The organism is Salinimonas marina, from assembly GCF_015644725.1.
Lineage (GTDB): Bacteria > Pseudomonadota > Gammaproteobacteria > Enterobacterales > Alteromonadaceae > Alteromonas.
The window spans coordinates 202,843-318,185 of record NZ_CP064795.1 but is presented as its reverse complement, the minus strand read 5'-3'; the positions used below and the strand labels follow the sequence as shown (position 1 = coordinate 318,185).

The window sequence follows — 115,343 nt, the reverse complement described above, 5'->3', positions numbered from 1 at the left end:
GGAATTGGTGATCACGGACATCATAATCAGGCCAGGTACAATAAATTCCATATAAGGCACACCGGCCATGGTCCCAATGCGCTCGCCGATGATGGTGCCGAAGATGACAAAATACAGGCTCATGGTGATGGCCGGGGGTACCAGGGTCTGGACCCAGATGCGCAGAAAGCGGGTACATTCTTTGATCCAGATGGTGTTCAGCGCCACCCAGTTATTCTGTTTATGCATGAGGCGAATTCTCCTGCCGATTGCGTCCGGATTCTACCAGCCGGACAAATAACTCTTCTAAACGGTTGGCTTTGTTACGCATACTCAATACCTGCAAACCCTGCTCGGTCAGTTGACTGAATACCGGGTTCAGCCCTTCCTGTTTTTTCACATCCACTTCCAGGGTGTGCTCATCCACAATCCGGTATTCAAAGCCCTCCAGGGTTGGGGTCTGCGCTGACTCGGCCAGATCCAGAATAAAGGTTTCGGTGCTGAGTTTGGATAATAGCGAGCGCATGCTGGTATTCTCGACAATAACGCCTTTATCTATAATAGCGATATTGCGACACAAGGACTCTGCTTCTTCCAGGTAGTGGGTGGTCAGAATGATGGTGATGCCCTGCTCGTTGATGTCTTTCAAAAACGTCCACATGGAACGACGAATTTCAATATCAACGCCGGCGGTGGGTTCATCGAGAATCAGCAGCCTGGGTTCGTGCATCAGCGCGCGGGCAATCATCAGCCGGCGCTTCATGCCACCGGATAACTCACGGGCACGGGCATCGCGTTTTTCCCACAAATCCAACTGAGTCAGGTATTTTTTTGCACGTTCTTTGGCCGTGGTGCGCGTAACACCGTAGTAACCGGCCTGGTTCAATACAATTTGCAATACGGTTTCAAACTGATTGAAATTGAACTCCTGAGGCACCAGCCCGATGCAGGCTTTCGCCGACTCTTTTTGGGTTTCCAAATCATAATCAAAAACAGACACCTGCCCGGCGCTGGCATTCACCAGTGAACTGATAATACCAATAGTGGTGGACTTGCCTGCCCCGTTCGGGCCCAGTAAGGCAAAAAAATCGCCTTCATTAACCTGTAAATCAAGTCCTTTGAGGGCCTGAACGCCCCCTTTGTAGGTTTTTTGCAACCCGGAAATATCCAACGCTTTCATGCAATAGCCTGTATTTGAATGCGGCAGTGCAACCTTGTTGTTGCCGGTCTGAGCAACAATGACACTGCAAAATTGAGCGGTACGAATGATATACGCAAAAGTGTACAGTAAATATGTACGAAGTCCCGGATTTCAAGCTGTTTTACTGCTTTGATGCCAACGGTCTCCGCGCTGTTATACCGACAGTACGCCTACCTCCCGCCTGCCGTGGGGCGTCCGGATCCATACTTCTGAACCTGGGTGGCGACGGGCCAGCCTCATGGGCATCACCAGCCAGCGCCGCCGGCGCGGGCGTAAGTTGCAGGGCAACTTAATGGGCTGGCAACCAAGTAGGCAAATGACTGGGTCGTTCAATGAATATATTGCCGGGCCCGGGCGGTATAATACCCAGATGAGTGCCTGCGTGATGGCCGGGTGTCGTCAAAGTCAGCTCACCATTGTCAGCCTGCCGGGCCACAGTATTAGTGAGGTCCGGCTAAAGATTGACGCTACGAGTCACCCTTAGCGGTATTATCGTCAGCGGGCACATCATGTTTGGTCATCATCCGCTCGCGTCGGCGCGCCATCATATGGGCAAAACGACGCATGCTGACCGTGGTGTCTTTTTCATCCACGATATCTACCCCCAACAGATTTTCCAGTAAATCCTCAAGGGTCACAATACCTTCCAGACCACCGTACTCGTCCACGACCAGCAACATGTGCACCCGTTTGTGCAAAAACTGATTCAGAATGCCGGGCAGTGACATACTCGACAACACGGTGACCATCGCCAGACTCAGCTCTTTCAACGTGCGCTGCCCCTCACCTTTGGCCTGCGCCACCAATAAATCCGAGCGCATCACAAAGCCGGTGATACTTTCTGAATCATCGGCTTCATAAACCGGGATACGCGAATACTCGATTTTTTCGTGTCGATGAAAAAATTCTTCGACGGTGGTGTTTTCGCAAACCGAAAAAAGCGCTGTACGATGGGTCATGGCGTCTTTTACCTTGAGCTCATGCATACCCAGCAGGCTTTGCATTAACGCTGCTTCCTGTTGCGCTAGTTGCCCTTCCTGACCGGAGAGTTCGGTCATCGCATGGAGTTCGCTGCGACTGAGCCCCCGCAACGGACTTTCTTCTTTGAAACTGCGGGTCAGCATTTCGGACATTTTGACAAAGGGGTATAGCACCATCGTCAGGTACTTCAGAAAGTAGGCGGTGGCAGGTGCCAGCGCACGCCAGAATGTGGCGCCAAGGGTTTTGGGAATAATTTCCGAAAAGATCAGGATCAATAAGGTGAGTATGGCGGAGATAACCCCCAGATAGGCCTGACCGAAGACCACTCCGGCCTGGGCACCGGCACCGGCGGCCCCCATCGTATGGGCAATGGTATTTAACGTCAGGATTGCCGACAGCGGTTTATTAATATCTTCGGTTTGTTTACGTAACAACACTCCCGCCGGTCGTTGTTCTTTTTCAAGTACCGATATATAGGCCGATGATACGCTTAGTATTACCGCTTCAGCGATACTGCATAAAAATGAAAAGCCTAATGCGATAAACACATATACAAATAGTAAAAGCATGCACCCTTGGTCCGCAACCTAATGAATCAGTATCTATTATGAAGATGCCTGAGGGAGTTACAAGGGTAATTCGGTATTAGTCTGGCTTGGCAGGCGGATTCGTATCCCCTGCCCCGGAACAGGACAGAGGACACGCTGGTAAGTTCAGATAAGTTTGGCGCTAAGCCTGTGATTTTTTGAAGCGGGAAATCACCGACCAGGCTTCCAGCATAACCAGCACACTGACAATGAGTACCACCGCATCTAAAAAGACCAGCAGGTAGTTCTCGGCCAGGTAATATTCTTTCAGCTTAATGAGACCGGCGAAAAACGCCATTATCAGTACAAAGGTCATGGGGATAAGCGTGAACTTGGCCGGGCGCCCCATCTTGATCAGCATCACAGAAATAACCAAAAGCGTCAGACTGGCCAGAATCTGATTGGTGGAACCGAACAAGGGCCAGATAATCATCCCGCCACTACCTGAAGAGCCGCCGGCGCCAAATGCCAGTAGCAAACACGAGCCTACTGCAACCAGGGTGGCGACGACACCGTTCTTCAGCAGGCCCAGATTATAAATATCGCCCCATTCCTGAATAATATAGCGCTGCAAACGAACGCCAGAGTCCATCGTAGTACCGGCAAACAGTACTACCATAACCGCTAAGATGGTCGAGGCAAATTCCACTGGCAATCCCCAGCCGCTGGCAATCAGATTAGCCCCGCCGGTGATAAACGCGCCTACACTGCCAGCGCCCAGATGACTGTAAACCTCGTGCCATTCTTCAGGAGAGGCGGCCATCATCACGCCCGATACCGCCACAATGGTAATCAGTGCCAGTGTGCCCTCGCCCACCGCGCCCAGATACCCGACAAAGCGAACATCGGTTTCTTTATTTAGCTGCTTGGAACTGGTGCCCGAGGCCACAATGCCGTGGAACCCGGAAACCGCACCGCAGGCAATGGTGACAAATAACAGCGGAATCAGACTCGGGGTGTCCGCTACCGTTTGCGTATTAAAGGCTGGAGCGGTGATATCAGGCATCGCCACAAATACGGCGCCGTATAACAACAGCAGACCCACAATCAGCTGCATGCCATTAATGAAGTCACGAGGTTGCAACAACATCCACACCGGCAGCAAGGAAGCGATTGCCGCATAGACAAACAGAATGATGATCCAATTCGCCGTATCGGCCAGCCCGAACATGGTCTCGGGTAAGGTAATGGGGATGTAGCTGCCGGCATATACTGAGGCATACAACACCAGGATCCCCACCACACACATGGGAATCAGCGAAAAGTTGCGTTTTAACAACTGGCCGATGATCAGGGCCACCGCAATCGCCGTCCAGGCCGGGAATACCGCATTGGGCTGGGACACAAAGGAATTCGCGATGACCACCCCGAATACGGCATTGACCATCAACAGGACCAGGAAGATAACAATCATAAACAACGCGCGGGTACGTTTGCCGATAACCGACTCGGACAGCGCGCCCATGGATTTTCCTTTATGCCGACTGCTCGCCCATAAGGCCCCCATATCGTGGACACCGGCAAACAATATGGTGCCAAATACCACCCATAGCACAGCCGGAACCCAGCCCCAGTATACGGCAATGGCCGGGCCAACAATAGGTGCAGCGCCCGCCACCGAGGTGAAGTGGTGCCCCCACAACACTACTTTGTTGGTTGGTACAAAATCTTTACCATCATTGAGTTCATGGGCGGGGGTTAAGAATTTTTCGTCGAGCTTGAAAATGCGGGTGGCGATAAATTTCGAGTAGACAAACCACCCGAAGATCATGCCGATTAGCCCCAGCACTACAATTAGAATTGATTGCATAGTGTAATCCTGATCACGAAACACATCGTTATTATGATTTATAGTTGACGGGTAGCACGCAAACCCCTGACCTAATCGTCACGGTTCACCGTTGGCTACCAATTTTAGCGCTACCTTTCTGACCCTCGTATTATAAGCGTGCAAGGCGGTCAGCGTCGTCTTGGTTACGACTAAAGTCTACCGTAATACCCCACCTACATAAAACAAACTTCCTGTTTACCGGGTTAACATAGTGCTGTTTGCATGCATTGTGGACAACCAGGGTCAGGTAACGCCCATAAGAACAACTGATTCGACCAGTATTGAGGGAATACCGCGTACTAACGTTACGCAATTTGGGCGTGGGCGTGTGAAGGTTGCCGGGCAGCAAAGTGCTATTACCGGTTGCGCAGACTGAAGGGCAGCCGGATTAGAGAGGATCTGGTTTAAAGGCTAGCTGAATTGGTCCTACCGGTAAGTTAGCCCGAGCAGGCGCTGGATTCTTTTACAGGCAATAAAAAAGGCCGCTTGCGCGACCTTTTTCAGAGTACTTAGTACTGTTTCAGATTAGTCCATAATCTTAGAAACAACACCCGCACCTACAGTACGACCACCTTCACGGATTGCGAAGCGTAAACCTTCGTCCATCGCGATAGGAGCAATCAGTTCTACTACGAACTTCAGGTTGTCGCCTGGCATTACCATTTCTACGCCTTCTGGCAGCTCTACAGCACCAGTTACGTCAGTTGTACGGAAGTAGAACTGTGGACGGTAACCTTTAAAGAATGGCGTATGACGGCCACCTTCGTCTTTGCCAAGTACGTATACTTCAGCTTCAAACTTAGTGTGAGGAGTGATTGAACCTGGCTTAGCAAGAACCTGACCACGCTCAACTTCGTCACGCTTAGTACCACGCAGAAGAACACCAACGTTCTCACCAGCACGGCCTTCGTCAAGAAGCTTACGGAACATCTCAACGCCGGTACAAGTTGTCTTGGTAGTGTCTTTCATACCAACGATTTCAACTTCTTCACCAACTTTTACGATGCCTTGCTCAACACGACCGGTTACAACAGTACCACGGCCTGAGATTGAGAATACGTCTTCGATTGGCAGAATGAACGGCTTATCGATAGCACGCTCTGGGTCAGGGATGTAAGAATCCAGGGCTTCACCCAGCTCTACGATTTTCTTTTCCCACTCTTCTTCGCCTTCCAGCGCTTTCAGAGCAGAACCCTGAATTACTGGCAGGTCATCACCTGGGAATTCGTATTCGTTAAGCAGTTCACGAACTTCCATTTCTACCAGCTCAAGCAGCTCTTCGTCATCAACCATGTCGCATTTGTTCATAAACACGATGATGTGAGGAATACCAACCTGACGGCCTAGCAGGATGTGCTCGCGAGTCTGTGGCATAGGGCCATCAGTCGCCGCAACAACCAGAATCGCACCGTCCATCTGAGCAGCACCGGTAATCATGTTTTTAACATAATCGGCGTGTCCTGGGCAGTCTACGTGAGCGTAGTGACGAGCTGGAGTGTCATACTCTACGTGTGAGGTAGAGATGGTGATACCACGGGCTTTTTCTTCAGGCGCGTTATCGATCATATCGAATGCCTGAGCTGAACCACCGTGCGCTTTTGCAAGAACAGTAGTGATTGCCGCAGTTAAAGTCGTTTTACCGTGGTCAACGTGGCCGATTGTACCCACGTTGACGTGAGTTTTCGTACGTTCAAACTTTTCTTTTGCCATTTTCTATTTTCCTAAGTTAAAAGTCCGACCGACATGACCGGACCGAACCTTCATTTAGATTTAACTTCTAGCATTAATAATTGCCTGTGCAACGTTGCTAGGCGCTTCAGAATAATTGAAGAACTCCATTGAGTATGATGCGCGACCCTGTGTTTGCGAACGCAGGTCGGTGGCATACCCGAACATTTCAGAAAGTGGTACTTTTGCACGTACTATTTTGATACCCGCAACACCTTCATCCATTCCTTCAATCATGCCGCGACGACGGTTAAGGTCGCCTACAACATCACCCATCCATTCTTCTGGGGTTGTGACTTCAACTTTCATTGTGGGTTCAAGCAGCACCGGATTTGCTTCAGCGGCACCTTTTTTGAAACCCATAGAGCCGGCGATCTTAAACGCCATTTCAGAAGAGTCAACATCATGGTACGAACCGTCGAACAAAGTAACCTTTACATCTAGCACCGGATACCCTGCCACGACACCACTTTGAAGCTGCTCCTGAATGCCCTTGTCTACCGCTGGAATAAATTCCTTAGGAACCGCCCCGCCTACGATCTCATTAACGAATTCGTAGCCAGCACCTTCTTCCTGCGGCTCTATCCGAAGCCAGACATGACCAAACTGGCCACGACCACCTGACTGACGAACAAATTTGCCTTCCGTTTCCACCTTTTTGCGTATCGTTTCGCGGTAGGCAACCTGAGGATTACCCACATTGCATTCCACTTTAAACTCACGCTTCATGCGGTCGACAATGATATCCAGGTGAAGTTCACCCATACCAGAGATAATGGTCTGACCGGTTTCATCATCGGTTTTAACCCGGAAAGATGGGTCTTCAGCCGCCAGTTTATTAAGGGCAATGCCCATTTTTTCCTGATCGGCCTGAGATTTTGGCTCTACCGCAATTGAGATAACCGGGTCGGGAAATTCCATCCGTTCCAGGGTAATCACATGGTTAGGGTCGCAAAGCGTGTCACCGGTAGTGACATCTTTCAGGCCGATGGCAGCAGCAATATCCCCAGCCCGAACTTCTTTGAGTTCAGCCCGTTCTTTTGAATGCATTTGCACAATTCGACCAAAGCGTTCGCGCTTACCTTTAACCGGATTAAAGACAGTATCACCGGTGCGTACTACACCAGAATAACAGCGGAAAAAGGTTAACGTTCCAACAAACGGGTCAGTCGCAATCTTAAACGCCAGCGCTGAGAAGGGTTCATCATCATCAGCGCGACGTTTTTCTTCGGTTTCGTGCTTATCATCAAGCACACCAACAATTGGCTTCACTTCAGTTGGAGACGGTAAATACTCAATCACTGCATCTAGTACAGCCTGTACACCTTTATTCTTAAACGCACTACCGCAGGTAGCCAGAACAATTTCATTGTTCAGTGTACGAATACGCAACCCCTGACGAATTTCATCTTCGGTCAGCTCTTCGCCTTCCAGATATTTACTCATCAATTCATCAGACGCTTCGGCCGCAGCTTCCACCATCTCGGTACGATACTGCTGCGCTTTGGCTACATATTCTTCTGGAATGTCTTCATAGGTAAAGGTCATCCCTTTATCTGCAGCATTCCAGTCTATCGACTTCATTTTTAACAAGTCGATGACGCCGCGAAAATCATCTTCCGCGCCAATATTCAACTGAATCGGTATGCAGGTAGCGCCAAGGCGCTTTCTGATTTGACCTACGACCCGTTCAAAATCCGCACCGGCCCGGTCCATCTTATTGACGAACACCAGGCGCGGTACTTCATATTTATCAGCCTGTCGCCAGACTGTTTCTGATTGAGGTTCTACCCCGGATGACCCGCAAAATACCACTACGGCACCATCTAACACACGCAAAGACCGCTCTACTTCAATGGTAAAGTCTACGTGTCCGGGAGTGTCGATAATATTGACCCGGTGCTGTTCGTGTTGCTGGTTCATACCAGCCCAAAAACAGGTCGTAGCAGCAGAGGTTATGGTAATACCACGTTCCTGCTCCTGCTCCATCCAGTCCATTGTGGCAGCGCCATCATGGACTTCACCAATCTTGTGGGAAAGCCCTGTATAAAACAGAACACGCTCCGTAGTGGTGGTTTTACCCGCATCTACGTGCGCCACAATACCAATATTACGATATCGTTCAATTGGGGTCTTACGAGGCATACGTCTCTCTCAGTTGGTCGCTAAATAATTAGCGATATTACCAGCGATAGTGAGCGAACGCTTTGTTCGCTTCGGCCATACGGTGCACGTCTTCACGTTTCTTAACCGCAGAACCTTTGTTATCAGCTGCATCCAGCATTTCAGCTGCCAGGCGTTGTGACATAGACTTTTCGCCACGTTTACGTGATGCGTCTACCAACCAACGCATACCCAGGGCATTACGACGTACCGGACGAACTTCTACTGGAACCTGATAGGTAGAACCACCTACACGGCGAGATTTAACCTCTACAGTAGGACGAATGTTGTCCAGCGCATCTTCAAATACTTCCAGGTGTGCCTTGCCGGTTTTTTCAGCAACAATATCTAGCGCACCGTAAACGATTTTTTCAGCAATTGATTTCTTGCCGTCGAGCATTACGACATTCATGAACTTAGCAAGCAGCTGAGAACCAAATTTTGGTTCAGGTAGGATTTTACGTTGACCTACGACTCTTCTTCTTGGCATCTTCTATTCTCCGTGGAATTCAGGGTTAACCCAAAACTCGGTTTACTTCTAGTTTGGCCTTACTAACGGAGAACCGTTATGACTTAGGCTTCTTCGCACCGTACTTAGAACGGGCTTGGCGACGATCATTTACACCTGCGCAGTCTAAGGTACCGCGAACTGTGTGATAACGTACACCTGGCAGATCTTTAACACGACCGCCACGAATCAGAACAACACTGTGTTCTTGTAGGTTGTGGCCTTCACCACCGATATATGAAGAAACTTCAAAACCGTTGGTCAAACGCACACGACAAACTTTACGTAATGCAGAGTTTGGTTTCTTTGGCGTAGTGGTATATACGCGAGTACATACACCACGTCTTTGTGGGCACGCTTGCAGCGCAGCTACGTTGCTTTTCTCAACGGGCTTTTTACGCGGCTTACGTACTAACTGGTTAACTGTTGCCATTAACTAGCTCCTGATTAATAACTACGAAAACCCGAACCTTGTGTTCGGGTCCATCTGATTGCGATCTGTCTTTCTCATCGCCCAATCCTGTGCTCGTCAGAATTGCCTGGCTTTGAAACAAAAAAACCGCGCCCCATCATTTTGTTGTCATAAGACTAACCAAAAATCGGGTCGCGGAATTCTAATGATCAAAGCACGCACTGTCAAGGTGTACAAAGGATAACCACAAAGATTAATGCCTGTGCATATTCCCTTAACAGTACAACATGAGAAGGCAAACGCCTTCTCAGTGCTGATTTTTACTGGTCAGAAGATGAATCACCGCTAACTTCAGCATTCAACGCTTCAGTAAGAGCCTGTTCGGCTTCTTCTGCAGAAACCGACATTTCTTCCAGAACTTCCTGACGCTTTTGCATCCGGCGCTCATGATAAGCAAAGCCAGTACCGGCAGGGATCAATCGACCTACGATAACGTTCTCTTTCAGACCGCGTAGATCATCTTCTTTACCCTGTACCGCTGCTTCGGTAAGAACCCGTGTAGTCTCCTGGAACGAGGCCGCAGAGATAAACGATTCTGTCGACAGCGAGGCTTTGGTAATACCCAAAAGCTGTGTTTCGTACTGGGCAGGAATTTTACCCTGACGCTCAAGTTCACGGCTGGCAATCTTCACGTTTGCCACCTCAACCTGTTCCCCTTCTAAGAACTGGCTGTCGCCCGGGGTGGTGATCAGACACTTACGCAGCATCTGGCGGATAACCACCTCGATGTGCTTATCGTTAATCTTAACACCCTGTAAGCGGTAAACTTCCTGAACTTCGTTCACAATGTAGTTAGACACTGCGCTGATACCGCGTAAACGCAGGATATCATGTGGAGATTCAGGACCATCAGCAATAACTTCGCCGCGTTCAACCTGTTCACCTTCAAACACGTTAAGCTGACGCCATTTCGGAATCATCTCTTCGTATTGATCGCCGCCATCTTTTGGCGTGATGATCAGGCGACGCTTACCTTTGGTTTCTTTACCAAAGCTAACCATACCCGACACTTCTGCCAGAATCGCCGGCTCTTTAGGCTTACGTGCTTCAAACAGGTCAGCAACCCGTGGCAGACCACCGGTAATATCCCGGGTCTTCGAGCTTTCCTGTGGAATCCGTGCCAGTACGTCACCGGCCTGGGCCACTTTGCCTTCAGAGGCTTCAATGGTGGTAAAGCTAGGCAGACGAATTTCCTGCAGACCAATTTCATCACTTTCCAGAATCAGCTTAGGCTCTTTGGCATTAACCTTAGAAAGGTCTTTAACCACAACCCGGGTCAGACCCGTAAGTTCGTCCTGCTGCATTTCTGTGTTGGAGTCATCGATGTCAGAGAAACTGACTTTCGACGGACGTTCAACAATAATCGGGTGACTATGCGGGTCCCAGGTAGCAACGATGTCGCCAGCGTTTACTTGTGCACCTTCATCTACCGACAGCACCGCACCATAAGGTACCTTGTAGCGCTCTTTCTCACGACCGTGAGTATCGGTAATTGTCAGTTCGGTTGAACGTGACACGATAACCATCTTGTCTTCGGTATTACGCACACCTTTATTGTTCTGCAGTTTCAGAGAACCGGCGGTTTTCACCTGTACGCTGTTTTCTGCTGACGCCCGAGATGCCGCACCACCGATGTGGAACGTACGCATGGTTAACTGAGTACCGGGTTCACCGATGGACTGTGCGGCGATAACCCCTACAGACTCACCTTTGGCAACCATGTGACCGCGTGCCAGATCACGACCATAACAGTTGGCACATACACCAAAGTCGTTGTCACAGGTAATAACCGAGCGTACCTGAATCTGATCAATTGAATGTGCTTCAAGCAAATCAACTAATGCTTCATCTAGCAGCACATTACGCTCGATAAGTACTTCATCGGTACCTGGTTTAATGACATCTTCTGCCACAACCCGGCCCAGTACCCGTTCACGCAACGGCTCTACCACATCACCACCTTCAATCAGCGGCGACATTTTCACCCCTTCAAAGGTGCCACAGTCACTGTTGGTAATAACCAAATCCTGTGCCACATCAACCAGACGACGGGTCAGATAACCTGAGTTCGCGGTTTTCAGTGCCGTATCGGCCAGACCTTTACGTGCACCGTGGGTTGAGATGAAGTACTGCAGTACGTTCAGACCTTCACGGAAGTTAGCCGTGATTGGCGTTTCGATGATTGAACCATCTGGTTTCGCCATCAGACCACGCATACCCGCCAGCTGACGAATCTGAGCCGCACTACCCCGGGCGCCGGAGTCGGCCATCATATAAACAGAGTTAAATGATTGCTGCTCTTCTTCTTCGCCCTTGGCGTTAACCACGATGTCTGATTTCAGGTTATCCATCATGGCCTTGGCAACTTTCTCGTTGGCATTTGACCAGATATCGATAACTTTGTTGTAACGCTCACCGGCAGTAACCAGACCGTTTTGGAACTGTTCCTGGATTTCGATAACTTCGGCTTCGGCAGCGTCGATGATTTCTTTCTTCGCTTCCGGAATAACCATGTCATCGATACCCACTGACGCACCGGCAATCATTGCATAATGGAAACCGGTATACATGATTTGGTCAGCAGCAATTACGGTGTCTTTCAGACCCAGTGTACGGTAGCAGGTATTCAGCAAACGTGAGATTTGCTTTTTGCCCATCGCCTGGTTGATAACTTCAAACGGCAGACCTTTTGGCAGAATCAGTGAGAAAATAGCCCGACCTACTGTGGTTTCGGTCAGCGTCACTTTTTCGGTTTTAGTGCCATCTTCAGCAATATCATATTCAGAAATACGTACTTTTACCCGGGCGTGCAACTCAGCAGCATCGGTACGATACGCTTTTTCTGCTTCGTTCGGGCTGGTGAAGACCATGCCTTCGCCCTTGCCATTAACCTTGTCACGGGTTAAATAGTACAAACCTAATACCACGTCCTGTGAAGGTACGATGATTGGCTCACCATTGGCAGGCGACAGAATGTTGTTAGTCGACATCATCAGGGCACGAGCTTCAAGCTGCGCTTCAATGGTCAGTGGTACGTGTACCGCCATTTGGTCACCATCGAAGTCGGCGTTATAGGCCGCACAAACCAATGGATGCAACTGAATCGCTTTACCTTCAATCAGGGTTGGCTCAAAGGCCTGGATACCGAGTCTGTGTAGCGTTGGTGCACGGTTTAGCAGTACCGGGTGCTCACGGATAACTTCATCCAGTACATCCCATACTTCCGGCGCTTCACGCTCTACCAGCTTTTTAGCGGCTTTAATGGTGGTGGCCAAACCACGACCTTCTAATTTGCCATAGATAAACGGCTTGAACAGCTCAAGGGCCATTTTCTTGGGCAGACCACACTGATGCAGGCGCAAGGTAGGACCAACGGTGATAACCGAACGACCTGAATAGTCAACCCGCTTACCCAGCAGGTTCTGACGGAAACGACCTTGTTTACCTTTGATCATGTCGGCCAAAGATTTCAACGGACGCTTGTTCGAACCAGTGATGGCCCGACCACGACGGCCGTTATCCAGCAGCGCATCTACCGCTTCCTGTAGCATCCGCTTTTCGTTGCGTACGATGATATCCGGCGCAGCCAGATCCAACAGCCGCTTCAGACGGTTGTTACGGTTGATAACACGGCGATACAGGTCGTTCAAATCGGAGGTGGCAAAACGGCCGCCATCCAGTGGTACCAGCGGACGTAAGTCTGGCGGTAATACCGGCAGCACGGTCATGATCATCCACTCAGGCTTATTGCCCGATTGCTGGAACGACTCAAGCAGTTTCAGACGCTTGGTGATCTTCTTACGCTTAGTTTCAGAATTGATGCTAGGCAATTCTTCACGCATCGCCGCAACATCCGCGTCTACGTCCAGAACTTTGAGCAGGTCAAAGACCGCTTCGGCACCCATTTTGGCATCAAATTCGTCGCCATTTTCTTCCAGCGCGTCAAGATACTCTTCTTCGTTTAACAGCTGGCTGCGCTCAAGAGTGGTCAGACCAGGCTCTGTTACCACATAAGATTCGAAATACAGCACCCGCTCGATATCACGCAAGGTCATATCCAGCATCAAACCAATGCGTGATGGCAATGATTTTAAGAACCAGATGTGGGCAACCGGGCTAGCCAGTTCAATGTGACCCATACGTTCACGACGAACTTTGGTCAGGGTAACTTCCACGCCACATTTTTCGCAGATAACACCACGATGCTTCAGACGCTTGTACTTACCACACAAACATTCATAGTCTTTTACCGGACCAAAGATACGCGCACAGAACAAACCATCACGCTCTGGCTTAAAGGTACGATAGTTAATAGTTTCAGGCTTTTTAACCTCACCGAATGACCAGGAACGGATCATTTCAGGTGACGACAGGCCAATTCGAATATTATCGAATTCTTCTGTCTTGTTTTGTTGCTTTAGAAACTTTAATAAGTCTTTCACAATACTCTCCCAGCGGAGTCAGTCTCTATAACCCGGCCTGGCCGGCCGGGCTATCAAATCAAACTATGGCAAACGCCGTCTTACTTTTCTTCCAACTCGATGTTAATACCCAGCGAGCGAATTTCTTTAAGCAATACGTTGAAGGATTCAGGCATGCCTGGCTCCATTCTGTGATCGCCATCAACGATGTTTTTGTACATTTTCGTACGACCGTTAACGTCATCCGATTTCACTGTCAGCATTTCCTGAAGCGTATAAGCGGCGCCGTATGCTTCAAGAGCCCACACTTCCATCTCACCGAAGCGCTGACCACCAAACTGAGCTTTACCACCCAGAGGCTGCTGTGTAACCAGGCTGTAAGAGCCGGTAGAACGCGCATGCATCTTGTCATCAACCAAGTGGTTAAGTTTCAGCATGTACATGTAACCTACTGTTACCGGACGTTCAAACTCACGACCTGTACGACCATCGCTTAACGTGATTTGGCCACTTTCAGGGATATCGCCCAGTTTAAGCAGTGCCTTGATCTCTTCTTCACGAGCGCCGTCAAATACCGGCGTGGCAATAGGTAAACCTTTGCGCAGGTTCTCGGACAGACGAACCACTTCATGATCGGTGAAGTTATCAATATCTACGGTCTGATGGTTCTCGCCCAACGTGTAGACTTCTTTTAAGAAGTCGCGCAATTTGGCCAGCTCAGCCTGCTCTTTAAGCATGCGGTCAATCTTCACACCAATACTGTGTGCAGCCATGCCCATATGCGTTTCAAGAATCTGACCGATGTTCATCCGCGACGGTACACCCAGCGGGTTCAGTACGATATCAACCGGATTACCAAACTCATCGTATGGCATATCTTCTACCGGTACGATGGTTGAGATAACACCTTTGTTACCGTGACGGCCGGCCATTTTGTCACCAGGCTGGATATGACGTTTCACCGCCAGATACACCTTAACAATCTTCAGCACGCCCGGCGCCAGGTCATCGCCCTGAGTAATCTTACGACGCTTAACCTCAAACTTCTTATCGAAGTCTTGTCTGATTTCAGCGTACTGCTCAGCAATCTGGTCCAGCTCATTTTGAACATCTTCGTCTTTCAACGTGATATCAAACCACTTTTCCCGTGGGGTGCTGTCCAGTTTGCCTTCGTCAACGCCGGCTTTAACCAGGGCGTTACGAGCACGTGAGAAAGTACCATCGGCAAGGATATTGAATTCGTCCGACAGGTCTTTTTTAACCTGACGTAACTGCATATCTTCAATTTCCAGTGCACGCTTGTCTTTTTCTACCCCATCACGGGTAAAGACCTGTACATCAATAACGGTACCATGAACTGAGTTTGGTACACGCAAAGAGGTATCTTTCACGTCAGAGGCTTTCTCACCAAAAATGGCACGCAGAAGCTTTTCTTCCGGCGTTAGCTGGGTTTCGCCTTTAGGCGTCACTTTGCCAACCAGAATATCGCCGCCTTTTACTTCGGCACCGATATACACCACACCAGACTCATCCAGTTTGCCTAATGCTGACTCACCCACATTTGGAATATCAGAAGAAATTTCTTCTGGCCCCAGTTTGGTGTCACGCGCAATACAGCTCAATTCCTGAATGTGGATTGTGGTGAAACGATCTTCTTCGGCAACGCGTTCTGAAATAAGAATCGAGTCTTCGAAGTTGTAACCATTCCAGGGCATAAATGCGATACGCATATTCTGGCCCAGGGCCAGTTCGCCCAGATCCGTAGACGGACCATCAGCCAGGACATCGCCTGCTACAATCGGATCGCCAACATTACAAGTAGGCTTTTGATTGATACAGGTGTTCTGGTTAGAACGGGTATATTTGGTCAGGTTGTAGATATCGATACCAGCTTCACCAGCCAGCATTTCATCTTCTTCAACCTTAATAACGATACGGCTGGCGTCAACATAATCGACCACCCCACCACGCTTCGCAACCACGGTTACCCCGGAGTCAACAGCAATGGTACGTTCCATGCCAGTACCAACCAACGGCTTATCTGCACGCAATGTAGGTACAGCCTGACGTTGCATGTTGGCACCCATCAGGGCCCGGTTAGCATCATCGTGTTCCAGGAATGGGATAATGCTGGCCGCCACAGAGACGATTTGCTGGGGTGAAACATCCATGTAGCTGATTTCAGCTTTTGGCATCAGTACAGTTTCACCACGGTGACGTGATGGAATCAGGTCATCAACCACCGCGCCATTTTCGTCCAGCAGAATGTTCGCCTGAGCGATTACATACTGACCTTCTTCAATGGCAGACAGATAATCGATTTCATCGGTAACCACACCATTCACAATACGACGGAATGGGGTTTCCAGGAAACCAAAGTCATTGGTTCTGGCAAAGCTGGCCAATGAGTTGATCAGACCGATGTTCGGACCTTCCGGCGTTTCGATTGGACACAGACGACCGTAGTGAGTCGGGTGTACATCTCGAACCTCGAAGCCCGCACGTTCACGGGTCAGACCGCCCGGACCAAGCGCCGAAATACGACGTTTGTGAGTAACTTCTGACAACGGGTTGTTTTGGTCCATGAATTGAGACAGTTGCGAAGAACCAAAGAATTCTTTTACGGCAGCTGAAATCGGCTTGGCGTTAATAAGGTCTTGCGGCATGATGTTATCAAGATCGCCCAGACTCAGACGTTCTTTAACCGCACGCTCAACCCGAACCAGACCTACACGGAACTGGTTTTCGGCCATCTCGCCAACAGAACGGATACGACGGTTACCGAGGTGATCGATATCATCAACTTCATCTTTACCATCACGGATAAGAATCAAACGCTTCATTACCGCTACGATATCGTCTTTGTCCAGGGTACCTGAGCCAATCAGTTCTTCACGGCCTAAACGGCGGTTGAACTTCATGCGACCTACTGATGACAAGTCATAACGCTCTTCAGAGAAGAACAGATTGTCAAACAGGGTTTCGGCTGCATCTTTTGTCGGTGGCTCACCAGGACGCATCATCCGGTAGATTTCTACCAGGGCTTCCAAACGGTTAGTCGAACCATCGATACGTAAGGTATCAGAGATATAAGAACCGTGATCAAGGTCATTGATGTACAGGGTTTCAAATTCTTTGATGCCTGCCTGACTCAGCTCAGCCAGTGACTCCAGCGTCAGTTCATCGTTAGCATTAACAATAACTTCACCGGTGTCTTCATTCACATAAGTGCGCGCATAAACACGGCCAACCATGTATTCTGCGGGAACGGCCAACTCATTGATGCCGGCTTTATCCAACGCCCGGGTGTGACGTGCAGAAATACGACGACCGGTTTCGACCAGTACGTTGCCTTCGCCATCCAGGATGTCAAATTGAGCGGTTTCACCACGCAGGCGATCCGGCACAACTTCCATCATCAGCTTATCTTTTTCGATACGCACCTGGACTTTGTCGAAGAACATTTCAAGAATTTCTTCTGTCGACATTTCCAACGCACGCAAAATGATAGTAGCCGGGAGTTTACGACGACGGTCAATACGTACAAACAGGTTATCTTTCGGGTCAAACTCAAAGTCTAACCACGAGCCACGGTATGGAATAACACGAGCGTTATACAATACCTTACCTGATGAGTGAGTCTTTCCTTTATCGTGGTCAAAGAATACACCGGGTGAACGGTGTAACTGAGAAACGATAACCCGTTCAGTACCATTGATTACGAAGGTTCCGTTTTCAGTCATCAACGGAATTTCGCCCATGTACACTTCTTGTTCTTTAATATCTTTTACAGTACCTGGAGCGGCTTCTTTATCAAACAATACTAAACGAAGTTTTACTCTTAACGGAGCAGAAAAAGTGACACCGCGAATCTGACATTCTTTTACATCAAATACGGGTTCGCCCAGGCGATAGCTTACGAACTGAAGTTCGGAATTACCTGAGTAACTTTTAATTGGAAATACGGAACGAAATGCGGCTTCTAAGCCATGTTGTGCGTTAGGATCCGTCTCAATAAATTTTTTGAAAGAATCTAGCTGAATTGAAAGAAGGTATGGAATTTCCAATACCTGTGGGCGTTTGCCAAAATCCTTACGGATACGTTTCTTTTCGCTATAAGAGTAAACCATGGGTTCCTCAGCCTGCTGATTTTTGACCCAACCTGCCGTCTGAGTAACTCAGACAACAAACTTCCAAAACCCTTTTTCCGGGTAATCTCACCAGCATACAACAAAATTTAACCAATTATTAGTTAACTTGTTGGTTTTGTGCTTCTTATGTGGTGAACCGGGTGCGCCTTACAAGTGACAATAAAGGGTTAAAAAATTGTCTACTCTACAGCGCAAAAAGGCTGGTGGTTATAAAACCACCAGCCTGGCCGTTTAAGGCAGGTAATCTGACTTAAGGCAGATTACTTAACTTCAACTTCTGCGCCAGCTTCTTCAAGCTCTTTCTTCAGTGCTTCAGCTTCGTCTTTGCTTACGCCTTCTTTGATAGCTTTAGGAGCAGATTCAACTACTTCTTTCGCTTCTTTCAGGCCAAGACCAGTTGCGCCACGTACTGCTTTGATAACAGCAACTTTGTTCGCGCCGAATGAAGTCATTACAACGTCAAACTCAGTCTGTTCTTCAGCAGCAGCAGCTTCGCCGCCAGCAGCTGGAGCAGCTGCAACAGCAGCAGTCGCTTCAACACCGAACTTTTCTTCGGCAGCTTCGATTAGCTCAACCAGTTCCATAACTGGCATTTCAGCAATCGCGTTCAAGATATCTTCTTTGGTTAGAGCCATTTCTCTAAACTCCTGGGTTTATAATGTTAAAAAAATCAATATGCCAAAAACGAAACTTATTTTTCGTCTTTGATCGCCGCCAATACGCGCACAAATTTGGTAGGTACTTCGTTGATAGTTTGAACGAATTTGCCAACCGGTGCTTTGAAGGTTGCAAGAAGTTTTGCAAGCGCTTCGTCGCGGGTAGGTAGTGACGCTACTGCATCCAGTTTTTCTGGACCCAACAGACCACTGCCAATAGAAAGTGCAGTAACTTTCAACTTATCGTTAGTTTTCCCAAAGTCTTTGAACAGACGGGCCGCACCACCAGGTGCTTCCATTGAGAAACCATAGATAAGAGGACCAGTTAACGCACTGTCCATGTCAGAAAATTTGCTATCTGCTAATGCGCGTTTTGCCAGAGTATTACGTACTACTTTTACATAGACGCCTTGCTCACGGGCTTTAACACGCAGTTCGGTCAGATCGCCAACTTCTATCCCACGGTATTCAGCGACGGCAACGGATAGAGCTTGAGATGCAACTTCGGATACCTCTGCTACAATCTCTTTTTTTGCTGCTAAACCTAGTGCCACTGAGTTCACCTCTTTGTATCTGACGTACTAATCATTTTGATTAGCTGCGTCAGGGTTCACAGATTGATATTGACAGCTAATGCTGAAAATACCGCTCTACGGTGTTTGTTCCCCAGAGAGTCTGAGCCAAACCACCGTCTGCGCAGGTTGATGTATTAAGCTATGCATTGAATGCGAAAGGTCTCTTACTTCTTTCGCTGCACCGCACCTGCGGTCTAGGACGGGAGCTGTAATAGGTACAGCTCCAACCCAAAACCTTAAGAGAATCAGTCTATGACATCATAGGCTGATGGAAGCCATTACTGACCTACGCTAGCCTTGTCGACAGCGACACCGGCACCCATTGTGGTGCTCAGGCTAACTTTCTGGATGTAAGCGCCTTTAGCAGAAGAAGGCTTCGCTTTCTTCAGGGCATCCAGTAATGCTTCTAAGTTTTCTTGAATCTGTGCTGCTTCGAACGCAATCTTACCAATGCTGGCATGAATGATACCGTTCTTGTCATTGCGGTAGCGAACCTGACCAGCTTTTGCATTTTTAACTGCAGTGGCAACATCTGGGGTTACCGTACCGGTCTTAGGGTTAGGCATCAGGCCGCGTGGGCCTAAGATTTGACCCAGCTGACCAACCACACGCATCGCGTCCGGGCTGGCAACAACTACGTCAAAATTCATTTCGCCTTTTTTGACCTGCTCGGCCAAATCGTCCATACCAACAATGTCAGCACCCGCTTCTTTAGCGGCATCAGCGTTTGCACCCTGAGTGAACACAGCAACACGAACATCTTTACCGGTACCGTTTGGCAGTACTGTAGCACCACGTACGTTTTGGTCAGATTTCTTCGCATCAATACCCAGGTTTACCGCAACATCGATGCTTTCTGGGAAGTTTGCAGTGGCCAGCTCTTTAAGCAGGGCAACGGCTTCGGAAATATCGTATTCTTTTGTCGCGTCAACTTTGTCGCGAATCAAACGAGCGCGTTTTGTTAATTTAGCCATCTGATTAGTCCTCTACGTTCAAGCCCATTGCACGAGCAGAACCCGCGATAGTACGAACAGCTGCATCTAGGTCAGCTGCGGTTAGGTCCGGCTCTTTTGTCTTGGCAATTTCTTCCAACTGAGCGCGGTTAACTGTACCCACTTTTTCAGTGTTAGGACGGCCTGAACCTTTCTTGATTCCAGCTGCTTTTCTTAGCAGGAATGAAGCAGGAGGCGTTTTCGTTACGAAAGTGAACGAGCGGTCTTCGTATACCGTAATCTCTACTGGTACCGGAGCGCCTTTTTCCAGACTTTCTGTTTTGGCGTTAAACGCTTTACAGAATTCCATGATGTTTACACCATGCTGACCTAATGCAGGGCCAACTGGTGGACTTGGGTTTGCAGCGCCTGCTGCAACCTGTAGCTTAATTAAGCCTGTTACTTTCTTAGCCATTTTAATGCTCTCGTTTGTGGGTCAATCGCCTGGCAAATATCGAGAATATTTGCTTTTTCGGCTCCCCGTTTCCGTTTAAAAGGGCGCGCATTATATAAGGTGATTAAAACCTATGCAAGCCCTGTTGGCACATAATTTGTACTTCTTTGTGTAAGACTTTGCCACTTATTGCTACCAAACCTCACGCTTTGGCACGGCGCTTTTTCAAGTCCTTGTTAAATCGGAATTTAACCTATGCAACTTCAAAAGCAAATGGTTTACCAGCAACAGGTAGCCGGGTTATGAAGGCGAAAAAAAGTGGGAGATTGAAGGCGTCGGGTTTCTTTTGCCATTAGTTACACCCCTTCGCCTTTGTTCGCGTTTGTCGCCTTTGTTCGCGTTTGCCTTTATTAGCGCTTGCCTTCCTCGCCTCTGCCCTGCTTAGGCCCACTTTTATTACGCCGCCCTTGCCTATTCTCACCCTATTCCTCATCGTCTCACCCGCCGTCTTTGTGGATGGGCGATGCGGGCATGAGCGCTTCACGCCGCAACACGCGGAAAGTTTGCACACCTTGTTAGCGGTGTGGGTGTGGTTCTTGCCACCATCACTTAGGAGTGTGGTTTTGTCGCAGCCGGCGAATTGGTATCGCCCTGGGATAGGCGTAAATTTGGGCCAGACCAACGTGGATAGCCATAGTCGGGTCTGGTCTGCGCTGGTTAGGTTATGAGGGCCTTTGTCCGGGCGCTTGTCTGGGTACCATCTTACTCGCTCTGTCCGAAGGGGTGGGCTGCCGGGTCTGGCTCTGTGCTTATCAGACGCTGTGCTGGTGAGGCTCTGATGGTTTCGCGGGGCCGGGGCCGTTATATGCACCGAAGTTTTTGTACTATTCTATCTCGCCGGTGTAGTTCCGGTTTAGCTAAGCAGTGGTTAAGGCATATACCCGATAGCGCTTGCTGGTATTTCACTGCAGTTTTCTATTCGTTTGCTGGCTTTCATATATACCCGGGTGCCAGGTTCGGCAATTAATTCGTACGTCAGGCACTAACCAATATCAGGTGAACCATTAAGATACCTTTACTATAGAAATGATAATAAGTATCATTTTCAAACCATAAAATACGGAATGCATCATGAGTTCATACACATCTTATAAATCATTGTGCGCGGCAATCGCACTTGGTCTTTCGGTATCTACCCTGTCATTCAACGTTCAGGCAAATGGTGAGATTACTGACCAGGTTAACCATCTTAAAGATCACCTGGGTGAATACAGTGAAGAAGTCACCTGGCTGAATGATAAATACGCTGGTCTGGTTACCCGCTATGAAGCCAAAGGTGCAAAGGCGGTTGATACGCAAAAGCTCATCGATTACTGGGAAGAAGTTAACTTTCACTCTGCCATCGAAACCCAGTACATCCCGCTCTATGCCACTATCTGGCAAAATATCTATGGTATCAAAACCAGCATTGAAAATGGCGACGATGCGCAACAGGTTCGTCAACATCAGCAGGCTCTTAGCCAGACCTTCTGGCAGGCACTGGGCGCGGTAAAATTGGCTGCTCATTACCAGGACAAAGGGGTTATCGACAAGGTAAAAACTTCCGATAAAGCCCCTGTCACCGGCCCGGAAGTGGTGGCGGACATCGAAAAGCGTCTCGATAAAGTTGTGGCCAAATACGCTGAGCAGTTGACAGAAGTTGCCACCACTATGATTCACGATACCTACCTGGAACGCTTTGAAGGCATTGAAGGTGCCCTAATCGAACAGGATGCTGAGCTGGTTGAAGTGTTGGAAAAAGATTTTAACGTTACCCTTCCACAGGCCATCGAGAATGGTAAGAGTGTGGACCAGGTTCGCGGTATTGTAGAAGACATGAAGCAAAAGCTAGCTAAAGCACGAACCCTGCTGGAAAAAGCTGAGCAAGACCGCAAAGACGTGTTTTAAGGATCAGGATATGCAACGTAGAACCTTTCTTCAATCTGTTGCCGCGGCCGGCGCCTTGGCGGCGATGCCAATGGGTATTCGCTCAAGTCTTGCTGCCCAGGCTGGGGCAGTATCGGTCAAAGATCTGCCTGCGCTGGAAGGAGACCTGACGCTCTATCTGGGTCGGGGTGAAGGAGGATTGTATGAAAAAGTTCTCGAGGCTATCCGCCAACGAAACCCGAAACTGAATTTGAAAATCAGGCGTGGTGCTACCGCCGCCCTGGCCAATACTATTGTGGCCGAATCACAGGCCGGGGTTCGCCGCGCAGACTTATTCTGGGCGGTAGATACCGGCTCTATCGGTATGATCACCGATGCGGGTCTGGCGCAGCCACTGCCAGATGATTTCAGTGAGCAGCTCAAACCCGGGTTCAGCTACCCACGTTGGTCGCCGGTTACCGGCCGGATTCGAACCTTGCCATACAATACACAGCGCCTGACAGCAGATCAGGTACCTGACGATATTATGGCATTAGCAGACAGTGACTTGTCTATTGGCTGGGCTCCTGCTTATGCTTCGTTCCAGTCATTCTTAACCGCCATGCGTATTCTTGAAGGCGACAAAGCCACCTTGTCCTGGCTAAAAGGCGTAAGCAGACATGCCAAAAGCTATGCCGGGGAATTAGGTGTGGTAATGGCGGTGGAACGCGGTGAAGTCGATGTGGGTTTTGCTAACCATTATTACACCTTACGCCTGAAAGCCGGCAAACCTGATGCTAATGTTGATTTGGCGTATACCAAGTCCGATGCAGGCTGTCTGGTGAACGCGTCCGGGATTCTGGCGTTGAGCGAAGGCGACCTGCCAGTGAACTTTATGCGTTATCTGTTATCCGCCGAAGTTCAGGCGTACCTTTCTTCCGAAGCGTATGAAATTCCTTTGGTTAATGGCGTAAAAGCGCCTAAAGGCTTACCTGAGCTTGCCTCACTGACGCCGCCTGATCTGGACCTGAGAAAACTAGCTGACCTACGCCCGACACTTAATCTGATGCGAGAAGCAGGCGTTTTGTGAGACCAATCCCAAAATCTTATCCCTTTGCGTTTCTGATAGCATTTCTGGCGGTTTTGCCGCTATCTGTGCTTTTCACACTGGCCCAGGACACCTCCGCGTTATTCGATACCCATAACCTCAGGGTGCTGGGCAATACGATGGCCCTGGTGGCGTTGACGATTGTGGGGGCGGTGTTACTCGGCGTGCCTCTAGCGCTGCTTACCACCTATGTCAAAATGCCCTTTCAGCGATTCTGGCTGGTCTTTTTGGCCGCCCCCCTGGCCATGCCCTCCTATATCGGGGCGTTTACCTTATATTTTGCCATGGGGCCCGGTGGCGAAATTGAAAGCCTGCTCGGCATCCCTACCCCCGCCATCGGCGGTTTGTGGGGAACGGCCGTGGTGATGTCGCTGTACACCTATCCATTTGTAATGCTAACCACCCGTGCTTCCCTGCTAAGCCTGGACGGCAGCCTGGTGAATGCCGCCCGCACCCTGGGGATGTCATTACCTGCCGCCTTACTGAAAGTGGTCATGCCCCGGATACTCCGGGCCATTGGCGCGGGCGCTTTGCTGGCAGCCCTGTATGCTCTGTCAGATTTTGGTACCCCGGCCATTTTGCGCCTGGACACCTTCACCCGGGTTATTTTTGTCGAGTACAATGCGTTTGGTCTGAGTCAGGCCGCCATGCTTTCTATTCAGTTGCTGGTCATTGTGGGCTTCGTCCTGTTTATCGAGTCTACCCTTAAAGGCAGTACAGAGCGTCCCGGCAGACAGTTGTGGCTCTGGCCTAAACCCTGGCAGCGTAACCTGATGCTGCTCGCCAGCCTGCCCATTGTGTTAATGGCAATTGTGTTACCCCTGGCGATTTTCACTCTCTGGCTGATACGCGAAGGCGCCGGAGATTTTGATATCAGTTATGCCTTAAATTCGGCCTATGCCTCGCTGCTGGCCGCCCTGGCTGCGGTTATCCTGGCCGTACCGGTAGCCCACGCGGCCATTAGTGGCCGTACCGGTCGACTGATGGAACGAATCACCTATTTTGGATTTGGTGTGCCTGGCATCGTGATGGGCACGGCGCTGGTCTATGTGGGCCTGAAACTGCCGTTTTTGTACCAAACCCTGGCGCTGCTGGTGATCGCCTATGTGTTACGCTTTTTACCGCTGGCGGTAGGATCAGTGCGAACCACCGCAGAGCGTCTGGACCCTTCCCTGGTAAAAGCAGCCCGGTTGCTTGGGGCCTCACCTAAAGAAGCCTTTCGTCGCATTACGCTACCATTGACTTACCGGGGCATGGTCGCAGGGGCGGCGCTGGTCTTTTTGGAAGTCATGCGCGAACTGCCCGCCACCCTGATGCTCGGGCCCACCGGGTTTGAAACCCTGGCCACCTATATGTGGCGGGTGTATGAAGCGGGTTACTTTGGCATGGCCGCTATTCCGGGACTCTTGCTGGTCTTTTTATCGGGTATCGGGTTAACTATTATGCTCACCGGCGAAGGTGGCAATAAATTCAAACTCAACGAGGAGTAGCCTGGTCGTATGCTCACAGTCTCTGATCTATCCGTTAAATACGGAGAAACCCCGGTCGTCAATCATCTTGACCTTACCCTGGACAGCGATGAAATTTTGATGCTGGTAGGCCCCACAGGCTGTGGCAAAACCACTATTTTGCATGCGCTGGCTGGTTTGATTCCTATAGCTACCGGGGTCATTTCTCTGGGTAAATGGCAGGCTACCCCGAAAAAACTTATTCCCCCGGAAAAGCGCAATGTCGGTATGGTGTTTCAGGATTTTGCCTTGTTTCCCCATCTGACGGTGGAACAAAATGTCTGCTTTAAGCTGAAAAACACCACGCTGGGCGATCACTGGCTGCAACTGCTGGGGCTGGATAAATTCAGAAATGCCCGGCCTGAGCGGTTATCGGGAGGCCAGAAGCAGCGGGTAGCACTGGCCCGAACCCTGGCCCATGAGCCGGACTTCGTACTGCTGGACGAGCCTTTATCTAATCTGGATGCGGCGCTTAAGGACAGTCTTCGGTGGGAGATTCGCGAAGCCTTGAAAGCGGCCAATGTGCCCGCTATCTGGGTGACCCATGATCAGGATGAAGCCCTGTCCATCGGCGACCGTGTGGGGGTGTTAAATAAGGGGGTACTGGCACAGCTTGATACCCCGGAAAATTGCTTCTCGAAGCCCGCTAGCCGCTTTGTGGCGAATTTTCTGGGCGATGCCAGCTTTGTTCCGGGCCGCTTCGACCAGCAACTGGTTAGAACCTGTATCGGCGCCGCCCCGGGCATCCCCATCGATACCGACAGCGGTGAGGTAGACTTGCTGCTACGCCCCGATGACATCAATATTCGTCACCAGGATCATGCCGGCAATGGCTGTGTGGAGTGGGTGCGTTTTGAAGGGGGCTCGCGGTTATGTGCAGTATCTCTGGATGAGCATGAAAACACCCAGGTCAAGGTGCGGGTATCCCATGAACACTTGTTCCGGCCCGGCGACCGGGTGCAACTGGCGGTTGACTCCACCCATGCCCTGGCCGCTTTCGCACGCTAATCACCAGGCAAAAAAAACGCTGCCATTTGGCAGCGTTTTGGTAATACATTTGCAAGCCTGGTACTTAGCCTTTTTCGACCTGACCAAACTCAAGATCAACCGGGGTTGAGCGACCAAAGATAAGTACCGATACTTTTACACGGCTCTTTTCATAATCAACTTCTTCAACCACACCGTTAAAGTCAGCAAATGGGCCATCGGTAACCCGAACCACTTCACCTGGCTCAAACAATGTTTTCGGCTTAGGCTTATCAACAGATTCTTCAAGACGATTTAAGATTGCATCTGCTTCACGCTGTGAAATAGGCATAGGACGGTCAGAAGAGCCGCCGATAAAACCAAGGACCCGTGGGACACTTTTCACCAGGTGCCATGAATCTTCATTCATTTCCATCTCAACCAGCACATAACCAGGGTAAAATTTACGCTCTGATTTACGTTTCTGGCCTGCACGCATTTCTACAACCTCTTCGGTAGGTACTAACACCTGGCCAAAGTATTGTTCCATCTCATGCATTTTGATGTATTCAAGCAGGGTCTTTTTCACCCGAGATTCGTACTGAGAATAAGCTTGTACTACGTACCATCTTTTCTTTGCTTCTTCAGACATACGTTACGCTCCAATTCCAGTAATAAATCCGACCACGCGCACGATAATGCCATCCAGACCCCACAGGATCAGTGCCATTACCAGGGTGGCTACCATAACAATCAAGGTAGTTTGATTGGTTTCTTGCCGGGTCGGCCAAACGACTTTACGAACTTCCATCCGCGACTCTTTGGCAAACGTGATAAAGGCACTGCCTTTGTCTGTGGTAGCGGCAATAAAGCCAGCCACAACCACAATAACCACGGCGGCGATCGCACGATAAAGTACGGACAGTTCACCATACATGTAATTGGCGGTAATCACGCCCGCCAGTAAGGCAAACACGACCACCCATTTAAACATGTCCAGAGGGTTGGACGAATTTTCCGTTTTTTCGCTCATGATACGATCCTAGCAATACTGCGTTGTTTCTCTGTGGACACTCCACAGAACAATCAATCTGGCAGGGGTGGAGGGACTCGAACCCCCAACCATCGGTTTTGGAGACCGCTGTTCTACCAATTCGAACTACACCCCTTTAGTACCGACTAATACGGCATTTAACTCACATTATCCTTGGGAATTTTGCGTCTTATCTTATTGAAAGTGCGGATTCGCAAGGAGGGATGCGCATTATACTGAACATCCTCGCAGATACAAGGGCTTTATCGGTTTCACCTACCCTGCAACAGGCGCTTGTCTATGGCCCGGGCCTCTGTTAAAAGCTTTCTAATACACTGCGCTTTTTTTCATACCGCAATTTTGATTTTTCATCCCATGCCAGTTCTTGGGCTTGCAGTAGCGCTTGTTCAGCCAACAGACGCTTTCCCTGTAAAAAATAGCTACTGGCCAGGCCCAGATAGATATCATCCAGATAAGGCGCCCGTCGCAACGCTTTTTTAAACAAAATTTCTGCCCTGCGGGGCTGTTTTGCGACGAGTCGTTCATGACCCAGGGCGATCCAGGCATAGGGATTGTGGTCCTCGTTATCCAGTATCAGCTTTTCTATCTCATCGGCTTGCGCATACTTCCCGACCATTTTCAGGCGCTTTTCGTAGTTGCTTAACAAGGTAATATTATTTACCCCCGCCTCGACACTGCGCTGATACAAGTTGTCGGCCTCCTCCCCTCTGCCTAAGCGTCGTAAAGTCAGCGCCATGGCGGTAACATTTTCAGGATCAGTTGGGGCCAGTGTTAAGGCTTTATGAGCCAGCCAAAAGGCTTCAGGGTATCGGTTTTCGATCAATGCCTGGGCTACATGGTTACGATAAAACATGGCTGTGACCTCATCCGCCGTGACATACCCGCCGGTGACATTATCGAACTGTGAAAAGTAATCAATAATAACCCCGCCACGGGCTATTCTAAGGGTATTCTCGCTGGCCGACGCCTCCTTAACATCGGGCTTTAAAATCTTGGTCCTTACGTGCGAAGAAATAAGCATCAGATCGCCGTACTTTTTATACAGCGGAGGGCTATTGACGCGTTGAAATTTAATTTCAAGACCGGCCAGGCGGGCGTAAGCCGCGGTAAGAATTGCCAGACTCAAACAGTTTCCTTCTCCCTCACGAGCCGCTTCTTGCGCTGTATGGGTGCTACCATTAAAAGAAAAACCGTATAAGGTATTTTCCAGATAAGCAGCAAGCCGCTTGTGAGGAGGTAAATGTTGCTGGGCCGGCGCCTCGAACCACCTCATAAACGTTTCACGCTGGGTTTCAGACAAGACGTACACGTCATGTTCGTTCAGCACCGGTACCACCGGAACACCATGGGTCGAATAATATGGTTGCCAGGTTAGTGGTTCCGGGGCTTTTTCGGGCGACGTCACCGGGGCTGCACAGGCGCTTACCCCGAGTAATACCATTATGAAAATAAAAATAGATTGTTCTGGCCGCATGGCATACTTCCTTGTAAGTGTTGTACCTATATTAATACACGGTTATTCCACCCCGATAAAGCCGCCCGTCTGATGGGCCCACAATTTTGCATATATACCTTTTTTGGCCACCAGTTCGCTGTGAGTGCCCGACTCTACCACCTGACCATTATCCAGCACCAGTAACCGGTCCATCTGGGCAATGGTAGAGAGTCGGTGCGCAATGGCCAGTACAGTTTTGTTTTGCATCACCGAATTCAGACATTCCTGGATAGCCGCTTCCACTTCAGAGTCCAGCGCCGAGGTCGCTTCGTCCAGAATCAGAATAGGCGCATCTTTTAATAACACCCGGGCAATAGCAATACGCTGGCGCTGGCCGCCAGAGAGCTTTACGCCGCGCTCGCCCACATGGGCATCATAGCCGGTGCGGCCGGCACTGTCAGTCAGGCTCAGAATAAACTCATGCGCTTCAGCCTGTTTGGCCGCCGCAATTACCTGCTCATCGGTGGCATCGGTACGGCCATATAAAATGTTGTCGCGCACCGAACGATGCATCAGGGAGGTATCCTGTGTCACCATACTGATCAGCGAGCGCAAACTTTCCTGGGGCACTTCATCAATGGCTTCACCGTCAATCCGGATGGCACCGGACTGGGTATCGTAGAACCGCATAAGCAGATTCACCAGCGTCGATTTACCGGCCCCGGAGCGTCCCACCAGCCCCACTTTTTCGCCCGCCTGAATATGAATATTTAAATCATTAAAGACATCGATGGGCGTGTTGTTGGCGCCCATATAGCCAAAATGTACCCCATCGAACTCAATCTTGCCGCCATTAACCTGCAAATTCCGGGCATTGGGTTTATCCGTCACCGCTACCGGCTGGGCCAGCGTATTGATACCATCTTGCACCGTCCCCAGGTTTTCAAACAAGCCCGAGACTTCCCACATAATCCAGTGGGACATCCCGTTTAAACGCAGGCACAGGCTTACTGCGATGGCGATATCGCCGGGCGATACAGCCTCATGCAACCATAAGTAGATGGACAAGGCGCCCACGGCAAAGATTAGTATGGCATTTGCCATCTCCACACAACTTTCCAAAATGGTGACCAGCCGCATCTGCGGATACACCGTATGTAAAAAGCCATCCATACTTTGCCTGGCATAGTCGGCTTCCCGGCGACTGTGAGAAAAAAGCTTTACGGTGGTGATATTCGTGTAACTATCCACGATACGCCCGGTCATCACCGAACGGGCATCCGCCTGGCGCTGAGACACCGTTTTTAACCTGGGAACCAGCGTCCGTAATATGCCGATGTAGACAAAAAACCAGATAATAAGTGGCACCGCCAGCCGCCAGTCAGTGGCAAATATCAGCACCACCATCGAGATAAAATACACGCTGATGTAAACCAGCAGGTCCAGCACCTTCATCACAGTTTCACGCACCGACAGCGCGGTTTGCATTACCTTGGTGGCTACCCGGCCGGCAAATTCGTCATGGAAAAAACTTAAGCTTTGCCCTAATAAATAGCGATGGGCCTGCCAGCGGATCCGCATCGGATAGTTTGCCATCAGCGCCTGCCGGCTAAAGAGTGAACGCAACAAAATAAAGCCGGGAATCAATACCAGCACCGTTACACCCATGCCCAGCAGTGTCCATTTTTCATTCGCCAGAAAGGTCTCGCGATCATGTTCTGAAAACCAGTCAACCAGCTGACCTAAAAAACCAAACAGGGTTACTTCCAGAATCGCGACAATGGCACTTAGCAAGGACACCGTAGCAATGATTTTCCACATGCCCTGAGTGTAATGACGGCAAAATGCAATGATGCCCTTCGGCGGCTGGGCGGGCGGTTGATCCGGAAACGGCTGGGTCAGCCGCTCAAAAAATGAAAACATAAAGACTCTTATAGTTAAATGCGTAACAGCGATAACGGTGTGATGACCAATACGCTGGGCAGTCGATAATCGATGATACCTGGCTGCACAATATCGCAGCGTTTGCGGCTACCGGTGATGTTTTATGGGTGTTATTCCCTGCCCTTCACGCCGGCCATCGGTAACCTTCATGATAACACTGAAAATAGGGGTTTCCCCATCCTGCCTGGGGACATTGCGGCGATTTTATCGGTAGTCCCTGATATTCGCCAGTGGGTGGCAATTAAGATGTTACAACTTGTGTTTTTTTGCCACATAAAGATGATTTTTATAGCCGACCCGTGCTACTAAATAAAACGCATATTTTTTCACAACAGTTTTACACGACAGTTGAAACAGGAATAACAATGAAAAAAACCATTCTGAGTTTATCGGTGCTGATGGCGCTGACCGCTTGTGGCCCTACACCTCAAAACTCTCAACCGGCGCAGGAAGCCAGCCAGCAAGAACAACAACAGTTAACCTCTGGGGTCATCAAAGAAAACATGAACACCTCGGTGGATCCAGGCGATGACTTTTACCAGTACGTCAATGGTGCCTGGCTGGATAAAGTTGAAATTCCCGCCGATAAATCTTCCTACGGTAGCTTCCAGATTTTGCGGGATGCAGCTCAGGACGATGTGATTGAAATCATCAAAGCGTCTGCCGAAGGCGAGTTTGCCAAAGGCACCAACGAACAGAAAGTGGGTGATTTCTATAAAAGCTATATGGACACCGAAACCCGTAATAAACTGGGTTTATCGCCGTTGCAGGCAGATTTGCAGACCATTGAAAACATTGACTCTTATCAGGCCTTAACCAAATATTTTGCCTACGCCAATAAATACAATTTAGGCGCGCCATTTGTGCTTGGTCAGTATGCGGATTTTAAAGCGCCTGACACGTACATGATTTATGCCTACCAAAGCGGGCTGGGCCTGCCAGACCGGGAATACTACTTTAACGATGATGAAAAGTCGGTGGAGCTGCGAGCAGCCTACCAGACTCATATCGCGAACATGCTGAAGCTGGCGAACATTGAAGACAGCGAGCAAAAAGCCGAGTCTATCATGGCGCTGGAAACCGCGATGGCCAAGCTGCACATGAAAAAAGAGCAAACCCGCGATTGGGCTGCCAACTATGACAAGGTGCCACTGGACAAACTGGATACCGTCATGAGCGAGTTTGACTGGGAGTTGTTTATGTCAGAGCTTCAGCTCAGCGATTTAGACGGGCTGGTGGTGATGCAAAATGACTATCTGGGGCAGCTGGACTCACTGATTACCGAAACAGATTTGCAAACCTGGCAGACCTACCTGAAATGGCATTTGCTGCATGCCAATGCGACCCGCCTGAGCACCGATTTTGACGAAGAAAATTTTGCGTTTTATGGAAAAAAACTAAGCGGTGTTGAAGAGCAGCGACCACAATGGCGCCGTGCGGTTGGCTTGCTAAATGGCACGGTAGGTGAAGTGATCGGTAAGGTTTATGTGGAAAAACACTTCCCGCCTGCGGCCAAAGCACGCATGGAAGAGCTGGTGGATAATCTGCTGGCCGCTTATAAAGACAGCATCACTAAGCTGGACTGGATGACCGATGACACCCGCAAAGAAGCCTTGGACAAACTGTCTAAATTTACCGTCAAGATTGGTTATCCTGATCAATGGAAAGACTATTCAGCCTTAACGGTTGAACCGGATGATCTGGTCGGTAACCTGCGCCGTTCCGCAGAGGTGGCTTATCAGGAAATGCTGGAAAAACAAGGTGGTCCGGTATGGGATCATGAATGGGGCATGACACCACAAACGGTCAATGCCTATTACAGCCCGGCCATGAATGAAATTGTGTTCCCCGCCGCCATTTTACAACCGCCGTTTTTCAATATGGAAGCCGAAGATGCGGTCAACTATGGGGGCATCGGGGCGGTCATTGGCCACGAAATTGGTCATGGTTTTGATGACTCCGGCGCCACCTTTGACGGTGATGGTGCGTTGCGTAACTGGTGGACCGACACCGATAAGCAAGAGTTTGAAAACCGTACCAACATGCTGGTGGAGCAATACAACAGCTTTGAAGCTTTGCCAGGTCTGAATGTTAATGGTGAATTTACGCTGGGCGAAAACATCGGTGACTTAGGCGGCATCAGCATTGCGTTAAAAGCCTATGAAATGTCACTGGGCGACAAACCCGCTCCGAAAATGGATGGGTTTACGGGTCAGCAGCGGGTCTTTATTGGCTATGCTCAGGTATGGGCCAGCAAATACCGTGAAGAAGCCTTGCGCACCCAGGTACAGACCGACCCCCACTCACCTGCCGAGTTCAGAGCCAATGGTGCAGTGCGAAATGTACCGGCGTTTTACAGCGCGTTTAATGTTACCGAAGAAGACGAGCTGTACTTACCTCCGCAACAACGTGTGAAAATCTGGTAGTTGCCATACTGGCTTACCGCACAATGCCGGTGGAACAGCCGGCATGAGTTAAACCAAAAAGGGCCTTGAAGGCCCTTTTTTATATGCTGCTATACCGTTTACGGCAGTAACAGTTAAGCAGCTTAGTCTTGACCCTGGCCAGTATCTTTACCTGCGCCCAGGCGGGACAGAACCTCACAGGCTCGGTTCGCGTCCCGGGCAGCGACAAACAGATGGTCGTGATAAAAACCGGCCACCACATTGGCACTGATATTGTGGTGGGTAAGCGCCTGGGCCATCGCAGCAGTCAACCCCACTGCTTCCAGACTGGAATGTACCTGACAGGTAATACAGGCAAACGGCCCGGCCATATCGGTCACCTGCGAGGCCAGCTGTCTGCTTTGTTTTTCCGCCTGACGTACAATCAGGGTAATGCCTTCTGATTCGCGAAACATTCCCTGAATGCGGTCGGGTGAGATGGCCTCAAGCTGCGCTTGCGTCACCAGGCAATACCAGTAATCAGCAGCCATTACCGTTGGCGATAAGCCCGCCAACAACGCTAATATTTCAGTCTCACCTTTGCTTGCCCGTCCGGGGTTTGAATTAGCCAAGTTTTCTCGCCCTCACTTTTTTGCCTTTAATGCGCCCTTCACGAAACTGACGCATAGCGCGTTTTACACTGCGCTGCTTTACCGCTACATAACTGACCTGGCTCTGTACGGTTATTTTTCCAATATCGGTGCCTTCTATACCGGCCTCCTGGGTCAGCGAACCCAAAAAGTCGGTAGGTCGGAGTTTTTGCTTTTTACCGGCGCCCACGGCAATACACTGGAATTCCGGGGTTTTGATTCGGTTGGCATGAAATCGCAGACTCTGGCCCCCTTTACGCGGCAATGCGGTATCCAGTAATGCTTCAATCCGCCCCAGCGCCGGCTCCTCGGCTTCACTGCACAGCGTGTACGCTGCGCCTTTGGCGCCCGCCCGGCCGGTGCGGCCAATGCGATGAATATGCACTTCGGCCTCTTCGCTGACCGCAAAATTGATAACACAGTCAATATCTTTCACATCCAAACCACGGGCCGCGACATCGGTAGCCACCAGCACCTGCAGGCTGTCACTGGCAAACTGAACCAGCACTTCATTACGCTGTGGCTGGGTCATTTCCCCCTGCAGGGGTTGGGTGGTAAACCCCGCATCTTCCAGCATCTCATGCACCTGGGTTACCTGTTCCCGCCGGTTACAAAATACCACGGCTTTGGCAGGCTGGTATTCTGACAGCACCCCCTTTAATACCTGCATGCGATTCGTATCGTCAACCCGAAAAACCAATTGCTCGATATCCGGCTTTTGCAGGTCCTCGCTCACCTGACGATGCTCCACCGGGTCGGTTAAATAGCGTTGTGCTTCCTTATCTACCTGTTCGGTATAGGTTGCGGAGAAAAACAGGGTTTGCACCTTTTTCGGGGTCAGTGAGAACAGCCGGGCCAGATCATCGGCAAAGCCCATATCCAGCATCCGATCAGCTTCATCCAGCACCCGGACTTTAACATGGGCCAGCGATAAGGTACGACGACTTACATGGTCTACCAGACGTCCGGGCGTGCCTACTACCACTGAGGCGCCGTGTTTGAGGGACTGTATTTGGGGACCCATCGGCTCACCACCACACAAGGTCAGTACTTTGAGATTGGCCATTTGCCGGCCCACCAGCCGAATTTGCTCGCCCACCTGGGCGGCCAGTTCCCGGGTGGGGCACAGTACCAGCAGTTGTGTACGAAAGTCGGTTACATCAATCTGACTTAACCCGGCCACCGCAAAGGCCACGGTTTTACCTGAGCCGGTGCTGGCCTGAACCAACACATCACGGCCCGCCAGTGTGTCTGGCAGAGTGACCGACTGCACCTGGGTCATAGTCTGAAAGCCGGCAGAAGAAAGTGCGCCCGCAATATTGTCGGAAAGGTTGAGAGTATTAAATTGAGTCATTCGGTGTCCTTAGACGGCCATAAATTTACCACTCCCTGCTCCATGTGCACCGGCACATTATGCAGCAGAGTCATTTGTTTGCGCCAGCGCGCCGCATGCTGTTGAAATTCTTCAGATTGTTTCACCTGCCTGGCCGCCTGTGTCAGGCGGGCCACTAACGCCGGATCGCTGTTGTTTTTTGATAAAGCAATGTAAGTGGTGACGATGGTAGCAGGCACTTTCAACTGCAGGCGATTGCACAGGTCACTGTTGGTTTTACACAGCACTGCCAGCCTTGGCCTGGAGCTGTATACATAGTCTGCCTGTTGGTCGATAACAGCCTGTACTGCTTCTTCCCAGCTGCTGTAGGTACGCACCGCAATGCCCAGCTCGCGCAATGCCGCGGCTCTGAAATCGCCTTCTCTCACCGCTACCAGGGCTTGCTTAGGCACCTTGTTTAATTCAGGTATCACGGGAGTGTGGCTACTGGCCAAGCCAAATAAGGCGTGTTGGGTACGGGTTACCGGAGTTATCCAGTGATACTGTTCCTCACGTTGTGGGGTCCGGGCCATGGCCACCGTCATCACATTCGGCTTAAATTGCATTTCCCGCAAAATACGTGGCCATGGTGTCAGTAAGATCGGCGCCTCCACCCCGGCATGCTGCAGTATCTGGCGCACCAACTCGACAGTATACCCCGAAAGCTGTTTATTGCCCTGACTTTGTACAAAATAAGGCAGCTGATCAGCCAACACCCATAAGTTAGGCATACCCTGTACGGGTATCTGCACATTTCCCAGGGTCAGCAGCTTATCGCTGATGACGCTGGTGACGCCATGTTGCGCAAACGCAACTTTTGCCCGGTACATCAGCTGCTGGTAGGCCGGGCTCTCCTTGTAGTCCTGCGCGGCCTGTTTTAGTACCGGCAGCAATGCAGCATTTTTCGGTACCTTAGCCATGGCCAGATACAGATAATAGGAAGGCAGTTGCGCCACCGGCACCAATTCTTCGCACGCCAGCTGGTGCTGCTGGCATTGACTGGACAGGCCGGCGGGTGAATACAATACACTTTGAACACGGCCTTTAAGCACTGCCGAGACCGCCTGTTTCCAGTTATTCAGTTCAACCACCGATGCTGGATTCAGGCTACGGGCTCGCCGGGCACGAAAGTCATTTCGCACCACCGCAATATTGTCAAAATCTTTTGTGCTGCCAGGGGCCGTGCTGGTCAGTATGCTATTTTTAAGGGCATACAATACCACCTGATTTTCAAGCACCGGTGTGATCCAGTAAAACGCGTCTTCACGTTCGGGCGTCCGGGCTATCAGCCCTGATAGTGCCAGCGCTTTATGCTGGGTATCGCGCAGCGTCCGGGCGCCGGGCTGGTTAATCAGACGGTGCTCAAAGCCAGCCGTGCTAATTATCCCCTGCACTAATTCTACTGCGAACCCTGGATTATCCGGCGATCCTGAAGCGTCACTGAGCACCGGCGTCGGGCTGGTGTAAATAGTCAGTGTTTTGGCCGCCACCGGCTGCCCGTACGCTGCGAGCCACAGCACACAGAGTACCGACAACCAACGTGTATTCATGGTGGTTACAAACTCGCTTCCAGTTTCCAGTTAAGGGTTTGTCCTGCATAAAACGGGACCATATCGGTGCCATCGGCCAGGGTAATTTGTTCAGGCACCTGCCAGGCTGACCTGACCAGGGTGATGGTACCGCTGTTGCGTGGTAAACCATAAAAATCAGCGCCATACTCACTGGCAAAGCCTTCCAGTTTAGTCACATCGCCAAGCTGCTCAAACACTTCTGCATATAGCTCAATGGCGCTCCAGGCGCTGTAGCACCCGGCACAACCACAGGCATTTTCTTTTTTGTGACGGGCATGAGGCGCCGAGTCAGTACCCAGAAAAAACTTACGGGAGCCGCTGGCCACCACATCTCGCAACGCTTGCTGATGGGTATTACGTTTTAATACCGGCAAACAATAATTATGGGGCCGCACGCCACCCACCAGCAAATCATTGCGATTCAGCAACAGGTGCTGCGGCGTAATGGTAGCGCCGACAAAGTCGCTGGCCTGACTGACAAATTGCACCGCCTCGGAGGTGGTGATGTGTTCAAACACCACTTTAAGCTCGGGAAAAGCCGCCACAATAGGCGCCAGGTGGGTTTCGATAAACACTTTTTCGCGGTCAAAAATATCAATGTGGTTATCGGTGACTTCGCCATGGATCAGAAGGGGCATGCCTGCCTTTTGCATGGCTTCAAAAACCGGATACAAGGCTTCAATGCCGGTCACTGCCGCATCTGAATTGGTGGTGGCTCCAGCAGGATACAATTTGCAGGCTGTAACGCCGGCGGCGTGGGCATCGGCAATATCCTGCGCGGTGGTCTGATTGGTCAGATACAGGGTCATCAGGGGCGTAAACTGACTGTTAGCAGGCCGGGCGGCTTCAATACGCTGTCGGTAGGCGGTGGCCTGCTGGGCATTGACTACCGGGGGCACCAGATTCGGCATCACAATGGCGCGGGCGAAACAACGCGCGGTAGCCGGCACGGTTTCGGCCAGTAATTCATTATCACGAAAATGCAGATGCCAGTCATCAGGGGTGCGCAGAGTAATAGATTGCATAACAAAGCCTTAATACCACAAAAGAAGTGTGGCGATATTATGCCCGAATTTTTCACTTCCCGCACCCGCCCACCTGTGCTGCCAACGGGTTTTCAGGCTTTTTTTGTATAGGCCGCGATAATTACAATCCGGGTGCCATTAACGCGTCCTTCAATATGCGCCGTATTATCACTCAGGCTGATATTGCGTACCGCGGTACCGCGTTTAGCCGTAAAGCTAACGCCTTTCACATTCAAATCTTTAATAAGATGAACCGTATCGCCTGCGCTTAACGCCATGCCGTTGCTGTCCAGGGTAGGCTCACTATTGGTGGTGGCCTCACTGGCCTGAGCCCATTGCTGCATTTCATCGTCCAGGTACATCATTTCCAGCAAATCCTGGGCCCAGCTTTCGGCATTCAGGGTCTTAAGCATACGCCAGGCTACAACCTGTACCGCGGGTACGGGCGACCAGATAGCATCATTGAGACAACGCCAGTGATTAGCATCGGGCGCGGCTTCACCGGTCAACTGAGTTGCGCAGGTTTCACACACCAAAATGGTGCTGTCAAACCCCTGTACCGGTGAATGGGGTACCGCGTATAGTCCTAGTGACGCTTCGCTTTTGCACAGTTCGCAGCGTTGCTGGGCCCGTTCACGTATTTGTTGTTCGCTCACAGCCTGTTGTTCCTCAAAATCATTAAAGCCCGCAGTATACCTTATTTAGCGGTATCCGCAGACTGGCTGTTGCTGTGATCGACAAAAATTAAGTTATCGGTGTTGTAGCCCAACTCTGCGGCATGAGCGATAAGCTGTTGTTGCGTCTTTGGCGGTAATGAGGGCTGACGGGCCAGCACCCACAGATAGTCTTTGTCCGGGCCGGTGACCAGCGCCCACTGGTAGTCTTGGTCCAGGCGGGTGACGACATAACTGGCATAAAAAGGCCCGAAGAAAGACACTTTCAGCCAGCCTGTTTGCCGGTCCTGCACAAAGTAGGCTTTGCCCTCGGCTTCATCCCACTGATCTTCTTCGGCATTGTAGCCCCGATTGATCACTGCAATACCGCCATCCTCGCGCTCGCGATAGGTGGCAGTAACCTCGCTCAGCCCTTCTTCAAAGCTATGATCCAGACGGGCGATTTCATACCAGGTGCCCAGATAGCGCTCTGCCTCAAAGTCGGTAACAGGTTCGACATTATCAGGTTTGGAGGCCGAACAGCCGATCAATAAACACAAAGAACTTATTAGCAAAGAGATAAATTTCATACCGACTCCGTAGGTAAATGACCGGTTTTGAGCAGCACCCGGACCGGGCCCTCTCTGACTGTGAACTCACAGCGGGTAAGCCCGGGCCGCCGTAACCAGGTTTGGGCACTCAGCGTATGCTGGTCGAGCTCCAGGCTGCCCTCGATAATAAACATTTCCAGCCCGCCCTGTGGGATCACCGGACGCCACAGCTGCCCGGCTTCAAGCCAGATCAGCTGGGTGATTTCGCCATTGAACTGATGCAAGGGTAAGAGTTTTTGCCCGGCAGTATTGCCTTGCTGCCAGCCGGCACGCTGGGTATCAATTCGCACACTTTGTATATCACCGGGCTGAAAATAACACAGCTTCACCAGTAGCTCGCAACCCGGCTTCGACCAGGGGCATGCTCTGTGCCGGCAGGGTTTCGCAAATAACACCCTGGCCCGTAGTCGCCAGACTCATCACTAAAGACCCCTTCCAGCACCAGGATCTCTTCGCCATCAGGATGCTGATGAGTGTTAAATGACGCCCCCGCATCATAACGTACTACGGAGGTGGCCCGGCCCGACTCGGCCTGTTGGCGCTCAAGCTTTTTACGCCACACTTTCGCCGCGGGAGAGGCTTCCCACTGTTGTCCGGCTGTGGCGATGGTCACCGGCAGGCTGTAATCCTGATTCAGCATGATAATAGCTTCCCAGAGAATGAAATGAACCGCACATGATATACACAAATTTTAGCGTAATATCATTGCGGTAGCATACGCAAAATGGTCTGTTTCAGACCAGCCCCCCCGACGCCTGGAATGACCTGTTAGAGTTTGGCGACAGATGTGCTGCTCAGCAATTTTTGCTATGTTGCGGTGATAATTCAGATTTTACGAAAACAACAGTATGTTAGACGGCATTCACCATGTAGCAATCATTTGCAGTAACTATTCGTTTTCCAAAGCATTTTATACCCAAACTCTGGGCCTGCGGGTAATTGATGAGAATTATCGCGAAGCCAGACGGTCGTATAAATGCGATCTGGCCCTGCCGGATGGCTCTCAGGTTGAACTGTTTTCATTTGAGGATGCGCCAGCGCGGCCCAGCCGTCCCGAAGCACAGGGATTGCGCCATTTGGCTTTTAAAGTCTCCGATTTGGATGCCGCAATCAGGAAGTTGCAGGACGCCGGCGTGGAGGTGGAGCCGATTCGCACCGACCCATACACCGACAAACGGTTTACCTTTTTTGCCGATCCTGACGATTTACCCCTGGAGTTGTACGAGACCGGGACTGCCTGAGCGGTCCCCTGCCCGGTTAACCCCGAGAAGGCATGAGATAGCACACCATTGGCTATCCGGTTATGACTGCGAGGGAGCCCCATAGTCGCTGGCCTCAATGGTGCTGAGACGTTTGCTGGTGGGGTCATAAAGATAATTATATAACAGCCCCAGAAACAGGATGGTGGCAAACCCCATGGCCACCATAAAGCCATATTTTGCATCCCCGCCCATGGCATCACTGACCAGCCCCATTACCAGGGGCCCGAACGCGGCGCCGGCAGCAGTAAAAAATAATATAACTCCGGCGACACTGCCATGCTGGTGACGCTCAAAACAGCTGATGCCCTTTGAATTAAAGGTGGGATAAATTACCGACATAAAAATACCGGTCAACGGGAATAGAAAAAGTGCCACCTGTTTGCCCCCGGCCAGACCGACCCCAAAACAAAGCACAATAGCCCCTGAAAATAACATCAGTACCAGCGCCCAGTTCAACCGTGCCATCATCCAGATCCCTACAAACCGGCCCAGGGCCCGTAAAATGAAAAAGGCGGTAACCGAGTAGATGGCTAACTGGCGGGCGGCGCCGTCGGTATAGCAGTCATAGGTTGCCTTCACCGTGGTGGCATCACACACCAGGTAGCTTGGCATCCATACATAAATAGCGCTTTCGGCCGCGACATACAAAAAGGCGCCCAGCGAGAATCCCAGTGCATAAGGATTTTTAACAAGTTTCAGGCTTTTAAGCAGTGATACTTTGTCAGTGCTCGCGGTAACCGGCTTACGATTCTCAGGATATTTCACAAACGCCGCAATGATGATCAGTAAGGTACACATGCCACCGGCAATCACATATAAGTATTGCCATGCCACCCCCTGGTGGATCAGCCAGGCCACCAGTAACGGCCCGATAATCGCTCCTACCCCAAAAAACGCCTCGGCGCCATTCATGGTGGCCGTATGTTGTTTGGTGGAAGAACAAATATCCCCGATCAGCGCCAGGGCCCCGGTTTTAAAAACCCCTACGGCAATGCCCGACAAGCTCATTAACGCCACGATAAACACAAAATCGTTCGCCAGCAAAAAGCTGTAGCAGGCCAGACCAAATAGCCCCAACCCCAGAATAATAGTGGGTTTTCGTCCCAGCTTGTCGGCCAGAAAGCCTAATAATAACCCGGACAATGCAATGCCCAGCATCGGCAACGAATGCATCAGACTGGCCTGAGCATTGGTTACGTCAAAGGCAACTTTGACCTCTTTGATAATTTCACCCACCGAGTCTGATGTCATAGCAAACATCATAAACATCAGATAGGTGAGCCAGCGAATAAGAGTTCCCTGAGATTGCTGCATGGTACATTGCCTCTTAGCTACAAAGCCCGGCTTTCAGGTTGGTCAGCCGCTAAGCCTTGTGAATGATTACCGCTCGGGGCGGGCCCTGAAATACCCGCGTTACGTCGCAGACATTTCATTTGAAGTTTTAACTTAATCGTTTAAGATAAGTTACCAAGAGTCGCGAATTGTGTAAACAATTATGTGAATAATTTGTAACATCGCCAGTTACTGCCATGTTGTGAGTGTCAGAATAAGGCGGTTTTTTTAAGGAGAAATCCGATGAATCATGCTGCTGACAGCACCCGCTGTCTTGAACGAATTCTGGCATCTGATGCACTGCATGGGCTCAGCCCGACCGATTCCAGCACCTTCACCACCAGGCTACAGACCCACTTCGACACCCTATTTAGTCATTACTTACAGGTGTACGGCCATCAGTACGATTGTTACTTTCATTTGCAACAGCTGATTAAAAATCTTGCCGACGGATTTGCCGCGCGTGATAGCCGTTTACGCGAACAAGATGCCCATAGTCTGGCTAACCCACTTTGGTATCGTAGTGAACAGGAAGCGGGGATGGCGTGCTACGTCGATTTAATGGGCCCCACCCTGGCTGACTTACATCACAAAATTCCATACTTCAAAGCCCTGGGGATCACCTATCTGCACCTGATGCCGCTATACGAAGCCCCTGCGGGGACAGTGATGGTGGCTATGCCGTATCTGACTATCGTAAGGTGAATCCCCAGCTGGGCACCATGGCCGAGCTTAAAAGCTTAGCGGAGGCGTTACAACAGGCGGGCATCCGGCTGGTTCTGGATTTTGTGTTTAACCATACCTCAGATGAACACACCTGGGCTAAGGCGGCGCTGGCCGGCGATGCGTATTATCAAAACTTCTATTATTTATTTGATGATCATGGGCAGGTTGAGCAATACGAAACTACATTACGGGAAATATTTCCGCAGGTACGCCGGGGCAGTTTTACCTTCAACGAAACCTTGCAAAAGTGGGTATGGACCACCTTTAACAGCTTTCAATGGGATTTGAATTACAGTAACCCGGCGGTGTTTAACGCCATTACGGCCGAAATGCTGTTCCTGGCGAATATTGGTTGTTCGGCATTGCGGTTGGATGCCCTGGCATTTATCTGGAAAGAACTGGGCACCGATTGTGAAAATCAACCGCTGGCCCACACGCTGATCAAAGCGTTTAATGCCTGTCTGCAAATTGCGGCCCCCGCAGTGGTGTTTAAGTCTGAGGCCATTGTGCATCCGGATGAGGTGGTAAAATACATCGACAAAAAAGAATGCCAGTTATCGTACAATCCTTTACTGATGGCGCTTTTGTGGAACAGCCTGGCCACCCGCAAAACCAAACTGCTGACCCGCTCGATGAAAAAAAGTTTTGCCATCGCACCGGACACCAGCTGGATCAATTACATTCGGTGTCATGATGATATTGGCTGGACCTTTGACGATGCGATTGCGCAGCAGGCCGGCATCAATCCCCATGATCATCGTTATTTTCTGAATCAGTTTTTTACCGGTCGCTTCGAAGGCTCTTTTGCCAGCGGGGTGCCTTTTGCGGAAAATCCTTCTACCGGCGATTGCCGGGTATGCGGTACGCTGGCCTCATTGTGCGGATTGGAACGGGGGCTGGCCGCTCGTGATCAGCAACAGATAGACACCGCTTTGGCGCGCATTCAATTACTCTATGGTATTGCCTTTAGTATTGGCGGTATCCCCTTGCTGTACTCCAGTGACGAGCTGGGGTTATTAAACGATCATTCTTATCGCAACGATAAGACCCGCTGGCATGATGATCGCTGGGTGCACAGGGTGGCCATTACCGACCAACAAATCAGTCTGGCTCTGGGCGAACGCGCGCCGGACAATCTCACCGAGCAAAGCCAGCAAAATGTATTTGCCATGCTTCAACAAATGCTGGCTATTCGCAAAGCGCATCCGGTGTTTGGTGATGCCCGCACCCAAATTCTCGACACCTATAATGACCATACATTTGCCGGTTTGCGAGTCAGTGACGACGGCCAGAAGCTGATGATCATTGCCAACTTTAGCGAGCAGGCCCAAATCATCAATGGCGATATTCTTACGGTGGCTCAGCATGCGCCGGCCAAAGATTTACTGAGTAAAGCGGTGCTAAGTGGTAATGAGCCGGAAATAAACCTGCGGGGGTATCAGTTGCAGTGGTGGCTGTTCAGCTAGGTAGAAATTAACCAATGCGCCTGTGTTTTTTTCACAGGCGTGCCCAATCTTTCAGGTTAACCTTTCAAAATAAGGTCACCTGCGTGTAAGCCGACGAATTTTTCCAGCAAACCTGAATACATTGGCTATAGTCTATATACGCTGTGTATGACTGTTTGTCAGGTGGGAACAGGACTTTCCCGATGCATTTGTTCTGAGGTCACCAATATATTTATCACCAACTGCTACCGGGTTGGTCTGAAAATTGTTTGTACTTTGGAACTCAATTGCATGAAAAAGCCGGAAAAAGAAATGGGAACCTCAACAGAACACGAATATCTGTGTCCGCATTGCGGGGCTGAAAACAGTCTTTCGGACTATGAAATCCGTAATATGTACAGCCCTCAGATAGCCCATTGTGATAACTGCAAATGCAAGCTGGAAATTGTACCGGCCGATGGTATTGGCGACAACATTAATCTGGTGGTTTCAGAGGCAGGCGAAGAAGCGCTAAGTCGCTAGCACCTCTTCAGGTAACCTGTTCAGACGTTGAAAAATTCCCGGCGCAGGTTGGAGTCACTGTTGAACTGACCGCCTAAGGCACTGGTACGGGTGAATGAATTCGTATCGCGAATCCCCCGTGCTTTCACACAATAATGGGTGGCATTGATGCTTACCGCGACATCTTCGGTGCCGGTGAGAGCCTGAATAGCGACCATTACCTGTTGGGTTAACCGTTCCTGCACTTGCGGGCGCTGGGCAAAAAAGCCGACCAGACGGTTAATTTTTGACAATCCCAATACAGTATCTTTGGGAATGTATGCCACCGTAGCAGTCCCGTCGATAGTGATAAAATGATGCTCACAGGTGCTGGTCAGATTGATATCGCTTACCTGCACCGGCTGATCCAGCTTCATTTTATTTTCAATCTGGGTGATTTTAGGAAATTTGGCATAATCCAGACCGCCAAAAATTTCATTCACATACATCTTGGCAATACGTTCCGGGGTATCAGCCAGGCTATCATCACTTCGGTCCAGCCCTAAAGTATCCATGATGTCAGCCATTGCGCCAGCAATACGGGTGCGCTTGTCTTCATCAGACAACCGGTTTTCCACCATGGGCGTTTCCAGGCCTTTGTCGACCAGAGCCTGGCGTACTATTCGGGCTTCTTCAGAGATGGCAGCTTCCAGTGCATCGCACACAACCACCGCGTCTTTCGCTAACATGCTTTTATCCAATTCAACAACTTAGGTAGAGTTTACGCTGACCCGGTCCGGACTTTGATGGCAAATAGCAGGAGCACTCTCCTTGCACGCCAAATCAAAAATCCCCTGTCGCGCCTATCGAAACAATGCGATTTTAAAACACCACCGGCTGGTAACGGTTGCAACCAGCGGCCAATAAAACCTGACGGGCTCCCCCGTCGGCGGCGTAATTATAACATAATGACGGACAAAATCTGCACTGAAAATCTTCCGCCATGACCGCAAGCTATGGGCATTCAGCACTCGCCTGCAGGATAATTGTTAAGCCTGCGGATGGCCCGCGTTTCCCGGCAGACCACTTAGGGCATTTATGCCAAGGCTGTCCAGCAAGCTTTACAAGCAACCACCCGCCCACCTTCTTATCTAACCGGATGCGATACTTAATCGCCGTGGCCAGCAATAAATTATTTATCAATCCTTTTTAGTCCGCCTGACAGGGCTGCTATCATACGCATTGATTTTTTCGACACTATGGACACTGCCTAATGACAACAGGTTCAATTCTTTTCCCCGAATGGGTGGACGCCGACGCGGTGATACTGGCGTGGCCCCATGAGCACACCGACTGGGCCCCCTGGCTGCAAACCGTGCGCGACACTTACTGCACAATTATTGAGCGTATTAATGAAACCGGGGCCGGGGTGATTCTGTTGTGTCCGTCGAATCTGGTAAGCGAGGTTCAGAGCCAGCTTCCTGAACACGCCCGGGTGCTGATTATACCGGCCTCCTACAATGACACCTGGGTCCGTGATTATGGCTTTTTAACCTGTAATAGTGCAAACGGCCCGCGCCCGCTGGAGTTTGCGTTTAATGGCTGGGGTGAAAAATTTAACGCCGATGAGGACAATCGGGTTAATCGCCGCTATCTGGCTGAGCTGTGTCGTCAGCCTTTGACCAGTATCGACTGGGTGGCCGAAGGTGGTGCGCTGGAGATTGATGAGCATGGTCATTTATTATCCACCGCGCAATGTCTGCTGAATCCAAAGCGTAACGGCCAGATGCCCCTGGAGAAGTATCAGCAGGGCTTTAAAGAAGCATTGGGCGCCACCCGGGTGACCATCTTAGAACATGGTCATTTACAGGGTGATGACACCGATGGCCATATCGATACGCTGGTGCGCTTTACCCCCCAGCAGGCTGTGGTAATACAGGCTTGTGATAACCGCCCCCAAGATACGCATTTTGAGAGTCTGACGGCATTGTGCGCAGAGCTGGCACAACGTCTGCCCGAGCATCCTCAGTATCGGTTGCCGCTACCTGAGATGTACAACCAGGACAATGAGCGCTTGCCCGCCTCCTACGCAAACTTTCTGATTTGTAATCAACATATTCTGGCGCCGGTGTATAATCAGCCCGAAGATGCTGAGGCCCTGACCGTGCTGCGTCGTGCTTACCCACAATACACGGTCACCGGTATTGATTGCTCGGCCCTGGTTCAGCAATTCGGCAGCCTGCATTGCATTTCCATGCAGGTGCCACAACATACCCTCAAAGCCCAGGTAATTTCTCAACTTCAAACAGGAGTGTTTGTCTATGCCGGCGAATAATTTAAAAATAGGTTTGGTTCAACAGTCTGTGGCTGATAATGACAAAGCCACAAACTGGCAGCGTAGCGCTGATAAAATTGCCCAGCTGGCGGCGGACGGTTGTGAGTGTATTTTGTTGCAGGAGCTTCACAGCACCTTGTATTTTTGCCAGCAGGAAGACACCGATGCTTTCGATCTGGCTGAGCCTATCCCCGGCGCCGCCACCGAATTTTTTGGTGAACTGGCTGAAAAATATCAGGTGGTGTTGATCACCTCTTTGTTCGAAAAACGAGGCTCCGGGCTTTATCACAATACCGCGGTGGTGTTTGACCGCAGTCGCGAAATTGCCGGCAAATACCGTAAGATGCATATTCCTGATGATCCGGGTTTTTACGAAAAGTTTTATTTCACTCCCGGCGATATGGGTTTTGAGCCCATTGAAACCAGTGTGGGTAAACTAGGGGTACTGGTGTGCTGGGATCAGTGGTATCCCGAAGCGGCCCGCCTGATGGCCATGCGCGGAGCGGATATTCTGTTTTATCCCACTGCCATTGGGTGGGATAAAACCGATTCGGAGGATGAACAGCAGCGTCAGTTCGGGGCCTGGCAGACAATCCAGCGGGCCCACGCGGTAGCCAATTCGGTGCCGGTGGTGGTGGCCAACCGGACCGGCTTTGAAGCATCGCCGGTAGAAAATGACCCGGGTATTCAATTCTGGGGCCAAAGCTTTATCGCCGGTCCTCAGGGTGAAATTCTGGCCCAGGCCAGCGCCGATGAAGACGAAGTGTTGATGGTCGATGTGGACATGGCCCGTACCGAACAGGTAAAACGGATTTGGCCGTATTTTCGTGATCGCCGGATTGACGCCTACGGCGAGCTCACCAAGCGCTGGCGCGACTAGCGTCCGCGCTAGTGTACCCGGTTCCCGTTCTCACACAGCGGTACCGGTTATAACGCAGCGGTACCTGATTTAGCGCAGCGGGCGCCTAAAACCGCGCCGCTGCCTGGATGAAAAGCGATGCCATAGCATCGCTTTTTTTGTCTCCGCCCTGGTCCTGAAAGCTTATCCCTTACACCGCAAAAATCCGTTCATCCTGAAGCACATAGCAACGACGGGTGGCCTTGGGCACCAAGGGCTGCATGGCCTTATCGTCTACCCACAAGCCACCGGTGTACTGGCCAAACGCTGGCATCACCAGGTATTTTTCCCCCATCACAAAACATCGGCCTTTAACCGGATAGCGCCCCACCCGGCAGCTGACTTTGGGGTGAAAATGCCCAATCACCTGGTACTCACACTCGGGCCAGTCCGGCTCCGGCTCGTGACAAAAGCCAATGGCATCGAGTTTTAACCGGTGTAGGCGCTCCCCAGCCAACTGCTCGGGAATGTGGGGATCGTGGTTACCCAGCACCCATTGCCAGCAGCCCACCCCGCTGATAAGCCCGTTCAGGGTCGCCAGGTCCTCCGGTAGCATACGTCCAATCCCCTGCGCATCATGAAAACTGTCGCCTAAACACATCACAGTTGCAGGATGATAATCTTCTATAATTGCGGCCAAACGCGCCAGGGTGGCCCGGGTATCCAGATGAGGGATGGGATTACCATGATGGCCCAGATAGCTGCCCTTTTCGAAGTGCAAATCCGACACAATCAGTAAATCCCGATGGGGCAGATACGCTATCCCCCGGGCATCCAGTAACCAGACATTACCGCCAAAGCGTATCGCTACAATGTGCGCCTGTTGCAGCTTGTGGTTTAGCCACTCGTTATTGTTTACTGCCAAAAAAACCTCGTTATCAACTGAATTAGGTTAATGATTCGCTGGGGGTTCAGGCTTTACCTGCCAACAACGCTCTGACCTCATCAAGCATGGCATCGGCTTCGGCATATAAATCAGCCTGCTCCATCAATGCCTGAGCGCCGGCGCCTTTAACCTGTTCCGAGCGCACATTCAGTACAATGGGAATGGCCATCGGTGAGGGTTTATCCAGATTGACCAGTCGGGTTTTGCCCACAAACCGAATCAGTAAATCGGCCAGGCGGGATAAGTCCAATAGCTCTCGCTCTGCATCTGCCCGGGTCACGGCCAGCAACACATGGTCAGGATCGTATTCTCGTAAGGTGTCATAAATCAAATCGGTAGAGAAAGTCACCTGCTTCATGGTTTTCTGGTTGCTGTGGTAACGCTGCTCGGTTAACCCGCTCACTACTGCCACCTGCCTGAAGGAACGCTTGAGCATAGGCGCCTGTAGCATCCAGTCTTCCAGCTCATCCCCTAAAATATCCGGGGCAAACAGCTGCGCGACCTGCTGCTCATCAATACGTCGTAAGGCACTGATGGATAAACCATAATCGGTGACACTAAAGGACATGGGTTTGAGTCCCATCTTATCCATACGTTTGGTTAACAGCATGCCCAGGGTCTGATTCGCTTTACGCCCTTCAAAGGTGTAATACAGGCTGACCTGCATCTGCCGAAACTCAAATTGTTCAATCAGGATCTGATCCTGGGTGGGGATCACCGAAAACTGCTGTTGCAACGCCAGCCATTGCTGTACCTGGTCGGGCAACACCTGCCAGCGGGCTGGATCTTCCAATAACCCCCGCACCCGGTCGGCCAGAAAACTGGACAGTGGCAACTGCCCGCCGGAAAAACTCGGAATTTTGGGCTCGCCGCCTTTAGCCGGTTTCGCATGAACCTGCATATCCCGAATGGCTTCATAACGCAGCACTTCGCCGGCAAAATAAAAGGTGTCGCCCTGTACCAGCTGCTGTGCAAAATGCTCTTCTACCTCGCCAATGATTTTACCCTGATTAGCCCGGCGAATGCGTTTCACCTTGAGGCGGCCGGCTTCCACAATGGTGCCGATGTTCTGCCGGTGACGCTGGATAATTCGCTTTGAAGCCGGCTCCCAACACTGCTTGTCATTTTTTATCAGCCGCTGGTAACGGTCGTACGCCTGCAGCGCATAGCCCCCGTCCACGGTAAACTGCCACAGCTTATCGAATGTCGCCCGGTCCACCCCCTGATACGGCGGTGCATTCAACACCTGTTGGTAAATGTCGTCGGGATCGGCGGGCGCGCTGCAGGCACAATTTAAAATAAACTGCGGCAGAATATCCATGGCGCCGGGCTGCGGCCGCTCTCCATCAAGCTGGTTCGCCGCAATAGCTTCCATGGCTGCCTGACACTCCAGTGCTTCAAAGCGGTTGGCAGGCACCAGCAACGCCTTACTGGGCTCATCCAGCCGGTGATTGGCCCGGCCGATACGTTGTAGTAACCGGCTTACGCCTTTGGGCGCGCCCACCTGAATCACTAAATCCACATTGCCCCAGTCAATGCCCAGCTCCAGCGCCGAGGTACACACGATGGCGGCCAGCTTGCCGGTCGCCATCAGGTTCTCGGTTTTGCGGCGCTGCTCTTTGCTTAACGAGCCGTGATACAGCGCGATGGGTAACCCTTTACGGTTTTCTTCCCACAACATCTGAAACACCAGTTCTGCCTGAGCCCGGGTATTTACGAATACTAAGGTGGTGCCAGCCTCGCCAATCTCCCGATAAATGTCCGCGATGGCGTAACGGGCCATAAACCCGCCAAACGGCATACGCGCCTCACTATGCAACATCCGGATGTGGGGCTGCACCGGGGCATCAACCTGTAAAATATGGGCCGGTTCGCCGGTTTGACCCAGCCACCCGGCCAACAGTGGCGGCTCTGCTACTGTGGCCGACAACCCTATACGGCGCATCGCCGGCGCATAATACTGCAAACGGGCCAGCGCCAGCGCCGTAAAATCCCCCCGTTTGTTGGCCACCAGCGAATGGGCTTCATCGATTATGACGGTTTTGAGTTTTGCAAACAGCCGGTCAGCATCGGCGTACGAGAGCATCAGCATCAACGACTCTGGGGTCGTCAGCAATATATTGGGGGCTTGCGACGCTGACGCTGGCGTTTGTGGGAGGGGGTATCGCCGGTGCGGGTTTCAATGGAAATGGGCAACCCCATTTCTGCTACCGGCTCTAACAGATTTCGATGGATATCCTGCGTCAGTGCTTTCAGCGGCGATAAGTACAAGGTGTGCAGCCCCTCCATGGGGTGTTCGTCCAGATCCTGCAAACTGGGCAAAAACCCCGATAAGGTTTTGCCCGCGCCGGTAGGTGCGATGAGCAAGGTGGCAGCTTGATTGGGCACCTGCTCCAGCATTTGCTGCTGATAATCGCGAAGCTGCCAGCCGCGGGCGGCAAACCAGCGAGAAAATTTATCAGATAAAATGAGGGTTCCTACCGTGTTTTTTGCCTGTTATTACGCACCGGCGCGATGCTAAGTTTACCCAGCTACAACCAAACGCTGTCCTGGTGCGTATATTTTTGTTCCGGCATAAGGAGAAACTTTTGCACCCCCAACATTGGATGAGCGTAGAATCGCCCGGGCTGTACTGTCGCCCTGCCGATTTGTATATCGACCCCATGGAACCTGTGGCTCTGGCGGTGGTCACTCACGGCCATGCGGATCACGCCCGCGCGGGGCATTCGCATGTGTATGCAACTGACCAGACAATGGCCATCATGACCACCCGCTATGGCCAGGACATGGCGCAAACCACGCAAACCCTGCCCTATGGCGAAAGTGTGCTGTTGGGTGAGGCGGACGATCCGGTGCGCATGACCCTGTATCCGGCCGGTCACATTATGGGGTCGGCGCAGGTGTTGTTGGAATACCGGGGCAGCCGTCTGGTGGTCTCGGGCGATTATAAACGCCGTCCCGACCCCACCTGCCCGCCGTTTGAAGTGGTCCCCTGCGATGTGTTTATCACCGAAGCCACCTTTGGATTACCGGTTTTTACCCACCCGCCCATTGAGCGCGAGGTCGACAAACTGATTAATTCTTTGCAGGTGTTTAAGCATCGTTGTCACCTGGTGGGCTCTTATGCATTAGGAAAATGCCAACGGGTTATTCTGGCGTTGCGGCAGGCGGGCTATCACAAACCGATTTATCTGCATGGCGCATTGATTCGTCTGTGTGACTTGTATCAACAACACGGTATTGACCTGGGTGAGCTGATCCCCGTGAGCGAAGTAGCAGATAAAAGCACCCTGGCTGGCGAGATTGTCATTGCCCCGCCTTCGGCGCTGGCTGATCGCTGGTCGCGGGCGCTGCCGGATGTGCGTACCGTGATGGCGTCAGGCTGGATGCAGATTCGTGCCAGAGCCCGGCAGAAGCAGGTAGAACTGCCCATGATCATCTCTGACCACTGCGACTGGCCAGAACTGATTCAAACCATCAAAGAAGTTAACCCGGGCGAAGTCTGGGTGACCCATGGCCGCGAAGATGCGCTGGTATATCAGGCCGGACAAATGGGCTACAAAGCCCGGGCTTTGTCGTTACTGGGGTATGAAGATGAGCAGGAGACCGGTTAATGGAAGACTTCAGTGACTTGCTGGAACAGCTGTATTTTACCGGCAGCCATAATGCCAAATCGGCGCTGATTATTGATTATCTTGAGCGGACACCGGACCCCGATCGGGGCTGGGCCATTGCCGCCATGGCCGGCTCCTTACGTTTTGATTTTTTTAAACGCAATGCCGTGAAACAGCTGATGTTGGAACGCATCGACCCGGTATTGTTCGATATGAGCTACGACTATGTGGGCGAGATGAGTGAAACCGTCGCCCATTTATGGCCTGCTCAAAAGCCCCCCGGCCCCGCTGGATTGCCTTCACTAAGCGATATTGTCACCCAGTTTGCCGAAGCCAAACGCACCGAAGTAAAACCGCTGCTGGCTAATTATCTGGATATTATGACCGCAGCCCAGCGCTGGGCGCTGATAAAATTAGGGACCCGGGGACTGCGTATCGGGGTGTCGGCGCGCACCATGAAACACATTCTGGCCCGTTTCGGCGATACCGATGTGGCGGAAATTGAAACCTTGTGGCATGGCGTATCGCCGCCGTATACCGAGCTGCTGGCCTGGCTGGAAGGCAAGGCGGACAAACCCGATATTTCTCAGGAAGTCACCTTTCACCCGGTGATGTTATCCCACCCGGTAGAAGAAAAAACCCTGGAAACGCTGGACCCTGATGAGTGGCAGATTGAACACAAATTTGATGGTATCCGGGTGCAGTTGGTAAGTACCGTTAACGGCAAAGCCTTATTCAGCCGCACCGGCGATGATATCAGCGCCTCGTTTCCGGATTTACTGGACAGTGTCAGCGAACACTGTGTGCTGGATGGCGAGTTGCTGATCATGCACAAAGATAAGGTAGATACCTTCAATCAGCTGCAGCAGCGACTGAATAAAAAAAAGCCGCCTAAAAAGCTGATTGAAAGTTTGCCGGCGGGGTTAATGGTCTATGACCTCATTACCGAGCAGGAAGAGTCTCTTACCCAGCTCACCTTAGCGGAGCGTCATCAGCGTCTTGCTGATTTTATCCAGCGCAGCGCCAGTGAGCGTCTACATTTGTCGGTGCCGCTGCCGGCGCGTAATCGTGATGACTTGCAACAGCTTTATGCGGCGGCCAGTGACGATACTGCGGTAGAAGGGTTGATGCTCAAACGCAAAGACAGTCAGTATGTTGCCGGCCGGCCCAAGGGCTTATGGTACAAATGGAAACGCCAGCCAAAACTGGCCGATGCGGTGATTATGTACGCCCAGCGTGGCCACGGTAAACGCTCCAGTTTCTATTCCGATTTTACCTTTGGCGCCTGGCAGGAAGATACCCTGCTTCCCATTGGCAAAGCCTATTCTGGCTTTACCGATGAAGAGCTCAAAAAACTGGACAACTGGGTACGCCGGCATACCGTCGGCCGCTTTGGCCCTGTACGTGAAGTTGCCAAAGAATTGGTGGTGGAAGTCGCATTTGATGCTGTGCATCCCTCAGGGCGGCATAAGTCGGGGATCGCGCTGCGCTTTCCGCGCTTTCACCGCATTCGCTGGGATAAGCCTGCCAACGAGGCCGATACCCTGGAGAATCTGAAAGCACTGATAGACAGTTAACTCTGACGGATAAAACGATCCGGGGTTTCAGGCTGGAGCTGAAGCCAGCCTGAGCTAGATTAACCGTTTTCCGGCTTTGGCTATTTCTTCGGGCACAATCTTGTGAGGCACCTCAACGCCCCGGCGCGCCGCAGGCCGGGCTTCAATACTGTTTTTCCAGCGGCGCAAATGTTCCAGTCCATCAATAGAGACACCGGACCATTTGTAGGTGCGTACCCAGCACCAGTTGGCCATATCCGCAATACTGTAATCGCCGGCCAGATACTCATGTTCACCAAGATGGGTGTCCAGCACCTCAAACAGCCGTCGTACTTCCTTCTGGTAGCGCTCAATGGCCACCGGAATGGTCTGATCAAGGTAGCGGTAAAAAACATTCGCCTGCCCCATCATCGGGCCTACCCCGCCCATTTGAAACATCAGCCATTGTAATACCTGACTTCGCGGTTGCGGTTCACAGGGTAAAAACAGGCCGGTTTTTTCGGCCAGATACAGCATGATGGCGCCCGATTCAAATACCGTATGCGCCCGCTCATTATCCACAATAACCGGGATCCGGCCATTGGGGTTTAGTGACCGAAAGGCCTCACTATGTTGCTCGCCACCGCGCAGATCCACGGTGTGTACTTCGTAAGGCAGCTGCATTTCTTCCAGCGCCACCGAGGCTTTCCAACCATTAGGGGTGGCGGCCGTGTAGAGCGTAATCATCAGGCACTGGCACTGTCGCGGGCGCTGATACGCTCGTACCAATTATGCAGATTTTTGTGTTTATCCTGCAGGCGTATTTTTACCACCCGGGCAAAGTCGATAGCACACAAGGCGGTGATATCGGCAATAGTGAAGCGCTCGCCAGCAAGGTAAGGATGAGTTTCTAGCCTATGCTCCAGAATATTCAGATATTTACTGGCATTAATTCCGGCTTCTTCACCAAATTCGGCCACCGGCACCATCCGGTCCTTAAAATAGCCAGTGGTGTGCTGGAAGCAAAGCCCGACCTGCATCATCAGCGCCAGCTCCACCTGGCGTTGCCACATCGCCACTACCGCTTTGTCTTTGGCATCCACGCCCATCAGCGGAGGGTCAGGCTGAATATTTTCAAAATAGGTACAAATCGCATCTGACTCGGCAATGCAGGTGCCATCATCCAACTCCAGCACCGGCACCTTACCCAAAGGATTTTTTGCCCGCATTTCGGCGCTCAGGTTTTCACCTTTTTGCAAATCCAGCTGCACATATTCCATCTCAATATTCTTTTCTGCCAAAAACATTCTGACCCGGCGAGGGTTAGGGGCAGAACGGGTTTCATATATTTTCATAGCAGGGCCTCTTTTACGGTTTTTCTCAGCCTAACGCGATGGCCGTTACAGTCAAATTATCCTGGTGGACATACACTTATTAGTTTGATGAATGACGGTGGTAGACCAGCATAAAGTTCACCGCCAGACTGGCGGTTTTTTTCCAGTCACCGGTCACTGGGTTCATTCGCATGCCGGTTTCGTAAAACCGGGTAAACGAGGGTCCCACCCAGCTATCCAACTCACCGGGCTTCACAAACTTGCGCCAGCTATGGGTGCCTTTAGGAAGATACCCCATAATATATTCAGCCCCCACTATCGCAACAATATAGCTGAGCCAGGTGCGATTTAAGGTAGCAAGAATCAGCATGCCTTCGGGCTTTACCAGACGAGTGCAGTCCTTAATTAATGCCGGTTGATCAGGCACGTGTTCCACCACTTCGGCATTGATCACCACATCGTATTGTTGCTGGTCGGTAAGCTGTGAGGACAATTTATGCTGATAATCAACCTCCACTTCCGATTGTTGCGCATGGCGTTTGGCGACTTCAATACTGGTGGCGCTGGCATCAATGCCGGTTACCTGCGCCCCTGCGTTAGCCATATATTCACTGATAAGACCGCCGCCACAACCGATATCCAAAAGACTCAGGCCGGCCAGTGGCTGCGCCGCCTGCGCATCGCGATTGAAGTGCTTACAGAGCTGTGCCTGCATGATGTCGACCCGGGCTGCATTAAAGGCCAGGGCGGTCTTGTAGGGGCCTTTCGGGTCCCACCATGCTTCTGCCATTTCATCAAACCGGTCGATTTCTGCGCGTGACATATTGTCATTTTCCACCGATTTGCTGAGTTCACTTTTATCTAACATATTAGATTCTCGTTATTTTATTTCGAAATGGTGTATTGCTATTGAACTGGCTATTTTATACTCTGCCTGTAAGGATAGTGTTCAGGACAAAGGAAAAGAACCGTGGCGAATGCAAAGAATGTATATGGCAAGCCATTACAGTTATGTTGCGGTAACGGCGGGTATACCCGCGAAGGCTTTTGCTATGTGCCCCTTTCGGACATGGGCAACCACAGTGTGTGTGCTATCGTAGATCGTAAGTTTCTGGAATTTTCGGTGATGCAGGGCAACGATTTAATGACCCCCAGGAATGAGCTGGGCTTTCCCGGCCTGAAGCCGGGTGATCGGTGGTGTTTGTGCGCCTCACGCTGGCTGGAGGCCTATAAGGCAGGGGTCGCGCCCAAGGTGAACCTGAACGCGACCAATATCAGGGCGCTGGAGATAATCCCCTTACCCATTTTGGAAATGTTTACCAGCGAACCCGCCTAGGGACGACGAATAACAAGTAGTCGGGTTTCGGTCATGTCTTCGATGGCATAGCGTAAGCCCTCGCGACCCAGGCCGGAGTCTTTAACCCCACCATAGGGCATGTTATCGACCCGCCAGCTAGGCACATCGCCGATAATGACCCCGCCGACATCCAGCTCGTCCCAGGCTTGCTGAATTTTATAGATGTCCCGGGTAAATACCCCGGCCTGCAGACCGTAACGACTGTCATTCGCCTCTTGCAGGGCTTCGTCATAGTTGCTGAATTTAGCCAGCACCGAGACCGGACCGAAGGCTTCATCCGCACTTACATCGCAGTCTTTGGGAACATTTTCCAGTACCGTCGCCTCCAGCATGGGCCCCTTGCGAGTCCCGCCACACAGTACGCTGGCCCCCTGGTCGCGGGCACTATTGATCCAGTTTTCCAGACGCTCGGCTTCAGACTCCGCAATCATGGGCCCGATAAAGGTATTCTCATCACTGGGATCGCCACTGACCAGATCTTTGACCCGGGCCACATAACGTTCTTTGAACTCATCGTAAATACGTTCGTGGACCAGCAAACGCTGCACACTGATACAGCTTTGGCCTGACTGATAATAGGCACCGATAATAATGCGATTAATCGCATCATCCAAATCGGCGTCTTCATCGACGATACAGGCTGCGTTGCCGCCCAATTCAAGCACTACTGGCTTTTTCCCGGCCTTGGCTTTTAGCTCCCAGCCCACATCCGGTGAACCGGTAAAGCTAAGCAGTTTGAGCCGATCATCGGTAGTAAACAGCTCGGCGCCATCACGGCTACAGGGCAAAATAGAAAACGCGCCCTTGGGCAAGTCAGTTTCGGCCAGAACCTCGCCGATAATCAACGCGCCAATAGGAGTACGCGAAGCGGGCTTCAGTACAAAGGTACACCCCGCAGCAATCGCCGGCGCAACCTTGTGCGCTGTCAGGTTAAGCGGAAAGTTAAACGGTGAAATAAAAGAACAGGGACCAATCGGCACTTTTTTGGTCATACCCTGATAGCCATGGGCCCGCTCGGAGATTTCCAGATTAATGACCTCGCCATTAATTCGCACGCTCTCTTCAGCAGCAATTCTGAAGGTGTCGATCAACCGGGTCACTTCGCCCCTGGCATCTTTAATGGGTTTACCTGCTTCTATGCACAGCGCCTGGGCCAGCTCATCGAAGCGTTCTTCAAACCGTTTTACACAATGATCCAGCACCGCTTTACGCTGATACGGCGCCATTTTGGTCATGGCAGGCTGGGCCTGCTGGGCCGCTGCAATCGCTTTATCAATAGTCGCCGCGTCTGCCTTGGCCACTTTAGTGGCCACTTCGCCGGTGTATTTATTGGTGACATCCAGATCTTGGTTGGCAAATACCGCTTCGCTTGCCAGATAATAGGGATAACTGTCGTTTAACATTGCGAAGACTCCTTAGATTTCCTGACTGAGTTTTTTGATTGTACGGTTCAGTGTTTCGTCATTGAGACTGTAATCCACCGGGCAGTCGATCACATGCACCCCCGGGGTGTCGAGACAATGCTGTAACGTCGTGGCAATTTCAGCGGTTTCCTGGATACGCCAACCCTGGGCGCCATAGCTTTGGGCATATTTCACCAGGTCCGGATTACCATAATCCAGGCCAAAGTTACCCAGCTCCATATGCGATTGTTTCCACTTGATCATGCCATAGGCATCATCCCGTAACACAATCACCACTAAGTCCAGATTCAAGCGTACAGCGGTTTCCAGCTCCTGGCTGTTCATCATAAAGCCGCCATCTCCGCAGACACTGACCACCGGTACTTCGGGATGAACCAATTTGGCCCCCATTGCCGAAGGCAGGCCGGCGCCCATGCTGGCCAGCGCATTATCCAGTAGCAAGGTATTGGGAGTATAGGCCGGGTAATTGCGGGCAAACCAGATTTTATAGACGCCATTATCCAGCGTCACAATGCCATCTTCGGGCATGACTTTTCTGACATCACGCACAAACCGCTCAGGCAGTACCGGGAACCGGTCATCGTCTTCGGCTTCGCCCCGATGTTGTACATAAGCTTCATGAACATCTTTGTAGAAGTCCAGTTTCCAGTCGGTTTGGGGCGTAATGTCCTCTTTAATTTGCCAGATGCTGTTGGCAATATCGCCCACCACTTCCAGTTGCGGGAAATACACCGGATCGACGGTAGCAGAATCAAAGTTGATATGGATTACCTGCTGACCATCATGATGCATAAAGAAAGGTGGTTTCTCGACCACATCGTGGCCAACATTAATAATGAGATCTGCCCGTTCAATCGCCCGGTGCACAAAATCACCATCGGACAACGCCGTATTGCCAGCAAACAAGGGGTCGCTCTCATTCAGTACCCCTTTACCCATCTGCGTGGTCACAAAAGGAATACCGGTGGCATCGACAAATTCGCGTAACATCTTAGCCGTCAGCTTCCGATTGGCACCGGCGCCAATTAACAGCAGCGGTGAGGTGGCTTGTTCAATCATCTCTACCGCGCGGGCGATGGCCTTGTATTCGGCAATAGGCCGGCGCGTCATGCTGGGTTTAAGCAAGGGTGAGTCGGTATTTTCTGCGGCAATATCTTCGGGCAGTTCAATATGAACTGCGCCCGGGCGCTCCTCATGGGCCACCCGGAAGGCTTCACGGACCACCGAAGGGATGCGCTCACCGCTGACAACCTGAGTGGTATATTTGGTCACAGGTCTGAGCATATCCACCACATCAATCACCTGAAACCGGCCCTGCTTGGAGGTTTTAATTGGTTTTTGACCGGTAATCATCAGCATCGGCATGGCGCCAAGTTGCGCATAGGCAGCCGGGGTGACCAAATTGGTCGCCCCCGGGCCCAAGGTCGATAAACAAACTCCGACTTTACCGGTCAGGCGGCCATAGGTGGCAGCCATAAAGCCTGCGCCCTGCTCATGGCGGGTGAGGATCAATTTAATGTTTGATGTACGAAGAGATTCAAGAAGATCCAGATTTTCTTCACCGGGAATGCCGAAGATGTATTCCACCCCTTCGGCTTCCAGGGCTTTTACAAATAGGTCTGAAGCTTTCATCCTGTATTCTTGCTCCTTTATTGAAAGTGCGTTGGTACCAGGGTGTTAATGGCTACGCAGCCAAAGATGAAAGCGATTAGTCAGCAGTAAATGAATTCCTGGGTCGGCGCGTCAGCAATGCGGGTCGCCGCCCGCTGTCGCAGGCGCAAGAGTGCTTCTCGCTAGTATGCTAGGGGCTTTTTGTGGGCCTGACCCTGAACGCGCTTTGCAGCGGAAAGCCAGCAGCTTCTACCGGGTATTAAGCTGAAGGCACTTAGCGGCGTTACGCTAAGGGTCGTTATCAGGTATTAGGCCGAAGGCTCTGAGGCCCATTGGGTCAGTTTTTCTTTGGTGGCGTGTTTGATGTCATCATCATGCTGAGCCAGCCACCACTGCTCCATCATTTTGACATTGGCGCGATTGGCTTTGAAAAAGAAGTCAGCAATGTCTCCGGCCAACGGAATTAAGCCCAGGATGAAATCCAGAATGATATTACGGATCATTTTACGTTGCATATCTGCAGGCACCCCCATTTTACTGGCCAGGCGCACAATACGACCGGCCAGCAACAACGAGATGAAATCGCCTATCCCCGGAATAAAGCCTAATAAGCCATCCAGACCGATACGGTAACCCACCACGGGGATCCGAAATGCGGTATCCATTAAATTTGCCAACTTTTGCGCCTGTGCCAGGGCTTTTGGCGCCTTTGGGATATCTACACTCATTGACTTGCTCCTAATGCTTCAGCACGGCGGGCCCGAGCATCGGTATCCTGTTCCAGTTCCCAGCCATGCAGGTTTTGCTGAATCAAGCCAAACAATGCATCTATATGCTCTTCATCGGCATTGAGCGCCTCGATATATTCGTAACGCTGGCCCCCGGCTTCCATAAAGTATTCTTTATTTTCGTCGCCTATTTCTTCGATGGTTTCCAGACAGTCTGCGGAAAAGCCCGGACAGACCACCTGCAGCGACTTAATGCCCTCGCCGGGTAAGCGCTTCATAGTTTCATCGGTATACGGGCGCAGCCATTCTTCCCGGCCAAATCGAGACTGGAAGGATGTCAGATAGTCATCTTTGGATAAACCCAGCGCCTCAGCCAGTAGCCGGGAGGTCTTGTAGCACTGGCAGTGGTAGGGGTCACCATTTAACAAATAGCGTTTGGGGATCCCATGATACGACATCAGCAATTTATCCGCCCGCCCGTGCTGTTCCCAGTGGGCGCGAATTTTGTTGGCCAGCGCTGCAATATAGGCCGGGCGGTCATGGTACTGAGTAATAAAGCGAAGCTCCGGGATCCAGCGGCGGCCGCGAAAGTCTTCGGATAAGGCATCAAACGTCGAGGCCGTGGTCGAGGCGCAATATTGCGGGTACAAGGGTAACACCACCAACTTGCGTACACCCTGAGCATTTAAGCGGTCGATGGCGCTATCGATAGACGGCTGCCCATAGCGCATGGCGAACTCCACCACCACATCATCGCCGTAGTGTTGCTGACATTTTTTCGCCAGGGCCGCATGCTGCCGTTTGGTAATAGCCAATAGCGGCGAGCCTTCTTCGGTCCATACCGATGCATAAGCTTTAGCCGAACGCTTTGGCCGGATATTCAGAATCACCCCGTTTAAAATAAACCACCAGATGAAGCGCGGTACCTCCACCACCCGGGGATCGGATAAAAACTGTTTCAGATAGGGTTTCAGCGCCGCGCCAGTAGGACTTTGCGGCGTCCCCAGATTAGTAATGAGTACCCCGAGCCGGTCTTTTTGCCGATGCGAATAATCCGTTGTGCCTTTGAACTTCATCTATCCTGATCCGAATAAGAGGTGTAGCTAAACTTTACTATGTATACCGACGGATATAAATATTCGATCGCTTAAAGCCGCGTAATGAAAGCCCAATCAGGCCAATCGAAAATAACGGTTGTCCGTGTGGCTTACCTGGCCCTGAGACAAAAAAGGCAGCCATCCGGCTGCCTTTAACTGTGTCTGTTATTGGTAGTAGGTGGCGGCGCCCGGGCCCACAGGCATCCCCAGCACAAATACCCAGATAAAGAACAGCACCGTCCAGCCGACAAAGAAGATCATCGAGTATGGCAACATCATCGCAATCAGGGTGCCCATACCGATGTCCTTGCGGTAGCGGGCCGCCATCGCCAGAATCAAGCCAAAATAGCTCATCATCGGGGAGATGACATTGGTCACTGAATCCCCTACCCGGTACGCGGCCTGAATCACCTCAGGGGCATAGCCCAGCAGCATCAGCATAGGAACAAAAATTGGTGCGGTAACGGCCCACTGCGCCGAGGCGCTCCCCAGCGACAGATTCACCAGCCCGCACATCGTGATAAACAAAATGAATACCGAAGGGCCGTCCAACCCTACCGACTGCAACATAGCGGCGCCTTTGATGGCCAGTACGGTGCCCAAATTGGTCCATTTAAAGAACGCCACAAACTGGGCAGCAAAAAATACCAGCGTGATATATAAGCCCATCGAGCCCATGCTTTTGGACATGGCATTAATGACATCTTTGTCATTGTTCATGGTGCCGGCCACTTTTCCGTACACAAACCCGGGGATGGCAAAGGTAATAAAGATGAAGGCGACGATGCCTTTCAAAAATGGGCTGCCAACCACTTCACCGGTCTCAGGGTGACGCAAGATGCCATTGTCCGGCACAATGGTTAAGGCCAGTACCCCACAGGTGAGGGCAAACGCCACACCGGCCCATTTGAGGGCTTTCTTTTCCTGCGCCGTTGGCGCATTCATCTGTTGTTTCTCAAGCCCTTCGGGGGCTTGCGAGTCATCAAAGGTTCCTAACCGGGGCTCAACAATTTTTTCGGTAACCAGCGCCCCCATGATGGCAATCACAAAGGTACTGATAAACATGAAATACCAGTTCACTTCCGGACCCACGGTATATTCCGGGTCAATCATGCGGGCCGCGGCTTCGGTGATGCCTGATAACAGAGGATCCACCGTACCCAGTAGCAGATTGGCACTGTATCCGGCAGAAACCCCGGCAAATGCCGCCGCCAAACCGGCCAGCGGGTGGCGGCCAAGCGAATGAAAGATCATGGCGGCCAGTGGAATAAGCACCACATAGCCCAGCTCAGAGGCGGTGTTGGAAACAATGCCGGCAAACACAATGGCAAAGGTAACCACCTGCTTAGGTGCATTCATCACCAATCCGCGCATCGCGGCGGATAGCAGACCGGAATGCTCGGCGACCGCCACCCCCAGTAGCGCCACCAGCACGGTCCCGAGCGGCGCAAAGCCGGTGAAATTGGTAACCAGGCCGGTGACTATGCGTTGTAAGCCCTCGGCGGTCATTAAAGAAACCACGCTGATGACCCCATCGGCGCTACGGCCACTGGCACCTTCAGGGCGGGGATCCATCACCGAAATATCAAAATAACCCATCACGCCGCTTAGCAGCACAATAAACAGTGACAGTAACGCAAACAGCGTGACCGGATGGGGCAGAAGATTTCCCAGCCATTCTACTGTGCCTAAAAATCGGGCAAAAAAGCCGCTTTGCGCCTGCTCTTCGTAAGAAGTCTGGCTGGATGATTGATTGGAAGACAAACTGATACCTCTAACTAATAATTCACACTGCTGCGGGCCTCTGGCGGGCTTCAATGCAGCTTATCTCGTCTTTTTAGGGCAGCGATTGTAGCCTAACCGGGGCCGCAACGCACACTTTGTGAAAAAAACGTTACGAAAGGACGGGTTTACAGAACGAGATTTCATCTGAATAGCTGAGACGGGCCCTCTCCTGTATACCCCCTGCGATGTTTAACCTGAATCGGGGCTGGCCTATGGCGCGGAACGTGGGGATCGGGCACAAAAAAGCCAGCCCCAGGGCTGGCTTTTATTTCGGTAGCTTGCAGCTTAATTACCGCGGTTACCGTTTTTATCATTCATGTAGCGGAAGAACTCAGAATCCGGCTCGATTACCAGGATATCCTGTTTACTATCAAAGCTGTTGCGATACGCATCCATACTTCTTAAGAAACGATAGAAATCGGCATTCTGAGAATACGCAGACGCATAAATCTGTGCAGCTGCAGCATCCCCTTCACCACGAACCTGACGGGCGTTACGCTTGGCATCCGCCAGCATTACCGTAACCTTGGCATCAATATCGGCGCGAATGACCTCAGCCTGTTCCTGACCTTCTGAGCGGTGCTCACGGGCCACCGCCGCACGTTCAGCACGCATACGCTGGAAGATAGAGTTACTGACTTCAGTAGGCAGATTAATTTGCTTAACCCGCACATCCACAATCTCAATTCCCAGCTCATCAGAAGAAGTTGATGCCTGCTCCATCGCCTGGTTCATCAGTGCCGAACGCTCACCAGATACAATCTGGCGAATAGTACGGGTACCAAATTCAGAGCGCAGACCGTTATTGACCTTTTGCTTAAGCAGCGCCTCGGCCTGCATCTTGTTACCCCCGGTTGACAGGTAGTAACGTGCAAAGTCATCAATTTTCCATTTTACATAAGAATCAACAATTAAGTCTTTTTTCTCAGAGGTAACAAAACGGTCTGGTGCATCATCCAGCGTCTGAATCCGTGCATCCAGGGTTTTGACCGAGTCAATAAACGGCAGTTTAAAGTGCAGACCTGGTTCAAATACCCTGGTGTCACCGGTGTCGCCATCGCGTTGAACTTTACCAAACTGAATAACAATCGAGCGTTCGCCTTCGCGGACCACAAACAAGGAGCCTGACGCCAGCGCGACGAGTAGAATAAGCACAATTACCAGCAAATTCTTCATGCGTTATTGTCCTCCATTGTTAAAGCGACTGTCACGAACTCTCGAATTATTATTGGGGTTCGAGTTACGTTGATTGTTGTTTGAATCGAGCGACTGTAAATCAGGTAGCATATCTTTCATGCTGCGCGATGAACCGTTGCGGCGTTCCATAATCTTGTCCAAAGGCAGATACATCATGTTGTTGCCGTTTTTCGTATCCACCAGAATCTTGCTGGTGTTACCAAATACGGTTTCCATGGTCTCGATGTAAATCCGGTCACGAGTCACCTCTGGCGCACTTTCATACTGTGGCAATAGTTCCTCAAACCGGGCTATTTCACCCTGGGCTTCCAGAATAACCTGCTCTTTATAAGCCTGAGCTTCTTCATTCAGACGATTGGCCCGGCCACGAGCACGCGGTTCAATTTCACGGGCATAGGCTTCGGCTTCACGAATAAAGCGCTGTTCATCTTCCTGTGCCGAAATCGCATCATCAAATGCATCTTTAACTTCTTCAGGTGGACGTGCATCCCTGAAGTTCATATCGATGATAGAGACGCCCATATCATAGGGTTCAAGGATGGATTGCAGTTCTTCCCACACCCGCTGACGAGTCACCTCACGACCATCGGTAAGTACATCATCCATTTCTGAGTGACCCACCACATAACGAATCGCGCTGTCCAATGCCTGGCTCAGGGTGGACTCTGGATTGATTACCGAGAAATTCCAGCGATACGGGTCAAAGACACGATACTGCATTTCCATTTGCACCCCTACCACGTTTTCATCTTCGGTCAACATCGAGCCTGAACTATCCAGGTCACGAATTGACTGCACATCAACGGGGATTACGGTATCGACAAAAGTGGGCTTCCAACGCAAGCCGGGCTCTACTTCGGTGTAAAACTCACCAAAGCGCAAAACCACGCCACGTTCCGCTTCTTTTATCGTGTAAAAGCCGCTCACAAACCAGATGACAACCAGCAAACCGACCAACAGGCTGATGCCCAGTTTGCCCATGCTTTTGCCTGAACCGCCGCCATCGCCGCCGCCCATTTTACTGAATTTGCCGAACAGATTTTTAAACACATCGTCCAGATCCGGTGGTCCCTGGTCACGTTTGTCACGATTTTTCCAGGGGTCATTATTCTTGTTGCCACCCGGCTCATTCCAAGCCATGCTAATACTCCGTAAAGTGGTTATTGATTTAGTGTACGTAAAATTTGTGTGCGCAACTACCCTGTACCACAAGTTCAGTGGTGCACCACAAATTCAGAAAGACCGGTATCCAAGCGTTTCTCGAGACGATTCCAGTCTACCGCAGGCATTTTAATATCGACCACCCAGTCGCCATCGGTAGCATAAGACTCCTGCGAAATGCAATTGAGCTCATACAACACACCGCGTAACTGACTCTGTGCCGGTGGAATGCGCAAGGTGTAACTTACCATATTTTTTGCCAGGCAGTCGGTTAGTGCTTCACTTAACAGTTCAGCGCCCTGGCCGGTTTGCGCCGACAGCCACACCCTTACCGGCATGCCTTCATCGTTGCGTTCAATACGCGGGGCGACGTCATCGAGATTATCTATCTTATTACAGATAATTAACTGAGGAATATCTCCGGCGTCGATTTCATCGAGCACCTCATTTACCTCGTCCATAGTCTCTCGATAACGCGCATCTGACACATCGACCACATGCAAGAGAATATCGGCTTCCTGGGTTTCCTGCAGCGTCGCTTTAAACGCGGCCACCAAATCATGGGGCAGATGCCGGATAAATCCGACGGTGTCGGCCAGAATCGCTTCGCCCACATCCTGCAGTTCGATTTTACGCAAGGTGGGGTCCAGCGTTGCAAACAATTGATCCGCTGCATAGACATGGGAATCGGTAATCTGATTGAACAGAGTAGATTTGCCCGCGTTGGTATAGCCCACCAACGATACGGTAGGAATTTCAGCACGCTTGCGAGAGCGGCGCCCCTGCTCGCGTTGCTTTTGCACTTTTTCCAGACGCCGTAAAATGGTTTTTATCCGGCCCCGCAACAAACGTCTGTCGGTTTCAAGCTGGGTTTCACCAGGACCACGCAGGCCAATACCGCCTTTTTGGCGTTCAAGGTGAGTCCAACCCCGGATAAGCCGGGTAGAGATATGACGAAGTTGCGCCAGCTCTACCTGCAATTTACCTTCATGGGTACGGGCGCGCTGCGCAAAAATATCCAGTATCAGGCCGGTTCTGTCCAACACCCGACACTTGCAGATCGCTTCTAAATTGCGCTCTTGCGACGGCGACAGCGAATGATTGAAGATAACCACATTCGCCTCATGCGCATTAACGGCAGCAGCAATTTCTTCGGCCTTGCCTGAACCTACAAAATACTTCGCATGCGGTGCATTCCGCGATGTGGTTAATACCTCAACGGCATCCACCCCAGCAGAATTTACCAGCAGCTCCAGCTCCGCAAGCTCTTCTTTGGTATTGTCGTCAGTAAAATTTATATGAACAAGGACTGCCCGTTCACCGGCTTCATAACGGTCAAACAAGCGATGTACCTCTTAAATTAGTCAGTTTTAGTATTGTCTGCATCTCCTTGGGTTGCACTAGGCATAGTAATGGCACGTGCCGGTACTACAGTTGAAATAGCATGTTTATAAACCATCTGGCTGACTGTGTTCTTAAGCAAAATCACGAACTGGTCAAACGATTCAACCTGGCCCTGAAGCTTAATACCATTTACCAGATAAATTGACACTGGGATACGTTCTTTGCGTAACGCATTCAAAAATGGGTCTTGTAGAGATTGCCCTTTAGCCATCTGAAATCCTTAATTTTTATTATTAATGTGACACGTATAATACGGTCACTATGCTTAATGTATACCACACTCCTTATTCAGGGTGTGATTTTTGCCAATATTTTAGCCAAATTATCGTTAGCAAATGTGTCCAGCCAGGTGACCTCTGGCCAACCTCTAAGCCAGGTCATTTGTCGCTTTGCCAATTGTCGGGTAGCGATAATGCCTTTTTCGCGCATTTGCGCATAAGACAGCTCCCCCGCCAGATACTGCCAAACTTGTCGGTACCCTACTGAACGTATAGCGGGTAAGTCTTCATGAAGATCACCCCGCTGCCGTAAACGGTTAACTTCGTCAACCAGCCCATTATCCAGCATCATATCAAAACGCTCGGCGATACGTGCATGCAGCTGCGCCCGATCTTCAGGCGCGATAGCAAATTGCGTAATGGCATAGGGACATGCCGGCCCTTTTTGCTGCTGCCACTCGGTCAGCGACTTACCGGTACTACGGTACACTTCCAGCGCCCGGGTCAGGCGCTGTGGATCATTCGGATGAATGCGTTGTGCACTCACCGGATCAATTTGCGCCAATTGCTGATGCAATTTTTCCCACCCAAGCTGCTGCGCTTCACGGGCAATATCTGCCCGAGTCGTTTCGTCAGACTTAGGTAAGGGCGAAATACCGTTTATCAAGGCATTAAAATACATCATTGTGCCGCCGACCAATACCGGAATATGGCCACGCTCATGAATCTGTTCAATCAGGGTGGTGGCATCCTGACAAAACTGGGCAACCGAATAACTTTGGGCGGGATCCAGCATATCAATTAGCCAGTGTTTGGCAACGGCTTGTTCTGCTTCGGTGGGCTTGGCGGTGCCCACATCCATACCGGTATAGACCAGCGCCGAATCCACACTGATGATTTCACATGGCCGCGCCCCGGCAAGTTCCAGAGCCAGGCCCGTTTTACCCGAAGCCGTAGGGCCCATAATGGCGACTACCGGCAAGGCAGACTTATTACCTTCAGGCATTTGGGTTATCCCATTGTTGAATCAGGTTTTCCAGCGTACGCACTCTACCAAACTCCTGAATCCAATCCCAGCGTTTTGCCTGTGCTTGCTCATCAAACCATTGCCAGACCAGGGTATACACCGAATCGGGCCAGGTCACGGGTAGCTTTGCAACTTGCTGACACATGGTCTCGATTGTGTCTGCATCTACCGACATTATCGCCGGAAACAGGGACACCCAGGGAAGGTGGCGGCTACCTGCTGGCACCTGCTGTAATCGCAGTTTGCCAGCCGCCCGATTTATAACAAATCCGAGGTCATTGAGTAAATTGACCGTTGATTCAAAAATTTCTTCATTTTCAATCGCTACCGGCATCAGTAGCGGCTGGGAGGTACGACTATGGTCTAATAGTTGCTGCCACCAGGGCGCCAGTAAATCGTTGGCGCCAACTAACCAACACTGGGGGCCCGGCTGATTAAACGATACTGCACTGATAACGCGAGGGTCTCGGGCGACTGCGGCGCCTTACTGTCCCCCTGCGGTTCGGCTGGGGTCATTAACTCACGATACCGGGTCTGGTAAGCCTCGCTTATACCCGGGTTACGCGCCGGGCCCCGCCCCCGCCTGCGGCCCGGCCGGACACGCCGGCCCCTGCACCAGGGTTAAACCCATGGTGCATGCCCGCGCGCCCCGAAGGCGGGGCAAATATAGCGTCGGACCGCGACGCTGACACCGGGGAGGAGGTGTCGGCAGGAGGGGCTGGCTTCTCGCGCCCGGCCGTCAGTGGCCGAATGTAATCATGTTCCGGTTCCTGCTGCTCCCAGCGCTGGGCATCAGGCACCAGGGCCTCCATCACCGTTTTTACAATAAAATCATGCACCAGCCGGCTTTGCTGAAAGCGCACTTCGTGTTTCGCCGGGTGGACATTGACATCCACATCTTTGGGATCAATCGTCAGGTAAAACACAAACGCGGGCTGTTCATGAGAAGCGTACACGGTTTCGTACGCCTGCCGGATGGCATGCAAGATCAGTTTATCGCGCATCCCGCGGCCATTTACAAAGGAAAACTGGCAATCATTGCTACTGCGCATTACCTGCTCGGTACCCAGCCAGGCTTCTACCGCCATCCCTTCATAATCCAGCGCCACATGAATCGCATTGTCGACAAATTTCTGGCCCACCACCTGCGCAATACGCTGATTATGGGGCTGTTGAGCACCCGCCATATAGCGCTTTACATCTTTACCATTGTGTTTGAGTAAGAAGCTGACCCTGGGATGGCTTAACGCAATGCGTCGCAACACATCTTCAATATGCTGGAATTCGGTTTTTTCGGTGCGTAGAAATTTCCGCCGGGCTGGCGTATTGTAGAACAGATCGGCAACATCAATGGTCGTGCCCTGCGGGTGCGCCGCCGGGGTCACGGTCACCTGCATTTCACGACCTTCACAGCAGGCCTGCCACGCTTCGTTCTGTGCTTCGGGTTTGGAGGTAAGGGTTAAGCGGCTTACAGAACTAATACTGGCCAGCGCCTCGCCCCGAAATCCCAGCGACAGAATTTGCTCAAGATCATCCAACGAGGCAATTTTACTGGTGGCATGCCGGCTGAGGGCCAGTTGAAGCTCCTCTTTGGCGATGCCTTTGCCGTTGTCCTTGAGCTTGATGCGTTTATGGCCGCCGCGCTCAATCTCCAGCTCAATTCGGGTCGCCCCGGCATCCAGACTGTTTTCCACCAGCTCTTTCACCACCGAGGCGGGTCGTTCGACCACCTCACCGGCAGCGATCTGATTAGCCAATTGTGGAGGTAACAGTTGTATAGGCAAAATTCTTGTGTATCCGTTGTTGTTACTGAGTTATCAGGTGCTGGGGATGGTCAGCACCTGACCAATTTGCACCACGTCGCTACGCAGATTATTGGCTTCGCGAATACTGCTGATATTTACATTATAGCGCTGCGCCAGCAGTGATAACGATTCGCCGCTGCGTACCTTATGGGTGCGATTGCGTTCTTTTTGCGCGGCCCACAAGGTGCCATCGGGCGGCACCTGCATGAAATAACTTTTGGTGGCGTTAAACATAGACCGGGCCAGCCGAGTACGAAAGGTTTCCCACAGCAGGTTTTTTTCTTCCTGCGGATTAGAGATAAACCCGACTTCCACCAGAATTGAGGGATATCCGGTGCGGTAAGAACCGCAAAACTGGCCGCCTGAGGCTTGCGTTTATGCAGGCGGGTAATTTGTTTCATCTCGCCGATAACTTTTTTACTTAAATCGTAACTGGCCGACATGGAATGGTCCATCGACAAACCAATGATGGTTTCTGCCAGATAACGTTCACTGGCGTTATCTGAAATCACTTCCGCTGCGCCCCCCAGCAATTCCGAATGCCGCTCGGTTTTTTCCAGCCAGCGACCCAGCTCTGAGTCTGCCCGCCGCATGGATAATACCCATACCGAACCGCCTCTTGGCTCCGGCTGGCTAAAGGCATCCGCATGAATTGAAATCAGTAAGTCCGCTTTCTTCTGGCGGGCAATCTCAGGTCGCTTAGTGGGATAAACATAATAATCACCATCACGGGTTAGCACCGGGCGCATACCGGGCTCGGCCTCAATCATTGCCGCCAGTTTTTTCGCAATGCTTAAGGTAATGTGCTTTTCATAAGTGCCCGAAGGACCCACCGAGCCCGGGTCCTTACCCCCATGTCCGGCATCAATGGCGATAATAATATCCCGATCCCGGGCGTTGCTGCCACTGTCCATTCGTATCGGTGCGCTGTTACCTGTCTGTGTAGCCTGGGCCGCCTGCGGCTGACTATCGTGTAAATCAATCACCAATCGGTGGCCATAGGCACCGTCGGGGGCCACCGCAAACAAAGACGGATCAGCCTTGCGGTTGAGATCCACCACCAGCCGGGCCGACTGGTTATTCTTTGGCGTGGAATAACGTACCCGCCTGACCAGCGAACCGGTTTTGCCTGCTATCGCCAGGCTGGCATCATCACTGGTGTTGGCTAAGTCGATCACCACCCGGTGCGGGTTGGCCAGGATAAAATAGGTAAAATCAGCGGGCCCGGCCAAATCCAGCACCACCCGGGTTTTGTCTGCCGCCGGGGCAACCCGCACGCCGTCAATCTGGCCAGCAGCGGCCATCGCGGGTGTTGCCACCAGCCACAGTACCGTAAACAATAAAAGTAAGCGCACCATACTTCGCCTTTGCCTGTTAGGTCGTCATTATTATTAAGGCTTGGTTACCCTGTTACTGGTTAAGGCTGTTAACCAGTTTCTGCCCTGCGGCGGAGTCTCCGCGTACCACTACTTTGCGACAGTCATCCTGCAATTCAATACTCAGATGTATATCGGCAGGCGCCAACAAACCGGTGCCCCGCTCCGGCCACTCAATAAGGCACAGCGTATGTTCCGAAAAATAGTCCCGAATGCCCATAAATTCCAGCTCTTCCGGATCAGCCAGCCGATACAGATCAAAATGATACACCGCAAAATCGGCAAGCTCATAGGGTTCTACCAGCGTATAGGTAGGACTCTTAACATTGCCTGAATGTCCCAAAGCCTGAATAAAATAACGACTAAAGGTGGTTTTACCGGCCCCCAGGTCACCCTCAAGATATATCACCAGCCCATGGCGGATAACGTTTTTGGCCTGTGCAGCCAGCTGTTGTGCCAGGGTACGGGTTTGTTGTTCATTAATAATCGTGGCCTCGTAACGGGCCTGCGATAAAGACTCTGCCATGGTTATTCAAACTGCCTGTTTATTGCCGCCTGGGTGTCGCCGGCAAACTACTACTGATTAATAAGTGCCCGCACTGCTTCAAACAAATCGCTGGCAAGCATACCTCGTTGTCCATAAAGCTCAGCTAAGTCATCGCCAGCTTTAGCATGTAATGTTACACCATAGCGACTGGCAATATCGAGACTCATTCCCTGAGCAAGTAATGCACCAAGTATACCACTAAGTACATCCCCGCTGCCGGCCGTGGCCATGCCCGGATTACCATGCCGACACACTGCCACCGAGGTTTCATTGTCAATGATGGTTCCGGCGCCTTTGAGAACACAGGTAGCATGATACCGCTGGGCGCATTGTTTGGCATAATTAAAGCGATCGCTTTCTACATCATCCACCGATACCCCCAGTAACCTGGCAGCTTCGCCGGCATGCGGGGTCAATATGCTGTGTTCAAGCGTATAGGCACTGGCTTGCTGACTTAACAGGTTCAGCGCATCGGCATCCAGCACCACAGGCTTGTCTTCACTTTGACAGTGTTTAAGCACCTGGGCAAACGTCTGCTGGGCCCAGTCATCCTGCCCCAGGCCCGGCCCGATGACCACACAGGTAGCCCATTGCAGCGCATCCTCCAGATCTTCACTGCTCACCATCAGCTCCGGTCGGCCGGCGCTGACCTGGATAATCGACTTTTCATGCACATAGGTGCGCACCATTCCCGCCCCACTGCGCAAGGCCGCCTCGCCGGACAGCCGAATGGCACCGGCTGTGCCCTTGTTGCCGCCCACACAGAGCAGGCGACCATACGAGCCTTTATGACTGTGCACATCGCGTGGCCCCAAACGGGTAAATTGCTCTATATCGAGCCAACTGGCAAAGGGTTTCACCAATTTGGAAAAGGCGTCACTGACACCCAAATCTTCAAATACCAGCCGTCCGCAGGACTGCTTGCCCGCCCCGGTGGTCAGCCCGGGTTTAATGCCCACCAGGGTCACCGTCACATCGGCCTGCACACACCGCCCCAGCGAGTGTCCGGTATTGGCATCCAGGCCTGAAGGTACATCAATACTGATCACCGGTACCGAACTGTGATTCACCGTATCGATGATTTGTGCAAACTCGTTACGAATATAGGTATTGATACCGGTGCCCAGCAGCGCATCAATAACCACCCCGCATTGCGCGAGTAGCTCGTCATCGAATCTGGAGACTGAATTACCCGCTTCCAGCCAGCGCTGTTGGGCCCGGCCGGCGTCGCCATCCAGCTTACGCTCTGGCTCTACTGCACACACCGTGACCTTGCGCCCGGCCTTTTGGGCACAGTGGGCAGCAATATAACCATCGCCGGCATTGTTGCCCTGTCCTACCAGTACCAGCAAGTGGTCCGCCTGGGGAAACGCGGTCTCGCACTGTCTGAAAATAGCTTCACCAGCCCGTTCCATCAGGGTAAATAACGTCACCGCGCTCTCTTGAGCTGCTTGCTGTTCGTTATCCCGGACCGCATCGGCGCGAAACAGTTTGTATGATAAACTTGAGTTCAGTTGTGTATCCAGCATATGTCCATGTCCAGAATCAGTACAGTAGATTTAGTTCAGTTAACTCACGATATCAAGGCTTGGGGCCGTGCGCTAGGCTTTCAGCAGGTTGGCATCAGCGATATTGATCTGCAACACCATGAAGGTGCGCTTCGCGCATGGTTAGACAACGGCTATCACGGCGATATGGATTACATGCAAAAGCATGGGATGAAACGCGCGCGGCCCGACGAACTGGTCCCGGAACAGTCAGGGTCATCAGTGTGCGCATGGATTACCTGCCGCCGGATGCTTCTTTTGCCAAAAACCTTAAAGACAGCCACACCGCCTATATCAGCCGTTATGCCCTGGGGCGGGACTATCACAAAGTGTTACGTAAACGGCTGAAACAACTGGGGGAAAAAATAACCCGGGAGCTTGCCACCACCGAGTTCCGCCCGTTTGTGGATTCAGCGCCGGTCCTTGAGCATGCTATCGCTGAAAAAGCCGGCCTGGGCTGGACCGGCAAGCATTCATTAACCTTACATCGTGAGGCCGGCTCCTGGTTTTTTCTGGGCGAGTTGTTTATCAACCTGCCATTACCCGTGGATGAGCCGGTGGCAGAAGGCTGCGGCAGCTGTAATGCCTGTATCACTATGTGTCCCACCGGCGCAATTGTGGCCCCGTACCAGGTAGACGCGCGCAAGTGTATTTCCTATCTGACCATTGAATATGATGGCGTCATTCCTGAAGCGCTACGGCCTCTTATGGGTAATCGTATCTATGGCTGTGATGACTGTCAGCTGGTGTGCCCCTGGAATCGCTACGCCAGTGTCACAGAAGAAACTGATTTTCATCCACGCCAGACCTTGCATGGTCAGTCGCTGCTGTCTTTATGGGCCTGGAATGAAGCCACATTTTTAACCAACACCGAAGGCTCACCCATCCGGCGTATTGGCTTTGAAAAATGGCAGCGTAATATTGCGGTGGCGCTGGGCAATGCCCGGGCGGACAAGGAAATTCTGGAGGTACTGACCCAGGCGGTGGACTCAGCCTCAGCTCTGGTTGAGCCGCATCTGCAATGGGCTATTGAACAACAGCAGCAAAAATTGCAGCATCACGAGCACCAGCCGGACCGGAAAACCGCCCGGCTTACCCGGGTGGTGGAAAAAGGCCTGCCCCGTGATGCGTAGCGGGTGTTATGAGTTCACCACCGCCTGGTAACGCAAGACAAAATACCTGGTTCTGCCTTTAGCAGTGTTGGTGGCGTTTTTTTGCGAAGCCTTGCCATAGCGCCACCATGGCTGCCGTTCCAGCTGTTCCACCATCAATTCAAACTCGGAGACCTGGCCAGTAAACTCGCCGGTTAGTTCACAGCCGTCAATGTTGCAACGCACAGAATGCAGCAATAAGCTGCGGGCATTAGGGTGCAGGGTAAAGAACTCTTTTACCCGGTCTTCCGAGTCAGCATCATCCGCCAGTGCCTCACCTGTATAAGGGGACACCGCCGCGGAGGACTGGCCGGCGGTGGCCGTCAGCGTCTCCACCTGAACCGGATCCGGCTCAGGTTTTTCCTGTAGCCGCATCAGAATACGCTGGGTATTTTTATCGCTGACGGCGAGCAGTTTTTGGTAATAACCATATTTGTAGGCCGCGACGGCAATAAAGCCGATCAAAAGCAGGTAGATCCAGCGTTTCATATCACCCAAATACCTGTATTACCCATGATAAGGCCGGCTCAATCGATGCACCGCCTCAATAAAGACCCCGGCATTCTCCGGGGGCACATCCAGGTGAATTCCATGACCCAGATTAAAGACATGGCCACTACCTTTACCATAACGGGATAAGATATCGGCCACCTCATCTTCGATGCGCTCAGGGCTGGCATACAGCATGGAAGGGTCCATGTTGCCCTGCAAGGCGACTTTGTCGCCAATACGGTCACGGGCTTCATCGATATTGATGGTCCAGTCCAGGCCCACCGCATCACAACCGGTAGCCGCAATCGCTTCAAGCCACATGCCGCCATTTTTGGTAAATAAGGTGACCGGCACCCGGCGGCCTTCGTTTTCGCGGGTCAGACCATCGACAATGCGGGCCATATACTGCAATGAAAAGTCGTTGTAATCACGCGGCGACAACACGCCGCCCCACGTATCAAAAATCATTACCGATTGGGCCCCAGCCGCAATCTGCGCATTTAAATACAGGGTGACCGAATCTGCCAGCTTGGCCAGCAGCGCATGCAAGGTAGCAGGTTCAGCAAACGCCATTTTTTTTATTTTGGTAAAAGCCTTACTCGCACCACCTTCGATCATATAGGTCGCTAAGGTCCAGGGGCTTCCGGAGAACCCAATTAACGGCACCTCACCACGCAGCTCCTTGCGGATAGTACGCACCGCGTTCATAACGTATTGCAGCTCGCCTTCGGGGTCCGGCACCCCGATTTTGTTGACATCGGCAGCGCAGGTCAGCGGTCGGCTGAATTTAGGGCCTTCACCAGGCTCGAAATAAAGTCCCAGTCCCATGGCATCAGGAATAGTGAGAATATCTGAAAATAAAATGGCCGCATCAAGTTCAAACCGGCGTAAGGGCTGCATGGTCACTTCACACGCCAGTTCCGCATTGCGGCACAAAGACATAAAGTCCCCTGCCTGCGCCCGGGTCGCTTTGTACTCAGGTAAATAGCGTCCGGCCTGGCGCATCATCCACACCGGGGTCATATCCACAGGTTGCTTCATCAGGGCCCGTAAATAACGGTCGTTTTTCAGCTCGGCAATTGGCGTCGGTGACTGCTGTGACATAACTTCCTCAAAAATAGCAATAGTCTTCGGTGGACATGAACATGAACTCGAAAAGGGGCCGAAGTATAACAACTTTTCCTATTCCGGGTATGATTTTATGCCCACAAAAATCCGGGCATGGGGCTTGTACCCCGGGGTGCAGATTTGGATTACTACGGCTTATGTATCACCGCTTCAATCAACCGCCCGGCGATGGACTCTTTGGGCGGTGTCTTAGGCAGCGCGGTAAAATCAAACCACTGGGCATCGACAATTTCGTGCTCATCGATACAGATATCGCCCCCTGCATATTCGGCAATAAAGCCGACCATCAGCGAGTGCGGAAAAGGCCAGGGCTGACTGTCAAAATAGCGCACATTGGTGACCCGTACGCCCACCTCTTCTAACACTTCACGATGTACCGCCTGTTCTAAGGTTTCTCCGCTTTCCACAAACCCGGCCAGGGTTGAGTACATCTGCGGGTCTTTATGACGCACGCCCCGGGCCAATAACATCTTTTGCTGATCATAATCATAGATGGCGACGATGATGCACGGTGAGACTCTGGGGTAGGTGCGGTGACGACAGCGGGTGCATTGCATCGCCATTTCCCAGCCCACCTGCTCAGCCGGTGAACCGCACTGGCCACAATAGCGATGGGTGCGTAAAAAATGGACATACTGCCAGGCGCGGGCAAATTCACGAAAGCTTTGCGGATCATGCAGCATCAGCAAATGCCGTAACGACACCCACTCCCAGCCCTGCACATTAATATGTTCACTGCCAATATCCAAAACATGCAGATGGGCAACTTCTGCTTCGCCATAATCCAGAGCCGGTAAAACATGTACCTCATCAGCATAGTGCTGCAAAAAAGGTAACCCTTGCCAGGGCCCTGCTGGCAATTCACCGGTGTCGGCACTAACCAGAACTTTATTACTGGCTACCACCACCCATTGCCCCTGATAGGCCTGCAGCTCAGAAACTGTTACTTTGTTCATCATAAGGTGAAGCATACCGTGAAGGTTGATTATCCGGGATGATAATCTGCGGTCTTGGGTGGTGACAAGGGTTTCGCGAATTTGCTGGTAAAACAGGCGATTTGTACTGAACCTTGGCAGTGTTATACTCAACTCATGCATGCGAAACATCGCGCTGATAACTTTGTCTGAGAGAGGCAATATGTTAAACAAACTGGAACAACTGCAAGACAAATGGGGTGGTCATTCTGCCACCATCGACCACTGGTTACAGGCCCGTCAGCAGCTGCTTATTCAGTATTGTGAGCTTATTGGCCTTCGTCAGACAGCGCCTTGTCTTCCGGAACAGCACCAGGTTACCCAATTCTGTAATTTACTTATGGACTATCTCTCGGCCGGACATTTCGAGGTTTACGATATTTTGGTCAGTGATGATAACCGTGGCACCGCGCTAAAACATGACGTTTACCCTCAGCTGGCTCGCATTACCGATGAGGCATTGTCTTTTAATGATGCGTTTGCGACCGAGTTGCAGGTCGCCGACAGCTCTCGGTTCGACCAGCAACTGGCCGCTCTGGGAGAAACCCTGGAAGACCGTTTTGCCCTTGAAGACAGATTAATCAACCATATGCTGGAACAACACGGTGCGCAAAGTATCCAACAGGCTCAACAGGCCAAAACAGACTAAGTCTGTAATTGTTGCGCAGCAAAATACCTAAACAGCGAAGACGAAATAATGACAAACGCCACGTTAATTAACAAAGCCCGTGCTTATTGCGAGCAGCGAAACGTACGTTTTACCCCATTGCGGGAAAAAGTGTACGATATTTTGCTGGGTAAACATGGGCCTATGGGGGCATATGAGCTTCTTGATTCGCTAAAAGAAACCGAAACCAGTGCCAAACCGGCTACGGTATACCGCGCCCTGGATTTTCTGCTCGAATTTGGTTTTATTCACCGGTTAGAATCGACCAATGCCTTTGTAGCCTGTTATCATTTCGGCTGCCATCACCCTGTCCAGTTCCTGATTTGCGACAGTTGTGGCGATGTGGCAGAAATTCAGTCGCAAGGGCTAAAGGCAACATTAGATAAACAGGCTCAGGAACACGGCTTTTCGGTGTCAAAACAAACCATCGAAGCGCACGGCCTTTGTGCTGACTGTCAGCAAGCCGAAAAGGAAGAAGTAAAGGGGCAAGAACAACATGAATGCTGAGTTTGTAAATCCATTCATAAGCGGACTTCTTAATGTCCTTGAAACCATGGCACAAACCAGCCTTAAGCCTGGTAAACCCATGAAAAAAAACACTGATATTGCTAAAGGGGATGTGTCTGGTCTGATTGGCATGGTGGGGCCACAGGTAAAAGGCTCATTGTCGATTACCTTTGATGAAAATCTGGCGTTAACCCTGATGGAGCGCATGGTTGGCGAACGGCCGGCATCGGTCGATGCTGAGGTAGGCGACATGGTGGGTGAAATCACCAATATGATTTGTGGTAACGCCAAACGCGAACTGTCTGAAAAAGGCTTCGATTTCGGCATGGCCACCCCGATGGTGGTCTCCGGCAGTCAACATACCATCAGCCATCAGGTCGATGGCCCCAAACTCATCATGCCGTTTAATAGTGATGAAGGCATGGCCCATCTGGAAATCTGTTTTGACAAATAGCATCTGGCACAGCGAAACCCTTACCCTACCTGCCCAGCGCCGCGGGTTTCATTTAATCACCGACGACATTATTGCGGCTCTGCCCCAGATTAACACCCTGAAGGTCGGCCTTCTCCATCTCTGGCTAAAGCACACCAGCGCCGGATTAACGATTAACGAAAACGCTGATCCGTCAGTCAGAACTGATCTGGAAGCTTGGTTTAACCATACTGTGAAAGAAGATACGCCGTATTTTACTCACACTTTCGAAGGAAGTGATGATATGCCGGCGCATATAAAATCAAGCCTGTTGGGATGCGAGGTCACCATCCCAATAGCAGATGGGAAGCTACAGCTTGGCACCTGGCAAGGCATTATTTTGGCCGAACACCGCGACAATGGCGGTGAACGTAGTATTATAGCTACTTTAAACGGTTGTCAAAGGTAAGAACGGGGTTATATACTTGCACTGCTCCTTATGCTGTTTTGGTATAGTACCTGCATAATTCCCGGAACTAAGTTATTCACTCAACTTTACATAGGATGTGACTATGAAAAAAACATTTAATGTTGCAGCAATTGCTTTAGCCGTCATGTCGGCTAACAGCTATGCCCAGGACAATTCTGGTAAACCATTCGATAGCTGGATTGGTCTACATGGGATGTATTACAGCGCTGAAGAAACCAAGCCAGCCGATGATATTATGGAAGATGGCATGGGATTCGGCGGCGAATATGGCTGGCGTTTCGATGAGACCTGGGCGGTTCGCGCAGAACTTACAGCACTGGATATCGACTATAAACAACTGCTGGGCAGGGATGACAGTGTTTCTGGTGTATCTTACGGTGTAGATGGTATGTATTTCTTACCGAATGATATGTGGTACCTGTTTGGTGGATACAAGCGTCAGGATTTTTCTGAAAACCACGACCTAATCAATCTGGGTATCGGTAAACACTGGGACATCCATGAAAAAGTGAAACTGGTTACTGAAATTGCTGGTTACCAGGGTCTGGATGAAAGCTACAACGACTACAGCGCCAAAGTAGGTGTAGTATTCCCAATGGGCGGCTCATCTTCATCAGCGCCTACTCCTGCTCCTTCAACGCCGGTTAACAATGACACTGATAATGATGGTGTTATGAACAACATGGATGACTGTGCCAATACCCCGGCCGGCGCCCAGGTTGACAACCGTGGCTGTGAGATCACCGCAGACAGCGATAACGATGGTGTTGCTGATAACAAAGACCAGTGCGCTGATACGCCTCGCAATGATCGTGTAGATGCAGACGGCTGTACTGTTTTTGAACAAAAAGAAGTAACTCACACAGTCCGTGTTTTCTTCCCTCACAACAGTGCTGAAGTTACCGACCCGCGCGCCGAAAACATTCAGAAATTTGCTTCGTTTATGCAACGTTATGGCAAAACAGATGCACTGATTGAAGGCCATGCGTCACAACCTGGCGATGCGCAGTACAACATGGACCTGTCTAAGCGCCGTGCAGAAGCGTTTAAAGACGTGTTGGTAAACGAGTACGACATTGATGCTTCACGCCTTTCTACTGAAGGCTTTGGTGAGACTCAGCTGTTAGATGAATCTAATACTGCTGAAGCACATCAGAAAAATCGTCGCATCCACATTCGTGTAACTGCGACCGAAGAAGTACCAAAAGAGCGTAACTAAGTTCCGGCGGTATTCCAGATAGCAAAAAAGCGCTCATTTGAGCGCTTTTTTTTGGTCTTTAATAATATCCAGAACCTGCCTGAGGGGATTGCTATCAATAAACAGCAATCAATAATCGTCGGCGATGGCGGGACCGGCGTAATTATCAAACCGCGAAAACTGGCCCTGAAAGGTAAGCCGGGAGGTGCCTATGGGACCATTACGTTGCTTACCGATGATGATCTCTGCAATTCCCTGCTCTTCACTGTTTTCGTGATACACCTCATCCCGGTAAATAAACATGATCAAATCGGCATCCTGCTCAATAGAGCCTGATTCACGCAAGTCCGAATTGACCGGGCGCTTATCAGCCCGCTGTTCCAGACTCCGGTTTAGCTGAGACAACGCCACCACGGGTACTTCCAGCTCTTTAGCCAGGGCTTTGAGTGAGCGGGAAATCTCCGCAATTTCCAGGGTTCGGTTGTCGCTTAACGAGGGCACCCGCATTAACTGCAGATAATCCACCATGATCATAGAAATACCACCACGCTCCCGGGCAAGTTTACGGGCCCGGCTACGCACATCCATCGGTGTCAGCCCCGAGGAGTCATCAATAAACAGATTGTCGCGGTCTTTGAGCATCGCCATGGTATTTGAAATACGGGCCCAGTCTTCATCGTCCAGCTGCGCGGTTCGTATCTTGGTTTGATCGACCCGACTTAATGAAGCCAGCATCCGCATCATGATTTGTTCCGAAGGCATCTCTAAGCTGAACACCAGTACCGGTTTTTCTTCGGCCATCATGGCGTTCTCACACAAGTTCATGGCGAACGTGGTTTTACCCATCGACGGACGCGCCGCCACAATCACTAAGTCTGAAGGTTGCAGGCCACTGGTTTTTTTGTCCAGATCGGTAAAGCCGGTGGTGACCCCGGTTACTTCCTTATTGGTTTTTATCAGGGCTTCAAGCCGGTCGATGGTTTTGCCAAGAACGCTGTCTACCCCAACCGGCCCTTCAGACTCATTGGTCCGTTTTTCGGCAATTTCAAACACTTTGCTTTCGGCATAATCGAGGATATCAGCACTATCCCGGCCTTCCGGGTTATAGCCAATTTCGGCAATTTCGTGGGCGGCGCCGATAAGCTCCCGGGTAATGGCCCGCTCAGCAATGATTTTGGCGTAGGACACCACATTGGCTGAGCTGGGGGTGTTTTTGGCCAGCTCGCCTAAATACGCAAAGCCACCGGCATCTTCCAGTTCGTCGTGTTGTTCCAGTTCTTCGGAAACGGTGATCAGATCCACCGGCTCATTGCGATTAAGTAACCGCACAATGGCCCGATAGATGATCTGATGCGAGCGATTGTAGAAATCCTGATCAATAACCTGCTCGGCTACCTTGTCCCAACTGTCCCTATCGATAAGCATACTACCGAGTACAGACTGCTCGGCCTCGATACTGTGAGGAGGGACCTTGAGCTTTTCCACACTTTGATCTTTACCAGAGGAGACTACTTTCACAAACACAGACCGCTTAAAAACATAAAGAACGTATTATGCGTTATTTCCACCATAAGATAAATTCGAAAACACCGAAGGACCAAAATCAACGCACAGCTGATGCGCAAAGATTCATTTGTAGAAAAGCTGTTCAGTCCTGCATCGGTTGCATACAATAATGGTATGGTCCCGAAATACCGATCTTACTTTGCAGTACTTTTTTACCAATTTTAAAACAATACTCATATCGCTGTTATTGGTACTCATCCCAGGCACCGGCCTGGCCCAAAGTGTTACTGATTACGAGCAAGAGCGGCGTCGGCTGTTACAGGTGAGGTATGAAGATCGGCTGGCGGCGCTGGAAGAGCACGCCTTTGATACCCGTACTGCCCTGGGTAAATATTTTTACAATACCGTGCACACCAATACCTCCAGAGAGGAGGACTTCTATACCCTGAGTCCGCAGGAACTGGATACGCTACGTCAGCAATACCCCAGAATTTTTATGAATATCAGGTGTTTGATGTGTGGTTTTCGGACCTTGACCGGGATGAAAAAATTTCTCAATTGCAACATATCAAGCAGCTGGCTAAAACCCAGCAGTGGCCTCGTATTGAACGCTGGGCGACCTCAATTTTGTTTCAGGTGTTACACACCAATGGTTTTCACTTAAGTGCGATACTGGAAATACAGGACATCATTGACCATGCGCCCCACGTACAGCAAATGGAGACCATGTACGATTACCCCCTGATTGGTATCTATATGGACATGGCCCGGGCACTCTACTGGCTTGGTGATGCCGCCGGGGCCTTTGAATACTGTCAGAAATACACCAATTATATTGCGCAGGATCTGCAAGTACGCGAAGAAGGGCTGACCTGTCAGATAACCACTGCCCTGAAACAAAAAAAATATGCCGAAGCCCTTTCACTTTTGCAGGAGCTCGCTACTTTAGCGAATAGCACCAAGCGTCCTCAAAGTCGAATAACCGTGTTGTTGCAGACCGCGCTGGTCTACCGCGAACAGAAAAATTTTGAGCTGGCTGACCAATATGCCCGGCAAGCATTGCAACTGCTCGAGGCCACGCCAGCCCCGCTTCCCGGTCAATATTATACCGCCTATTTGTCACTTACCGCCGCTCAGGTGGGCTTACAAAACCCGCAACTGGCCCAAATGTATTTTGCCAAAATGCAGCAGGCCCGCAACGAAACCCTGCAAGGATTGCGTTTTGATATGGACGCACTGTTAGGCCAGGCCCGAATTGCCTGGCTCAACCAGGACTTTACAACCGCTCAACAACATTACGAAGCGCTTATTGAGTTGTACCAGACCCAGCGTAGCCAGTCATTCAGTTCCGCGCATCTGGCGCAAATTCAACAACAACTGGACACCCGGCAGCTGGCTTATTTGCAGGTAGAGGCCAAACTGCATCAGACGCAGTCAGAAAAAATGACCTTAATTGCTATTTTTTCTACCTTGTTTGCCATGGTGGTCAGTATCTTTTTGTGGCGATTGGTTAAACAAAAAAAACAACTGGATAATTTTGCCCGCATCGACAGTCTCACCAGCGTCAACAATCGCTGGCATGCCCTTGAGTTGATTCACAAACGCCTTAAAGCGATGAATCGTGAGGATGATCGGGTGTGTGTGGCGTTATTGGATATTGATAATTTCAAGCAGTTCAATGACAGCTTCGGTCATCAGACCGGCGATGCCGTGCTGGCTCTGTTTGCCAAGTTGTGCAAATACCAGTTTCGACAGGATGATGTGTTTGGTCGCTATGGTGGCGAGGAATTTGTGCTGCTTCTTAACCAATCTTCCCTGGACCTGGCTCAGACAAAAATTGACGAGCTACGCACCATCATTGCAGGGCAGGATTTACGCGAACACAAGGCCGAGGGGACGTTGCGGTTTTCCTGTGGGCTGGTAGAGATCACCCAAAAATCGGAAGTCAGTCAGGTGCTGGCACATTGCGATCACCTCTTGTATCTGGCTAAGCGCCAGGGCCGGAACCAAACGGTAACCGGGTATTTCGGCCAACTGATTTAGTCGCGCGCCAGGGGCGCTTTGGTTAATTGGTCGGTTTTTTCCAGTTTGAAAAACACCCCGTCCCACAAAATGTACGCTTCCTGATGCCCGGTCAGAAACACGGTTTGGCCGGGAATTGAAGCCCCGCGATTACACTCAATAGAAAATGTATCAACATCCGTCAGCCCTTTACCCAGCGTAGCCAGGGGCACATGAAACTGCTGCTGAAACTCATCCTTATCAAGCTGTTCCTTTTTGTACTTGGGTGACTGGCACTGAATCTGGCCCAGTATCAGCTGGTCAGCACCATAGTGGTAAGACTGTCCCAACCATTGTTTTGCCTGATTTGATGACATGGCGCTGGTGCTGGTGTTCAGCGCTTCGGTAACCACCCAAGTGCCCTCTACCTGCTCGGGCTGTCTGACCGCACAACTACTGGCCAACACCAGCACCGCCGCGATAGCGGCAATAATACGCAACTCAATGCGTGACAATAATCCCCTGGCTGTAAGCCATTGCATATACAACTCCTCAATAAATACGGCCCGTCGTTACTCGCTGGTCAGCATTATTTTCACAGTCGAATAAACAATCTGTAGCGAAATGGTCAGGTCAATAATCGTGCTCCAGCGCCCCAAGGACGCTGTATAGATGACCATGAAAGCTGTCGCAATGCTGGTAGTAACGGCGGTTTGCACAGAATATTGCAATAAGTAAGCCAGAATTTTAATAAAGCAGGTAGCTATAGCGTTTTGCTCGCTATGGGCAAACCAAACAGGCACCCTACTGGTGCCTGTTAAATGCCCTGGTGACGATGGCAAAGCCCTGGGATAAGCTTAGCGTTTGTTCAATTCCAGCGTGCCGTGAACGGTCGACATCTCCACTCGCGCGCTACCGTCGCCGGTGGTGAATTCCAGCCATTGACTGGGCCCGTATTTGGCCTTGGAGGGGGTTGCATCGGTCAGATTATTCTCAATATCCCCGCCTGCATGACCCTGCAATTCAAATCGCGCCGCCACCTCTTGCTGAAAGGTCAGACTGATTTCTCCTCCTACTGAGGAAGCACTAAGATCGCCCTTGTTGCTAAGCGTAACCTCACCATTCACCGTGCCATTGACTGTGACGATATCCAGCTGCTCTATTTCTTCAGTGACAAAGTCAATGTCACCATTCACTGAATCAAGCCGTAAATTGCGCGCCTGGGTGGTTATTTCAATATCACCATTAACGGTAATGAAGCGCCCCCGTTCGCCACCAGTATGCTGACCTTCAATGTCGCCATTAACGGTTTCAATCATGAGTTCGCCGGCCACATTTTCAAATTCAATATCGCCATTCACTGTTTCCAGCTTGGTTCTACCACTTAGGCCCGAAGCAGTAATATCGCCATTCACCAAATCAACCTCGGTGCTGTTAGTGATGCCACTGATATCTACATCAGCATTTACCGCGGTGTAAAACACCCGACTGCCGGCGGGGACTTTAATCACCAGATCGTCTCCGCGATCATGGCCGGTGTTCCAGTCGCCCCGATAGCGCTTGGTGTCGACTTCAAAGCGTACCCCCGACTCAAGCTTTTCAAATTCGTAGGACTCGGTATTCTTACCCAGGGTGCCGGTAATGCTGACCTGATTCTTGTCCCAGACGATGATCTCGGCCTCGCCACTGACATGTTCTATCTCCACATTGGGGCTGGCGGAGGTTTGCACACTTTCATCTATTTTTTGCTGAGCCAGCGCCACCAGACTCATACTGCTTAACAGCATGGTTAGTGTTACGGTGCCAAATGGTCTTACTAAACCAGATATAAGCTTCATTGTTTTTTCCCTTGGGCTTAAATGCGCTGCCATTTGGGTGCGTGCACCCGCCCGACCAGCAGCAGTTGTTGTTGATGCACATTTTGCAGCATCTGCAAAAGCGCCGTATTGTTGGGGTCCTGTTGTAATGCTTGCTTTATAACATTCTCAGCCTGTTGTAAATCTTCAAGCTGTTGCTGCCAGTTACTGGTTACCGGCGTAGTATCCTGTAGCGTAACCAGCATCTGGGTTAGCTGCGCCTGATGTTGCTCACTCAGGGCCCTGACCAATGCATCACCAAGTAGCGGCGCCGGCGTTGATTCAGTCGCCGGCGACTGCCACAGCTGACTGACGACCCCGGCTGTCAATAAGACGGCCGCCGCACTGGCCAGCCATAACCGCGATCTATTACGCCGGTAATGGGGCTGCGACTCGTGCTCAAGGGCCAGTTCAATGCCCTGCCACAAATCCCGCGTAGGTGTTTTTTCCTGCGGCAATTGCTTTACTAAATCTGACAAGCTGGATTTACTGCCCATAATCTTCTCCTTCAAGCCATTGCGTGAGCATTCGTCTGGCCCGGTGAAACTGTGTTTTGCTGGTGCCGGTGGCGATATTTAACAAGGTTGCAATTTCATCGTGGCGATACCCTTCAATCGCATGTAATACAAACACCACTCTGGCGCGTTCCGGCAAACGTACTATCAGCGCCTCCAAATCAACCTCACTAGGGCAACGGCTCGCATTCAGCTCCTGTGCTTCCGAACTGGTTTCAATATTGAGCATGCGCACCACCCAGCTTTTCTGTTTGCGCATATAGCTTAAGGTAATGTTGGTGGCCACACTGTGAAGCCAGGTGGTGAAGCGACTTTGCCAGGCATACGCGCTCAGCTTTCGCCACAGCTGGATAAACACTTCCTGGGTCGCATCTTCAGCCAGCCCGGTATCCGCGGTCAGGCGATAACACAATGCATAAACCCGCCGATGATACTGCTCATAAAGCGCCTGATACGCCTGCCGGTCGCCCTGCTGGGCGGCGCGAACCAAAGGTTCATCGTACGGTGCGAGATGCGCATCGACAGTCTGTGTGTTCACAGTGCGTAACGATTCCATGTGTTTGGCGGGCCTGTATTTTTTTAAAGTAGTGTTGTTATAGTGTAAGTCGTAAGCTATATCCAAATGGTTTGAATACCAAAAAAATTTTTATTCACATAAGAGAGCCTATGACTATTTTTTCACTGTATGCCGGCCAGCCCGCCCCGCTGGGTCCCCGTCAATCGTTAAGCGCTATTGTTAAGCAGCCGGTCAGCCAGCTTACCGTGAATCAGGCTGGCACCAACGAAGACCAGCAAGCCAATACCAAACTGCATGGCGGCCCGGAAAAGGTATTACACCAGTTTTCGTTCAAAGGTTATGAGGCCTTAAAGCAGCAATACCCTGAGCTTACTTTTGCACCGGGTATGATGGGAGAAAATCTGCTAGTGGAAAATATGGATGATACCAATGTGTTTATCGGGGATATCTACCAGATGGGCGACGTGGTGGTCCAGGTCAGCGCCCCACGTGCCCCGTGTGTGAAAATATGCCATCGTTTTGATCATGCAGGCCTGGATAAGTTTGTGGGTAACCAGGGCATTACCGGCTGGTACTATCGGGTCAAACAGCCCGGTGTGCTACGCATTGGCGATACGGTAAAGTTACTGGAGCGTAATGACGCTACCGTGGCGGTGGGTACGTTGATGCAATGTGTGTTTAATCGTCGCTTTGCAGACCAGGCCGCCACCTTAAGTTCGCTGGCGGTGTTGGATGACGAATGGCGGGGAAAGTGCGCCCGGGCAGTTCGCAAAGCCAACCTTTAATGGCAGTACTGCAGGCATAAAAAAAGCCGCTGCGGTTTCCCGTAGCGGCTTTTTTAATAGCGCATTGAAGCAATTATGCTTCAGCGATAATCACAACTTTAACGGTTGCGGCTACATCTGTATGCAGCTGTACGTCGATGTCGTATTCACCAGTCTCACGCAGTGTGCCGGTAGGCAGACGTACGTCAGATTTTGCTACTTCAACACCCGCTGCAGTAATTGCATCAGCGATGTCGCGAGTACCAATTGAACCGAACAGTTTGCCTTCGTCACCCGCTGGCGCTGCAATGGTCACTTCTTCAAGTGCTTCCAGCTTCTCAGCTTGTGCCTGAGCCGCAGACAACTCTTCAGCAATTTTTGCTTCAAGTTCTGCACGACGTGCTTCAAACTTTTCTACGTTGCTCTTAGTTGCAGGAACTGCTTTACCCTGTGGGAAAAGAAAGTTACGTGCATAACCAGATTTAACGTTTACCTGATCGCCCAGACCACCAAGGTTGGCGACTTTATCCAGTAGGATGATGTCCATCTTAACTACCCCTTATTTCGCCAGTTTACTTGTGAGAATCAGTGTACGGAAGCAGTGCAAGAAAACGTGCACGCTTGATCGCAGAAGACAGCTGACGCTGATACTTCGCACTGGTACCGGTAATACGGCTAGGGACAATTTTACCGCTTTCAGTGATGTAGTTCTTCAAAGTAGCGATATCTTTATAATCAATTTCAGTCACACCTTCTGCAGAAAAACGGCAGAACTTACGACGTCTGAAAAAACGAGCCATGCTAGATCTCCTTACGCGTTATCTTCAGTGGTTTCAGGTTTCTTTTCTGTACGCTCAGTACGCTCTGTACGAGGTGCAGAATCGTCACGACGCTCACGACGCGGCTCTTCTTTCATCATAGGAGAAGGCTCAGTCACAGCGTTTTTGGTGCGCATAACCAGGTTACGCAAGATAACATCGTTGAAGCGGAAGGCGTTTTCCAGCTCATCAACAGCTTCAGCAGTTGCTTCGGCATTGATCAGCACGTAGTGCGCTTTGTGCAGCTTCTCGATTGGGTAAGCCAGTTGACGGCGGCCCCAGTCTTCCAGACGATGGATTTGACCTTCGTCTTGCTTCAGGATAGTGGTATAACGCTCGATCATACCAGGTACTTGTTCACTCTGATCAGGGTGAACCATAAAAACGATTTCGTAATGACGCATTATTGCTCCTTACGGTTGTAGCCTCGTCAGTACAGCCAACTGCTTGAGGCAAGGAACGAGTTAGGTGGGCTGTAAGGGCGCGAATTATACAGATCCGCGTGTGGCTGCACAAGCATTAATCAGGCCGACGCTAAAAAAGATGGCCGGTTAATGCCCGGCCCCACTCATACGCCCGGCGGCCACCAAAATAGTGACCCCCACCAGCGCCCCAAAAGACCACAACAACGTAGCGCGCTTGGTACGCTCACCGGCGACCCAGGCCACCGCCAGCGACATCACCGCGCTGGTGGCAATAAGCGTCTGCACCACTGCGGCCTGGGCATTGGCAAAGGCCACCATTTGTAAATACAACGCCGCCGCGGTGCCCAGTATGGTCGCCAGTGCAAAGGTACGCCACATGGTGACCGGCTCATCACTGGTGGGTAACCAGCGTTTTCGCAGTACCAGCATCAGTATCACAATAATAATCAGACCGCCGGTCAATCGCACCAGGCTGGCGTTAAACGCATCCAGCGCCGGGTAAGCGGTCAGAATATCGCGGCTCACCACCGCCCCCACCGCCTGACATACTGCAGCGACGGCCGCGAATATATAGCCGGAAGGCGCAAACAGGTGCAGTTCGGTGCGGCGGCGTACTTTAACCACCATATCCACACTAAACAGTACCACCGCAATGCCAATCCATTGTTGCCAGGTCAGCCACTCGGCAATCCACACCATCGCCAGCAAAGCCGTGAAAATGGGGGCCAGGGTTTCGGTGATCAATACCGACTGGGTATCCCCAATTCTATTTAAGGCCTGAAAAAAACAGGTATCGCCAATGCCGATGCCAATGATGCCGCTAAGCAATAACCAGCCGTAGGCACTGACCGGCAAACTCACCGGGGGTAACCAGATTTGGGTTACCGCCACCAGCAGCACAATGGCCACCACCCCTTTCCACAGGTTAAGCGATAAGGGCGAAAACGAGGCGCCCAACACCCGAAACATGCGGGCCGCAATGGCCCAGCACAACGCCACGGTCAGCGCAGCAAGTTCACCTATCATAAAGTGGCAGTTTCCTGTGGTAAAAAAGCGCACAGCCTACCAGAACCAAGCCGGCTTACAAGCTTATAACCTAAGACTCTAAAACATAAAAATCCCGGCGCGAGCACTCGCTGCGGCCGGGTGAGTCAACAAGCGGGAGAGCTTATTTAAGGGGTTTGATTTCACGTACCCAGATATTGCGGAAGCTAACTTCGTTGGAGTGATCCTGCAATTGAATCGGCGCACAGCCATGGGCTTCGTATGACGGCGCCCCAATCCATTCAGTTTTGCCGGTCAATTCATAATGATTTTGTACCACCACTCCATTGTGTAACACCGTCACGAAAGCCGGCGAGGTTAGCTCATCACCGTCAAACCGGGGCGCGGTAAAGATAATATCGTATTCCTGCCACTGTTCAGGCGCCCGGGTGGCATTGACCAGCGGGATGCTTTGCTTATAAACGCTTGCGGCCTGACCATTGGGATAGGTGTTACTTTCATGAGAATCCAGTACCTGAATCTCGTAACGCTGCTGTAAGAAGACGCCGCTATTGTTGCGCTCCTGACCTTCCATGTCAGCCTCGGGTTTGGGGGCGCGCCATTCAACATGCAGCTGTACATCACAAAATGACTGTTTGGTTTTAATATCGCCGGTACCCGGTTTCACGGTCAGTACGCCGTCTTCCACCGTCCACTTGGCCTCTCCCCCTTGCACCGATTCCCAGGCAGATAAATCCGTGCCGTCGAATAACACGGTGGCATCGGAAGGCGGCTGACCCGGCTCGGCGGTCACTTTGGGCGGCACGGGTTCCCAGACTTCGGTTTTTTGAGCTTTTTGCCAGTCTTCCAGTTCGTCATCTGCTGCCATAAGATCACCTGCTACCGAGAATGTGCCCAGCGCCACAGCCACCGCCGCGCCCATTGCTTTGTACATTGTATTCATTTAAATCTCTCCTGCGTGTTGCGCTTAGGTTGCCCAGGCGGTCTGGCCCTGTTTGTAATCTACGTTACCATCGTACTTGCCGGGTACCGGCACATACCGTAACACTTTGGTGCCGCCTTCTTTAGACGTAAAGAACCCAAACAAAGTAAGCTGTTTAAATAGCGAAAAATAATGGGGCACCGGCTCGTTAGAGTCAGGCCAGCGTCCGTTAGGCGACCCCATTGCCACATCGCCTAGATTTTTTGTCTGATTATCTTGCTTGGCTTCCTGGTCAAGCCGGCTTAACAACGCTTGCTTGTCGGTCTTGTTCAGCAGCAAAAAGTCTTTACCAAACTCCTGTTTTGCTTCACGGTTCAATGATTTCATGCCGTCACGAAAGGCTTTTTGCAAATCCGGGGTATAACAATCTGCCACCAACACCGCCATTATCTGGCCCACATTGGCATCTTTGGCACCCGGGGTAGAAGTACGCGGAATGATGACCTCAGCCATTTCATTTAAAAAAGCGACATCATCTTTGGAAAAACCAGTATCACTCAAACTGACACTGGGGCGAATATCATACGCCATGGCGCTGCCGACAAAGGCAATCCCGGTGGCGGTGGTAATCAGCTTTAACAGGTCACGACGATTCATGCTTACAGGTTTCCTTTTTTAAGTTCATTTACCGCAAACTCTGCAGCCCGGGCCGTTAACGCCATATAGGTCAACGATGGATTGACACAGGAGGCCGACGTCATACAGGCGCCATCGGTAATAAACACATTTTTGGCATCCCATACCTGGTTGTGTTTATTGAGCACCGAGGTTTTGGGGTCGCGCCCCATGCGGGCGGTGCCCATCTCGTGGATGCCCATGCCCGGCTCATAGCCTGCATCCCAGCCATGCACATCTTTGAGGCCAGCGGCTTCAAACATCTCGATGGCATCCTGCTGCATGTCTTTGCGCATGCGATGTTCGTTTTCACGAATCTTCACATCCATCTCCAACACCGGCATGCCCCATTTATCCGTGACCTTACGATTTAATGTAATTCGGTTTCTTTCGTCGGGAAGCATTTCCCCAAAGGCATTCATGCCAATGGTCCAGGTACCCGGCTCGGCGACTGCATTTTTAAGATCTTCGCCAACGCCCAGCTCGGCGATGTCTTTGCGCCAGCCAGACCGACTCGCGCTGCCCTGATAACCAAAGCCACGGGTATAATCACGCTTATCATTGCCCCAGTTACGAAAACGCGGGATATAAAAGCCGGACGGACGACGCCCGTAGTAATATTTGTCATCGTAGCCTTCCACCACCGCCGACGCGCCGGTTCTGAAGTGATGGTCCATGACATTGCGGCCTAGCTGACCACTGCTGCTGCCCAGCCCCCTTCCCAGACATCGGTGGCGGAGTTCATCAGCAACCACGCCGAGTTCAGGGCCGAGGCATTCACAAACACGATATTGGCGGTAAATTCGTAGGTCTGGTTGGTATTGGCATCCAAAACCTCCACCCCACGGGCGCGCTTTTTGTCTTTGTCATACAGAATCTGACTTACAATAGAGTCTGGACGTAAGGTCAGATTGCCGGTTTTCACTGCCGCCGGCAGGGTGGAGGCCTGGGTTGAGAAATAGCCGCCAAACGGGCACCCCAACCAGCATTTGTTACGCGCCTGGCAGCCGGCCCGGCCTTGTTCAGGCTGCGCCTGAGTGGCATTGGCGGCACGGCCAATAATCAAATGCCGGGTATCTTTATACTGCTTGCGGATGCGGGCAGCGACGTCTTTTTCAACCACGTTGAGGTCAAAGGGAGGCATATACTGGCCATCGGGCAGCACATCTAAACCATCGCGGTTACCACTGATGCCGGCAAATTTTTCAACATAGTCATACCAGGGCGCCAGATCGTCATAACGAATAGGCCAGTCGACCGCGATACCTTCTTTTTTGTTGGCCAGAAAGTCTTCGTGGTTCAACCGATAGCTTTGACGCCCCCATAACAATGAGCGCCCGCCCACATGATAACCACGAAACCAGGCAAAAGGCTCTTTTTCGACGTAGGGCGACTCTTTATTGGTGGCCCACATGCCCGCGGTAGACTCATTCAGAGGATAATCCCGTGACAAAACCGGATGCTCTTGTTTCATTTGCTGCGTGGCAAGATCGCGATGGGGATAATCCCATGCTTCTTTGTGGGCATTTTTGTAATCTTCGATGTGCTTGATGTTCTGACCCCGATCCAGCATCAGTACTTTCAAGCCTTTTTCCGTCAGTTCCTTGGCCGCCCAGCCGCCACTGATACCCGAGCCGACAACGATTGCATCATAATGATTGTTAGCCATGTTTTATCCTCTTAAACGCATAGCGTGGTTATGCTTACTTCAGACATCACAGCGTTGAACCGCCGCCCGTAATGCTTCAATTTGACCCGTCATATCCGGCGCAGTAGGAATAAATTCCTGGGCCAGATAGCCGCTAAAGCCGGTGTCTTTTATCGCCCGGGCGATGGCCGGGTAATGCAACTCCTGCGAATCATCAATCTCATGCCGGCCCGGCACACCGGCCGTATGAAAATGACCGAAATAATCCACATTCTCGCGAATGGTGCGAATAATATCGCCTTCCATAATCTGCATATGATAGATGTCGTACAGCAGCTTAAAGTTGTCGGAGCCCAGCGCCTGACATAATTCGATGCCCCAGGCAGAGTTGTCTGCCATGTAATCGGGATGATCAATCTTGCTGTTGAACAGCTCCATTTGCAGCACCACCCCACGCTTTTCGGCGTGTGGCAACACCTGTTTTAATCCGGTCTCGGCGTGCTTTAAGCCAACTTTGGGGTCCATGCCCCGGCGATTACCACTAAAACACACCAGGTTGGTGTAACCGGCATCGGCGACCAAATCGATATGCTGCAGATAGCGTTTGATTAGGGCCTCATGAAATGCAGGGTCACACCAGCCATCTTCCAGATTAAGCTCAGCGCCATTGCACATGGCGCTGTCGATACCGTGCTTTTTCAATACCGGCCAGTCATCCGGGCCGACCAGGTCGATGGCATTAAAACCCAGCTGTTTGACCACCTGGCATAACGACTCAATATCCAGCTCGCCATAGGTCCAGCGGGCCACCGAGTGGCGAATGTTACCTTTTAAAGCATGCGACATGGTGTTTGCTCCAGCCATGGGCAGGCCCCCAGAGTAAGCCCGGCCCCAGTGAGTGCCAGGCCTTTAAGCAGGTGCCGACGATCAGGCATCAGTGGTTACCTTTTCTGATTTAAAGAATAACAAGAACAGCACCAGCACCGCGGCAGCAAAACCAGCCGGGAACAGCCAGACATTTTCCCAGCTATGGCCTGCAGGCGTCACATAGGCATCGGTAATCTGACCGGCTACCCAGAACCCAATCAGCATGCCCACCCCGTAGGTTGCCAGCGTGATCAGCCCCTGGGCCGCACTTTTGATGCCCGGTCCGGCTTTAGCATCGGTATAAATCTGGCCTGAGACAAAGAAGAAGTCATAACACAAACCGTGTAAGGCAATACCGGTAATCAATAGCACCAGGCCGCTATCGGCGTTGCCGTAGGCAAACAATACATAGCGAAGCACCCAGGCCAGCATCCCCAGCACCAGGGTTTTCCTAATCCCGAATTTATTTAAAAATACCGGGAGCGCCAGCATAAATAAGACTTCTGATACCTGGCCCAGGGTCATTTTTCCGGTGGCATTCTCGACCCCGATTTCGGTTAGAAACGGGTTGGCATTTTGATAGTAAAAGGCCAAAGGAATGCAGATGAGCACTGAAGAGCCAAAGAAAATGGCAAAATTGCGATTTTTCAGCAATGACAAGGCATCTACGCCCAGTGCCTGACCCAGGCTGGCAGCCTGGCCTTTGGCTTTGGGTGGTGTGGCCGGCAACGTAAAGCTGAACACGCCCAGCAGCAACGAGGCAATAGCACACAGCATAAAGGTATTACGCAACAGCCCCTCATTGATGGCATCGCGCGAGTCCCAGGAAAACAGATAGCTGATGACCAGTCCGGCCACAATCCAGCCAATCGTGCCCCACACCCGAATCTTGCCAAATTCTTTAGACGGGTCCTGCATCTGGCCGAACGATACCGAATTAACCAATGCCAGGGTGGGCATATACGCAATCATGTAGCCCAGCACATAAGGATAAAACGCACTAAAGTCGCTGGCCTTATACATCATAAACAGTAACGCGGCCCCCACCAGGTGCAGCACCCCCAATATGCGCTCAGCATTAAAGAAACGATCCGCAATCATGCCAATAATAAATGGCGCGACAATGGCCCCCATGATTGGGTGGAAAACGCCATCGCAATTTCCTGACCACTGGCGGACAAAGTATTTGCCAGGTATGTTCCCAGGGTGACAAACCAGCCGCCCCAGATGAAAAACTGGAGAAACATCATCACGCTCAGGCGCGCCGTTGTATTAGTCATTATTATCCTCGCTGCGAGTGTCCAAAGCTTGCTAACCAGCAGTCCTTCAGTTGTTCTGTAATCCTAAAATCCGACGATTTTTTGCTTCACTGGAGTTGCCTCCGGCAAAATCATCGAAGGTGCTGGTCGCCGGCTCAATAATATGACTGGCGATAAAGGGGGCACCTTCTGCCGCGCCCTGTGCTGAGTCTTTCAAACAGCATTCCCATTCAAGAACCGCCCAGCCATCAAAGCCATACTGGGTTAACTTGCTAAAGATACTCTTGAAATCGACCTGGCCGTCTCCCAGGGAGCGAAAACGACCCGGTCGTTCCACCCAATCCTGATAACCGCCATACACGCCGCTGCGACCATTAGGTAAAAATTCAGCATCTTTCACATGAAACATTTTGATGCGGTCGTGGTATCTGTCGATAAAGTCCAGATAATCAAGCTGTTGCAAAATAAAGTGACTGGGATCGTATAAGATGTTGGCCCGGGGATGATTGTCCACCGCAGCTAAGAACCGCTCAAAGGTGGCGCCATCGTGCAAGTCTTCGCCAGGATGAATTTCGTAACAGACATCCACGCCGGCTTCGTCAAACACATCCAGAATCGGCTTCCAGCGGTTAGCAAGTTCGGCAAAGCCTTGTTCGACCAGACCCGCCGGCCGTTGGGGCCACGGGTAAACCAGATGCCACATCAGCGTCCCGGAAAAGGTCGCATGGGCGCTCAACCCCAAGCGCTGGCTGGCTTTGGCCGCCAGTTTCAGCTGTGCAATCGCCCATTCGGTGCGTGCCTTAGGGTTGCCGTGCAGATGCGCCGGCGCGAAGTTATCAAACAGCTCATCATAGGCGGGATGTACCGCTACCAACTGCCCCTGCAAATGCGTCGACAGCTCGGTGATCTCAATCCCATATTTGGCACAGGTGGCTTTTGCCGCCTCACAATATTCCTGTGAATCAGCCGCTTGCTCTAAATCGAATAAAGTCGGATCGGTGGGCACCTGAATGCCTTTGTAGCCTAAAGACGAGGCCCATTCAGCCATGCCTTCCAGGGTATCGAACGGGGCGGAGTCGCCGGCAAACTGTGCCAGAAAAATTGCGGGCCCTTTAATGGCAGCCATGATTATCTCCTTTGTTATGTGACAAGGTTATTGTGAAAGCTCAGGCACCGGGTGCCATTTGGTTTCACTGTCGCTGCTATCGAGCATCGCCTGAATAAAGGCCATTCCGCGAACGCCGGCTTCAATGCCGGGTACACCGTCAGCGGTGCCGGTCTCGCCCTGGCGAATCGCGGTGGCAAATGAGGTATACAAATTAGCCATCGCTTCAAGATACCCTTCGGGGTGTCCGCCAGGAATACGGCAGCGCTGCATGGTGGCTTCACACAAACCGGGCTGACCACCACCGGCACGAAACACCTGATAAGGCGCATCGACGGGCCGGTAAATAACGGTATTTGGCTCCATTTGCTGCCACTCCAGGCCACCCTTGTCACCATAGACCCGAATTTTCAGCGGATTTTCTTCACCGGCACAAACCTGACTGGCGATGAGCACGCCGGTAACGCCGCTTTCGGTTTTAATCAACGCCGCGCCATCATCATCCAGCCGCCGACCCGCCACGTGGGTATTGAGCACACCACATAACTCAGTGACTTTTTCACCCAACACAAACTCAATCAAACCGAAGGCGTGGGTACCGATATCGCCCATGCAGCCACTGGCTCCGGCCAGCGCCGGATCGGTACGCCAGGAGGCTTGTTTGTTGTGGCTTTCTTCTTCACCTGACAACCAACCCTGCGGATACTCCACATACACTTTTCTGATGGTGCCCAGTTTATTGGTGGCCACCAGATCTTTAGCCTGAAACACCATCGGGTAACCCAGATAGGTATGCGCCAGGCCATACAGAACCGAGCAGGAAGATAAATCCTGCGCCAGCTGTTTTACTTCTTCAAAGCTGACTGCAGCCGGTTTTTCGCAAAATACATGGAACCCGGCTTTGGCCGCCGCCAGAGACACCGGCACATGTAAATGATTTGGGGTCACAATACTTACTGCCTGCATACGCTCGTTTTCAGGCAGTTTTGCTTCTGCTTCGAGCATTTGCTCCCAGGAGCCATAAACCCGCGAAGGCTCTAAATCCAGACTCTCGCCCGTACGGGTATTGTTGTCCTCATCCCGGGAAAATGCGCCACAGACCAGTTGGTAATGACCGTCTAATCCCGCCGCGTGCCGGTGAACCGCCCCGATAAAGGCGCCTTCACCGCCGCCGATCATCCCGAGTCGGATTTTATGTGTTCGTGCCATGTGCCTCTCCGGAAAAAAATGTTAGAAACTTGTTATCTGAATTAAAATGTAACGGATTACATTCTTTTGTGTCAAACCCTTTTGGTTAAACTTGGGGTGAACATGTAAATTTGTAGGGAAGAGTTCCCGCTTAATGTTGTAAAAATGTTTATAAACTGGAATTTATACTGGATTTTATATTGGAATTACGTCATCGTTTTATCTGTTAATGGTAACGGTTACATTTTTATAACACAGGTGGAGAGAGTCACAACCCTCATGGCAACCATTCGAGATGTAGCAGAATTGGCGGGAGTATCGGTAGCCACGGTTTCACGTACTCTACAGCAACCTGAGCGGGTATCTCCGAAGACCCGTAGCCGGGTGCTTAGTGCTATTGAGCAGACCGGCTATCAACCCAATTTGATGGCCGTAAAATTTCGTTCCGGTAAAACCCATAGCCTGGTGGTGCTGGTCCCCACCGTGGCAAATCTATTTTTTGCCCGGGTGATAAGTGGCATGCAGGAAGCGGCCGCCCAGCGTGGCTATACTCTGCTGCTGGGCAATACGCTGGGCAATCCGCAAATTGAAGCAGACTATGCCCGCATGGTGCAGACAGCGCAGGCAGATGGCCTTATTCAGCTACGCGCCTCTAACCCGTTTTCACCCGAAAAATCCGCCAGCGCTGGTCTGTTGCCGATGGTGAATGCCTGTGAAGTACTAAACACCAGTCTGTGTCCCACCGTGACCCTTGATAACCGGCTGGCCGCGGCCACCATGACCCGCCACCTGCTCGATTTGGGTCATCGTCGTATCGCTTTGATTAAAGGCCCGCAGGCCAGTCCGCTGACTCAGGAGCGGCTGGCGGGTTATCAGGATGCGTTACAGCAGGCCGGTATCGACTTTGATTCCAGCTTATTGTTTGATGGGGACTTTACCCTGCAGGCGGGGTATGAAGCCGCCCGCAAAATCCTGGCGCAACCGCAGCCACCCACAGCGGTATTTTGTGAAAATGATGAAACCGCCATTGGCGCCATGCAGGCCATTAAAGAAGCCGGTTTGCGGATCCCTCAGGATATGTCAGTGGCAGGCTTTGATGATATTGCCTTTGCTGCCTATAGCGATCCACCGCTGACCACCATCGCCCAGCCGGCAGAAGAATTTGGTCATACTGCCGTCAGTCTGCTGGTAGAGGTATTGACCGGCAAAATCAGCAAAGCCCCAAAAGTGATTTTGCCTTTTGAACTGATTGTACGCCACAGCACAGGGCCGGCACCCATCGCCGGCGCAAGCTACTTAACACCAGCACTGTAAAGGAGATATTTATGCCAGCTTCATGCTCTGCCAATCCAGACGGTACCGGCTTTAACCGTCGTCGTTTTTTACAACTTAGCGCAGCGGCGGCCAGTGTGGCGGCAATGCCGGTGTCGCTATCGGTCTCGGCCCATCAACATCAACACCATGGAGTGTCCGGGTTGCAGCTTTATACGCTGCGTGACTGGATGGCGGTAAGCGTGCCCGCGACCCTGAAAATGGTGGCTGCCGTGGGTTACAAAGAGCTTGAGTTTGCCGGCTATTTTGGTCATAAACCCGCCCGTATAAAACAGATGCTGAAGGATGAGGGATTAACAGCCCCCTCGGTCCATACCCCCTGACGGCGTTTGAAGCAAGCGTCGATAAGGTCATCGAGAGTGCTTTGGAAGCGGGCCACCGTTATATTGTGCTGCCTTATTTAACCGAAGAGCAACGCGGCTCCCACATTGATGTCTACAAAAAACTGGCGGATAACCTCAATCGCTGGGGCGAGGCCTGTAACCAGGCCGGACTGACCCTGGCTTACCACAATCACGATTTCGAGTTTATAAAAACCAATAATGCATTGCCTTATGATGTGCTGTTAGATCGCACCGAACCTGCGTTGTTAAGTATGGAAATGGATTTATTCTGGATGGCCAAAGCCGGCAAGGATCCCCTGGCCTACTTCGACAAATACCCGGGCCGCTTTAAATTATGGCATGTTAAAGATATGGATAAACACGGCGAATTTGCGGATGTGGGGACCGGCACTATCGATTTTGCGCCTATCTTTGCTCAGGCCGATAAAGCGGGGGTAGAGCATTACTTTGTTGAACGTGACCAGACCGATGATAAGCTGGCTACCTTGAAGCAAGGTCACCAGGCCCTGTCGGCATTACTATAGTCCGCTTATCTGCTGGCAGGGGCCGATTATAGCCCGCTCAAGCCAGCTTGAGTGGCAATGGTCGTTGTTAAGGCGCTGTCTCTACAGCGCTTTTTTGTGTTTGTGTTGCTGCGTATCAACGCTAATACCGCTACACTGGCGCGTCTGATTATCCCCTTTACCTGAAAAAGATTTGTCGGGAATGTGTCTATGATTGATTTGCTTGCCCAGCTGACACGGTGGTTATCGCCGTATTTCGGCCAGATGAGTCTGATGCTGATGGCCACCTTATTGGTGGTATTTGGCGATATTGTTAACAAATACGTCAAGCACGTACTCAGCCCCTGTCACTTTGTTATCCGGGTGATCTTGTTTGTCTTGCTGTGCGCATTTGGCTATGGCGCTCTGACCTTATATGGCGCGCCTTTGGTACTGCATCTTATCCGGTTTTTTCCCGATTATTTGCAAGGCGCGGTATTTATCGCAGCCTTTTTTGCGGTGGGGCTGTTTGCCGAACGACGCCGGTACATGTAACACCAAAAGAAACACATAAAAAAGGCGGCTGAACAGCCGCCTTGTAAGGGTTGGGTTATTTGGCTTTTTCGAGATACTGGCGAATTACATAATGTAAAATGCCCCCATTTTCAAAATAGGTATACTCGTTAGCAGTATCAATTCTCACATCGGCCATAAACTCGGTGACCTCACCGGAGTCCTGCATCATGGTGACCTGCACCTCTTTGCTGTCACGGGATACCTGTGAAATTGAGAAGGTTTCGTCGCCGCGAATACCTACCGACTCGGCACTTTCGCCTTCTTTAAACTGCAGCGGTAAGATGCCCATACCAATCAGGTTAGAGCGGTGAATACGCTCATAACTTTCGGCAATAACGGCCTTCACACCCAGCAATGACGGCCCCTTGGCGGCCCAGTCACGACTGGAACCGGTGCCGTATTCTTTACCGCCGACCACAATAGCGCCGACCCCTTCGTCACGGTACTTCATTGCCGCAGCAAAGATAGACATCTGTTCGCCACTGGGGTAATGCGTGGTGGCACTGCCGGTGGTGCCCGGTGCCAGCTGGTTTTTAAGACGCACATTGGCAAAGGTACCGCGCATCATCACTTCATGATTACCCCGGCGTGAACCGTAGGAGTTAAAGTGCTTCTGCTCAATGCCTTTTTCCTGCAGATACTGACCTGCCGGGCTGTCTGGCGCGATGGCACCGGCCGGTGAAATATGGTCGGTGGTAATCGAATCACCCACTTTGACCAGACACCGGGCATCCTGAATGGCTTCCAGGGCATCCGGTTTTTCACCCATATCGGCAAAGAATGGCGGATGTTTGATGTAGGTTGATTCAGGCCAGTCATAGACCGAGGTCGACGATACCTCCAGCTCGTTCCAAACCCGCTTGCCTTTATATATGTCGGCGTACTTTTGCTTAAATAACTCGCCTGACACAAACTCCTTGACCATCGACTTTATTTCTTCGTTATCAGGCCATAAGTCTTTCAAATATACCGGCCGACCATTTTTATCAGTGCCCAGCGGCTCGGTGGTAATATCAATATTCATGTTTCCGGCCAGCGCGTACGCCACCACCAACGGTGGTGAAGCCAGATAGTTGGCCGCTACATCCGGGTGGATGCGGCCTTCAAAGTTACGGTTGCCCGACAGTACCGAGGTCACGGTCAGATTGGCATTGCGTACCGCCCGGTTAATCTCATCAGGTAATGGCCCTGAATTACCAATACAGGTGGTACACCCATATCCCACCAGGTTAAAGCCCAGTTGCTGCAGCGGCTCCATCAGTCCGGCATCTTCCAGATACTGAGTGACCACCTGCGAGCCCGGCGCCAGCGAGGTTTTAACCCAGGGTTTGCTGGCTAAGCCTAATTCCACTGCTTTTTTCGCCACCAGCCCGGCGCCAATCAGCACCGAAGGATTGGACGTATTGGTACAACTGGTGATGGCGGCAATTACAATTGCGCCATTTTCCAGATTAAATTTCTGGCCCTGATATTCCACGTAAGAATCATGTTCTTCGTCAACCTCAGACATGTCGCCGCCCTCGGCAACAAATTTTTCTTCTTCTGTTTCGACTTCTTTGATATCAATTTGAGAGTTATACCAGTCTTTAAATGCACCGGCGGCTTTGTCCAGCGGGATACGATCCTGCGGACGTTTCGGACCGGCCAGTGACGGCACCACCTCATTTAAGTTTAAATCAAGGGTTTCATGATAAACCGCATCTTTGGTGTGATCGTCGTGCCATAACGACGCCGCTTTGGCATATTCTTCCACCAGTTTAATCTGGCTTGGATCACGACCGGTCAGTTCCAGGTATTCCAGTGCTACCGCATCGATAGGGAAGATGCCGCAGGTGGCACCATACTCGGGGCCATATTGGCAATGGTCGCCCGGTCGGCGGTGGTAAGATGCTTAATGCCCGGACCAAAGAATTCAACAAATTTGCCCACCACGCCATGGTTACGCAGCAGTTCGGTAATGGTCAGTACCATATCGGTCGCCGTGACCCCGGGATTCAGATTACCCGATAACCGCAGACCCACCACTTTTGGTGCCAGCATGGTCACCGGCTGTCCCAGCATCGCCGCTTCTGCCTCGATGCCGCCGACACCCCAGCCCAGAATACCCAGGCCATTGATCATGGTGGTATGGGAGTCGGTACCAACCAGCGTGTCAGGATAGACATAGGTTTCGCCATTTTCTTCTTTGGTGAACGCACAGCGTGCCAGGTACTCCAGATTCACCTGGTGCACAATACCGCGACCCGGCGGCACCACTTTAAAGTTATCAAAAGAAGACTGGCCCCATTTCAAAAATTGATAGCGTTCTTTGTTACGCTCAATCTCCACATCGGTATTTTTCTCAAACGAGTCTTTCTCGCCGTAATAATCCACCATGACCGAGTGGTCGATGACCAACTCTACCGGATTCAACGGATTGATAACCTGAGCATCGCCCCCGAGTTTATCCACTGCATCACGCATGGCCGCCAAATCTACAATCGCGGGGACCCCGGTGAAGTCCTGTAAGATAACCCGCGCCGGCACAAAGGAGATTTCCTGCTGACTTTCGTCGCTGGTATCCCAGGCGGCAATTTTTTCAATATCTTCACTGGTGACAAAATCTTCCTGTTCATGCCGAATCAGGTTTTCCAGCAAAATTTTGATACAAAAAGGCAGACGGGATAAGTCGTGTTGTTCGCTTATTTTGTCAAAGCTAACCATTTTGTACTGCTGATCGCCGACGTTAAGCTCGGAAAATGTCTGATATTTCACCTGTTCACCATCCTTAAGAGTTACTTGGCCCGGTAGGCTTTATCCACAACCACAGTTATACCGGGCGGGTAAGTGTGTGGATTCATACGGTATTCAGGTGAAAAAAAGTTCATTCGCAATGCTATTGTAAAGGCGACTTTAATGATCTTCTGGCAGCGGGGTTAGCGATGCCTCCAGCAGGTAAAAAATTCACTTTTTACCGCGTCGTGCAGCATTGGGCAGGCAAAGCGCAGGGATTAAGTCTTTAGTGCCACGGCCATGCCACCGTGGGCAGCGCCGGACCATTTTACCCACACAGAGAATATTGAAGGCTAGCAGGGGCTGCAGGGGCAGAAGAAGCAAAACGCTGTCGGGCATGCCGCCAATAACCATTACAGGGTTACAGTAAGGTGACTCTTACAAAAAAGGAGAGCCGCAGCTCTCCTTTTTGCATCATCAGCTATCGACTAGTACAGGTCGAACGATTTGGTAAAGCGCAAACCAAATTCACTACGATCGTTACTGCGGACAATACCGACATAGCCATTTTGCGCCAGACGACCCTGGTCATACACTTCATCAAACACATTCTTACCATACAGGCTAACCGACCAGTCACCCGCCGGTGCTTCGTAACTGACGTTGAAGCCAACCAGTTCTCGTGCATCCATCGTCTCATTCGGGTTATACACCGACTGTCCCTGCATCTGGTCGCGGAACGAGTAATCCACACTGAAGGTCATCAGTGCGCCGCTGCCAAGTTCATGATAGTAAGTGGGAGCCACCATAATGGTCCATTTCGGCGAAAGTGCAGGCGAGTCGCCCTCACCAATACCTACTACCCCATCATCAATAGAGGTAATTTCGGCATCCAGGTAGCCAAAGGTGGAACGAATCACAAAATCGTCGGTAACATTGGTGGTCAGCTCAAGCTCTACACCCTGTGAGCGTGATTCACCGGCATTTTCAACGATAGTGACAAAGCCACCGCCGGCCTGCGGGTCTGAAAACGGCAGCGCCAGGTCGGTGTAATCAGTTAAGAAAAACGCCGACATAAAGGTGACTCGTTCACCAATCTCGCCCTTAAAGCCAACCTCGTAATTAATCGCCGTGGTTTCATCAAATGACACAAACTGCGCGGCACCACCAAATGGTCGGGGCGGAAAGCCGCCGGTCTGATAGCCTTTTTGAACCGCCAGGTACATATTCAGATCGTTAGTCAGCTTATAGCCAGCATTCACATCCCAGGTGAATTCAGAAAATTCAGCACTGCGATAAGCACGCTCACCACCAAATGACGGGAACAGCGCATCGGCGTCTTTTTCATCCCGGCTGTAGCGCATACCACCGCCGATATCGAGCTTTTCGGTCAGGCTGTAAGACACATTCACGTATGCCGCATAGGCTTTGGTTTCCTGCTGAATGTCGAAAAAGCCGTAATCGCCACAAAAGCTGCATACCTCGGTGACCGGGGTCACCCCGTCATTCAGCAAGCCATTAGGCACATTGAACGGGCTGAAGGTCCAGGGGCCAGAAGTGGTGTCGCCCTCTTCGGTAAAATAGTACAGACCAGAGACAAAGTCGTAACGGTCGTAGGTACCGTTTAACTGTAATTCAAAGGAAGTCTGGTCAGCGCTACCGGTTTCCGGAAATTCAGACAGATTCAGAGGGGATGCATCATCATCCAGACCGCCTTCGTATTCAGAAGAACGCTTGCTGGCGATAAACTTCAGATCCAGATTATTGGTGGCTGCCCACAAGGCAGTTAATGACGTGCCCCACCCTGAATACGCCGTCGACTCGATGCCCGGCACAGTGGTGCCTAGATCATCGGGGTTTTCAGGTAACAAAGAAGGGTCCAGCAAATAGAATTCACCATCATCAATACTGAATTCAGTGGGGCGATTTTCAGTAAATTCGATGGTGTACGGCGACTGACCGGCTTCGTTTTCCACAAAATCGGCGGCGACTGTTACCGAAAAATCTGAGCTAAAATCATACTTTGCCGCTACCCGGCCACTGTATTCTTCTTCTTCACCAATTTCGCGCTCTGGATTGTCCAGATTAATCGCTGTGCCGACGCCGTCACGCTGTTTAAACGAACCGGTGGCCGATACGCTAAAGTCATCGGTAATATCGCTGTTAATGTACAGATCAGTGGCTAAGCGCCCACGAGTGCCCACTTTGGCTGAAACCGTGGCAATATCCTGGGCACCGGGCGCTTTGGTAATGATGTTGACCGCGCCACCCAGAGTGTTACGGCCATACAGGGTGCCCTGCGGTCCACGCAGAACCTCAACCCGCTGCACATTAGGCAACGACATGTTAGCGCCCATCTGCCGACCCAGATATACCCCATCCAGATAGACACCCACACCAGGATCGGTGGTGATCACGTGATCCTGCAGGCCGATACCGCGAATAAAGACAGAGGCGTGGCCACTGTTACCCGCGCCATAACGGCTGATGTTTAAGTTGGGAACATACTTACCAATATCATCCAGGTTGGTAACATTGGTATCTTCAATCAATCCTTCGCCAATAGAAGAAACTGCGGTCGGGGTTTCATAGATGCTTTCGGTACGCTTACGGGCGGTAACCATGATTTTTTCTACAGCTTCGTCGGCCGCTGGCTCATTGCTGGTTTGTTGCGCCACTGACAGTGCAGGGTACAAACAGGCAGAAATAGCAAGAGTAAGGGCACAGACACGTGTAGGGGTAGATGTTCGCAGGCTAGGCGAATGAATTGACATGATTTTCTCCGTCTGGTGAGTGCTTTTTAATTAGTCTTGTACAGATTATGCACGGATGTGCGCTCGTTACGCAGATCGGGCGGCGAGTATACAACAGTGAATGTGTTTAGGAAGTAAAATTTTTGTTTTTTAAGAATTTGCTTATATTTCAACGCTCCAATAAACCGGGATTTTTTTATGGCCTTAGCTTCTTCTCCCAAAGTCATATTTTTTGATGTGAATGAAACCCTGCTGGATATGCAGGCAGTCAAAACCGCCATTGCCGAGGTACTTGATGGCGATGAGTCACTGGTACCGGTATGGTTTGCCCAGTTGCTGCACCACTCATTGGTGGACAGTGCCACCAACCAATACCACGATTTTGCCGAAATTGGCGCGGCAGCCTTGGTGATGGTGGCCCATAGTAAAGGTAAAACGCTATCCATGGAGCAGGCTAAAGACGCCATCACCACACCTATGACCCAACTTCCCGCCCACGACGAGGTGAAAGCGGCGCTGGCCCGGCTTCAACAAGGCGGGTTTACACTGGTGGCGTTTTCTAATTCGGCCGAGGCGGGCCTTAACCGTCAACTATTGAATGCAGGCGTACGCCAGTATTTTGATGCCGTGCTTAGTGTGTCATCAATAAAGCGTTATAAGCCCCACGGGGAGACCTATCAATGGGCAGTTAAGACGATGCAGGCGGATACCCATGAGTCACTGATGGTGGCGGCCCACGGCTGGGATGTAAGTGGTGCCAAGGCCGCCGGCTTGCAGACTGCTTTTATTGAGCGCCCCGGCAAGATGATGTATCCGCTAGGGCTGACCCCGGACCTATCGTTACCTTCACTTAGCGAACTGGCGGATGAGCTGGGGGTTTAGCGCCGGGCGACGCGGCGCCGGTTAAAGGGTCACCTGCTTACCGGTTTTGGCCGCTTTAAAAATAGCATTAACCACCCTGATGTCGGCCAGTCCTTCTTCGCCGGTCACCAGCGCCGGGGCTTCGTCTAATAGCGCCAGTGCATCATTGTCCATTTGCAGCGTTTGCTGCATGCCGTCGATGGGTGGCAGGCGCTTACCATCACTGGTAGTGCCGGTCACCCCACTGTATTGCTGCATGGGCTTAAGCTGGTACCAGCCATTTTCACACTGGGTTTTTAAATGGTTAAACCCTTTTACTACGCTGGTACCGCAATCCGCGCTCAGGCCTTCGCCAAAGTCCAGTGTAAACAGAGTGGTAGCATCCACTTCAGTAAATGTTTTGGGGTGGTTATTTAAATGCTTACCCGTCACCGCCACCGGCTCCCTGCCAGTGATAAAGCGCGCCCCATTAATGGCATAAACGCCCATATCGTATAACGCCCCACCGCCCATATCAGCCTGCATACGCCAGTTACCAGGGGGCCGGGCACTGCCGGCATAGCCGGCATAACTGCTTAAACCGGTAATAGCCCATAGGGCAAACTGTGCTGATAATCGGCAAAGGTACGGGTGTTAGGCTCATGTTGCATACGGTAACCAATGGCCAGCTTTACCTTGTTTTTATTACAGGCATTGATGATGGCCTGACATTCCTGCTCATCCATGGCCATAGGTTTTTCGCACCAGACATGCTTGCCGGCGTTGGCCGCCTGTACCGCGAAATTTTTGTGGGTGCCGGTGGGCGTGACCACGTACACCACATCAATGTCCGGATTATCCGCCAGCTTATGCATGGTCTCATAGGTATATACATTGTTATCGGTAATACCGTATTTTTTTTGCCATTTGGGGATTTTTTCAGGGCTGCCGGTAACAATGCCGCGCAGCTCACAATATTGAGTGCTTTGAAGTGCCGGCGCCAGCAGATTCTCGCTGTAATTGCCCAGGCCCAGCAAAGCGACACCAATTTTACGTTTACCGGCAATACCTGCCAGAACCGGTGCGCTGGCGGCGAGCAATAAGCCCGAACCGGCAAGTCTGATAAACTGACGTCTGGACCAATCACTCATAGCTGACTTCCCAATAAAGATAGTGTTGAAGCAGAATGTTGTTATACGTGAGGGGCGTGCAGGATTGATCAGTTAAGGCAGGACTGCCAAAAGGTTAATCAAGGGTGGCGAAATTATTCTAAAGTTTCATGGTGAATAGTGCGATAACCTCAGTAATATGGGCCTCACTATCCCGATAAGATTTTGCAAACCTTTTGACTTCACCCCTATTTTATTAGTTCTTAACGACCGTATCTGGTTTCGGTTGCTTGTTGCACAGGACGCTACTATGAATTTTCTGCTACATCTTTCTGTTGCCAAAAAAATCTTTTTGATTCCGATTATTGGTGCGGTCAGCTTTATTTTATTCGTTTTTATTAACAGCTATATTTCCACACAGAATGCTGACCAGCTTAAAAGTGCCAAAAATATTGATTTTCCTGCGCTTCAGCTCAGCACCACCGCTTTGGTAAGTATGGAAAAGGTGCGCGATACGCTGGCCAGTGCAGTGACCACCGGCGATGCCGATGCTCTGCAGCAGGCCTCAGCATCGGCCGCTACCGTGGAACAAAGCCTCGCACAAATTCAACAAATGGATCCGGCTCTGCATACTGAAGTGTCCAACATTTTGGCAGAATTTGAGACGTATTACCGGCTTGCCTATGGCATTACGCAATCAATGCTGGATGGAACAGCAGATTTTGCCCGGTTAAATGACAAGCTGGAACAAATGAACACCAGCTATGACACCGTTACTGGCGAGCTTAATGGGTTCAAACAGCAACGGGCCGATGCCTTTGATACCGCCTTTGCAGATTATAACGAGGCTCAGCAATTTTTGATGTTGCTGGGGATTATTATGGGGCTGGTTACCACCATTATTTTATTTGCCACCGCCTGGCCCATTGTGGCTGAAATTCGTGGTTCACTGCAAAAGGTGGTGCACTCACTGCGCAACATTGCAGAAGAAAATGGCGACCTTACGGTGCGTATTGATTCTCAGTCGAAAGATGAAATTGGCGAACTGGTCACGTATTTCAACCGCTTTATGGCGCGTTTGCAAAATGTGGTAAAAGATATTGTCGATACTACCCTGCCCTTATCGGATTTAGCCCAGAACCTGAATGCGCTGACCGGCGACACCAATCGCACCATCACTAACCAGCAAAATTCTGCGACCCAGGCAAAAGCGGCTGTGGAAGATATGAATCATTCGGTTAACCAGGTGGCGTCGAATGCTGCCGAAGCGGCCACCTCCGCCAATGATGCTGCGGCAGCGGCCGATGAAGGAAAACGGGTCGTCGGCGATACCGTGGCCAGTATTGAAAATCTGGCTCAGAATGTGGCCCAGACTGCCGAAGTCATTCAGAAGCTGGAGCATGATTCTAATCAGGTTGGTGAGGTGTTGGATGTTATCAAAGGCATTGCTGAGCAGACTAATTTGCTGGCGCTAAATGCCGCCATTGAAGCGGCCCGGGCGGGCGAACAAGGCCGTGGCTTTGCGGTGGTGGCGGATGAGGTGCGAACGCTGGCGTCGCGGACTCAGCAATCTACGGAAGAGATTCAAAAAACAATTGAACGATTGCAAAGTGCTGCGCAATCAGCAGTAAATGTGATGCATAGCGGCAATGAGCGGGCCCGGGAAAGTGTAGCGGCGGCCAATAAAGCGGGGCAAAGTCTGGATACTATCACCCAGACTATTAATATGATCAGCCAGATGAATGCGCAGATTGCCCAGTCTACTGATTCGCAACAAGCGACCTCAAAAAACATTGTCGGCAGTGTTGATGCTATTTTTCAGCGAACCGAAGAAACCAGCCGAAATTCACAGCAGCTGGAATCCGCCAGCACCGAACTGGCGGATTTGGCCACCAAACTGGAAGCGATTGCCCGGCAGTTCAGGGTATAGCCGCGACGGTTAACCACGCGCACAGTCATTGTTTTTTATCCCAGCCAAAGCGGTAACGGAGCTCCCCTCTGGTACCGCTTTTTTTTGGTAGTGACGTTACTAAATTATGGATATTCTGCGTATGTACGTTGATACCCCTTTATCAATATGGCTATGCTATCCATGCTCTAGAGGTATAGTGCTTTTCCACAAATAGCTTAATATGCGCCTGGTTATTTAAATCTATTATTTGTGGATATCAGATGCAATTTAAGTCTTTTTCTGCCCTGGCTGCTGGCCTGGCATTTTCATTAAACGCTATGGCTGATGTTCAGCTAAGCGGTTTTGGTACCCTGGCGGCAGGCTTGCCGACCGACGGCGACACCGAAGTACGCAATTACACCGACGGCGAAGTTGATTTTAAAACCGGTTCTTTTTTTGCGCTGCAGGCTTATGCTGATTTGGATGAGGGCTTAAGCGCCACGGCGCAGATTCGTGCCCGGGGCATCGAAGACTGGGATCCGCAATTTACCTGGGCGTATCTGTCTTACGAGGTGCAGGAAAACTGGCGGGTACAGGTTGGCCGTCAGCGTATTCCTATTTACCTGTATTCTGATTATCTGGATGTGTCTTACGCGTATCACTGGATTGCGCCGCCTTCAGAAGCGTACCAGTCGTTTTTTGACAGTATCGACGGCATTTCTTCTATTCATGACTTTAGCGTCGGCGAGGCGATGCTGAACCTGCGTTTTTACTATGGTCAGGAAAATACCACCCGTGCCGATGGCATCGAGTTTGATGTAGACAAGGTGTTCAGCGCGGTCGCCAGCGTCAATTACGGCTGGTGGACTTTGCGCACCACTTATGCACACTTTGAGCTGACCTCAGATTTGGGCGTGGCACCGTTGTCTGCGGCCTGGGCACAAACACCGTTTGGCTATGTAGGCGATGATCTGGAAGTTAAAAACGATGATGTGACCGGTGTTGAAGTTGGCGTTATTTATGATGACCAAAACTGGTTGTTTGTAGCCGAATACATTCCGGCCTCACTGGATAATACCTTGATTGGGGACTTTGAACCCTGGTTTGTATCGGTGGGTAAGCGCTTTGGGCCGGTCTTAGTGCATGGTACTTATGGTCGTGATAAAGCAGAAACCGGGGTGGATTTATCTGCGGTACCTCGAGGTGTCGATGCGCAGCTTGATCAGCTGACCGCGGTCACTGAGCAGGCAATTGCCTCACGCACCCGTAATGCCGAGTTTTATACGGTTGGTGCACGCTGGGATTTTCATGATTCGGCCGCGTTTAAAGCCGAATACACCAACTCTGAGCAGGCTGACGGTCGCAATGCAGGTTTATTCCAGGTTGCCTTGGTAACGGTCTTTTAAGGGTTTTGCACATGAGCTTATTTAAAAAAACAATGAAACAATCTTTGATGGCCCTGGCTTGTCTGTGCGCGGCGCCTGTATATGCCGATATTGCGGTGGTGGTAAATAATGCTAACCCAGCCCCGTTATCGCAGGATGAGGTGTCTAAGGTATTTCTGGGGAAAGATAAATCACTGACCCCGGTACTGGCCGAAGGCGCGCCGGCGGATGAGTTTGTTGAAAAGGTACTGGCTCGTTCACCAAGCCAGTATAAAGCCTATTGGGCCAAGCTGGCCTTCACCGGAGGCGGGCGTCCGCCAAAAACCGACGATGCGGCCAGTGTATTAAGCGAAGTGGCCAGTAACCCGAAAGCGATCGGGGTCGTGGATGCTGCCGCGGTAAATGCCGATGTGAAGGTGCTTTTCACGTTGTAAGCGCTGATCCCGGGCGGCGGGGTCTGCCGTCCGGGATCTTCTTCTGATTATTGCCATTAGTGCAAACAACCTACCACAGGCCGTTTAAATCTGGCCTTGAATATGTGCTTTTATCTTTTGTTCGTAAAAGGCGTTTAAACGCTGATGCAGTGTTGCGTCCAGGTTTGGCAGGGTGGCGGCGGTGACATTCTGAACCACCTGTTCGGGCCGACTAGCCCCTGGGATCACACAGCTTATGGCCGGATGGTCCAATATCCAGCGTAGTGCAAACTCCGGCATTTTCAAATGTTTAGGTTTAAAGTCACGCGCCAGTTCACTGACCAGCCTCAGCCCGGTTTCGTACTCCATTCCCGCAAAGGTTTCGCCAACATTAAAGGCCTCGCCCTGACGGTTAAACTGGCGATGATCAGAGGCGTTAAACTCGGTATCTTTATCGAATTTCCCACACAACAAACCACTTGCCAGCGGCACTCTGGCAATGACACCCACCTGCTTACGCAACGCATTATCCAGTAACGAGTCAGCCGCGCTTTGGCGAAACATATTAAAAATCAGTTGTAGCGAGGTCAGCCCGTCGTATTGCAAGCAGGTTTGTGCTTCGTCCAGGGTTTCCACGCTGGCGCCATAGTATCTTATTTGTCCTTCCAGCTTTAATTCTTCAAGCCAGTCAAATACATGTCCTTGTTTTAGCTGGGCATGGGGAATACAGTGCAGCTGTAATAAATCTATCTGGTCACGCTGCAACCGATCCTGTGAGCGCAGCACTGAATCCCGCATGCTGTTAAAACTGTAACCATCTGGAAAAACCCCTTTGGAGCGGCCATATTTGGTGGCCACCACAGCATCTTGCCACTGGCTGGATAACACCTCTCCCAGAAAGTGTTCACTCTGCCCCGCCCCATACACATCGGCGGTGTCAAAAAAGCGAATGCCTTCGTCAAGAGCGCTGTGAATCACCTCGTGAGCGCTCGCCTCGGTAATCGGGCCAAAATCGCCCCCGAGCTGCCAGCAGCCTAAACCCACCGGTGTTACCGGTAAATCAGACTTACCGAGTGTGCGTGTTTTCATTCTACGCGAAGACATTATTGCCCCTATATTGGTTGGTGAGCTATCGGTACTGTGAAAAGTACGCAGAGCATAGTGCTTAAGACCACGTAGACACGGCCGGGGTGGTATAAATACCGATAAAACACGGTGGTTGTTGAGCCTGTCAACAAGACGCTCATCGGCATTGCGCTGTTGTAAAGACTTTGCGCCAGTTACACTACCAGATACAGGCGGGTTCAGATTTTACAGCTGACCCCGATAATCATCGGCGGAATTAAGGAGTATTATGAGCTGGGTATATCTCATTATTGCAGGCTGTCTTGAAATTGGCTGGCCCGTCGGATTAAAAATGGCCCAGACCCCGGAGACCCGGTTCTCTGGCATCATCGTTGCGGTGGTATTTATGGTGGCCAGTGGCTTCTTATTATGGCTGGCGCAAAAACAGATTCCCATCGGCACCGCTTATGCCGTGTGGACCGGTATCGGCGCGGCGGGTACTTTTTTTGTGGGGGTGATGTTTTATCAGGATCCGACCTCATTTTTACGTTACCTAGGGGTGCTGCTTATCATCAGCGGGGTAATTTTGCTCAAAGTCGCCTAAGCCCGGGGCAGACCCTCTTCTCTATCGTTCTATTAAGTAAGCTGATATTGGGTAAGGTGATTCTGGCCATCACAGAGCATAGAAACATGATGGTGTTTTTTATGTTGCCCATGAGGTGCCTGCACCTATCTCCGGCAGAAGGTTACCATAACCTATTCTAGGAGCCTCCCTGGTTAAGGTCTTACTTAGTATGGTGCGGTCTTTTTTTCGAGTAACCAGGCCCGGTCGCCTAACGTATTTTTATGCAGCGCAGCGTTTTGGCTTTTACTGCGTATTTACTTTGGCCGGCGAAGACATACAATCATCTTGAACATCCGTTCAAAAAGCATTTTATTAAAAGGAGCAGAATCACATGCGCTTTATCATGGCTTTAATGCTGGTATTCGCCAGCTTAGGTGTACAGGCAAAAGATACCCCTCAGCCTGAGGTTATCTTTTTTGATGTTAATGAAACGCTGCTTGATCTGAATTCCATGCGCAGCTCGGTGACCGAAGCCTTAGGGGGCCGGGATGACTTAATGAGCCTCTGGTTTTCAACCATGTTGCACCACTCATTGGTGGACAACACCACCCGCCGGTTTCACACCTTTGGCGAAATTGGCGTGGCCTCATTGCTGATGGTGGCAGAATCCAATGAGGTTGAGCTTAGTGAAGCAGAAGCGCGCCAGGCCATCGTCACTCCCTTACGCAGCTTACCCCCGCATCCAGATGTCAAAGCCGGATTACAAGCCCTTAAAGAGGCAGGCTTTACCCTTATCAGCCTGACCAACTCTTCAAACCAAGGCGTGAAGACCCAATTTGAGAATGCCGGACTTTTGTCTTATTTTGATGCCCGCTACAGTGTGGAAGACATTCAGCGTTATAAGCCTGATTTACGGACTTACCAATGGGCGCTGGAAAAGGCCGGGGTAACCGCAGAAGAGGCAATGCTGGTGGCGGCCCATGGCTGGGATATCGCCGGAGCTAAGGCTGCAGGCTTACAGGCAACGTTTATCGCCCGTGAAGGCAAGGTCCTGTATCCCTTAGCGTTAAAACCCGATTATAAGGTGAACACCCTACCAGAGCTGGCCAAAATTCTGGCCCGGTAACCAAACTGATAAAGACTGCAAGGTTACACTATTGCACAGTTACCGTGCCGGCCGCTGCCCCTTTAAATTTGTAAAGGGCCGCGGCTTAAAAGTAATGTCAAATAAGGTATATCCCCCACCGGTAATGGCAGGTTTATTACCGGTGCGTTAGTAGCTGGCGTTATGGACAGGCCATCGGTTTATTTATTTTTATAATACGCGGTTGGTGGGTCGAAGCGGGTTTGGGCTAATCTTATTTGCGTTTATTTTATTTGGGTTTGGGTTAGCCTTATTTGGCTTAGCCTTACTTGGGTTAAAGGCCAGATCACAGCGCCATAGGGGGCGGGATGTCTTATAGCGGGGTTAACGCCAAAGAAGACCCAGCGCACCGGGCACTGAATCTTCTCTCACTCATTCCCAGCTCTTATCTCTGATAGAACTGATACTGAATATTTACGCCCACCAGGCGAACATAGTTGCCTGCTACTTCATAGCGTCTGGCCGTCAGACCGACAGAAAACTGCTTAGCAATATGCCACTGTAAATTGCCTCCGAAAAACAGCTCGCTATCAGAAACCGTTTCGCGACCAGTATCAATTTGCGTCCCTTCAACATCAAGTTGCAAATTGTAATCGGCATCGTACCAAAACTTACCCACCCGAATTCTCCAGCTAAGATCCTCATTAATCTGCTGACCATAAGAGATGGCAATACTTTCGCCGGAGGCTGAACTGGGATGGTCAAAATCAAGCTCACCCAGGTAGGTATCAATTTCAAACTCGGTAATTTGATCGGTGAAGGAGACCTGGTTTTCACCCAGGTCCACCGTGCCTATCTCCAGCGCCCACCTGGGAGTAATACGATAACCAAAGTCGAGCCAGTAAGACTTGCTGTCTTCAGAAATACTCTCAAAAACCGCCGTATCTGAAACATTCATCACCTTTTGACGGATATTGTTTTCATCAAGATTGTATTTGGCATTACCCAGGCCGCCTTTTAAATACAATCTGTGCTTATCAGAAGCCTGCGACGCCGTAGCGGTAATCATCAGACTTAGCGCCAGCAGCAGGCGCTTTTGACGCCATATCACGGCCAGCCCCAGCGCCAGGTAAGACAGCATGCCAAAGCTTCCACCGGATTTTGAAGTAACCACAACTTTGCTATTAAAGATCTCTGGTTTGCCTACCCCACTTGGGTCACGAACAATCCCATTGACCTCACCGTCCGCATCATTCGGACCACCATCTTCTATTGTTAACTGCACGCACCAATCTCCTTCTGTTAACCCAGGCTTGTATTCAGACGAGCCCGGTTCCGGGCAATAACCTGGTTCCCCTAAAGCTGATTTAACCATGTTATTGCCATCTTCTACATAGGTCTGCCAGCCTGAAGCAGGCATATACTTTCTGTACACCGCTGCTTCAGGGATCGCCGCTCGCTGTGGTAACACCACATTTATCGACACCGTACCTTCGGGCAATCTTTCGGCAATAAAGTCGAAATAACCACCTACATTTTCAATCGTATCCGGCTCAATGTTTAATTTAGCAAAGTCGGCCTCTGTAACCTGCGCGCCGGTGTAGGTACTAAATGATGACAAACGCCCCAGTTTTAATTTCAGACCTACATCACCTTCAACAATATACGCGTCTTTGACGATGCCACGCTCGGGCAGCAAATAAGGGACATCATTGTTATCCAGATAATCCGGGATACCATCCCTAT

At 51.1% G+C, this 115,343-nt stretch carries 92 protein-coding genes, 1 tRNA gene and 11 pseudogenes (2 of these 104 only partly in view); 31 read left to right on the top strand and 73 right to left on the bottom strand.

Features of this window, described 5'->3' with window-relative positions:
• Together IT774_RS01375 and IT774_RS01370 are read right to left on the bottom strand one after the other, a co-directional pair.
• A protein-coding gene (locus IT774_RS01375) for an ABC transporter permease (RefSeq protein WP_195811022.1) crosses the window boundary here: on the bottom strand, positions 1-228 show its beginning. The gene continues 546 nt to the left of window position 1, outside the view; only the first 228 of its 774 coding nucleotides appear in the window; its start codon is at positions 226-228; its stop codon lies off the left edge, out of view.
• Entirely contained in the window at positions 221-1,159 is a 939-nt protein-coding gene (locus tag IT774_RS01370; RefSeq protein WP_195811021.1) for an ABC transporter ATP-binding protein, read from the bottom strand. Before IT774_RS01370 ends, IT774_RS01375 begins: the two co-directional genes overlap by 8 nt.
• A gap of 337 nt (positions 1,160-1,496) precedes the next feature.
• Between IT774_RS01370 and IT774_RS01365 the strand changes: the two genes are divergently transcribed.
• On the top strand, positions 1,497-1,664 hold the full coding sequence (locus tag IT774_RS01365; RefSeq protein ID WP_195811020.1) for a hypothetical protein: 168 nt from the start codon (positions 1,497-1,499) through the stop codon (positions 1,662-1,664).
• Here IT774_RS01365 and IT774_RS01360 read toward each other — a convergent pair.
• The 12 genes from IT774_RS01360 to rplK form a co-directional block, all read right to left on the bottom strand.
• Positions 1,648-2,730: a CNNM domain-containing protein gene (locus tag IT774_RS01360; protein WP_195811019.1), complete on the bottom strand. Its 1,083-nt coding sequence runs from the start codon at positions 2,728-2,730 to the stop codon at positions 1,648-1,650. The genes IT774_RS01365 and IT774_RS01360 overlap by 17 nt on opposite strands.
• Positions 2,731-2,890: 160 nt before the next feature.
• Positions 2,891-4,558 (bottom strand): carbon starvation CstA family protein, encoded by a 1,668-nt coding sequence (locus tag IT774_RS01355; protein WP_195811018.1) that lies wholly within the window; start codon positions 4,556-4,558, stop codon positions 2,891-2,893.
• A gap of 546 nt (positions 4,559-5,104) precedes the next feature.
• Positions 5,105-6,289 carry an elongation factor Tu gene (tuf, locus tag IT774_RS01350; protein ID WP_195811017.1) on the bottom strand — a complete coding sequence of 395 codons (1,185 nt, stop codon included), beginning with the start codon at positions 6,287-6,289 and terminating at the stop codon, positions 5,105-5,107.
• A gap of 60 nt (positions 6,290-6,349) precedes the next feature.
• Complete coding sequence (gene fusA / locus IT774_RS01345) at positions 6,350-8,452, bottom strand: elongation factor G (protein ID WP_195811016.1); 2,103 nt, start codon at positions 8,450-8,452, stop codon at positions 6,350-6,352.
• A gap of 37 nt (positions 8,453-8,489) precedes the next feature.
• Entirely contained in the window at positions 8,490-8,960 is a 471-nt protein-coding gene (rpsG, locus tag IT774_RS01340) for a 30S ribosomal protein S7 (protein WP_195811015.1), read from the bottom strand.
• A gap of 76 nt (positions 8,961-9,036) precedes the next feature.
• The gene (gene rpsL, locus IT774_RS01335) at positions 9,037-9,411 is read right to left on the bottom strand and encodes a 30S ribosomal protein S12 (protein WP_018984244.1); all 375 of its coding nucleotides are present in this window, start codon (positions 9,409-9,411) and stop codon (positions 9,037-9,039) included.
• Positions 9,412-9,710: 299 nt separating this feature from the next.
• Positions 9,711-13,892 (bottom strand): DNA-directed RNA polymerase subunit beta', encoded by a 4,182-nt coding sequence (gene rpoC, locus IT774_RS01330; RefSeq protein ID WP_195811014.1) that lies wholly within the window; start codon positions 13,890-13,892, stop codon positions 9,711-9,713.
• A gap of 80 nt (positions 13,893-13,972) precedes the next feature.
• Complete coding sequence (rpoB, locus tag IT774_RS01325) at positions 13,973-18,001, bottom strand: DNA-directed RNA polymerase subunit beta (protein ID WP_195811013.1); 4,029 nt, start codon at positions 17,999-18,001, stop codon at positions 13,973-13,975.
• 281 nt (positions 18,002-18,282) lie between these two features.
• A complete protein-coding gene (rplL, locus tag IT774_RS01320) occupies positions 18,283-18,657 on the bottom strand; it encodes a 50S ribosomal protein L7/L12 (RefSeq protein WP_195811012.1) in 375 nt (124 codons plus the stop codon).
• Between the two features lie 56 nt (positions 18,658-18,713).
• Complete coding sequence (gene rplJ, locus IT774_RS01315; RefSeq protein WP_195811011.1) at positions 18,714-19,232, bottom strand: 50S ribosomal protein L10; 519 nt, start codon at positions 19,230-19,232, stop codon at positions 18,714-18,716.
• Positions 19,233-19,531: 299 nt separating this feature from the next.
• Positions 19,532-20,227 carry a 50S ribosomal protein L1 gene (rplA, locus tag IT774_RS01310; protein ID WP_195811010.1) on the bottom strand — a complete coding sequence of 232 codons (696 nt, stop codon included), beginning with the start codon at positions 20,225-20,227 and terminating at the stop codon, positions 19,532-19,534.
• A gap of 4 nt (positions 20,228-20,231) precedes the next feature.
• Positions 20,232-20,660, bottom strand: a complete 429-nt coding sequence (rplK, locus tag IT774_RS01305; RefSeq protein WP_195811009.1) for a 50S ribosomal protein L11 — start codon at positions 20,658-20,660, stop codon at positions 20,232-20,234.
• A 1,110-nt stretch (positions 20,661-21,770) separates the two neighbouring features.
• Between rplK and IT774_RS01300 the strand changes: the two genes are divergently transcribed.
• From IT774_RS01300 to IT774_RS01285, 4 genes are read left to right on the top strand one after another with little or no spacing between them, the layout of a single operon-like run.
• On the top strand, positions 21,771-22,586 hold the full coding sequence (locus IT774_RS01300) for a hypothetical protein (RefSeq protein ID WP_195811008.1): 816 nt from the start codon (positions 21,771-21,773) through the stop codon (positions 22,584-22,586).
• Between the two features lie 10 nt (positions 22,587-22,596).
• Positions 22,597-23,634 (top strand): extracellular solute-binding protein, encoded by a 1,038-nt coding sequence (locus IT774_RS01295; protein ID WP_195811007.1) that lies wholly within the window; start codon positions 22,597-22,599, stop codon positions 23,632-23,634.
• Positions 23,631-25,142, top strand: a complete 1,512-nt coding sequence (locus IT774_RS01290; protein ID WP_195811006.1) for an ABC transporter permease — start codon at positions 23,631-23,633, stop codon at positions 25,140-25,142. Before IT774_RS01295 ends, IT774_RS01290 begins: the two co-directional genes overlap by 4 nt.
• Before the next feature lie 9 nt (positions 25,143-25,151).
• Positions 25,152-26,168: an ABC transporter ATP-binding protein gene (locus tag IT774_RS01285; RefSeq protein WP_195811005.1), complete on the top strand. Its 1,017-nt coding sequence runs from the start codon at positions 25,152-25,154 to the stop codon at positions 26,166-26,168.
• Positions 26,169-26,232: 64 nt separating this feature from the next.
• Here IT774_RS01285 and nusG read toward each other — a convergent pair whose 3' ends face one another.
• The 5 genes from nusG to IT774_RS01260 all read right to left on the bottom strand — a co-directional run bounded on the left by nusG (position 26,233) and on the right by IT774_RS01260 (position 30,538).
• A complete protein-coding gene (gene nusG / locus IT774_RS01280) occupies positions 26,233-26,778 on the bottom strand; it encodes a transcription termination/antitermination protein NusG (RefSeq protein ID WP_195811004.1) in 546 nt (181 codons plus the stop codon).
• A 3-nt stretch (positions 26,779-26,781) separates the two neighbouring features.
• On the bottom strand, positions 26,782-27,159 hold the full coding sequence (secE, locus tag IT774_RS01275; protein ID WP_195811003.1) for a preprotein translocase subunit SecE: 378 nt from the start codon (positions 27,157-27,159) through the stop codon (positions 26,782-26,784).
• A 59-nt stretch (positions 27,160-27,218) separates the two neighbouring features.
• Positions 27,219-27,295: transfer RNA gene (locus IT774_RS01270), tRNA-Trp, on the bottom strand.
• A 180-nt stretch (positions 27,296-27,475) separates the two neighbouring features.
• Positions 27,476-28,654: a tetratricopeptide repeat protein gene (locus IT774_RS01265; RefSeq protein ID WP_195811002.1), complete on the bottom strand. Its 1,179-nt coding sequence runs from the start codon at positions 28,652-28,654 to the stop codon at positions 27,476-27,478.
• A 42-nt stretch (positions 28,655-28,696) separates the two neighbouring features.
• Positions 28,697-30,538 (bottom strand): ABC transporter ATP-binding protein, encoded by a 1,842-nt coding sequence (locus IT774_RS01260; RefSeq protein WP_195811001.1) that lies wholly within the window; start codon positions 30,536-30,538, stop codon positions 28,697-28,699.
• A 386-nt stretch (positions 30,539-30,924) separates the two neighbouring features.
• Here IT774_RS01260 and IT774_RS01255 point away from each other — a divergent pair, with 386 nt between their 5' ends.
• On the top strand, positions 30,925-32,985 hold the full coding sequence (locus IT774_RS01255) for a M13 family metallopeptidase (protein WP_195811000.1): 2,061 nt from the start codon (positions 30,925-30,927) through the stop codon (positions 32,983-32,985).
• A gap of 122 nt (positions 32,986-33,107) precedes the next feature.
• Here IT774_RS01255 and IT774_RS01250 read toward each other — a convergent pair whose 3' ends face one another.
• From IT774_RS01250 to IT774_RS17130, 8 genes are all read right to left on the bottom strand, one after another.
• On the bottom strand, positions 33,108-33,575 hold the full coding sequence (locus IT774_RS01250; protein ID WP_218958937.1) for an ACT domain-containing protein: 468 nt from the start codon (positions 33,573-33,575) through the stop codon (positions 33,108-33,110).
• The gene (gene dbpA / locus IT774_RS01245) at positions 33,568-34,947 is read right to left on the bottom strand and encodes an ATP-dependent RNA helicase DbpA (RefSeq protein ID WP_195810999.1); all 1,380 of its coding nucleotides are present in this window, start codon (positions 34,945-34,947) and stop codon (positions 33,568-33,570) included. Before dbpA ends, IT774_RS01250 begins: the two co-directional genes overlap by 8 nt.
• Positions 34,944-36,515 (bottom strand): substrate-binding periplasmic protein, encoded by a 1,572-nt coding sequence (locus tag IT774_RS01240; protein WP_195810998.1) that lies wholly within the window; start codon positions 36,513-36,515, stop codon positions 34,944-34,946. Before IT774_RS01240 ends, dbpA begins: the two co-directional genes overlap by 4 nt.
• Positions 36,516-36,520: 5 nt before the next feature.
• Positions 36,521-37,561 carry a dihydroorotase gene (gene pyrC, locus IT774_RS01235; RefSeq protein ID WP_195810997.1) on the bottom strand — a complete coding sequence of 347 codons (1,041 nt, stop codon included), beginning with the start codon at positions 37,559-37,561 and terminating at the stop codon, positions 36,521-36,523.
• Positions 37,562-37,653: 92 nt separating this feature from the next.
• Positions 37,654-38,217 (bottom strand): PhnA domain-containing protein, encoded by a 564-nt coding sequence (locus tag IT774_RS01230; RefSeq protein WP_195810996.1) that lies wholly within the window; start codon positions 38,215-38,217, stop codon positions 37,654-37,656.
• A 41-nt stretch (positions 38,218-38,258) separates the two neighbouring features.
• Positions 38,259-38,804, bottom strand: a complete 546-nt coding sequence (locus IT774_RS01225) for a lipocalin family protein (RefSeq protein ID WP_195810995.1) — start codon at positions 38,802-38,804, stop codon at positions 38,259-38,261.
• Positions 38,801-39,115, bottom strand: coding sequence for a cupin domain-containing protein (locus IT774_RS17135; RefSeq protein WP_232365069.1), 315 nt, complete (start codon positions 39,113-39,115; stop codon positions 38,801-38,803). The genes IT774_RS01225 and IT774_RS17135 overlap by 4 nt, the downstream gene beginning before the upstream one ends.
• A gap of 35 nt (positions 39,116-39,150) precedes the next feature.
• On the bottom strand, positions 39,151-39,465 hold the full coding sequence (locus IT774_RS17130; RefSeq protein ID WP_232365068.1) for a cupin domain-containing protein: 315 nt from the start codon (positions 39,463-39,465) through the stop codon (positions 39,151-39,153).
• A gap of 208 nt (positions 39,466-39,673) precedes the next feature.
• Here IT774_RS17130 and gloA2 point away from each other — a divergent pair, with 208 nt between their 5' ends.
• A complete protein-coding gene (gloA2, locus tag IT774_RS01215) occupies positions 39,674-40,066 on the top strand; it encodes an SMU1112c/YaeR family gloxylase I-like metalloprotein (RefSeq protein ID WP_195810994.1) in 393 nt (130 codons plus the stop codon).
• Between the two features lie 60 nt (positions 40,067-40,126).
• Here the strand turns inward: gloA2 and IT774_RS01210 are convergent, their stop codons facing one another.
• The gene (locus tag IT774_RS01210; protein WP_195810993.1) at positions 40,127-41,401 is read right to left on the bottom strand and encodes an MFS transporter; all 1,275 of its coding nucleotides are present in this window, start codon (positions 41,399-41,401) and stop codon (positions 40,127-40,129) included.
• A 261-nt stretch (positions 41,402-41,662) separates the two neighbouring features.
• Here IT774_RS01210 and IT774_RS01205 point away from each other — a divergent pair.
• A pseudogene (locus IT774_RS01205) lies at positions 41,663-43,611 on the top strand (alpha-amylase family protein).
• Between the two features lie 291 nt (positions 43,612-43,902).
• Positions 43,903-44,112, top strand: coding sequence for a hypothetical protein (locus IT774_RS01200; RefSeq protein ID WP_195810992.1), 210 nt, complete (start codon positions 43,903-43,905; stop codon positions 44,110-44,112).
• A 20-nt stretch (positions 44,113-44,132) separates the two neighbouring features.
• Here IT774_RS01200 and folE read toward each other — a convergent pair whose 3' ends face one another.
• Positions 44,133-44,819, bottom strand: coding sequence for a GTP cyclohydrolase I FolE (gene folE / locus IT774_RS01195; protein ID WP_195810991.1), 687 nt, complete (start codon positions 44,817-44,819; stop codon positions 44,133-44,135).
• Between the two features lie 524 nt (positions 44,820-45,343).
• Here folE and IT774_RS01190 point away from each other — a divergent pair.
• Positions 45,344-46,405 carry an agmatine deiminase family protein gene (locus IT774_RS01190; protein ID WP_195810990.1) on the top strand — a complete coding sequence of 354 codons (1,062 nt, stop codon included), beginning with the start codon at positions 45,344-45,346 and terminating at the stop codon, positions 46,403-46,405.
• Positions 46,392-47,285, top strand: a complete 894-nt coding sequence (locus tag IT774_RS01185) for a carbon-nitrogen hydrolase (protein WP_195810989.1) — start codon at positions 46,392-46,394, stop codon at positions 47,283-47,285. Before IT774_RS01190 ends, IT774_RS01185 begins: the two co-directional genes overlap by 14 nt.
• Positions 47,286-47,454: 169 nt before the next feature.
• Here IT774_RS01185 and pdeM read toward each other — a convergent pair whose 3' ends face one another.
• Together pdeM and IT774_RS01175 are read right to left on the bottom strand one after the other, a co-directional pair.
• A complete protein-coding gene (gene pdeM, locus IT774_RS01180) occupies positions 47,455-48,168 on the bottom strand; it encodes a ligase-associated DNA damage response endonuclease PdeM (protein ID WP_195810988.1) in 714 nt (237 codons plus the stop codon).
• 46 nt (positions 48,169-48,214) lie between these two features.
• Positions 48,215-50,589, bottom strand: a pseudogene (locus IT774_RS01175) (ligase-associated DNA damage response DEXH box helicase).
• A gap of 188 nt (positions 50,590-50,777) precedes the next feature.
• On the opposite strand from IT774_RS01175, the gene IT774_RS01170 reads away from it, so the two are divergent.
• Both IT774_RS01170 and IT774_RS01165 read left to right on the top strand, forming a co-directional pair.
• Positions 50,778-51,803, top strand: coding sequence for a ligase-associated DNA damage response exonuclease (locus IT774_RS01170; RefSeq protein ID WP_232365067.1), 1,026 nt, complete (start codon positions 50,778-50,780; stop codon positions 51,801-51,803).
• The gene (locus tag IT774_RS01165; RefSeq protein WP_195810987.1) at positions 51,803-53,380 is read left to right on the top strand and encodes a cisplatin damage response ATP-dependent DNA ligase; all 1,578 of its coding nucleotides are present in this window, start codon (positions 51,803-51,805) and stop codon (positions 53,378-53,380) included. Before IT774_RS01170 ends, IT774_RS01165 begins: the two co-directional genes overlap by 1 nt.
• 54 nt (positions 53,381-53,434) lie before the next feature.
• On the opposite strand, the gene IT774_RS01160 is transcribed toward IT774_RS01165, so the two are convergent.
• The 3 genes from IT774_RS01160 to ubiG form a co-directional block, all read right to left on the bottom strand.
• A complete protein-coding gene (locus tag IT774_RS01160; RefSeq protein ID WP_195810986.1) occupies positions 53,435-54,085 on the bottom strand; it encodes a glutathione S-transferase family protein in 651 nt (216 codons plus the stop codon).
• On the bottom strand, positions 54,085-54,693 hold the full coding sequence (locus tag IT774_RS01155) for a glutathione S-transferase family protein (protein WP_195810985.1): 609 nt from the start codon (positions 54,691-54,693) through the stop codon (positions 54,085-54,087). The genes IT774_RS01160 and IT774_RS01155 overlap by 1 nt, the downstream gene beginning before the upstream one ends.
• Positions 54,694-54,772: 79 nt before the next feature.
• Positions 54,773-55,540 carry a bifunctional 2-polyprenyl-6-hydroxyphenol methylase/3-demethylubiquinol 3-O-methyltransferase UbiG gene (gene ubiG / locus IT774_RS01150; RefSeq protein WP_195810984.1) on the bottom strand — a complete coding sequence of 256 codons (768 nt, stop codon included), beginning with the start codon at positions 55,538-55,540 and terminating at the stop codon, positions 54,773-54,775.
• A gap of 102 nt (positions 55,541-55,642) precedes the next feature.
• Here ubiG and IT774_RS01145 point away from each other — a divergent pair, with 102 nt between their 5' ends.
• A complete protein-coding gene (locus IT774_RS01145; RefSeq protein WP_195810983.1) occupies positions 55,643-56,008 on the top strand; it encodes a DUF2237 family protein in 366 nt (121 codons plus the stop codon).
• Here IT774_RS01145 and IT774_RS01140 read toward each other — a convergent pair.
• From IT774_RS01140 to IT774_RS01065, 15 genes and pseudogenes are all read right to left on the bottom strand, one after another.
• Entirely contained in the window at positions 56,005-57,432 is a 1,428-nt protein-coding gene (locus tag IT774_RS01140) for an aldehyde dehydrogenase family protein (protein WP_195810982.1), read from the bottom strand. The genes IT774_RS01145 and IT774_RS01140 overlap by 4 nt on opposite strands.
• Positions 57,433-57,444: 12 nt before the next feature.
• Positions 57,445-59,085, bottom strand: coding sequence for an acetolactate synthase large subunit (locus IT774_RS01135; protein ID WP_195810981.1), 1,641 nt, complete (start codon positions 59,083-59,085; stop codon positions 57,445-57,447).
• 287 nt (positions 59,086-59,372) lie between these two features.
• Positions 59,373-59,792, bottom strand: coding sequence for a DUF4112 domain-containing protein (locus IT774_RS01130; protein ID WP_195810980.1), 420 nt, complete (start codon positions 59,790-59,792; stop codon positions 59,373-59,375).
• Positions 59,789-60,868, bottom strand: coding sequence for a ferrochelatase (gene hemH / locus IT774_RS01125; RefSeq protein WP_195810979.1), 1,080 nt, complete (start codon positions 60,866-60,868; stop codon positions 59,789-59,791). The genes IT774_RS01130 and hemH overlap by 4 nt, the downstream gene beginning before the upstream one ends.
• Before the next feature lie 186 nt (positions 60,869-61,054).
• Positions 61,055-62,653, bottom strand: a complete 1,599-nt coding sequence (locus IT774_RS01120) for an AbgT family transporter (RefSeq protein WP_195810978.1) — start codon at positions 62,651-62,653, stop codon at positions 61,055-61,057.
• A 306-nt stretch (positions 62,654-62,959) separates the two neighbouring features.
• Positions 62,960-63,850 (bottom strand): protease modulator HflC, encoded by an 891-nt coding sequence (gene hflC, locus IT774_RS01115; protein ID WP_195810977.1) that lies wholly within the window; start codon positions 63,848-63,850, stop codon positions 62,960-62,962.
• Positions 63,851-63,853: 3 nt separating this feature from the next.
• A complete protein-coding gene (gene hflK / locus IT774_RS01110) occupies positions 63,854-65,011 on the bottom strand; it encodes an FtsH protease activity modulator HflK (RefSeq protein WP_195810976.1) in 1,158 nt (385 codons plus the stop codon).
• A 74-nt stretch (positions 65,012-65,085) separates the two neighbouring features.
• Positions 65,086-66,375 (bottom strand): ribosome rescue GTPase HflX, encoded by a 1,290-nt coding sequence (gene hflX / locus IT774_RS01105; protein WP_195810975.1) that lies wholly within the window; start codon positions 66,373-66,375, stop codon positions 65,086-65,088.
• A gap of 17 nt (positions 66,376-66,392) precedes the next feature.
• Positions 66,393-66,647 (bottom strand): RNA chaperone Hfq, encoded by a 255-nt coding sequence (hfq, locus tag IT774_RS01100; protein WP_195810974.1) that lies wholly within the window; start codon positions 66,645-66,647, stop codon positions 66,393-66,395.
• A 77-nt stretch (positions 66,648-66,724) separates the two neighbouring features.
• Positions 66,725-67,660 carry a tRNA (adenosine(37)-N6)-dimethylallyltransferase MiaA gene (gene miaA, locus IT774_RS01095; RefSeq protein ID WP_195810973.1) on the bottom strand — a complete coding sequence of 312 codons (936 nt, stop codon included), beginning with the start codon at positions 67,658-67,660 and terminating at the stop codon, positions 66,725-66,727.
• Positions 67,653-68,015 (bottom strand): hypothetical protein, encoded by a 363-nt coding sequence (locus IT774_RS17125; RefSeq protein WP_232365066.1) that lies wholly within the window; start codon positions 68,013-68,015, stop codon positions 67,653-67,655. Before IT774_RS17125 ends, miaA begins: the two co-directional genes overlap by 8 nt.
• A 334-nt stretch (positions 68,016-68,349) precedes the next feature.
• Positions 68,350-69,465 (bottom strand): annotated as a pseudogene (gene mutL / locus IT774_RS17120) (DNA mismatch repair endonuclease MutL); the annotation flags it as partial.
• A gap of 33 nt (positions 69,466-69,498) precedes the next feature.
• Positions 69,499-70,844, bottom strand: a pseudogene (locus IT774_RS17115) (N-acetylmuramoyl-L-alanine amidase).
• Between the two features lie 52 nt (positions 70,845-70,896).
• The gene (tsaE, locus tag IT774_RS01070) at positions 70,897-71,388 is read right to left on the bottom strand and encodes a tRNA (adenosine(37)-N6)-threonylcarbamoyltransferase complex ATPase subunit type 1 TsaE (protein ID WP_195810971.1); all 492 of its coding nucleotides are present in this window, start codon (positions 71,386-71,388) and stop codon (positions 70,897-70,899) included.
• Positions 71,389-71,438: 50 nt separating this feature from the next.
• A complete protein-coding gene (locus tag IT774_RS01065) occupies positions 71,439-72,938 on the bottom strand; it encodes an NAD(P)H-hydrate dehydratase (RefSeq protein ID WP_195810970.1) in 1,500 nt (499 codons plus the stop codon).
• Positions 72,939-72,944: 6 nt separating this feature from the next.
• Here IT774_RS01065 and queG point away from each other — a divergent pair.
• Positions 72,945-74,089, top strand: a pseudogene (gene queG / locus IT774_RS01060) (tRNA epoxyqueuosine(34) reductase QueG).
• A 6-nt stretch (positions 74,090-74,095) separates the two neighbouring features.
• On the opposite strand, the gene IT774_RS01055 reads toward queG, so the two are convergent.
• The 3 genes from IT774_RS01055 to nudC form a co-directional block, all read right to left on the bottom strand.
• On the bottom strand, positions 74,096-74,596 hold the full coding sequence (locus tag IT774_RS01055; protein ID WP_195810969.1) for a hypothetical protein: 501 nt from the start codon (positions 74,594-74,596) through the stop codon (positions 74,096-74,098).
• Positions 74,597-74,614: 18 nt separating this feature from the next.
• Positions 74,615-75,679, bottom strand: coding sequence for a uroporphyrinogen decarboxylase (gene hemE / locus IT774_RS01050; RefSeq protein WP_195812167.1), 1,065 nt, complete (start codon positions 75,677-75,679; stop codon positions 74,615-74,617).
• Between the two features lie 176 nt (positions 75,680-75,855).
• Positions 75,856-76,686, bottom strand: a complete 831-nt coding sequence (gene nudC, locus IT774_RS01045) for an NAD(+) diphosphatase (RefSeq protein ID WP_195810968.1) — start codon at positions 76,684-76,686, stop codon at positions 75,856-75,858.
• Positions 76,687-76,864: 178 nt separating this feature from the next.
• Here nudC and rsd point away from each other — a divergent pair, with 178 nt between their 5' ends.
• From rsd to IT774_RS01020, 5 genes are all read left to right on the top strand, one after another.
• Positions 76,865-77,350: a sigma D regulator gene (gene rsd / locus IT774_RS01040; RefSeq protein ID WP_195810967.1), complete on the top strand. Its 486-nt coding sequence runs from the start codon at positions 76,865-76,867 to the stop codon at positions 77,348-77,350.
• Between the two features lie 48 nt (positions 77,351-77,398).
• Complete coding sequence (locus IT774_RS01035) at positions 77,399-77,875, top strand: transcriptional repressor (protein WP_195810966.1); 477 nt, start codon at positions 77,399-77,401, stop codon at positions 77,873-77,875.
• On the top strand, positions 77,865-78,329 hold the full coding sequence (locus IT774_RS01030; RefSeq protein WP_195810965.1) for a chemotaxis protein CheX: 465 nt from the start codon (positions 77,865-77,867) through the stop codon (positions 78,327-78,329). Before IT774_RS01035 ends, IT774_RS01030 begins: the two co-directional genes overlap by 11 nt.
• Positions 78,289-78,756, top strand: coding sequence for a secondary thiamine-phosphate synthase enzyme YjbQ (locus IT774_RS01025; protein ID WP_195812166.1), 468 nt, complete (start codon positions 78,289-78,291; stop codon positions 78,754-78,756). The genes IT774_RS01030 and IT774_RS01025 overlap by 41 nt, the downstream gene beginning before the upstream one ends.
• Before the next feature lie 103 nt (positions 78,757-78,859).
• The gene (locus IT774_RS01020; RefSeq protein WP_195810964.1) at positions 78,860-79,996 is read left to right on the top strand and encodes an OmpA family protein; all 1,137 of its coding nucleotides are present in this window, start codon (positions 78,860-78,862) and stop codon (positions 79,994-79,996) included.
• A gap of 108 nt (positions 79,997-80,104) precedes the next feature.
• Here IT774_RS01020 and dnaB read toward each other — a convergent pair whose 3' ends face one another.
• On the bottom strand, positions 80,105-81,493 hold the full coding sequence (gene dnaB / locus IT774_RS01015; RefSeq protein ID WP_195810963.1) for a replicative DNA helicase: 1,389 nt from the start codon (positions 81,491-81,493) through the stop codon (positions 80,105-80,107).
• 504 nt (positions 81,494-81,997) lie between these two features.
• Here dnaB and IT774_RS01010 point away from each other — a divergent pair.
• A complete protein-coding gene (locus tag IT774_RS01010; protein WP_195810962.1) occupies positions 81,998-83,524 on the top strand; it encodes a tetratricopeptide repeat-containing diguanylate cyclase in 1,527 nt (508 codons plus the stop codon).
• On the opposite strand, the gene IT774_RS01005 is transcribed toward IT774_RS01010, so the two are convergent.
• The 4 genes from IT774_RS01005 to IT774_RS00990 all read right to left on the bottom strand — a co-directional run bounded on the left by IT774_RS01005 (position 83,521) and on the right by IT774_RS00990 (position 86,409).
• Positions 83,521-84,024, bottom strand: coding sequence for a hypothetical protein (locus IT774_RS01005; protein WP_195810961.1), 504 nt, complete (start codon positions 84,022-84,024; stop codon positions 83,521-83,523). The two genes, IT774_RS01010 and IT774_RS01005, sit on opposite strands and share 4 nt — an antisense overlap.
• 315 nt (positions 84,025-84,339) lie before the next feature.
• Positions 84,340-85,320 (bottom strand): DUF4097 family beta strand repeat-containing protein, encoded by a 981-nt coding sequence (locus IT774_RS01000; RefSeq protein WP_195810960.1) that lies wholly within the window; start codon positions 85,318-85,320, stop codon positions 84,340-84,342.
• Between the two features lie 17 nt (positions 85,321-85,337).
• Positions 85,338-85,835 carry a hypothetical protein gene (locus tag IT774_RS00995; RefSeq protein ID WP_195810959.1) on the bottom strand — a complete coding sequence of 166 codons (498 nt, stop codon included), beginning with the start codon at positions 85,833-85,835 and terminating at the stop codon, positions 85,338-85,340.
• Positions 85,825-86,409, bottom strand: a complete 585-nt coding sequence (locus IT774_RS00990) for an RNA polymerase sigma factor (protein WP_195810958.1) — start codon at positions 86,407-86,409, stop codon at positions 85,825-85,827. Before IT774_RS00990 ends, IT774_RS00995 begins: the two co-directional genes overlap by 11 nt.
• Positions 86,410-86,519: 110 nt before the next feature.
• Here IT774_RS00990 and IT774_RS00985 point away from each other — a divergent pair, with 110 nt between their 5' ends.
• A complete protein-coding gene (locus IT774_RS00985) occupies positions 86,520-87,155 on the top strand; it encodes an MOSC domain-containing protein (RefSeq protein WP_195810957.1) in 636 nt (211 codons plus the stop codon).
• 73 nt (positions 87,156-87,228) lie between these two features.
• On the opposite strand, the gene rplI is transcribed toward IT774_RS00985, so the two are convergent.
• From rplI to IT774_RS00925, 11 genes and pseudogenes are all read right to left on the bottom strand, one after another.
• Positions 87,229-87,681, bottom strand: a complete 453-nt coding sequence (gene rplI, locus IT774_RS00980; protein WP_195810956.1) for a 50S ribosomal protein L9 — start codon at positions 87,679-87,681, stop codon at positions 87,229-87,231.
• A gap of 25 nt (positions 87,682-87,706) precedes the next feature.
• Positions 87,707-87,934: a 30S ribosomal protein S18 gene (rpsR, locus tag IT774_RS00975; protein WP_073316739.1), complete on the bottom strand. Its 228-nt coding sequence runs from the start codon at positions 87,932-87,934 to the stop codon at positions 87,707-87,709.
• Positions 87,935-87,945: 11 nt separating this feature from the next.
• Positions 87,946-88,356 (bottom strand): 30S ribosomal protein S6, encoded by a 411-nt coding sequence (rpsF, locus tag IT774_RS00970; protein WP_195810955.1) that lies wholly within the window; start codon positions 88,354-88,356, stop codon positions 87,946-87,948.
• A gap of 147 nt (positions 88,357-88,503) precedes the next feature.
• Entirely contained in the window at positions 88,504-89,400 is an 897-nt protein-coding gene (locus tag IT774_RS00965; protein ID WP_195812165.1) for a solute carrier family 35 transporter, read from the bottom strand.
• A gap of 145 nt (positions 89,401-89,545) precedes the next feature.
• The gene (locus IT774_RS00960) at positions 89,546-90,250 is read right to left on the bottom strand and encodes a 3-keto-disaccharide hydrolase (protein WP_408641207.1); all 705 of its coding nucleotides are present in this window, start codon (positions 90,248-90,250) and stop codon (positions 89,546-89,548) included.
• A 99-nt stretch (positions 90,251-90,349) separates the two neighbouring features.
• Complete coding sequence (locus tag IT774_RS00955; protein ID WP_195810954.1) at positions 90,350-90,961, bottom strand: gluconate 2-dehydrogenase subunit 3 family protein; 612 nt, start codon at positions 90,959-90,961, stop codon at positions 90,350-90,352.
• Positions 90,962-90,963: 2 nt separating this feature from the next.
• Positions 90,964-92,648: pseudogene (locus IT774_RS17850) on the bottom strand (GMC oxidoreductase).
• Positions 92,649-92,687: 39 nt separating this feature from the next.
• Positions 92,688-93,562: pseudogene (locus tag IT774_RS00945) on the bottom strand (hydroxypyruvate isomerase family protein).
• A pseudogene (locus tag IT774_RS00935) lies at positions 93,555-94,774 on the bottom strand (nucleoside permease). The pseudogenes IT774_RS00945 and IT774_RS00935 overlap by 8 nt, the downstream one beginning before the upstream one ends.
• A gap of 46 nt (positions 94,775-94,820) precedes the next feature.
• Positions 94,821-95,879 carry a sugar phosphate isomerase/epimerase family protein gene (locus IT774_RS00930; protein WP_195810951.1) on the bottom strand — a complete coding sequence of 353 codons (1,059 nt, stop codon included), beginning with the start codon at positions 95,877-95,879 and terminating at the stop codon, positions 94,821-94,823.
• 27 nt (positions 95,880-95,906) lie between these two features.
• Positions 95,907-97,067 carry a Gfo/Idh/MocA family protein gene (locus IT774_RS00925; RefSeq protein WP_195810950.1) on the bottom strand — a complete coding sequence of 387 codons (1,161 nt, stop codon included), beginning with the start codon at positions 97,065-97,067 and terminating at the stop codon, positions 95,907-95,909.
• 258 nt (positions 97,068-97,325) lie between these two features.
• Here IT774_RS00925 and IT774_RS00920 point away from each other — a divergent pair, with 258 nt between their 5' ends.
• The 3 genes and pseudogenes from IT774_RS00920 to IT774_RS00910 all read left to right on the top strand — a co-directional run bounded on the left by IT774_RS00920 (position 97,326) and on the right by IT774_RS00910 (position 99,759).
• Positions 97,326-98,360, top strand: a complete 1,035-nt coding sequence (locus tag IT774_RS00920; protein WP_195810949.1) for a LacI family DNA-binding transcriptional regulator — start codon at positions 97,326-97,328, stop codon at positions 98,358-98,360.
• Positions 98,361-98,371: 11 nt separating this feature from the next.
• Positions 98,372-99,246, top strand: a pseudogene (locus IT774_RS00915) (sugar phosphate isomerase/epimerase family protein).
• A gap of 189 nt (positions 99,247-99,435) precedes the next feature.
• Positions 99,436-99,759, top strand: coding sequence for a DUF3392 family protein (locus tag IT774_RS00910; RefSeq protein WP_195810948.1), 324 nt, complete (start codon positions 99,436-99,438; stop codon positions 99,757-99,759).
• Positions 99,760-99,814: 55 nt separating this feature from the next.
• Here IT774_RS00910 and acnA read toward each other — a convergent pair.
• Both acnA and IT774_RS00900 read right to left on the bottom strand, forming a co-directional pair.
• Positions 99,815-102,534 (bottom strand): annotated as a pseudogene (gene acnA / locus IT774_RS00905) (aconitate hydratase AcnA).
• Positions 102,535-102,980: 446 nt separating this feature from the next.
• Positions 102,981-105,266, bottom strand: a complete 2,286-nt coding sequence (locus tag IT774_RS00900; RefSeq protein WP_195810947.1) for a TonB-dependent receptor — start codon at positions 105,264-105,266, stop codon at positions 102,981-102,983.
• 177 nt (positions 105,267-105,443) lie between these two features.
• Here IT774_RS00900 and IT774_RS00895 point away from each other — a divergent pair, with 177 nt between their 5' ends.
• Positions 105,444-106,127 carry a haloacid dehalogenase type II gene (locus tag IT774_RS00895; protein WP_195810946.1) on the top strand — a complete coding sequence of 228 codons (684 nt, stop codon included), beginning with the start codon at positions 105,444-105,446 and terminating at the stop codon, positions 106,125-106,127.
• A 21-nt stretch (positions 106,128-106,148) separates the two neighbouring features.
• Here the strand turns inward: IT774_RS00895 and IT774_RS00890 are convergent.
• A pseudogene (locus IT774_RS00890) lies at positions 106,149-107,236 on the bottom strand (Gfo/Idh/MocA family protein).
• Between the two features lie 268 nt (positions 107,237-107,504).
• Here IT774_RS00890 and IT774_RS00885 point away from each other — a divergent pair.
• From IT774_RS00885 to IT774_RS00875, 3 genes are all read left to right on the top strand, one after another.
• A complete protein-coding gene (locus IT774_RS00885; protein ID WP_195810945.1) occupies positions 107,505-109,124 on the top strand; it encodes a methyl-accepting chemotaxis protein in 1,620 nt (539 codons plus the stop codon).
• Between the two features lie 242 nt (positions 109,125-109,366).
• Positions 109,367-110,491, top strand: coding sequence for a porin (locus IT774_RS00880; protein WP_195810944.1), 1,125 nt, complete (start codon positions 109,367-109,369; stop codon positions 110,489-110,491).
• A gap of 11 nt (positions 110,492-110,502) precedes the next feature.
• Positions 110,503-110,904 (top strand): type 2 periplasmic-binding domain-containing protein, encoded by a 402-nt coding sequence (locus tag IT774_RS00875; RefSeq protein ID WP_232365060.1) that lies wholly within the window; start codon positions 110,503-110,505, stop codon positions 110,902-110,904.
• Positions 110,905-110,988: 84 nt separating this feature from the next.
• Here IT774_RS00875 and IT774_RS00870 read toward each other — a convergent pair whose 3' ends face one another.
• Positions 110,989-111,987: an aldo/keto reductase gene (locus IT774_RS00870; RefSeq protein WP_232365059.1), complete on the bottom strand. Its 999-nt coding sequence runs from the start codon at positions 111,985-111,987 to the stop codon at positions 110,989-110,991.
• Positions 111,988-112,237: 250 nt separating this feature from the next.
• Between IT774_RS00870 and IT774_RS00865 the strand changes: the two genes are divergently transcribed.
• Both IT774_RS00865 and IT774_RS00860 read left to right on the top strand, forming a co-directional pair.
• Complete coding sequence (locus IT774_RS00865) at positions 112,238-112,552, top strand: DMT family transporter (RefSeq protein ID WP_195810943.1); 315 nt, start codon at positions 112,238-112,240, stop codon at positions 112,550-112,552.
• A gap of 373 nt (positions 112,553-112,925) precedes the next feature.
• Positions 112,926-113,639 carry a haloacid dehalogenase type II gene (locus tag IT774_RS00860; RefSeq protein ID WP_408641206.1) on the top strand — a complete coding sequence of 238 codons (714 nt, stop codon included), beginning with the start codon at positions 112,926-112,928 and terminating at the stop codon, positions 113,637-113,639.
• A gap of 403 nt (positions 113,640-114,042) precedes the next feature.
• Here the strand turns inward: IT774_RS00860 and IT774_RS00855 are convergent, their stop codons facing one another.
• Positions 114,043-115,343: the 3' portion of a putative Ig domain-containing protein gene (locus tag IT774_RS00855; RefSeq protein ID WP_195810941.1), read on the bottom strand. The gene runs 5,140 nt beyond the window's last position; 1,301 of the gene's 6,441 nt are visible here — the last part of the coding sequence; its start codon lies beyond the right edge, outside the window; it ends in the stop codon at positions 114,043-114,045.

What these genes read in the sequence shown, in the direction of transcription:
- IT774_RS01370 (WP_195811021.1), bottom strand. Translation starts at nt 1,159, where the DNA reads ATGAAAGCGTTGGATATTTCCGGGTTGCAAAAAACCTACAAAGGGGGC.
- IT774_RS01365 (WP_195811020.1), top strand. Translation starts at nt 1,497, where the DNA reads ATGACTGGGTCGTTCAATGAATATATTGCCGGGCCCGGGCGGTATAAT.
- IT774_RS01360 (WP_195811019.1), bottom strand. Translation starts at nt 2,730, where the DNA reads ATGCTTTTACTATTTGTATATGTGTTTATCGCATTAGGCTTTTCATTT.
- IT774_RS01355 (WP_195811018.1), bottom strand. Translation starts at nt 4,558, where the DNA reads ATGCAATCAATTCTAATTGTAGTGCTGGGGCTAATCGGCATGATCTTC.
- tuf (WP_195811017.1), bottom strand. Translation starts at nt 6,289, where the DNA reads ATGGCAAAAGAAAAGTTTGAACGTACGAAAACTCACGTCAACGTGGGT.
- fusA (WP_195811016.1), bottom strand. Translation starts at nt 8,452, where the DNA reads ATGCCTCGTAAGACCCCAATTGAACGATATCGTAATATTGGTATTGTG.
- rpsG (WP_195811015.1), bottom strand. Translation starts at nt 8,960, where the DNA reads ATGCCAAGAAGAAGAGTCGTAGGTCAACGTAAAATCCTACCTGAACCA.
- rpsL (WP_018984244.1), bottom strand. Translation starts at nt 9,411, where the DNA reads ATGGCAACAGTTAACCAGTTAGTACGTAAGCCGCGTAAAAAGCCCGTT.
- rpoB (WP_195811013.1), bottom strand. Translation starts at nt 18,001, where the DNA reads ATGGTTTACTCTTATAGCGAAAAGAAACGTATCCGTAAGGATTTTGGC.
- rplL (WP_195811012.1), bottom strand. Translation starts at nt 18,657, where the DNA reads ATGGCTCTAACCAAAGAAGATATCTTGAACGCGATTGCTGAAATGCCA.
- rplA (WP_195811010.1), bottom strand. Translation starts at nt 20,227, where the DNA reads ATGGCTAAATTAACAAAACGCGCTCGTTTGATTCGCGACAAAGTTGAC.
- rplK (WP_195811009.1), bottom strand. Translation starts at nt 20,660, where the DNA reads ATGGCTAAGAAAGTAACAGGCTTAATTAAGCTACAGGTTGCAGCAGGC.
- IT774_RS01300 (WP_195811008.1), top strand. Translation starts at nt 21,771, where the DNA reads ATGAGTTCATACACATCTTATAAATCATTGTGCGCGGCAATCGCACTT.
- IT774_RS01295 (WP_195811007.1), top strand. Translation starts at nt 22,597, where the DNA reads ATGCAACGTAGAACCTTTCTTCAATCTGTTGCCGCGGCCGGCGCCTTG.
- IT774_RS01285 (WP_195811005.1), top strand. Translation starts at nt 25,152, where the DNA reads ATGCTCACAGTCTCTGATCTATCCGTTAAATACGGAGAAACCCCGGTC.
- nusG (WP_195811004.1), bottom strand. Translation starts at nt 26,778, where the DNA reads ATGTCTGAAGAAGCAAAGAAAAGATGGTACGTAGTACAAGCTTATTCT.
- secE (WP_195811003.1), bottom strand. Translation starts at nt 27,159, where the DNA reads ATGAGCGAAAAAACGGAAAATTCGTCCAACCCTCTGGACATGTTTAAA.
- IT774_RS01265 (WP_195811002.1), bottom strand. Translation starts at nt 28,654, where the DNA reads ATGCGGCCAGAACAATCTATTTTTATTTTCATAATGGTATTACTCGGG.
- IT774_RS01260 (WP_195811001.1), bottom strand. Translation starts at nt 30,538, where the DNA reads ATGTTTTCATTTTTTGAGCGGCTGACCCAGCCGTTTCCGGATCAACCG.
- IT774_RS01255 (WP_195811000.1), top strand. Translation starts at nt 30,925, where the DNA reads ATGAAAAAAACCATTCTGAGTTTATCGGTGCTGATGGCGCTGACCGCT.
- dbpA (WP_195810999.1), bottom strand. Translation starts at nt 34,947, where the DNA reads ATGACTCAATTTAATACTCTCAACCTTTCCGACAATATTGCGGGCGCA.
- IT774_RS01240 (WP_195810998.1), bottom strand. Translation starts at nt 36,515, where the DNA reads ATGAATACACGTTGGTTGTCGGTACTCTGTGTGCTGTGGCTCGCAGCG.
- pyrC (WP_195810997.1), bottom strand. Translation starts at nt 37,561, where the DNA reads ATGCAATCTATTACTCTGCGCACCCCTGATGACTGGCATCTGCATTTT.
- IT774_RS01225 (WP_195810995.1), bottom strand. Translation starts at nt 38,804, where the DNA reads ATGAAATTTATCTCTTTGCTAATAAGTTCTTTGTGTTTATTGATCGGC.
- IT774_RS17130 (WP_232365068.1), bottom strand. Translation starts at nt 39,465, where the DNA reads ATGCTGAATCAGGATTACAGCCTGCCGGTGACCATCGCCACAGCCGGA.
- gloA2 (WP_195810994.1), top strand. Translation starts at nt 39,674, where the DNA reads ATGTTAGACGGCATTCACCATGTAGCAATCATTTGCAGTAACTATTCG.
- IT774_RS01210 (WP_195810993.1), bottom strand. Translation starts at nt 41,401, where the DNA reads ATGCAGCAATCTCAGGGAACTCTTATTCGCTGGCTCACCTATCTGATG.
- IT774_RS01200 (WP_195810992.1), top strand. Translation starts at nt 43,903, where the DNA reads ATGGGAACCTCAACAGAACACGAATATCTGTGTCCGCATTGCGGGGCT.
- folE (WP_195810991.1), bottom strand. Translation starts at nt 44,819, where the DNA reads ATGTTAGCGAAAGACGCGGTGGTTGTGTGCGATGCACTGGAAGCTGCC.
- IT774_RS01190 (WP_195810990.1), top strand. Translation starts at nt 45,344, where the DNA reads ATGACAACAGGTTCAATTCTTTTCCCCGAATGGGTGGACGCCGACGCG.
- IT774_RS01185 (WP_195810989.1), top strand. Translation starts at nt 46,392, where the DNA reads ATGCCGGCGAATAATTTAAAAATAGGTTTGGTTCAACAGTCTGTGGCT.
- IT774_RS01165 (WP_195810987.1), top strand. Translation starts at nt 51,803, where the DNA reads ATGGAAGACTTCAGTGACTTGCTGGAACAGCTGTATTTTACCGGCAGC.
- IT774_RS01160 (WP_195810986.1), bottom strand. Translation starts at nt 54,085, where the DNA reads ATGATTACGCTCTACACGGCCGCCACCCCTAATGGTTGGAAAGCCTCG.
- IT774_RS01155 (WP_195810985.1), bottom strand. Translation starts at nt 54,693, where the DNA reads ATGAAAATATATGAAACCCGTTCTGCCCCTAACCCTCGCCGGGTCAGA.
- ubiG (WP_195810984.1), bottom strand. Translation starts at nt 55,540, where the DNA reads ATGTTAGATAAAAGTGAACTCAGCAAATCGGTGGAAAATGACAATATG.
- IT774_RS01140 (WP_195810982.1), bottom strand. Translation starts at nt 57,432, where the DNA reads ATGTTAAACGACAGTTATCCCTATTATCTGGCAAGCGAAGCGGTATTT.
- IT774_RS01135 (WP_195810981.1), bottom strand. Translation starts at nt 59,085, where the DNA reads ATGAAAGCTTCAGACCTATTTGTAAAAGCCCTGGAAGCCGAAGGGGTG.
- IT774_RS01130 (WP_195810980.1), bottom strand. Translation starts at nt 59,792, where the DNA reads ATGAGTGTAGATATCCCAAAGGCGCCAAAAGCCCTGGCACAGGCGCAA.
- hemH (WP_195810979.1), bottom strand. Translation starts at nt 60,868, where the DNA reads ATGAAGTTCAAAGGCACAACGGATTATTCGCATCGGCAAAAAGACCGG.
- hflC (WP_195810977.1), bottom strand. Translation starts at nt 63,850, where the DNA reads ATGAAGAATTTGCTGGTAATTGTGCTTATTCTACTCGTCGCGCTGGCG.
- hflK (WP_195810976.1), bottom strand. Translation starts at nt 65,011, where the DNA reads ATGGCTTGGAATGAGCCGGGTGGCAACAAGAATAATGACCCCTGGAAA.
- hfq (WP_195810974.1), bottom strand. Translation starts at nt 66,647, where the DNA reads ATGGCTAAAGGGCAATCTCTACAAGACCCATTTTTGAATGCGTTACGC.
- miaA (WP_195810973.1), bottom strand. Translation starts at nt 67,660, where the DNA reads ATGCCTGAAGGTAATAAGTCTGCCTTGCCGGTAGTCGCCATTATGGGC.
- IT774_RS17125 (WP_232365066.1), bottom strand. Translation starts at nt 68,015, where the DNA reads ATGCCGGTAGCGATTGAAAATGAAGAAATTTTTGAATCAACGGTCAAT.
- tsaE (WP_195810971.1), bottom strand. Translation starts at nt 71,388, where the DNA reads ATGGCAGAGTCTTTATCGCAGGCCCGTTACGAGGCCACGATTATTAAT.
- IT774_RS01065 (WP_195810970.1), bottom strand. Translation starts at nt 72,938, where the DNA reads ATGCTGGATACACAACTGAACTCAAGTTTATCATACAAACTGTTTCGC.
- IT774_RS01055 (WP_195810969.1), bottom strand. Translation starts at nt 74,596, where the DNA reads ATGAAACGCTGGATCTACCTGCTTTTGATCGGCTTTATTGCCGTCGCG.
- nudC (WP_195810968.1), bottom strand. Translation starts at nt 76,686, where the DNA reads ATGATGAACAAAGTAACAGTTTCTGAGCTGCAGGCCTATCAGGGGCAA.
- rsd (WP_195810967.1), top strand. Translation starts at nt 76,865, where the DNA reads ATGTTAAACAAACTGGAACAACTGCAAGACAAATGGGGTGGTCATTCT.
- IT774_RS01035 (WP_195810966.1), top strand. Translation starts at nt 77,399, where the DNA reads ATGACAAACGCCACGTTAATTAACAAAGCCCGTGCTTATTGCGAGCAG.
- IT774_RS01030 (WP_195810965.1), top strand. Translation starts at nt 77,865, where the DNA reads ATGAATGCTGAGTTTGTAAATCCATTCATAAGCGGACTTCTTAATGTC.
- IT774_RS01025 (WP_195812166.1), top strand. Translation starts at nt 78,289, where the DNA reads ATGAAGGCATGGCCCATCTGGAAATCTGTTTTGACAAATAGCATCTGG.
- IT774_RS01020 (WP_195810964.1), top strand. Translation starts at nt 78,860, where the DNA reads ATGAAAAAAACATTTAATGTTGCAGCAATTGCTTTAGCCGTCATGTCG.
- IT774_RS01005 (WP_195810961.1), bottom strand. Translation starts at nt 84,024, where the DNA reads ATGCAATGGCTTACAGCCAGGGGATTATTGTCACGCATTGAGTTGCGT.
- IT774_RS01000 (WP_195810960.1), bottom strand. Translation starts at nt 85,320, where the DNA reads ATGAAGCTTATATCTGGTTTAGTAAGACCATTTGGCACCGTAACACTA.
- IT774_RS00995 (WP_195810959.1), bottom strand. Translation starts at nt 85,835, where the DNA reads ATGGGCAGTAAATCCAGCTTGTCAGATTTAGTAAAGCAATTGCCGCAG.
- IT774_RS00990 (WP_195810958.1), bottom strand. Translation starts at nt 86,409, where the DNA reads ATGGAATCGTTACGCACTGTGAACACACAGACTGTCGATGCGCATCTC.
- IT774_RS00985 (WP_195810957.1), top strand. Translation starts at nt 86,520, where the DNA reads ATGACTATTTTTTCACTGTATGCCGGCCAGCCCGCCCCGCTGGGTCCC.
- rplI (WP_195810956.1), bottom strand. Translation starts at nt 87,681, where the DNA reads ATGGACATCATCCTACTGGATAAAGTCGCCAACCTTGGTGGTCTGGGC.
- rpsR (WP_073316739.1), bottom strand. Translation starts at nt 87,934, where the DNA reads ATGGCTCGTTTTTTCAGACGTCGTAAGTTCTGCCGTTTTTCTGCAGAA.
- rpsF (WP_195810955.1), bottom strand. Translation starts at nt 88,356, where the DNA reads ATGCGTCATTACGAAATCGTTTTTATGGTTCACCCTGATCAGAGTGAA.
- IT774_RS00960 (WP_408641207.1), bottom strand. Translation starts at nt 90,250, where the DNA reads ATGGCAGCAGATGACGAACTGGAAGACTGGCAAAAAGCTCAAAAAACC.
- IT774_RS00955 (WP_195810954.1), bottom strand. Translation starts at nt 90,961, where the DNA reads ATGAATCGTCGTGACCTGTTAAAGCTGATTACCACCGCCACCGGGATT.
- IT774_RS00930 (WP_195810951.1), bottom strand. Translation starts at nt 95,879, where the DNA reads ATGGCTGCCATTAAAGGGCCCGCAATTTTTCTGGCACAGTTTGCCGGC.
- IT774_RS00925 (WP_195810950.1), bottom strand. Translation starts at nt 97,067, where the DNA reads ATGGCACGAACACATAAAATCCGACTCGGGATGATCGGCGGCGGTGAA.
- IT774_RS00920 (WP_195810949.1), top strand. Translation starts at nt 97,326, where the DNA reads ATGGCAACCATTCGAGATGTAGCAGAATTGGCGGGAGTATCGGTAGCC.
- IT774_RS00910 (WP_195810948.1), top strand. Translation starts at nt 99,436, where the DNA reads ATGATTGATTTGCTTGCCCAGCTGACACGGTGGTTATCGCCGTATTTC.
- IT774_RS00900 (WP_195810947.1), bottom strand. Translation starts at nt 105,266, where the DNA reads ATGTCAATTCATTCGCCTAGCCTGCGAACATCTACCCCTACACGTGTC.
- IT774_RS00895 (WP_195810946.1), top strand. Translation starts at nt 105,444, where the DNA reads ATGGCCTTAGCTTCTTCTCCCAAAGTCATATTTTTTGATGTGAATGAA.
- IT774_RS00885 (WP_195810945.1), top strand. Translation starts at nt 107,505, where the DNA reads ATGAATTTTCTGCTACATCTTTCTGTTGCCAAAAAAATCTTTTTGATT.
- IT774_RS00880 (WP_195810944.1), top strand. Translation starts at nt 109,367, where the DNA reads ATGCAATTTAAGTCTTTTTCTGCCCTGGCTGCTGGCCTGGCATTTTCA.
- IT774_RS00875 (WP_232365060.1), top strand. Translation starts at nt 110,503, where the DNA reads ATGAGCTTATTTAAAAAAACAATGAAACAATCTTTGATGGCCCTGGCT.
- IT774_RS00870 (WP_232365059.1), bottom strand. Translation starts at nt 111,987, where the DNA reads ATGTCTTCGCGTAGAATGAAAACACGCACACTCGGTAAGTCTGATTTA.
- IT774_RS00865 (WP_195810943.1), top strand. Translation starts at nt 112,238, where the DNA reads ATGAGCTGGGTATATCTCATTATTGCAGGCTGTCTTGAAATTGGCTGG.
- IT774_RS00860 (WP_408641206.1), top strand. Translation starts at nt 112,926, where the DNA reads ATGCTGGTATTCGCCAGCTTAGGTGTACAGGCAAAAGATACCCCTCAG.